The organism is Nocardioides marmoriginsengisoli (assembly GCF_003725695.1).
GTDB classification, from domain to species: domain Bacteria; phylum Actinomycetota; class Actinomycetes; order Propionibacteriales; family Nocardioidaceae; genus Marmoricola; species Marmoricola marmoriginsengisoli.
Genome location: NZ_RJSE01000008.1, coordinates 225,630 through 328,980, shown reverse-complemented (window position 1 = coordinate 328,980; position 103,351 = coordinate 225,630). Strand labels below are relative to the sequence as shown.

Annotated in this window: 113 protein-coding genes, 1 tRNA gene and 1 riboswitch (1 of these 115 running past the window's edge); of the genes, 38 read left to right on the top strand and 76 right to left on the bottom strand. The window is 70.3% G+C overall.

Annotated features, from left to right (window positions below; all coding sequences use genetic code 11):
- The 9 genes from EFK50_RS18295 to EFK50_RS18255 form a co-directional block, all read right to left on the bottom strand.
- Nucleotides 1-446 (bottom strand): beta/alpha barrel domain-containing protein (locus EFK50_RS18295; RefSeq protein WP_484213817.1); only part of this gene is annotated, 446 nt, incomplete at its 3' end.
- 59 nt (nt 447-505) lie between these two features.
- A complete protein-coding gene (locus EFK50_RS18290; protein ID WP_221177465.1) occupies nt 506-937 on the bottom strand; it encodes a RidA family protein in 432 nt (143 codons plus the stop codon).
- Nucleotides 934-1,770 carry a mycofactocin-coupled SDR family oxidoreductase gene (locus tag EFK50_RS18285; RefSeq protein ID WP_123229018.1) on the bottom strand — a complete coding sequence of 279 codons (837 nt, stop codon included), beginning with the start codon at nt 1,768-1,770 and terminating at the stop codon, nt 934-936. Before EFK50_RS18285 ends, EFK50_RS18290 begins: the two co-directional genes overlap by 4 nt.
- 36 nt (nt 1,771-1,806) lie before the next feature.
- A complete protein-coding gene (locus EFK50_RS18280; protein WP_183407906.1) occupies nt 1,807-2,823 on the bottom strand; it encodes an ABC transporter permease in 1,017 nt (338 codons plus the stop codon).
- The gene (locus tag EFK50_RS18275) at nt 2,816-4,324 is read right to left on the bottom strand and encodes a sugar ABC transporter ATP-binding protein (protein ID WP_123229016.1); all 1,509 of its coding nucleotides are present in this window, start codon (nt 4,322-4,324) and stop codon (nt 2,816-2,818) included. The genes EFK50_RS18280 and EFK50_RS18275 overlap by 8 nt, the downstream gene beginning before the upstream one ends.
- A gap of 44 nt (nt 4,325-4,368) precedes the next feature.
- Nucleotides 4,369-5,511 (bottom strand): sugar ABC transporter substrate-binding protein, encoded by a 1,143-nt coding sequence (locus EFK50_RS18270; RefSeq protein WP_123229015.1) that lies wholly within the window; start codon nt 5,509-5,511, stop codon nt 4,369-4,371.
- 39 nt (nt 5,512-5,550) lie between these two features.
- On the bottom strand, nt 5,551-6,804 hold the full coding sequence (locus EFK50_RS18265) for an aminotransferase-like domain-containing protein (RefSeq protein WP_123229014.1): 1,254 nt from the start codon (nt 6,802-6,804) through the stop codon (nt 5,551-5,553).
- Nucleotides 6,805-6,866: 62 nt separating this feature from the next.
- A complete protein-coding gene (locus EFK50_RS18260) occupies nt 6,867-7,700 on the bottom strand; it encodes a mycofactocin-coupled SDR family oxidoreductase (protein WP_123229013.1) in 834 nt (277 codons plus the stop codon).
- Between the two features lie 9 nt (nt 7,701-7,709).
- Nucleotides 7,710-8,573: an SDR family NAD(P)-dependent oxidoreductase gene (locus tag EFK50_RS18255; RefSeq protein ID WP_123229012.1), complete on the bottom strand. Its 864-nt coding sequence runs from the start codon at nt 8,571-8,573 to the stop codon at nt 7,710-7,712.
- A gap of 279 nt (nt 8,574-8,852) precedes the next feature.
- Here EFK50_RS18255 and EFK50_RS18250 point away from each other — a divergent pair, with 279 nt between their 5' ends.
- From EFK50_RS18250 to EFK50_RS18235, 4 genes are read left to right on the top strand one after another with little or no spacing between them, the layout of a single operon-like run.
- Nucleotides 8,853-9,476: a TetR/AcrR family transcriptional regulator gene (locus EFK50_RS18250; protein WP_123229115.1), complete on the top strand. Its 624-nt coding sequence runs from the start codon at nt 8,853-8,855 to the stop codon at nt 9,474-9,476.
- Nucleotides 9,469-10,077 (top strand): TetR/AcrR family transcriptional regulator, encoded by a 609-nt coding sequence (locus EFK50_RS18245; RefSeq protein ID WP_183407905.1) that lies wholly within the window; start codon nt 9,469-9,471, stop codon nt 10,075-10,077. Before EFK50_RS18250 ends, EFK50_RS18245 begins: the two co-directional genes overlap by 8 nt.
- Nucleotides 10,078-10,103: 26 nt before the next feature.
- Nucleotides 10,104-10,607, top strand: a complete 504-nt coding sequence (locus EFK50_RS18240; protein WP_123229010.1) for a nuclear transport factor 2 family protein — start codon at nt 10,104-10,106, stop codon at nt 10,605-10,607.
- A gap of 5 nt (nt 10,608-10,612) precedes the next feature.
- Nucleotides 10,613-11,371, top strand: coding sequence for an SDR family NAD(P)-dependent oxidoreductase (locus tag EFK50_RS18235; protein ID WP_123229009.1), 759 nt, complete (start codon nt 10,613-10,615; stop codon nt 11,369-11,371).
- Nucleotides 11,372-11,381: 10 nt separating this feature from the next.
- On the opposite strand, the gene EFK50_RS18230 is transcribed toward EFK50_RS18235, so the two are convergent.
- Both EFK50_RS18230 and mca read right to left on the bottom strand, forming a co-directional pair.
- Nucleotides 11,382-11,600, bottom strand: a complete 219-nt coding sequence (locus tag EFK50_RS18230; RefSeq protein WP_123229008.1) for a hypothetical protein — start codon at nt 11,598-11,600, stop codon at nt 11,382-11,384.
- A gap of 43 nt (nt 11,601-11,643) precedes the next feature.
- The gene (gene mca / locus EFK50_RS18225) at nt 11,644-12,513 is read right to left on the bottom strand and encodes a mycothiol conjugate amidase Mca (RefSeq protein ID WP_246004228.1); all 870 of its coding nucleotides are present in this window, start codon (nt 12,511-12,513) and stop codon (nt 11,644-11,646) included.
- 23 nt (nt 12,514-12,536) lie between these two features.
- Here mca and EFK50_RS18220 point away from each other — a divergent pair, with 23 nt between their 5' ends.
- Both EFK50_RS18220 and greA read left to right on the top strand, forming a co-directional pair.
- A complete protein-coding gene (locus tag EFK50_RS18220) occupies nt 12,537-12,923 on the top strand; it encodes a DUF4307 domain-containing protein (protein ID WP_123229007.1) in 387 nt (128 codons plus the stop codon).
- 61 nt (nt 12,924-12,984) lie between these two features.
- Nucleotides 12,985-13,485 (top strand): transcription elongation factor GreA, encoded by a 501-nt coding sequence (gene greA, locus EFK50_RS18215; RefSeq protein ID WP_123229006.1) that lies wholly within the window; start codon nt 12,985-12,987, stop codon nt 13,483-13,485.
- Here the strand turns inward: greA and ilvA are convergent.
- Genes ilvA through EFK50_RS18180 form a run of 7 tightly spaced genes read right to left on the bottom strand, consistent with a single transcriptional unit; the run spans nt 13,482 to nt 19,417 of the window.
- A complete protein-coding gene (gene ilvA, locus EFK50_RS18210; RefSeq protein ID WP_123229005.1) occupies nt 13,482-14,711 on the bottom strand; it encodes a threonine ammonia-lyase in 1,230 nt (409 codons plus the stop codon). The genes greA and ilvA overlap by 4 nt on opposite strands.
- Nucleotides 14,708-15,928, bottom strand: coding sequence for an AI-2E family transporter (locus EFK50_RS18205; protein WP_123229004.1), 1,221 nt, complete (start codon nt 15,926-15,928; stop codon nt 14,708-14,710). Before EFK50_RS18205 ends, ilvA begins: the two co-directional genes overlap by 4 nt.
- The gene (locus EFK50_RS18200) at nt 15,925-17,340 is read right to left on the bottom strand and encodes a glutamate mutase L (RefSeq protein WP_123229003.1); all 1,416 of its coding nucleotides are present in this window, start codon (nt 17,338-17,340) and stop codon (nt 15,925-15,927) included. Before EFK50_RS18200 ends, EFK50_RS18205 begins: the two co-directional genes overlap by 4 nt.
- Nucleotides 17,340-17,675, bottom strand: a complete 336-nt coding sequence (locus EFK50_RS18195; RefSeq protein ID WP_123229002.1) for a YidH family protein — start codon at nt 17,673-17,675, stop codon at nt 17,340-17,342. The genes EFK50_RS18200 and EFK50_RS18195 overlap by 1 nt, the downstream gene beginning before the upstream one ends.
- The gene (locus tag EFK50_RS18190) at nt 17,672-18,841 is read right to left on the bottom strand and encodes a cystathionine gamma-synthase (RefSeq protein ID WP_123229001.1); all 1,170 of its coding nucleotides are present in this window, start codon (nt 18,839-18,841) and stop codon (nt 17,672-17,674) included. The genes EFK50_RS18195 and EFK50_RS18190 overlap by 4 nt, the downstream gene beginning before the upstream one ends.
- Before the next feature lie 10 nt (nt 18,842-18,851).
- Complete coding sequence (locus tag EFK50_RS18185) at nt 18,852-19,214, bottom strand: type II toxin-antitoxin system death-on-curing family toxin (RefSeq protein WP_246004227.1); 363 nt, start codon at nt 19,212-19,214, stop codon at nt 18,852-18,854.
- Nucleotides 19,211-19,417, bottom strand: coding sequence for a ribbon-helix-helix protein, CopG family (locus EFK50_RS18180; RefSeq protein WP_123229000.1), 207 nt, complete (start codon nt 19,415-19,417; stop codon nt 19,211-19,213). The genes EFK50_RS18185 and EFK50_RS18180 overlap by 4 nt, the downstream gene beginning before the upstream one ends.
- Before the next feature lie 62 nt (nt 19,418-19,479).
- On the opposite strand from EFK50_RS18180, the gene EFK50_RS18175 reads away from it, so the two are divergent.
- Together EFK50_RS18175 and msrA are read left to right on the top strand one after the other, a co-directional pair.
- Nucleotides 19,480-20,403: a DUF5995 family protein gene (locus tag EFK50_RS18175; protein ID WP_123228999.1), complete on the top strand. Its 924-nt coding sequence runs from the start codon at nt 19,480-19,482 to the stop codon at nt 20,401-20,403.
- A 61-nt stretch (nt 20,404-20,464) separates the two neighbouring features.
- Nucleotides 20,465-21,109, top strand: coding sequence for a peptide-methionine (S)-S-oxide reductase MsrA (gene msrA / locus EFK50_RS18170; RefSeq protein WP_123228998.1), 645 nt, complete (start codon nt 20,465-20,467; stop codon nt 21,107-21,109).
- Between the two features lie 84 nt (nt 21,110-21,193).
- Here the strand turns inward: msrA and EFK50_RS18165 are convergent, their stop codons facing one another.
- Nucleotides 21,194-22,039, bottom strand: a complete 846-nt coding sequence (locus EFK50_RS18165) for an oxygenase MpaB family protein (RefSeq protein WP_123228997.1) — start codon at nt 22,037-22,039, stop codon at nt 21,194-21,196.
- A gap of 214 nt (nt 22,040-22,253) precedes the next feature.
- On the opposite strand from EFK50_RS18165, the gene EFK50_RS18160 reads away from it, so the two are divergent.
- Nucleotides 22,254-22,715 (top strand): helix-turn-helix domain-containing protein, encoded by a 462-nt coding sequence (locus EFK50_RS18160; RefSeq protein ID WP_123229112.1) that lies wholly within the window; start codon nt 22,254-22,256, stop codon nt 22,713-22,715.
- Between the two features lie 19 nt (nt 22,716-22,734).
- On the top strand, nt 22,735-23,445 hold the full coding sequence (locus EFK50_RS18155; protein ID WP_221177463.1) for a nucleotidyl transferase AbiEii/AbiGii toxin family protein: 711 nt from the start codon (nt 22,735-22,737) through the stop codon (nt 23,443-23,445).
- A 64-nt stretch (nt 23,446-23,509) separates the two neighbouring features.
- Here the strand turns inward: EFK50_RS18155 and EFK50_RS18150 are convergent, their stop codons facing one another.
- Complete coding sequence (locus EFK50_RS18150; protein WP_221177462.1) at nt 23,510-24,151, bottom strand: TetR/AcrR family transcriptional regulator; 642 nt, start codon at nt 24,149-24,151, stop codon at nt 23,510-23,512.
- Nucleotides 24,152-24,281: 130 nt separating this feature from the next.
- Here EFK50_RS18150 and EFK50_RS18145 point away from each other — a divergent pair, with 130 nt between their 5' ends.
- The 3 genes from EFK50_RS18145 (at nt 24,282) to EFK50_RS18135 (ending at nt 25,894) form a co-directional block, all read left to right on the top strand.
- On the top strand, nt 24,282-25,034 hold the full coding sequence (locus EFK50_RS18145) for a hypothetical protein (RefSeq protein WP_123228995.1): 753 nt from the start codon (nt 24,282-24,284) through the stop codon (nt 25,032-25,034).
- Between the two features lie 115 nt (nt 25,035-25,149).
- A complete protein-coding gene (locus EFK50_RS18140) occupies nt 25,150-25,524 on the top strand; it encodes a YciI family protein (RefSeq protein ID WP_123228994.1) in 375 nt (124 codons plus the stop codon).
- Between the two features lie 34 nt (nt 25,525-25,558).
- Nucleotides 25,559-25,894, top strand: a complete 336-nt coding sequence (locus EFK50_RS18135) for a YnfA family protein (RefSeq protein WP_123228993.1) — start codon at nt 25,559-25,561, stop codon at nt 25,892-25,894.
- A gap of 48 nt (nt 25,895-25,942) precedes the next feature.
- On the opposite strand, the gene EFK50_RS18130 is transcribed toward EFK50_RS18135, so the two are convergent.
- Entirely contained in the window at nt 25,943-26,338 is a 396-nt protein-coding gene (locus tag EFK50_RS18130; RefSeq protein ID WP_123228992.1) for a tautomerase family protein, read from the bottom strand.
- Nucleotides 26,339-26,466: 128 nt separating this feature from the next.
- A riboswitch (guanidine-III (ykkC-III) riboswitch) is annotated at nt 26,467-26,531 on the top strand.
- A 10-nt stretch (nt 26,532-26,541) separates the two neighbouring features.
- Here EFK50_RS18130 and EFK50_RS18125 point away from each other — a divergent pair.
- Both EFK50_RS18125 and EFK50_RS18120 read left to right on the top strand, forming a co-directional pair.
- Nucleotides 26,542-26,856, top strand: coding sequence for a DMT family transporter (locus EFK50_RS18125; RefSeq protein WP_123228991.1), 315 nt, complete (start codon nt 26,542-26,544; stop codon nt 26,854-26,856).
- A gap of 43 nt (nt 26,857-26,899) precedes the next feature.
- Nucleotides 26,900-27,751, top strand: coding sequence for a hypothetical protein (locus EFK50_RS18120; RefSeq protein ID WP_123228990.1), 852 nt, complete (start codon nt 26,900-26,902; stop codon nt 27,749-27,751).
- Here the strand turns inward: EFK50_RS18120 and EFK50_RS18115 are convergent.
- The 4 genes from EFK50_RS18115 to EFK50_RS18100 form a co-directional block, all read right to left on the bottom strand.
- Entirely contained in the window at nt 27,723-29,408 is a 1,686-nt protein-coding gene (locus EFK50_RS18115) for a copper resistance CopC/CopD family protein (protein ID WP_123228989.1), read from the bottom strand. The two genes, EFK50_RS18120 and EFK50_RS18115, sit on opposite strands and share 29 nt — an antisense overlap.
- 4 nt (nt 29,409-29,412) lie before the next feature.
- Nucleotides 29,413-30,108 carry a YcnI family copper-binding membrane protein gene (locus tag EFK50_RS18110; RefSeq protein ID WP_123228988.1) on the bottom strand — a complete coding sequence of 232 codons (696 nt, stop codon included), beginning with the start codon at nt 30,106-30,108 and terminating at the stop codon, nt 29,413-29,415.
- A 61-nt stretch (nt 30,109-30,169) separates the two neighbouring features.
- Complete coding sequence (locus tag EFK50_RS18105; RefSeq protein WP_123228987.1) at nt 30,170-30,721, bottom strand: hypothetical protein; 552 nt, start codon at nt 30,719-30,721, stop codon at nt 30,170-30,172.
- Between the two features lie 44 nt (nt 30,722-30,765).
- Nucleotides 30,766-31,377, bottom strand: a complete 612-nt coding sequence (locus tag EFK50_RS18100) for a LysE family translocator (protein WP_123228986.1) — start codon at nt 31,375-31,377, stop codon at nt 30,766-30,768.
- A 51-nt stretch (nt 31,378-31,428) separates the two neighbouring features.
- Here EFK50_RS18100 and EFK50_RS18095 point away from each other — a divergent pair, with 51 nt between their 5' ends.
- Nucleotides 31,429-33,204, top strand: a complete 1,776-nt coding sequence (locus EFK50_RS18095) for a glycoside hydrolase family 2 protein (RefSeq protein ID WP_123228985.1) — start codon at nt 31,429-31,431, stop codon at nt 33,202-33,204.
- Here EFK50_RS18095 and EFK50_RS18090 read toward each other — a convergent pair.
- Both EFK50_RS18090 and EFK50_RS18085 read right to left on the bottom strand, forming a co-directional pair.
- Nucleotides 33,201-33,851 carry an IMPACT family protein gene (locus EFK50_RS18090; protein ID WP_123228984.1) on the bottom strand — a complete coding sequence of 217 codons (651 nt, stop codon included), beginning with the start codon at nt 33,849-33,851 and terminating at the stop codon, nt 33,201-33,203. The two genes, EFK50_RS18095 and EFK50_RS18090, sit on opposite strands and share 4 nt — an antisense overlap.
- Before the next feature lie 195 nt (nt 33,852-34,046).
- Nucleotides 34,047-35,450, bottom strand: coding sequence for a cystathionine beta-synthase (locus tag EFK50_RS18085; protein WP_123228983.1), 1,404 nt, complete (start codon nt 35,448-35,450; stop codon nt 34,047-34,049).
- Between the two features lie 198 nt (nt 35,451-35,648).
- Between EFK50_RS18085 and EFK50_RS18080 the strand changes: the two genes are divergently transcribed.
- Both EFK50_RS18080 and EFK50_RS18075 read left to right on the top strand, forming a co-directional pair.
- Nucleotides 35,649-36,938 (top strand): peptidoglycan DD-metalloendopeptidase family protein, encoded by a 1,290-nt coding sequence (locus EFK50_RS18080; RefSeq protein ID WP_123228982.1) that lies wholly within the window; start codon nt 35,649-35,651, stop codon nt 36,936-36,938.
- A 78-nt stretch (nt 36,939-37,016) separates the two neighbouring features.
- Nucleotides 37,017-38,060: an SGNH/GDSL hydrolase family protein gene (locus tag EFK50_RS18075; RefSeq protein WP_123229110.1), complete on the top strand. Its 1,044-nt coding sequence runs from the start codon at nt 37,017-37,019 to the stop codon at nt 38,058-38,060.
- Here EFK50_RS18075 and EFK50_RS18070 read toward each other — a convergent pair.
- Together EFK50_RS18070 and EFK50_RS18065 are read right to left on the bottom strand one after the other, a co-directional pair.
- Nucleotides 38,057-38,887, bottom strand: a complete 831-nt coding sequence (locus tag EFK50_RS18070) for a Bax inhibitor-1/YccA family protein (RefSeq protein ID WP_123228981.1) — start codon at nt 38,885-38,887, stop codon at nt 38,057-38,059. The genes EFK50_RS18075 and EFK50_RS18070 overlap by 4 nt on opposite strands.
- Nucleotides 38,888-39,005: 118 nt before the next feature.
- Nucleotides 39,006-40,502 (bottom strand): cellulase family glycosylhydrolase, encoded by a 1,497-nt coding sequence (locus EFK50_RS18065; RefSeq protein ID WP_123228980.1) that lies wholly within the window; start codon nt 40,500-40,502, stop codon nt 39,006-39,008.
- A 76-nt stretch (nt 40,503-40,578) separates the two neighbouring features.
- Between EFK50_RS18065 and EFK50_RS18060 the strand changes: the two genes are divergently transcribed.
- Nucleotides 40,579-41,229 carry a hypothetical protein gene (locus tag EFK50_RS18060; RefSeq protein ID WP_123228979.1) on the top strand — a complete coding sequence of 217 codons (651 nt, stop codon included), beginning with the start codon at nt 40,579-40,581 and terminating at the stop codon, nt 41,227-41,229.
- Nucleotides 41,230-41,233: 4 nt separating this feature from the next.
- Here the strand turns inward: EFK50_RS18060 and EFK50_RS18055 are convergent, their stop codons facing one another.
- A complete protein-coding gene (locus tag EFK50_RS18055; protein WP_123228978.1) occupies nt 41,234-41,500 on the bottom strand; it encodes a hypothetical protein in 267 nt (88 codons plus the stop codon).
- A 23-nt stretch (nt 41,501-41,523) separates the two neighbouring features.
- Nucleotides 41,524-42,318: an FAS1-like dehydratase domain-containing protein gene (locus EFK50_RS18050; RefSeq protein ID WP_183407904.1), complete on the bottom strand. Its 795-nt coding sequence runs from the start codon at nt 42,316-42,318 to the stop codon at nt 41,524-41,526.
- A 121-nt stretch (nt 42,319-42,439) separates the two neighbouring features.
- Here EFK50_RS18050 and EFK50_RS18045 point away from each other — a divergent pair, with 121 nt between their 5' ends.
- From EFK50_RS18045 to EFK50_RS18035, 3 genes are all read left to right on the top strand, one after another.
- Entirely contained in the window at nt 42,440-43,441 is a 1,002-nt protein-coding gene (locus EFK50_RS18045; protein WP_123228976.1) for an AraC family transcriptional regulator, read from the top strand.
- Nucleotides 43,442-43,450: 9 nt separating this feature from the next.
- Nucleotides 43,451-44,533 carry a DNA adenine methylase gene (locus EFK50_RS18040; RefSeq protein WP_123228975.1) on the top strand — a complete coding sequence of 361 codons (1,083 nt, stop codon included), beginning with the start codon at nt 43,451-43,453 and terminating at the stop codon, nt 44,531-44,533.
- 120 nt (nt 44,534-44,653) lie between these two features.
- Nucleotides 44,654-45,916 carry a glycoside hydrolase family 16 protein gene (locus EFK50_RS18035; RefSeq protein ID WP_123228974.1) on the top strand — a complete coding sequence of 421 codons (1,263 nt, stop codon included), beginning with the start codon at nt 44,654-44,656 and terminating at the stop codon, nt 45,914-45,916.
- A 57-nt stretch (nt 45,917-45,973) separates the two neighbouring features.
- Here EFK50_RS18035 and EFK50_RS18030 read toward each other — a convergent pair whose 3' ends face one another.
- The 3 genes from EFK50_RS18030 to EFK50_RS18020 all read right to left on the bottom strand — a co-directional run bounded on the left by EFK50_RS18030 (nt 45,974) and on the right by EFK50_RS18020 (nt 47,625).
- Nucleotides 45,974-46,579: a DUF305 domain-containing protein gene (locus EFK50_RS18030; protein WP_123228973.1), complete on the bottom strand. Its 606-nt coding sequence runs from the start codon at nt 46,577-46,579 to the stop codon at nt 45,974-45,976.
- A 64-nt stretch (nt 46,580-46,643) separates the two neighbouring features.
- Complete coding sequence (locus EFK50_RS21940; RefSeq protein ID WP_148046225.1) at nt 46,644-47,036, bottom strand: DUF6153 family protein; 393 nt, start codon at nt 47,034-47,036, stop codon at nt 46,644-46,646.
- 37 nt (nt 47,037-47,073) lie between these two features.
- Entirely contained in the window at nt 47,074-47,625 is a 552-nt protein-coding gene (locus tag EFK50_RS18020; RefSeq protein ID WP_123228971.1) for a C40 family peptidase, read from the bottom strand.
- Nucleotides 47,626-47,996: 371 nt separating this feature from the next.
- Between EFK50_RS18020 and EFK50_RS18015 the strand changes: the two genes are divergently transcribed.
- Complete coding sequence (locus tag EFK50_RS18015; RefSeq protein ID WP_123228970.1) at nt 47,997-48,359, top strand: ArsR/SmtB family transcription factor; 363 nt, start codon at nt 47,997-47,999, stop codon at nt 48,357-48,359.
- Nucleotides 48,356-48,871, top strand: a complete 516-nt coding sequence (locus tag EFK50_RS18010; protein ID WP_123228969.1) for an SRPBCC family protein — start codon at nt 48,356-48,358, stop codon at nt 48,869-48,871. The genes EFK50_RS18015 and EFK50_RS18010 overlap by 4 nt, the downstream gene beginning before the upstream one ends.
- A 16-nt stretch (nt 48,872-48,887) precedes the next feature.
- On the opposite strand, the gene EFK50_RS18005 is transcribed toward EFK50_RS18010, so the two are convergent.
- The 3 genes from EFK50_RS18005 to EFK50_RS17995 form a co-directional block, all read right to left on the bottom strand.
- A tRNA-Leu gene (locus tag EFK50_RS18005) sits at nt 48,888-48,964 on the bottom strand.
- 37 nt (nt 48,965-49,001) lie between these two features.
- Nucleotides 49,002-49,511, bottom strand: a complete 510-nt coding sequence (gene def, locus EFK50_RS18000; protein ID WP_281274057.1) for a peptide deformylase — start codon at nt 49,509-49,511, stop codon at nt 49,002-49,004.
- Between the two features lie 17 nt (nt 49,512-49,528).
- Nucleotides 49,529-50,044 carry a glycine cleavage system transcriptional repressor gene (locus EFK50_RS17995; RefSeq protein ID WP_123228967.1) on the bottom strand — a complete coding sequence of 172 codons (516 nt, stop codon included), beginning with the start codon at nt 50,042-50,044 and terminating at the stop codon, nt 49,529-49,531.
- Between the two features lie 61 nt (nt 50,045-50,105).
- Between EFK50_RS17995 and EFK50_RS17990 the strand changes: the two genes are divergently transcribed.
- Nucleotides 50,106-50,837 carry a hypothetical protein gene (locus tag EFK50_RS17990; RefSeq protein WP_123228966.1) on the top strand — a complete coding sequence of 244 codons (732 nt, stop codon included), beginning with the start codon at nt 50,106-50,108 and terminating at the stop codon, nt 50,835-50,837.
- Nucleotides 50,838-50,844: 7 nt separating this feature from the next.
- Here EFK50_RS17990 and EFK50_RS17985 read toward each other — a convergent pair whose 3' ends face one another.
- The 14 genes from EFK50_RS17985 to EFK50_RS17920 all read right to left on the bottom strand — a co-directional run bounded on the left by EFK50_RS17985 (nt 50,845) and on the right by EFK50_RS17920 (nt 65,192).
- On the bottom strand, nt 50,845-51,672 hold the full coding sequence (locus tag EFK50_RS17985; protein ID WP_123228965.1) for a uracil-DNA glycosylase: 828 nt from the start codon (nt 51,670-51,672) through the stop codon (nt 50,845-50,847).
- A 1-nt stretch (nt 51,673) separates the two neighbouring features.
- Nucleotides 51,674-52,618: a YihY/virulence factor BrkB family protein gene (locus tag EFK50_RS17980; RefSeq protein WP_123228964.1), complete on the bottom strand. Its 945-nt coding sequence runs from the start codon at nt 52,616-52,618 to the stop codon at nt 51,674-51,676.
- On the bottom strand, nt 52,615-53,538 hold the full coding sequence (locus EFK50_RS17975; RefSeq protein ID WP_123229109.1) for a Ppx/GppA phosphatase family protein: 924 nt from the start codon (nt 53,536-53,538) through the stop codon (nt 52,615-52,617). The genes EFK50_RS17980 and EFK50_RS17975 overlap by 4 nt, the downstream gene beginning before the upstream one ends.
- Nucleotides 53,535-54,035, bottom strand: a complete 501-nt coding sequence (locus EFK50_RS17970) for a DUF501 domain-containing protein (protein WP_123228963.1) — start codon at nt 54,033-54,035, stop codon at nt 53,535-53,537. Before EFK50_RS17970 ends, EFK50_RS17975 begins: the two co-directional genes overlap by 4 nt.
- Before the next feature lie 10 nt (nt 54,036-54,045).
- Entirely contained in the window at nt 54,046-54,606 is a 561-nt protein-coding gene (locus tag EFK50_RS17965; protein WP_123228962.1) for an FtsB family cell division protein, read from the bottom strand.
- A 21-nt stretch (nt 54,607-54,627) separates the two neighbouring features.
- Entirely contained in the window at nt 54,628-55,905 is a 1,278-nt protein-coding gene (gene eno / locus EFK50_RS17960; protein WP_123228961.1) for a phosphopyruvate hydratase, read from the bottom strand.
- A 91-nt stretch (nt 55,906-55,996) separates the two neighbouring features.
- Nucleotides 55,997-56,587, bottom strand: coding sequence for a nucleoside triphosphate pyrophosphohydrolase (locus tag EFK50_RS17955; protein ID WP_246004225.1), 591 nt, complete (start codon nt 56,585-56,587; stop codon nt 55,997-55,999).
- A 2-nt stretch (nt 56,588-56,589) separates the two neighbouring features.
- Nucleotides 56,590-57,279, bottom strand: coding sequence for a hypothetical protein (locus EFK50_RS17950; protein WP_123228960.1), 690 nt, complete (start codon nt 57,277-57,279; stop codon nt 56,590-56,592).
- Between the two features lie 27 nt (nt 57,280-57,306).
- Nucleotides 57,307-60,819, bottom strand: coding sequence for a transcription-repair coupling factor (gene mfd, locus EFK50_RS17945; protein WP_123228959.1), 3,513 nt, complete (start codon nt 60,817-60,819; stop codon nt 57,307-57,309).
- Nucleotides 60,820-60,915: 96 nt separating this feature from the next.
- Nucleotides 60,916-61,671, bottom strand: coding sequence for a lytic transglycosylase domain-containing protein (locus tag EFK50_RS17940; protein ID WP_246004224.1), 756 nt, complete (start codon nt 61,669-61,671; stop codon nt 60,916-60,918).
- Nucleotides 61,668-62,531 carry a phosphate ABC transporter ATP-binding protein gene (locus EFK50_RS17935; RefSeq protein ID WP_123228958.1) on the bottom strand — a complete coding sequence of 288 codons (864 nt, stop codon included), beginning with the start codon at nt 62,529-62,531 and terminating at the stop codon, nt 61,668-61,670. Before EFK50_RS17935 ends, EFK50_RS17940 begins: the two co-directional genes overlap by 4 nt.
- A gap of 79 nt (nt 62,532-62,610) precedes the next feature.
- Nucleotides 62,611-63,003 carry a VOC family protein gene (locus tag EFK50_RS17930; RefSeq protein WP_123228957.1) on the bottom strand — a complete coding sequence of 131 codons (393 nt, stop codon included), beginning with the start codon at nt 63,001-63,003 and terminating at the stop codon, nt 62,611-62,613.
- Nucleotides 63,004-63,009: 6 nt separating this feature from the next.
- The gene (locus tag EFK50_RS17925; RefSeq protein WP_123228956.1) at nt 63,010-64,719 is read right to left on the bottom strand and encodes a glycerol-3-phosphate dehydrogenase/oxidase; all 1,710 of its coding nucleotides are present in this window, start codon (nt 64,717-64,719) and stop codon (nt 63,010-63,012) included.
- A 62-nt stretch (nt 64,720-64,781) separates the two neighbouring features.
- Entirely contained in the window at nt 64,782-65,192 is a 411-nt protein-coding gene (locus EFK50_RS17920) for an ArsI/CadI family heavy metal resistance metalloenzyme (protein WP_123228955.1), read from the bottom strand.
- 78 nt (nt 65,193-65,270) lie between these two features.
- Here EFK50_RS17920 and EFK50_RS17915 point away from each other — a divergent pair, with 78 nt between their 5' ends.
- The 3 genes from EFK50_RS17915 to EFK50_RS17905 are packed head-to-tail and all read left to right on the top strand — an operon-like array spanning nt 65,271 to nt 66,684.
- Nucleotides 65,271-65,627: an ArsR/SmtB family transcription factor gene (locus EFK50_RS17915; protein ID WP_123228954.1), complete on the top strand. Its 357-nt coding sequence runs from the start codon at nt 65,271-65,273 to the stop codon at nt 65,625-65,627.
- Nucleotides 65,624-66,295: an aquaporin gene (locus EFK50_RS17910; RefSeq protein WP_123228953.1), complete on the top strand. Its 672-nt coding sequence runs from the start codon at nt 65,624-65,626 to the stop codon at nt 66,293-66,295. Before EFK50_RS17915 ends, EFK50_RS17910 begins: the two co-directional genes overlap by 4 nt.
- On the top strand, nt 66,292-66,684 hold the full coding sequence (locus EFK50_RS17905; protein ID WP_123228952.1) for an arsenate reductase ArsC: 393 nt from the start codon (nt 66,292-66,294) through the stop codon (nt 66,682-66,684). The genes EFK50_RS17910 and EFK50_RS17905 overlap by 4 nt, the downstream gene beginning before the upstream one ends.
- 4 nt (nt 66,685-66,688) lie before the next feature.
- On the opposite strand, the gene EFK50_RS17900 is transcribed toward EFK50_RS17905, so the two are convergent.
- From EFK50_RS17900 to EFK50_RS17890, 3 genes are read right to left on the bottom strand one after another with little or no spacing between them, the layout of a single operon-like run.
- Nucleotides 66,689-67,795: a GuaB3 family IMP dehydrogenase-related protein gene (locus EFK50_RS17900; RefSeq protein WP_123228951.1), complete on the bottom strand. Its 1,107-nt coding sequence runs from the start codon at nt 67,793-67,795 to the stop codon at nt 66,689-66,691.
- A 9-nt stretch (nt 67,796-67,804) separates the two neighbouring features.
- Nucleotides 67,805-69,325, bottom strand: a complete 1,521-nt coding sequence (gene guaB, locus EFK50_RS17895) for an IMP dehydrogenase (RefSeq protein WP_123228950.1) — start codon at nt 69,323-69,325, stop codon at nt 67,805-67,807.
- Nucleotides 69,326-69,333: 8 nt separating this feature from the next.
- Entirely contained in the window at nt 69,334-70,134 is an 801-nt protein-coding gene (locus tag EFK50_RS17890; RefSeq protein ID WP_123228949.1) for a GNAT family N-acetyltransferase, read from the bottom strand.
- A 104-nt stretch (nt 70,135-70,238) separates the two neighbouring features.
- Here EFK50_RS17890 and EFK50_RS17885 point away from each other — a divergent pair, with 104 nt between their 5' ends.
- On the top strand, nt 70,239-72,806 hold the full coding sequence (locus EFK50_RS17885) for a DEAD/DEAH box helicase (protein ID WP_123228948.1): 2,568 nt from the start codon (nt 70,239-70,241) through the stop codon (nt 72,804-72,806).
- Between the two features lie 4 nt (nt 72,807-72,810).
- Here the strand turns inward: EFK50_RS17885 and EFK50_RS17880 are convergent, their stop codons facing one another.
- The 3 genes from EFK50_RS17880 to EFK50_RS17870 all read right to left on the bottom strand — a co-directional run bounded on the left by EFK50_RS17880 (nt 72,811) and on the right by EFK50_RS17870 (nt 75,253).
- The gene (locus EFK50_RS17880) at nt 72,811-73,434 is read right to left on the bottom strand and encodes a putative Ig domain-containing protein (RefSeq protein ID WP_123228947.1); all 624 of its coding nucleotides are present in this window, start codon (nt 73,432-73,434) and stop codon (nt 72,811-72,813) included.
- 91 nt (nt 73,435-73,525) lie between these two features.
- On the bottom strand, nt 73,526-74,365 hold the full coding sequence (locus EFK50_RS17875) for an LpxL/LpxP family acyltransferase (RefSeq protein WP_123228946.1): 840 nt from the start codon (nt 74,363-74,365) through the stop codon (nt 73,526-73,528).
- A gap of 9 nt (nt 74,366-74,374) precedes the next feature.
- Entirely contained in the window at nt 74,375-75,253 is an 879-nt protein-coding gene (locus EFK50_RS17870) for a sterol desaturase family protein (RefSeq protein WP_123228945.1), read from the bottom strand.
- Between the two features lie 70 nt (nt 75,254-75,323).
- Here EFK50_RS17870 and EFK50_RS22890 point away from each other — a divergent pair, with 70 nt between their 5' ends.
- Entirely contained in the window at nt 75,324-75,959 is a 636-nt protein-coding gene (locus EFK50_RS22890; protein ID WP_123228944.1) for a TetR/AcrR family transcriptional regulator, read from the top strand.
- Here EFK50_RS22890 and EFK50_RS17860 read toward each other — a convergent pair.
- The 4 genes from EFK50_RS17860 to groES all read right to left on the bottom strand — a co-directional run bounded on the left by EFK50_RS17860 (nt 75,956) and on the right by groES (nt 79,794).
- Nucleotides 75,956-76,807, bottom strand: coding sequence for an LpxL/LpxP family acyltransferase (locus EFK50_RS17860; RefSeq protein ID WP_123228943.1), 852 nt, complete (start codon nt 76,805-76,807; stop codon nt 75,956-75,958). The two genes, EFK50_RS22890 and EFK50_RS17860, sit on opposite strands and share 4 nt — an antisense overlap.
- A gap of 42 nt (nt 76,808-76,849) precedes the next feature.
- On the bottom strand, nt 76,850-77,680 hold the full coding sequence (locus EFK50_RS17855; protein ID WP_148046224.1) for a lysophospholipid acyltransferase family protein: 831 nt from the start codon (nt 77,678-77,680) through the stop codon (nt 76,850-76,852).
- A 114-nt stretch (nt 77,681-77,794) separates the two neighbouring features.
- A complete protein-coding gene (groL, locus tag EFK50_RS17850) occupies nt 77,795-79,414 on the bottom strand; it encodes a chaperonin GroEL (RefSeq protein ID WP_123228941.1) in 1,620 nt (539 codons plus the stop codon).
- An 83-nt stretch (nt 79,415-79,497) separates the two neighbouring features.
- Entirely contained in the window at nt 79,498-79,794 is a 297-nt protein-coding gene (groES, locus tag EFK50_RS17845) for a co-chaperone GroES (RefSeq protein WP_221177477.1), read from the bottom strand.
- A gap of 188 nt (nt 79,795-79,982) precedes the next feature.
- On the opposite strand from groES, the gene EFK50_RS17840 reads away from it, so the two are divergent.
- Nucleotides 79,983-81,140 carry a class I SAM-dependent methyltransferase gene (locus tag EFK50_RS17840; protein ID WP_123228940.1) on the top strand — a complete coding sequence of 386 codons (1,158 nt, stop codon included), beginning with the start codon at nt 79,983-79,985 and terminating at the stop codon, nt 81,138-81,140.
- Between the two features lies 1 nt (nt 81,141).
- Here the strand turns inward: EFK50_RS17840 and EFK50_RS17835 are convergent, their stop codons facing one another.
- The 5 genes from EFK50_RS17835 to EFK50_RS17815 form a co-directional block, all read right to left on the bottom strand.
- A complete protein-coding gene (locus EFK50_RS17835) occupies nt 81,142-82,260 on the bottom strand; it encodes a glycoside hydrolase family 16 protein (protein WP_123228939.1) in 1,119 nt (372 codons plus the stop codon).
- A gap of 96 nt (nt 82,261-82,356) precedes the next feature.
- Nucleotides 82,357-82,842 (bottom strand): SRPBCC family protein, encoded by a 486-nt coding sequence (locus EFK50_RS17830; RefSeq protein WP_123228938.1) that lies wholly within the window; start codon nt 82,840-82,842, stop codon nt 82,357-82,359.
- A complete protein-coding gene (locus EFK50_RS17825; RefSeq protein WP_123228937.1) occupies nt 82,839-83,189 on the bottom strand; it encodes an ArsR/SmtB family transcription factor in 351 nt (116 codons plus the stop codon). The genes EFK50_RS17830 and EFK50_RS17825 overlap by 4 nt, the downstream gene beginning before the upstream one ends.
- 72 nt (nt 83,190-83,261) lie before the next feature.
- Nucleotides 83,262-83,873, bottom strand: a complete 612-nt coding sequence (locus EFK50_RS17820) for an MBL fold metallo-hydrolase (protein WP_123228936.1) — start codon at nt 83,871-83,873, stop codon at nt 83,262-83,264.
- Complete coding sequence (locus EFK50_RS17815; protein WP_123228935.1) at nt 83,870-84,955, bottom strand: S-(hydroxymethyl)mycothiol dehydrogenase; 1,086 nt, start codon at nt 84,953-84,955, stop codon at nt 83,870-83,872. Before EFK50_RS17815 ends, EFK50_RS17820 begins: the two co-directional genes overlap by 4 nt.
- Before the next feature lie 123 nt (nt 84,956-85,078).
- Here EFK50_RS17815 and EFK50_RS17810 point away from each other — a divergent pair, with 123 nt between their 5' ends.
- The 3 genes from EFK50_RS17810 to EFK50_RS17800 all read left to right on the top strand — a co-directional run bounded on the left by EFK50_RS17810 (nt 85,079) and on the right by EFK50_RS17800 (nt 88,083).
- The gene (locus tag EFK50_RS17810; protein ID WP_123229105.1) at nt 85,079-85,648 is read left to right on the top strand and encodes a SigE family RNA polymerase sigma factor; all 570 of its coding nucleotides are present in this window, start codon (nt 85,079-85,081) and stop codon (nt 85,646-85,648) included.
- Nucleotides 85,645-86,862 (top strand): hypothetical protein, encoded by a 1,218-nt coding sequence (locus EFK50_RS17805; protein WP_123228934.1) that lies wholly within the window; start codon nt 85,645-85,647, stop codon nt 86,860-86,862. The genes EFK50_RS17810 and EFK50_RS17805 overlap by 4 nt, the downstream gene beginning before the upstream one ends.
- A gap of 69 nt (nt 86,863-86,931) precedes the next feature.
- Complete coding sequence (locus tag EFK50_RS17800; protein WP_123228933.1) at nt 86,932-88,083, top strand: glycoside hydrolase family 183 protein; 1,152 nt, start codon at nt 86,932-86,934, stop codon at nt 88,081-88,083.
- A 54-nt stretch (nt 88,084-88,137) separates the two neighbouring features.
- On the opposite strand, the gene tsaD is transcribed toward EFK50_RS17800, so the two are convergent.
- Genes tsaD through glmS form a run of 8 tightly spaced genes read right to left on the bottom strand, consistent with a single transcriptional unit; the run spans nt 88,138 to nt 95,983 of the window.
- Nucleotides 88,138-89,181, bottom strand: coding sequence for a tRNA (adenosine(37)-N6)-threonylcarbamoyltransferase complex transferase subunit TsaD (tsaD, locus tag EFK50_RS17795; protein ID WP_123228932.1), 1,044 nt, complete (start codon nt 89,179-89,181; stop codon nt 88,138-88,140).
- Complete coding sequence (locus EFK50_RS17790; protein WP_123228931.1) at nt 89,178-89,639, bottom strand: GNAT family N-acetyltransferase; 462 nt, start codon at nt 89,637-89,639, stop codon at nt 89,178-89,180. The genes tsaD and EFK50_RS17790 overlap by 4 nt, the downstream gene beginning before the upstream one ends.
- Nucleotides 89,636-90,265: a tRNA (adenosine(37)-N6)-threonylcarbamoyltransferase complex dimerization subunit type 1 TsaB gene (gene tsaB / locus EFK50_RS17785; protein ID WP_123228930.1), complete on the bottom strand. Its 630-nt coding sequence runs from the start codon at nt 90,263-90,265 to the stop codon at nt 89,636-89,638. Before tsaB ends, EFK50_RS17790 begins: the two co-directional genes overlap by 4 nt.
- A gap of 9 nt (nt 90,266-90,274) precedes the next feature.
- Entirely contained in the window at nt 90,275-91,174 is a 900-nt protein-coding gene (tsaE, locus tag EFK50_RS17780; protein ID WP_123228929.1) for a tRNA (adenosine(37)-N6)-threonylcarbamoyltransferase complex ATPase subunit type 1 TsaE, read from the bottom strand.
- Entirely contained in the window at nt 91,171-92,334 is a 1,164-nt protein-coding gene (alr, locus tag EFK50_RS17775; protein WP_123228928.1) for an alanine racemase, read from the bottom strand. Before alr ends, tsaE begins: the two co-directional genes overlap by 4 nt.
- Nucleotides 92,335-92,357: 23 nt before the next feature.
- Entirely contained in the window at nt 92,358-93,743 is a 1,386-nt protein-coding gene (locus EFK50_RS17770; RefSeq protein WP_123228927.1) for an NAD(P)H-hydrate dehydratase, read from the bottom strand.
- Between the two features lie 40 nt (nt 93,744-93,783).
- Entirely contained in the window at nt 93,784-94,131 is a 348-nt protein-coding gene (locus EFK50_RS17765) for a holo-ACP synthase (protein WP_123228926.1), read from the bottom strand.
- A gap of 7 nt (nt 94,132-94,138) precedes the next feature.
- Complete coding sequence (glmS, locus tag EFK50_RS17760; RefSeq protein ID WP_123228925.1) at nt 94,139-95,983, bottom strand: glutamine--fructose-6-phosphate transaminase (isomerizing); 1,845 nt, start codon at nt 95,981-95,983, stop codon at nt 94,139-94,141.
- 70 nt (nt 95,984-96,053) lie between these two features.
- Here glmS and coaA point away from each other — a divergent pair, with 70 nt between their 5' ends.
- Both coaA and EFK50_RS17750 read left to right on the top strand, forming a co-directional pair.
- Complete coding sequence (coaA, locus tag EFK50_RS17755) at nt 96,054-97,010, top strand: type I pantothenate kinase (RefSeq protein ID WP_221177461.1); 957 nt, start codon at nt 96,054-96,056, stop codon at nt 97,008-97,010.
- Nucleotides 97,007-97,633: a class I SAM-dependent methyltransferase gene (locus tag EFK50_RS17750; protein WP_123228923.1), complete on the top strand. Its 627-nt coding sequence runs from the start codon at nt 97,007-97,009 to the stop codon at nt 97,631-97,633. The genes coaA and EFK50_RS17750 overlap by 4 nt, the downstream gene beginning before the upstream one ends.
- Here the strand turns inward: EFK50_RS17750 and EFK50_RS17745 are convergent.
- Nucleotides 97,617-98,420 carry an enoyl-CoA hydratase gene (locus EFK50_RS17745; protein ID WP_123228922.1) on the bottom strand — a complete coding sequence of 268 codons (804 nt, stop codon included), beginning with the start codon at nt 98,418-98,420 and terminating at the stop codon, nt 97,617-97,619. The two genes, EFK50_RS17750 and EFK50_RS17745, sit on opposite strands and share 17 nt — an antisense overlap.
- 50 nt (nt 98,421-98,470) lie before the next feature.
- Between EFK50_RS17745 and EFK50_RS17740 the strand changes: the two genes are divergently transcribed.
- Nucleotides 98,471-99,850: an NAD-dependent malic enzyme gene (locus EFK50_RS17740; protein WP_123228921.1), complete on the top strand. Its 1,380-nt coding sequence runs from the start codon at nt 98,471-98,473 to the stop codon at nt 99,848-99,850.
- 76 nt (nt 99,851-99,926) lie between these two features.
- A complete protein-coding gene (locus tag EFK50_RS17735; RefSeq protein ID WP_123228920.1) occupies nt 99,927-102,065 on the top strand; it encodes an MMPL family transporter in 2,139 nt (712 codons plus the stop codon).
- A 6-nt stretch (nt 102,066-102,071) separates the two neighbouring features.
- Here EFK50_RS17735 and glmM read toward each other — a convergent pair whose 3' ends face one another.
- Nucleotides 102,072-103,351 carry the 3' portion of a phosphoglucosamine mutase gene (glmM, locus tag EFK50_RS17730; protein WP_123228919.1) on the bottom strand. It continues 67 nt past the right edge of the window, so only the last 1,280 of its 1,347 coding nucleotides appear in the window; its start codon lies off the right edge, out of view; it ends in the stop codon at nt 102,072-102,074.

The following is a 103,351-nucleotide window of genomic DNA, read 5'->3' as shown; positions in this document are numbered from 1 at the left end:
ATGTGCGTCACCGCGTTCGACACATCCCCAGTCCCGGCCTCGCCCTTGGAGCGGATCATCGCCGCGCCCTCGGTGATCCGCCGCAGCGCCTCACCCAGGTTCGTCGCCCCGCACACGAACGGGACCGTGAAGGCCCACTTGTCGATGTGGTTCGCATAGTCGGCCGGGGTCAGCACCTCGGACTCATCGATGTAGTCCACACCGAGCGACTGCAGGATCTGGGCCTCGGCGAAGTGCCCGATCCGGGCCTTGGCCATCACCGGGATCGAGACCGCCTCCACGATGCCGTCGATCATGTCCGGGTCACTCATCCGCGAGACCCCGCCCTGGGCACGGATATCAGCCGGAACGCGCTCCAAGGCCATCACCGCGACCGCACCAGCATCCTCGGCGATCTTCGCCTGCTCGGCGTTGACGACATCCATGATCACCCCGCCCTTCAACATCTCCGCCATCCCACGCTTCACCCGCGAGGTACCGGTCGTCGAAGGCTGCTGGGAGGTCATCACGAGGGATCGAGCTCGGCCGGTGCCGGCTCCGCGATGTAGGCGTACGCCTCGACCTCGATCAGCATCCGCGGATCGAGCAGCGCCGCCACCACGACCGTGGTGCTCGCCGGGGCGTCGTCGCCGTTCTGCGGCCCGAAGATCTCCCGCTTCGCCGTGCTGTACGCCGGGAAGTGACCCGGATCGGTCAGGTAGCAGACCAGCTTGGTGACCTGCGACAGCGTCGCGCCGACTCCTTCGAGAGCCAGCTGGACGTTGACCAGGGACTGCTTGGCCTGCTCGTACGGGTCGTCCGAGACGAGCTTGCCGGTGGCGTCCAGGCCGACCTGTCCGGAGACGATCACGGCGGCGCCGGTGCGGACCGCCTGCGACATCCCGGGGAAGCGCAGGTGATCGGGGCTGAAGCCCTCGTGCGAGGAAGTGGTCGTCATCCGGGCAACCCCGCAGACGCAGCGGTGCTGACATCGAGGGTGGAGCCGTTCACGTAGCGCGCCTCGTCGGAGACCAGGTACAGCGCCGCCTGGGCGATGTCGTCCGGGCTCACCCAGGGGATCCCCATCGGGCTCATCGCGGCGTACGACGGCTCGACCGACTCCTTGGTCGGCGCGTCCTGATCGGGACAGAACAGCCCGTAGAAGGGAGCGTTGTGCACCATCGGGGTGTCGACCGTGGCCGGGCAGACCGCGTTGACGGTGACGCCGTGCTGCGCGAGCTCGAGGGCGAGTGTCTTGACCAGACCGATGACACCCCACTTGGCGGCCACGTAGTGAGCCAGGTTCGGCACGCCCATGTGGCCGGCCATCGAGGAGGTCGCGACGATCCGGCCGGAGCCCTGGGCGAGCATCCGCGGCACGACCGCCCGCAACGTCTTGAAGACGCCGGTCAGGTCCACCCCGATCATCTCGTCCCAGGCCTGGTCGGTGATCTCCCAGAACTGGCCGAAGCCGCAGACGCCGGCGTTCGCGACGCAGATGTCGATCGAGCCGAGCTGCGCGACGGTGTCGGCCACCAGCGCGGCCAGGGCCTCGGTGTCGCGGACGTCGACCTCGGCGGTGACGCACCGGGAGCCGGTCGCCTCCACCGCGGCCTTGGTCTCGGCCAAGTCGGCCGTCGTCCCGAGCGGGTACGGCACCGTCTCCAGGTCGCGACACAGGTCGGCAGCCACGATCGTGGCGCCCTCGCGGGCCATCGCGAGCGCGTGCGCGCGCCCCTGGCCGCGGGCCGCGCCGGTGATCAGCGCGACCTTTCCGTCTAGCTTGCCCATCGTTGTCTCCTTCGGATCAGAGGTCGGGTGCCGGCGTCAGCTGCCGGCTGCGGTCTTCTGGGTGCGCACCTTCGCGAAGACGACGGCGAGGATCAGCGCACCGCCCTGGAAGGTCGAGATCATCCAGAACGGGATGCCTTCGAGCTGGAGTCCGTTGATGCCGATCGCGAGGATCCCGAGGCCGACCAGCAGGCCGAGGACGTTGAAGCGGCCGGGCTTGATCATCGTCGAGCCGAGGAACGCGGCCGCGTAGCAGGGCAGCAGGTACTGACCGCCGACGTCGGGCTGCCCGGTGCCGATCCGCGAGGTGTACAGCAGGCCGGCCAGCGAGGCGCAGACCGCCGAGATGACGAATGCCAGGAACAGGATCCGGTCGGTCGGCACTCCGGCCAGGCGGGCCGGCTCCCGGCCGGCTCCGGTGGCGTAGACCATCCGGCCGAGCGGGGTGTACTCCAGGACGTAGAAGACGACGAGCGCCAGCACGATCACCAGCACGATCGGGTTCGGGACGCCGAGGAGCTCGCCGCGGCCGAGCTTGGTGTAGCCGTCCGGGATGTCCTTCGAGATCACCTGGCCGTTCGCGATCAGCTGCGAGATGCCGAGGAAGACCGAGCCCGATCCCAGGGTGACGATGAACGGGTCGATCTTGAGCTTGACCACCAGGAACGCGTTGATCAGGCCTGCGGTCGCGCCGACCGCCAGGGTGAGCAGGATGACCAGGGCGACCGGCATGCTGCCCTCGGTGCTCTGGAACATCCACGCCGAGACGATCACCGACAGCGTGATCACGCCGCCGATGGAGATGTCGAAGACTCCGGAGGCCAGCGGGAACAGCAGACCGAGCGCGACGACCGCCGCGATGGTCTGGTTGTTGACCACGGCCAGCAGGTTGCTGCTGGTCAGGAAGATGCCGGGCGAGGCGATGGTGAAGGTGACCATCAGCGCGACCAGGATCGCCGGTCCCGCCCAGCGCTCGACCAGGTTGCCGGCGGAGAACCGGCGCGCCCGGGCACGGGTCGGCCCGTCGGCCACCTCGGCGGCCAGGTCAGGCATAGCAGAGCTCAACGATTCGCTCACGGGTGATCTCCCTGTCGGTGAGTTGTTCGGCGACGACGCCATCGCGAAGGATCACGACGCGGTCGCACGTTGCTTCGAGGTCATCGGTGTCGGAGGAGCAGAGCAGCACGGCGACGCCGTGGTCGGCGGCGACCTCGGAGACGAAGCGCAGGATGTCGGCGGAACCGCCGACGTCGACGCCGTGCGTCGGCTCCTCGAGGATCAGTACCTGCGGGTTGGTCCGCAGCCAGCGCGCGACGTAGACCTTCTGGGCGTTGCCGCCGCTGAGCAGCTCGATGGCCTGGTCCGGGTCGCCGGGAAGGATGGAGAACCGGCGGATCGCCTCGGTCGCCTCACGGCGTTCGGCCCGGTGCCGGAAGAAGCCGCCGCGCCAGAACGGGGTCAGGTCTCCGATGGTCAGGTTCTCGGCGACGCTCATCCCGACGATGCGCTTGCGGGTCCGCTCCCCCGGGAGCACCGCCGCCCGGTGCCGTCTGAGGGCACGGGCGCCGAACTTGCGTACGGGAGTCCCGCCGAGCAGGACCTCTCCGGAGCCGAGGCCCTGGGAGCCTTCGAGGAGCCGGACGATCTCGTGCACGCCCGAGCCGCTGAGTCCGGCGACGCCGACGATCTCCCCCGGGTGCACCGCGAAGGTGGCTCCGCGGAGCTCGCTGCCCACGTGCACGTCGCGGAACTCCAGCACCGGGTCGGCGCCCGGCTCCCGCGGCGCCCGGTCGTCGTCGCGCACCGGTCCCACGTCCATGCCGGCGATCACCCGGGCGAGCGACTGCTGGGTCAGGTCCGCGACCTGGCTCCTCAGCACGACCTCGCCGTCGCGGAGCACGGTGACCCGGTCCGCGATCGCCAGCACCTCTTCGAGGCGATGGGTCACGTAGACGACCCCGACGCCGCGGGCGACCAGGCGTCGTACCAGGGCGAAGAGGTGCTCGACCTGACCGCTGGGCAGCGCGGCCGTCGCCTCGTCGAGCACGAGCACGCTGATCGCCGACTCGACGTCCAGGGCGCGCGCGATCGCGACCTCGGTCCGCTCGACCGCGCTGAGCCGGCCGACGACGGCGTCCGGATCGATGTGGTCGAGGCCGAGGTCGTTGAGACGTGCCACCGCGGCGGCACGCTCCGAGCCCCACCGGATCCTCCCGAGGAGGCCTGCGTCGTAGGTGCCCGAGCCGAGCCGCAGGTTCTCCAGGACGGTGAGGTCGTCGAGCAGACCGATGTCCTGGTGGATGAACCTGACCCCGGCACGCCCCACCCCCACCCCGTCGCCGAACTTCATGCTGTGTCCGGCGACGGAGTAGGAGGCGGGACCACCGTCGGGCAGGTAGAACCCCGACATGATCTTGATCAGAGTGGACTTGCCTGAACCGTTGTGCCCCAGAAGAGCGTGGATCTCTCCCTTGGCGACCGTGAAGTCGACGTTGTCGAGCGCTCGCTGACCGGGGAACGACTTCGTCACCGCGGCGAGTTCCAGGGTATTCATTCAGGGTCTCCTCTCCAGATCGTGTCGGGCTTCGAGCGGGTGGATCAGCTCACGCCCCAGAGCGCCTTGAACTGCTCGCGGAAGTCCTGGGCGCCTTCGTAGGTGCCCGAGGACGGAGCGCTCTCCTTGGTCATCAGGAGCTGGGTCGGGTTCTCGATGTTGTTCGGGATCGCCTGACCGGCCTTCAGCCGCAGCGCGGCGTCGAGCACCGTCCAGCCGTTCTCGTAGACACCGGACGTGACGTCGACCTTGATGATGTCGCCCTTGCGGACCAGCGCCAGGCTGGGCTCGTCGCCGTCGAAGGTGCCGACGTCGATGGCATCCGCCTTGCCGGCCTGGCGTACCGCGTCAGCGGCCAGCACACCGGAGAACCCGGGGGTGCCGATGATCCAGTTCAGGTTCGGCTTCGACTGGATCTTGGCCTGCAGCGCCGGCGGCAGGTCGGTCATCGCGGTCGCCGCGCTGAACCGGTCGACGGTCACCTCACAGGTCTCGCACTTGTCCAGGGCGGACTTGACGCCCTCGGCGCGCTGGCCGTTGCAGCCGTAGACGGTGTCGGCGAAGATCGCGACGTTGGCCTTGCCCTTCGACTCGGCGACCACGTAGCTGCCGAGCAGCTGGCCCTCGAGCTCGCAAACGTTGCCGACCTCGACGACGTTGCCCTTCTCGGCGTCCGGCTGCTCGGAGGTGAACTGGCCGATCACCGGGATGTCCTCGGAGTGCGCCTTGGCGTACGACTCGGCGGCGTCGGCGGCCGGGCGCGCGTTGTTGACGATCACGTCGGGCTTTGCGTTGACCGCCTGGCTCATGCAGTTCTGGAACGACGCGACGTCGGTCTTGGCGTCACAGATCTTGAGCTCGTAGCCCAGCGCGTCGGTCGCCTGCCGGACGCCCTCGACCTGCGCGACGCAGCCGGGGATCGACTGGTCGCAGCCGACGAAGAAGACCGTCATGTCGGCGGCCGGCTTCACGGCGCCGAGCGACTTGACCGCGATCTCGGTCGGTACGACGACAGCCTTGTCGGCGATCGCCTTGGCCTCGTCCAGCCAGGCGCCGGACGCCGCAGCGCCGGGCGAGTCGGACTTCTCGTCCGAGCTGCCACAAGCCGCGAGCGTCGAGGCCGCCAGGACGGCGACCACGACAGCAGCAGCTGCCCGCAGCGGGTGCCGCAGAGTTGGTGAAAGCATGGGTATCCCTTTCCTAGGTGGTGCAGGTCGGCCGAGAACTCAGTGGGCGTTCGCGACGATCGCTTCGCCGAGGGCCTTGATGCCGCGCGCGATCTCGTGGTCGGGAGCGTGGCTGTAGGCGAGACGCAGGTAGCCGCGACCGGCGTCCTCGCCAAGGAACTTCTCGCCGGGACGGCAGAACACGCCGGCCATCGCGGCCTCGTGCTGCGCCTTCTCCCAATCGACGTTCTCGGCGATCTGGAGCCAGAGGTAGAAGCCGCCGTCGGGCACGTCGAAGGAGACCAGGTCCCCGCAGTGCTCGCGCACCGCGGCGACCGCGATGTCGCGCTTGCGGCGGTAGACGGCGTTGGCCTTCTCGATGTGCGGGTCGAGCTTGCCCTGCTGCATGAAGTCGACCATCATCCGGCACATCCACTGGCTGACCCCGAGGTCCTGGCGGACCGAGGCGAGCGCGTTGATCAGCGGCGTCGATGCGGCGATCCAGCCGATCCGCAGCGCGGGTGCGAGCACCTTGGAGAACCCGTGGCTCTGGATCACCCGGCCGCTGGTGTCGAGGCTCAGCAGGGACGGCACCGGGTCACCGCTGTAGCGCAGGTCCGAGTAGATCGCGTCCTCGAGCACGACGATGTCGTACTCCTCGGCGATCGCGAGCACCTCGCGCCGGCGCTCCTCCGGCATCACCACGCAGGTCGGCAGCTGGAAGGTCGGGATCACGTACAGGAGCTTCGGGACGACGCCGTCACGCTTGAACTCCTCCAGCCGGGCCCGGAGCGAGGCCGGGTCGAGCCCGTGCTCGTCGATGTCGACGGTGCGGACGTCGGCGTCCCGCATGTGCATGAAGCGCATCGCGTACGGGAAGGTCGCCTTCTCGACCAGAACGCCCTCGCCCGGGTTCACCAGCGCGTTCACCGCGAGGGCGATCGCCTGGACCGAGCCCGAGCAGAGGATGAAGTTGTCGGCCGTGAGTCCGGAGACGCCCTGGCTCTCCCCGATCCAGGTTGCGACCTCCTCGCGCAGCGCGGTGTTGCCGAGCATCAGCTCGATGTACGTCGGCAGGTAGGTGATCTGGTCGGCGTCCCGGTCGTAGTCCATCGAGATGTACTCGAGGGCGAGGCCGCCGTCGCGGTCGATGACGTCACTCATCAACGTCTTGAAGTCCTCCAGCGGGAAGGTCTCCTCGGCGGCGAGGCCCTGGTCGAAATTGAAGGTGACCGGGGCCGGCGGGTCCGGGAAGAACAGGGCCGGGCCGCCTGCCGCGAGCTCGGAGACCTTGGTGGTCGGGTCGAACGTCATTGCTGCTCCTTTGTTCTGGCACCCGGTCGGTGCCCTGATGATCGGTCGGGGTTGACGAGGTCCTAGGCGGAGTGGAAGGCGTTCCAGCCGCCCGCGACGTCCAGAGCGGCACCGGTGATGTAGCGCGCCGACGAGGAGGCCAGGAAGAGCACCGCCTCGCTCGCGTCCGAGAGCTCGAGCCACGGCACCCGCATCGGGTTCAGCCCCGCGAAGGTGTCCTTGACGTCGTCCCGGGTGGGCTCGTCGAGGTCGGGGCGGAACAGCCCGTAGGTGAGCTGGTTGTGGCACATGTCGGTGGAGACCGACATCGGCGAGAACGCGTTCACGGTGATGCCGTGCGGGGCCAGCTCGATCGCGAGCGACTTCACGAAGCCGATCACGCCCCACTTGGACGCGGCGTAGTTGGCGTTGTTCGGGCCGCCCTCGCGCCCGACCGCCGACGAGGTCGCGACGATCCGGCCGGCGCCGCGCTCGATCAGGTGCGGTACGACGGCGCGGATGCTGGTGGCGACGCCGCCCAGGTTGATGTCCACGACGTCGCGCCAGACGTCGTACGGCATCTCGCTGACCGGGCCGAACGCCGCGATGCCGGCGTTGGCGACGAAGACGTCGATCTTGCCGAACCGGTCGATGGCAGTGTCGACGAGCCGCTTCATGTCCGCCGTCGACCGGGTGTCCGCCTGGATGCCGACGCACTCGGCGCCGACGGACTCGACCAGCCTGACGGTCTCCTCGAGCTGCTCCATCGTCGCCATCGCGGACGCGCACGGCAGCTGCTCGCCGATGTCGCAGACCACCACGGAGGCGCCGCGCTGGGCGAAGGCCAGCGCGTGCGAGCGGCCCTGGCCCTTGCCTGCGCCGGTGATGACGACGACCTGGTTCTCGAAATCTCGCATCGTTCCTCCTCAGGCCGTGTTCATCGAGGCTAGGCCGGCCGACACGTCGAGCACGGCGCCCGTCAGGTCGAGCCCGGGCTGGCCGGCGAGGAACAGGACCGCGTCTCGGACCGCGTCGACCGCGGCGTAGGTGGTGTTGCTGGGGTGCCGGACGCGCAGCGCGTGCTCCGCGTCGGCCTGGTTCGGGACCGTCACGGGGACGACCCCGTCACGACCGGCCTGGGCCAGTGCCCAGAACTCCTCGGTCCGTGACATCGCGGTGTCCATCGGGCCGGGGCAGACGACGCTCGCCGCGATCCCGGCCTCGGCGCTCTCGACGGCGATCGACTTGACCAGGCCGATCTGGGCCCAGGCGGCGGCCGAGTAGTGGCTCAGCGAGGCAGCGCCACGGCGGCCCTCCTCGGCGGCGACCACGACGATCCGACCGGCTCCCGAGGCGGTCAGGTGCGGCAGCGCCGACTTGATCGCGTGGTAGGTCCCGTGCAGGTTCGTCTCCACGACGCTGTTCCACTGGTCGTCGGTCATGGCGCTCGCGGGCACGCAGGAGCGGACGCCGGCGGCGCAGACCAGGATGTCGATCCGGCCGAGCTGCGCGACGGTGGCGGCGGTCGCCTGCACCACCTGGTCGAGGTCGCGGACGTCGACCGACTCACCCACCGCGCGGACGCCGAGCCCGCCCAGCTCGGCCACGGTCTCGTCGAGCTCGGCCTTCGACGCCAGCGAGTACGCGAGCGGGGCGTCGGACCAGTCCGGGCCGTCCCAGACGGCCACGTCGGCACCGGCCGCAGCGAGCGCCGTGGCGATCGACTTGCCCAGTCCGCGGGCGCCACCGGTCACGACCGCGACCCGACCAGCCACTGAATATTCATTCATATTGGGGATCCTGCATCCGCAAGGCCACCCTTGTCAAGCCCCATCCCGCATCTAGGCGGAATCCTCTAAAAGTGCAGGTCAGCGCCTGATTATCGACCCCAAGGCGGAAATCCGTGTCCGAAATGCGACGCGTGACAACCACGTCGAATAGTGATTCACTTGCCTCGCTCGCGGGGAACTGGACCGGGTTCAGAGCGGGTGGATGTGCTCGAGTACCGGGGTGCTCCGCACCGCGGGCACTACGATGCGGTCGTTCCGACAGACGAGAGGGTGGAGCTGATGGTGCCGCCTGAGGCGTCGAGCCGTGACCTGCTGCTGGCCGCAGCCCGCGACGTGTTCACCGCCAAGGGTCTGCACGCGGCTCGGATCACCGACATCACCGACGGCGCGGGCGTGGCGGCCGGCAGCTTCTACACCTACTTCTCCTCCAAGGAGGAGATCTTCGCGGCCGTGGTCCGCAGGCTCCGGACGTCGGCGCTGCGGCACGTCCCGACCGAGCCGCCGACGTCGGCCGCCGAGGTCGAGCCGTGGATCCACCAGACCGTCGAGAACTGGGTCTCGGCCCTGGTCGACAACGCCGCCCAGTGGATGGCGATCAACGTCGCGGCCCTCGGCGACGAGCAGGTCCGCGACACCCTGCGCGAGCAGGCCGACCCGTTCGCCGAAGCGTTGCGCGCGGCGTTCGGCACCTGGATCGAGAACGGCTGGATCGACCCCGGCGTCCCCTGCGACGTCGCCGTCGACGCGGTGGTCGCGATGAGCGAGCAGGCGGTCAGCCACTGGTTCTACCTCGACGAGTCGAAGCCGTCGGTCGAGTTCGCGATCGAGCAGCTCACCCATGCCTGGATCGCGATCCTCCGGGTCGACGTACCGGCTCCCGAGGGGGAGGCCGGCGATGTCTGACAAGCTGCCGCAGACCCCGCACGGGTTCCGGACCCGGGGAGCGCTGCTCCGCGCCGGACGCAAGGTCCTCGAGCAGAAGGGCCTGCACAAGACCCGGATCGCCGACGTCGCCGCCGAGGCCGGCGTGGCCGTCGGCTCCTTCTACGTGCACTTCGACAACAAGGAAGACCTCTTCCGCCAGCTGCTGATCGCCGTCGAGGACGAGGTGTACGGCGAGCTCAGCACCGTCGCACCGGGCACCGCGGACCCGGTCCAGCGGATCCTGGAGACCAACCGCCTGTACCTGACGGCGTTCAAGCGGAACTCCCGGTTCTGGCGGGTGATCGAGGAGTCCGTACTGCTGTTCCCGGACGCCCCGTCGGTGCTCAGCGAGCGACGGGTCTACTACCGCTCCCGCACCGAGCGGGCGATCCGCCGGATGCAGCAGAGCGGCCTGGTCGCGACCACGATCGAGCCGGCGGCCGCCGCCCTGATCCTCGGCGCGATGACCGAACGACTGGCCTACATGTGGTTCGTCTTCGACGACCGGTCCGACCTGGACGACCTCACCGGCTACCTGACCCGGCTCTGGCTCAACCTGCTCGGCATCGACGACCGCTAGACCAAGCAAGTGTTAGGTTGGCGAGCATGACCGAGGACGCCGACCGCCGTGCGATCCACGAGACCGTGCTGCGGTACTGCCGCGCCGTCGACCGGCTGGACCTGCCGGCGGTCCGCGCGGTCTACGCCGAGGACGGGGTCGATCACCACACCGGCTTCTCCGGTCCGGCGGACGCGTACGTCGCCTGGCTCGCCGAGCTGCTCCCCCGGCTGGACGGCACCATGCACCTCGTCGGCAACCACCTCTGCGAGCTGTACGGCGACCGCGCCCTGGCCGAGACCTACGGCACGGCAGTGCACTGGGGTACCCCCGGCGACGATCCCGCGCGCAACTTCACCTCCGGGTTCCGCTACGTCGACGAGTTCGTCCGCACGCCCGAAGGCTGGCGGATCCAGGAGCGTTTCGCCGTCCGCGAGTGGACCCGCAGCGACGCCGGCCGGTTGCGCGCACCGGAAGGCGACGGACCGCGCGGACGGCGCGGCCCGGACGATCCGCTCGCTGTCCTGCGCCGCCGAATCGAAGGGAACTGATCGCGATGTTCGAACACCTGCAGGGCGGAGCCCTGGTCACCGGAGGATCCGGCGGACTCGGCTCGGCCGTCTGCCGGCTCCTGGCCGAGCACGGCAGCCCGGTCGCCCTGACCTACCGGACCCGGCGTCCCGACGAGCTGATCGACGAGATCGCCGGCGCGGGCGGACGCGTACTCGCCGCGCAGGTGCCGCTGGACGATGTCGCCGCGCTCCAGGCGTTCGTCGCCGAGGCCGCGGCCGCGTTCGACGGGCTGCACACCGTGGTGCACGCCGCCGGTCCGCACGTGCCGATGGTGCACCTCTCCAAGGTCGACCCCGAGCAGTTTGCGACCCAGCTCGACCAGGACGTGAACGGCTTCTTCAACGTCGTGCACGCCACCCTGCCGGCGCTGCGCGCGTCGCGCGGCTCGGTGGTCGCGGTCACTACCGCGGCGACCTCCCGCTACCCGGTCCGGGACGGGCTCTCCTCCGGGCCGAAGGCCGCCGTCGAGGCGCTCGCACGCGCCTTCGCCGCCGAGGAGGGCAGGTTCGGCGTCCGGGTGAACTGCGTCGGTCCGGGCATGCTCACCGACGGGATGGCCGAACGCCTGATCGGCAACGGCGACCTCGACGACCACGCCCTGGCCGTGGCCCGCGGGAACATCCCGCTGCGGACCTTCGGGCGAGCGATCGACATCGCCGAGGCGGTCTGCTTCCTCGCCTCCGACAAGGCCCGTTTCATCACCGGCCAGAAGCTCGACGTCGACGGCGGCTACGGGGTCTGAGACCGGGAGGTCAGCCCTGCGGCGTCTCGTCGGTGCCGAAGGCGCCGGAGTCGGCGTTCAGCTTCGCCTTCTTCATGTGCCGCACCATGCTCCAGCAGAGCAGCCCGGTGGCGACGGCGAGCCCGAGGAAGATCCCGAAGGCTCCCCACCCGGCCTTGACGTCGTTGGGCGCCGGGGCCTTGTCGAGCATGCCGACCAGGCCGGAGAGGGCGATCACGAGCGTGTCCATGCCTCGATTGTCTCAGGCGACCTGCCCGGAGCGGAAGGCGGCTCTACACGATGCCGGCGAAGAGGTCGTCCTCGGGGAGCTGGCTGTCGACCAGCGACGTGACCAGCTCGAAGTCCTCGGTCGGCCAGACCCGCTGCTGGAGCTCCATCGGGATCTGGAAGAAGAAGCCGTCCGGGTCGATCTGGGTCGCGTGCGCGATCAGCGCCTGGTCTCGGACCGGGAAGTACTCCGCGCACGGGACCTGGGTGGTCACCCGGGCGTCCCAGACCGGATCCGGCTTCCAGTCCTTGAGCCGTTCGGCGAAGACCGACTCGATCCCCTGCTCCAGCGCGGCCTCGTGCAGCGCCACGGCCTTCGGGCGGTTGAAGCCGTGCTGGTAGTACAACTTGAGCGGCTGCCAGGGCTCGCCGGCGTCCGGGAACCGCTCCGGGTCGGCGGCGGCCTCGAAGGCGGCCACCGAGATCTCGTGGCACTTGATGTGGTCGGGGTGCGGGTAGCCGCCGTTCTCGTCGTACGTGGTGATCACGTGCGGGCGGAACGAGCGGATCAGCCGGACCAGCGGCTCGGTGGCCTCCTCCAGCGGGACCAGCCCGAAGCAGCCCTCCGGCAGCGGCGGCTTCGGGTCGCCCTCGGGCCACCCGGAGTCCACGAAGCCCAGCCAGTCCTGCGAGACGCCGAGGATCTGCCGGGCCGACTCCATCTCCGCGCGACGGATCTCGGTGATGTTCTCGAGCACGTCGGGACGGTCCATGTTCGGGTTCAGCACCGACCCGCGCTCGCCGCCGGTACAGGTGACGACGTGCACGTCCACGCCCTTGGCGACGTACATCGCCGTGGACGCCGCGCCCTTGCTGGACTCGTCGTCGGGATGGGCGTGCACGTGCATCAGGCGCAGGCCGGCGTAGGAAGACATGGGCTCCATCCTAGGATTGAGGGGTGAGCGACCTGATGCAGGACCGGTACGGCGCCAAGAGCCCGCGCCGTCGAGGGGTCGCGATAGCGGCAACAACCGTCCTCGCCGTCGTGTTCCTCGGCTGGCTGGGCTGGGTCGCGTGGTTCCACAGCTCCCCGGCGATCGCCGTCGAGCTGAGCTCGTACGACGTGGTCAGCGCCCACGAGGTGAAGGTCCGGCTGGAGAGCCGGTTCGGCGACGACGACGTCGAGGGGAGCTGCCTGATCCGGGCGACGGCGCGGGACCACACCATCGTCGGCGAGCTGAACCTGACGGTCGCGCAGATCCGCGAGGCGGACGGCGACTGGATCCCGATGACCACGCTGAGCCGGGCGACCACCGTCGAGAAGATCAGCTGTACCGAACGCTGAGATCGCGGACGCTTGCTAGGCTTGTCGTTTCCCCGATTCGTATTCCAGGAGTTGCTGTCCCATGACTCAGGCTGATGAGCGCGAAGGCGTCTGGCTGACCCAGTCCAAGTACGACGAGCTGCAGGCCGAGCTCGAGCACCTGCGCGGCCCGGGCCGCACCGAGGTCGTCGAGAAGGTCAGCCAGGCTCGCGACGAGGGCGACCTCAAGGAGAACGGCGGCTACCACGCCGCCCGCGAGGAGCTGGGCAAGCTCGACGGCCGGATCACCCAGCTCGTCGAGATGCTGAAGACCGCCCAGGTCGGCGAGACGCCCCCCGACGACGGCGTCGTCGAGCCCGGCATGCTCGTCACCATCCGTTTCGTCGGCGACACCGAGAACGAGGCACCGTTCCTGCTCGGCGCGCGGGAGATGGCCGACGAGGGCACCGAGGTGTTCTCGCCGCAGTCGCCCCTCGGCGAGGCGATCAACGGTCGCTCCAAGGGCGACGAGGTCAGCTACCCGGCTCCGAACGGCAGCATGATCAAGGTCGAGATCATCGACGCCGTCCCGTACGCGGGCTAGGGCGCGCCCTCACTCGTATCCACCCGGTAGCCGTGCTCGCGCAACCGCGCCAGCACGGCTTCCGCGTGCTCGGGGCCGCGGGTCTCGGCCTGGACGTGCACCTCGACCTCGTCCAGGTGCAGCGACCCCGAGGTCCGCTCGTGGACGATCTCCAGGACGTTGGCGCCGGCGTCACCGAGCTCGGTGAGCAACCGGGCCAGGCCGCCGGGACGATCCGGGATCCGGACGGCGATGTTCAGGTACCGGCCGGCGGAGACGAGGCCGTAGCGGATCAGCTTGGTCAGCAGCAGCGGGTCGACGTTGCCGCCGGAGAGGACCGCCACGGTCGGCGTTCCGAAGGCCTCCGGCCGGTCCAGGATCGCGGCCACCGCGACCGCTCCGGCCGGCTCGACGACCAGCTTGGCTCGCTCCAGGAGCAGCACCAGCGCCCGCGAGATCGACTCCTCGCTGACCGTGACCACCTCGTCGACGTACTCCTCGATCGCCGCGAACGGGACGTCTCCGGGGCAGGCCACCGCGATCCCGTCGGCCATCGTGCTCATCGAGTCCAGCGCCACCGGCGCCCCGGCGGCCAGTGACCCCGGGTACGCCGCGGCGCCCTCGGCCTGGACGCCGACGACCCGGACGTCGGGTCGCACAGACTTGATCGCCAGGGCGATGCCGGCGACCAGGCCGCCGCCGCCGGTCGGGACCAGCACGGTCGCGGCCTGCGGCGCCTGCTGCAGGATCTCCAGCCCGCAGGTGGCCTGCCCGGCAACGATGTCGCGGTGGTCGAACGGGTGGATCAGGACCGCACCGGTCTCCTCGGCGTAGGCAATCGCGCGGACCAGCGCCTCGTCCAGGATCGCGCCGTGGAAGACGACCTCGGCGCCGTACCCGCGGGTGGCGTTCACCTTCGGGATCGGGGCGCCGTGCGGCATGAACACAGTCGCCTTGATCCCGAGCAGCTGGGCGGCCAGGGCGACGCCCTGGGCGTGGTTGCCGGCGGACGCGGCGACGACTCCGCGGGCCCGTTCCTCCGCGGACAGGTGGGACATCCGGACGTAGGCGCCGCGGATCTTGAAGGACCCGGTCCGCTGCAGGTTCTCGCACTTCAGCAGCACCGGCCCGCCGACCAGCGCCGACAGCCAGCGGGAGTCCTCGATCGGCGTCGCGATCGCGACGCCCCGCAGCTGCTCGGCCGCGGCTTCGATCTCCGCCAGGGTCACCGGTGCCGGCGCGGTCACGTCGGCTCCGCGGCGATCTCGGGATCGGCGGGCTCCGGGTCCTCGCCGCCCGGGACCTCGTCGCCGGGATCGTCGACCTCGGGGTCGTCGACCTCGGGATCGGCGAAGGACGCCAGGTGCTGCACGACCGCGTTCAGGGCGGCCACCAACGGCACCGCGACCAGTGCGCCGATGACGCCGGCGACGATGACCCCGGCCGCGATCCCGAGGATCACGCCGAGCGGGTGCACCGAGACGAACCGGCCCATCAGGAAGGGCTGCAGCACGTGCGCCTCGATCTGCTGCACCAGCACCACGCCGCCGAGCATGATCGCGGCGACGATCGGCCCGTGCGCGACCAGCGCCACCAGCACCGCGACGGTGCCGGACGCGAAGGCGCCGACCAGCGGCACGAAGGCGCCGAGGAAGACCAGGACGCCGATCGCGCTGACCAGTGGCACCTTGAGGATCAGCGCGAAGATCATGATGCCGATCGCATCGGTCGCCGCGACCAGCACCGTCGCCCGGACGAACTGGGTCAGCGAGCGCCAGGCGACCTGTCCCGAGGAGTCCGCCTTCTCGCGGGCGGCCCGCGGGAAGATCCGGACGACCCAGCCCCAGATCACCCGGCCGTCGGCGAGGAAGAAGTAGGTCGCGAACAGCACGATGAAGAAGCCGGCGAAGATGTGGCCGACGGCGACACCCAGCTCGGTGGCCCGGCCGGCCAGCCCCTTGCCCTGGTCCTGCAGGTAGCTCTGGGCGTCCTCGATCCAGGTGTCGACCTGGGAGTCGCTGGCGTTCAGCGGACCGTCGCGGAGCCAGTTCCGGATCTCACCGAGGCCGCCGGCCACCTTGCCGGAGAGCTGGTCGACGCTGTCAGCTACCTGCTGGCCGACGAAGGCCAGCAGCAGGCCGACGACCGCGATCCCCCCGACCACGACGGCCAGGGCGGCCAGCTTGCGGGGCAGCCCGATCCGCTGGAGGCCGCTGACCAGCGGGGCGCAGAGGGCGGCGATGAACAGGGCGATCACGACCGGAAAGACGACCACCGAGAAGTAGCTGAGCCCGGCGAAGACCAGGCCCGCCGCCGCGGCGATCACCAGGAAGCGCCACGACCAGGCGGCGGCCAGCTCGTAGGCCCACGGGAGCTCGACCTTCCTGGCGACGCGCTCGACCCGCTGGTTCTCCAGCTCCTGGGTCCTCTCAGCCGCTCCGGCCGACTCCGTCGGATCCGTCAAGGCGCCCCCTCCTGGCTCGCTCCACCGTGCTGGTCCACTCCGGACACGTTATTGCAGATCAGCAACTGTGCCGACCGGAGAGCAGCCGCGTCGCCCCCGGCGAGCGCGATCAGGCCGGCGGCGGCGAGCACCGAGGCCTCGTCGACCACGATCCGCGGGTGCTCCGGGAGCTGCCAGCCGTCCGGATCGACACCGGTCGCGGCGCTCAGCACCGGTACCGCGTCGGCCGCGGCCCGGAAGACGCCGCCCGAGCCGACCAGCAGGTCGACGGCGCGCAGGTTCTTGCCGCTGCGCTCCACGACCCGGCCCTCCGGCGAGAGCACCACCACCGAGCGTCCGACGTGGCGGCGCATCGCGAGGACCGCGGCCGCCCCGGCCAGCCGGAGGTCGTCGGCGGCATCGGCGGGATCGGCCGGGACCAGGCCCGGGTCGTCGCCCCGTCGTACGGCGGCCGTGCGCAGGTCCTCGTCGGCCAGGCCGGCCGCGATCGCCTCCTCGGCCGTGGAGACCGCGCTCCAGCGCATCCCGAGGTCTCCCTCGACGGTCCGGGTGGTCGGGGTGACGGCGACGACCTCGCGGGCCAGCGCGGTCTCCTCGGGATCGAGCGTCACGACCGAGTGCACGTCGGTGGTCGCGCCACCGACGTCGACGACCACGACGCCGGTGCCGGGCGCGGAGCTGCCGTGCACGGCCGCGAGCAGCTCGACGCCGGTGAGGACGACGTCCGGGGTGGCGCCGAGCACCATCGCGGCGAACTCCGGGCGACTGCTCAGGTTCTTGCCGCCGATGACATGGGCGAGGAAGACCTCGCGGATCGCGGCCCGGGCGGACTCGGGCGCGAGCACCCCGATCCGCGGGACGACATTGTCGGCAAGCAGGTACGGCGTCCCGGAGCCCTCGAACGACCCGGCCACGACGTCCTGGGAGTCCACGTCTCCGGCCACCACGACCGGGCCCGCCCAGGACCGTGCGGCCAGGAAGCCGGCATCCGCGACCAGCGTCGCGGCGTTCCCGCCGTCGGTCCCGCCGACCAGCAGGAGCACGTCGGGGCGGGCCGCGACCAGCTCCGTGAACCGGGCGTCGTCGAGTCCGCCGGCGAGCACCGCGACCACCTTGCCGCCGCTGGAGAGCGCCACCCGCCGGCCGGCCTCCGCGGTGACCAGGTCCTCGTTGCCGACGACGGCGATCCGGAGGCCGCCGCCGGCCGAGGAGCAGGCCAGCGTCTCGGCGTGAGCCACCTCGGGATGCTCGGCGGCGAGCGCGGCCAGGCAGGCGTCGTACCCGTCGAGGACGTCGGTGCCCGAGGTCGTCGGGTGCTGGGTGGTCGCCAGCAACCGGCCGGCTGCGCGGTCGACCAGGGCGGCCTTGGTGAAGGTGGACCCGAAGTCGACGCAGACGACGAGGTCGGGCATCAGCCGGCCGTGGTGACGACGTACACCGCGGCCACCAGCACGCAGAGGATCAACCCGGCCGAGAGCAGCACGGGCGTCGGTCCGGACGGCAGCGGGCGCCCTTCCCGGATCGCGTGGTCCGCGGCGAGGTACCGGCGGTAGCCGCCGACGGCCGCGACCGCGCCGCTGACGATCAGCGCGCCGGCGAGGGTGAGGGCGAGGGCGCCGTCGTCGAGGAAGTGCGCCACCGCGACCGAGGCGCCGATCAGGCCGATGGCGGTGCGCTGGTAGGCCAGCAGGGTGCGCTCGTTGGCGAGGCTGAACCGGACGTCCGGCTCGTTCTCGCCGGTGCTCATCGGCGCGGCTCCAGCACGTGCCCCAGGTCGGCGATCAGGTCCTCGATCGACTCGATCCCGACGCTGAGCCGGATCAGGTCCGGCGGCACCTCGAGCTCGGTGCCGGCGACGCTGGCGTGGGTCATCCGGCCGGGGTGCTCGATCAGCGACTCCACTCCGCCGAGCGACTCTCCCAGGGTGAAGACCTCGGCGCGCTCGCAGACCGCGAGGGCGTGCTCCTCGCCGCCGGTGACCCGGAACGAGACGATCCCGCCGTACCGCTTCATCTGGCGGGCGGCGACGGCGTGGCCCGGGTGCGCGGCGAGCCCCGGGTAGATCACCTCGGCGACCTGCGGGTGGTCGACCAGGAACGCGACGACCTGCTCGGCGTTGTCGCAGTGCCGATCCATCCGAACCCCGAGGGTCTTCAGGCCGCGATGGGTCAGGAAGGAGTCGAACGGGCCGGCCACCGCACCCATCGCGTTCTGGTGGAAGCCGATCGCGTCGGCGATGGCGAGGTCTCGGACCACGACCGCGCCGCCGACCACGTCCGAGTGCCCGCCGACGTACTTGGTGGTCGAGTGCACGACGACGTCGGCGCCGAGGGTGAGCGGCTGCTGCAGGTACGGCGAGGCGAAGGTGTTGTCGACGACCAGCAGCGCGCCGGCCTCGTGCGCGACGGCGGCGAGCGCCTCGATGTCGCCGATGTTGAGGAGCGGGTTGGTCGGCGTCTCCACCCAGACCAGTTTGGTCCGCCCGGGGCGGATCGCGGCCCGCACGGCCTCGACGTCCGAGACCGCCGCCGGGCTGTGCTCGAGGCCCCAGACCTTGGCGACCTTGTCGAAGAGGCGGAAGGTGCCGCCGTACGCGTCGTCGGGGATCACGGCGTGGTCGCCGGGCTTGGTGAGCGCCCGAAGGATTGTGTCCTCGGCGGCCAGGCCGGAGGCGAACGCGAACCCGCGCTCCCCCTCCTCCAGTGCCGCGAGCGCGCCCTCAAGCGCGGTCCGGGTCGGATTCGCGGAGCGGCTGTACTCGTAGCCGCCGCGGAGGCCGCCGACACCGTCCTGCTTGTAGGTGCTGGTGGCGTAGATGGGCGGGATCACCGCGCCGGTCATCGGATCGGGTTCGTAGCCGGCGTGGATCGCACGCGTCTCGAACCCGGACTTGTCTCGGTGGGTTTGGCTCACGCCTGCGAGCCTAGTTGGTCAGGGCGGTGGCGATGTCGTCCAGATCGAGGTCACCGGCGGCGATGTCCCACACGAGTTGGAACGCCTGATCCTGGGACAGCGTGAAGGTGCGCCCGTTCGCCCGCAGGAACGTGACCGTCGCGAGCAGTGCCAGCCGTTTGTTGCCATCGACCAGGGCATGGTTTCCGCAGATCGAGTGCAGCAGTGCCGCAGCCTTCAGCTCGATGCTCGGGTAGGCGTCCTGACCGAACACGCTTGCTCGCGGACGGCTGACCGCCGCGTCGAGCAGGCCGGCGTCTCGGACCGGACCTGCGTTGAGCATCGAGGTGAACAGCAACAGGTCCTCGACGTTCAGGTACTCGACGTCGGTCACGCCTTGCCGAGCCGTTCCAGGGCGTCTGCGTACTCGACGAGGGCTTCGTTCGCGATCCGGTTGATCAGCTCACGCCGAACAGTGCGATCCCGTCGCTCGATCACGGCACGTTTGATCACCTCCTGCTTGGAGGTGCCTTCTGCGGCAGCCAGCTCGGTCAGCGCCTGATCGAGTTCGTCATCGATACGAAGTGTCATGGCCATGAGGCTATGGTACCAAGGTGATACCGCGTAGCCGGAATCCACAGGCCGTCGTTGGTCACCACATGCACCTGCGCCGCACCCTCAAGACCGCCGTCGTCGGCCTCACCGCCACCCTCACCCTCGGGTCCGTCGCGACCCCGGCGCAGGCCGCCGGCACCGTAGGACTGGACACGCTCCTCACCCCCACCCTGCTGGATCCGGTGATCAACCTGCTCGGCGCACTGCCGACGCCGTACAAGCCGTACACCGGTCCGATCTGCGTCAGCGGCGCGCCGCAGTGCATCGAGGACGTCATCACCGAGATGGAGGATCGGCTGGAACCGCTGGCCGCCTCCTGCAGCCACGACGCGATCTTCTCGCTGGCCTACCTCCGGGTGACCCAGAACGTGAAGGCGGCGGCCGACAGCGGCTACTTCCAGGACCGGAAGTGGCTGACCCAGATCGACGCGGTGTTCGCGGAGATGTACTTCGACACGATGGACACCTGGAAGTCCGGCAACAAGGCCGGCGTCCCGAAGGCGTGGCGGCTGGCGCTGCAGGCCAGCGAGGACCGGACCCTGACCGGCCTCGGCGACTTCATGATGAACATGAACGCGCACATCAACAACGACTTCCCGTACGTGCTCGCGAAGGTCGGCCTGACCGCCGCGGACGGCACCTCCCACAAGCCCGACCACAACGCCTACAACCAGCGCCTCGACTCGCTCTACCACCCGGTCTTCGACGAGGAGGCCGCTCGCTTCGACCCGATGTTCAACAAGCTCGACCTCGGCCCGGTCGACGAGGTCGTCGTCGGCGCGATCATGCGCGGCTGGCGCGAGGTCGTCTGGCGCAACGCCGAGGCCCTGGCGAACGCCCCGGCGGCGCTGCGCCCGCTCGTGGAGCGCGAGATCGCCGAGTACGCCGCGGGCCAGGCCCAGCTGATCAAGGTGATCTTCAAGGGCAACCCGACCAAGCGCGACGCCTACTGCGCGACCCACGGCTAGCGTGGGAACAGCACCGCCCGTCACCGTGTTGTGAGAGGTGCCACCGAGGTCAGGAGCACCGATGCTGTTCAACAAGTTCAAGAACGAGATCGTCGACGCCGAGCACGCCCTCCCCGGACGGACGTCGCGCACGTTCCAGCTGGCCGAGCGACACCGGGTCCTGGACGCTCCGCTGGTTACCGACGAGGTGCCTGACGGCTTCGAGGTCGCGCTGTTCGGCCTCGGCTGCTTCTGGGGCGCCGAGGAGATCCTCTGGCAGATCGACGGGGTCTGGTCGACCTCGGTCGGGTACGCCGGCGGCACCACCCCGAACCCGGACTACGAGGAGGTCTGCTCCGGCCGGACCGGCCACACCGAAGCGGTCCGCGTGGTCTTCGATCCGACCAAGGTCTCGTACGCCGACCTGGTCGTCGCGTTCTACGAGGTGCACGACCCGACCCAGGGCATGCGCCAGGGCAACGACGTCGGCACCCAGTACCGCTCGGCGATCTACACGTTCTCCGACGAGCAGGCGAAGGTCGCCGCCGAGGTCACCGCGCGCTACCAGCCCGAGCTGACCAAGCGCGGCTACGGCGCCATCACCACCGAGATCAAGCCGGCCCCGACGTACTACTACGCCGAGGACTACCACCAGCAGTACCTGATCAAGGTGCCGCACGGGTACCGGTGCCACAGCGCGACCGGGATCAAGGTGCCGCGCGGCTAGGACGCAGCCACGAGCACGCCTCCGCAAAGCCGCCGAGACCGCGACCCGCTGGGACCGGAAACTTGGATCAAAACTCGGCGAGGATCAGGATGCCGAGGCCAGCTGCGTCTTTGCCCCGAGCCGTTTCAGCATGACCCGGCTTACATCCTGACTGAGGCGGTCGGGCACGATCCGTCCGCCAGTGCGGACGGCCTGAGCCAGCAGGTTGTATGCGGCGTCATCGGCGAATGACCAGGGAATCTCGAACCGTCTGCGAACGCTGCTCGGGAGAGTGCCAAGCATCGCGAGTTTCGCAACCGGCTTGCTCGGCACACCACCGAGGCGGGCCAGCGGTGCGGGCAACATTGGCAACTCGAACCTGCCTACGCCGAGCGCGCCCACCGCAGCTTCGGTCATCTCGAGGTCTTCGGCGCAGATTCGCTCGAACTCCTGGAGGAACGCGTCCAGGGTCGGGGGAACCAACCGCATGGACATCCCGTAGCGACGCCACCATTCCACCGACTCCGCGTAGAACTGAGTGCGTTGATCCCCCACCGGTGGCCGATGGTGAAAGCGATCAGCAGCAGTGAGGAACCCCCAGACGAACGTCATGTGTGTCCACCAGAAGACCTCAGGGTCAAGGGCGTGGTACCGCTGGCCGTGCGCGTCGGTCCCCTTGATGCCACGGTGATAGTCGCGCACTCGTACGGCCCTGTCGGCGCCGTCGGTCGCGTTGATCGTCGCGACGATTCGCGGCACGGATCGGTAAACCCTCTCGAACGGGTCGGCGAAGAACATCGAATGCTGCATGACTCCCGCGCTGACCGCTGGGTGCATCAACTGCAACAAGCCGGTCGAGAACCCGGTCAGCGCGATCCGTGGATCATTCGCCAGGCGCCCCAAGATCGAATCAGGTCCGAGCGGTCGTGATGCTGGAAGCAGGTTGTCCATGCGTCATCTGACCACGATGACAGTGTTGCTGTCACGGTTTGCCAGTGTGACGGGAATCAAGGTTCATACGTACTTTCTCAAGAACCCGTTCGGATACCGCTGCCACTCGGCGACCGGGATCAAGGTGCCGCGAAGCTGACGATCTGGCCGGCCGAACCGGCCAATGGTGTTTCTCATTATTGACTTTCTGATCAGCATGACTAAAATGAGAAACATGCCAGCCACGAGCCCGTACATCGGCCCCGAGCAGCAGGCGGACCTGGAACGCCTGGGCGCACGCTTGCGCGACCGCCGCAAAGCTCTCGGCGTGACGGCAGTCGCCTGCGCCGAGGCAGCCGGGGTGTCGCGCGTGACGCTCCACAGGATCGAGGCAGGCAACCCGTCGGTCACGATCGGCGCCTACAGCAATGTGGCGACCGCTCTCGGGCTCCAACTCGTCGTGCCGGTCCTGGACGAGCCAGCAACCGAAGGAACCGCGATCACCGTGGGTGACTACCCCGGCCTGCGCGCGCTGGCGTGGCAAACCAAGGCGGGCACCACGCTCACCGAGACCGAAGCGCTCAACCTGTACGAGCGCGGCTGGCGGCACCTCGACCAGGGAGCACTGACCGACCGCGAGAAGGCCTTCATCCAGCATCTCGCCGACACCTACAGCAACGGAGCACTCCTTGTTTAGGCGACAGCACCACCAACGGGTGGCCGCGGTGCTCTCGCTGCTCGACGCTCCGCTCCTCGTCGAGCACAACTGCTGGTTCGGAGGCGGTACGGCGATCGTGCTCGCCAACGACGAGTTCCGTGAATCAGTCGACATCGACTTCCTGGTCTCCGACCAGCGGTCCTACCGCGCGTTGCGGCAGATCGTCAGAGAGCACGGGCTCGACGGACTTGCCCACCGCGAGCTGGATCTTCTCCGGCCGCCCGTGGTCGACGGGTACGGGATCCGGGCCTCTGTGCTGATGACGGGGGTCCCGATCAAGTTCGAGATCATCCACGAAGGTCGCATCAGCCTCGACGTTCCATCGCCGGAGCAGGCGATCTGCGGCGTGAGGACCCTGACGGCAACCGACCAGGTCGCGAGCAAGCTGCTAGCGAATGACGATCGTTGGGCCGATACCTCGACGTTCGGCCGCGACCTCATCGACCTAGCCATGATGAAACCCGACACCGCCGCACTTGAGGCCGGCGCGCAGAAGGCGGTCGAGGCGTACGGAAAGACTGTCGGCGAGAGCCTCGACAAAGCCGTCACGTCCCTGCGCGATCGTCCGCACCGTCTTGATGAGTACATCCGCGCGCTCAGCATCGACGTGCCCCGAGCCGTCGTTTGGCAGAGCATCCGTGACCTCGCCGCACGATGCGCGAAGGTGGAGGGTCTCGGTTCGACCACCTCCAGTGCCAGCAGTACCTGAGCAAGACCCGTTCGGATACCGCTGCCACAGCGCCACCGGGATCAAGGTTCCGCGCTAGGCGCCCTCAGGTAGCAGCAAGGCAGCTGCGCAGATGGTCCACGACCTCGTCAGCCACGACTGAGATGGGCCGGTCGCGGTCGTGGGCCACCCAGTCCGTGAGCCACACCTGCAACGCGGAGATCACCAGCGCGGCCACCACCGAGGGGCGCAGGGGTCGGATCTCGCCCGCGTCGGCTGCCGCCTGAGCACTGGCGGCGGTCAGCTCCATCCCCACCTTCCACGCGTCACGCTGCGCCCCGCGCCCCGCTCCGGGAATCACCGAGGCCGTCCCCCAGCTCAAGCCGTCGTTGAGATGGAGGCGCAGGAAGGAATCTCGCTCCGCGAAGAACTCGAGCTCTAGGCGCGCACCCACCAGGAGTCGCTCGAAGGGCGAGTCGATCAGGCGGGTCCCGGCGTGGACGACCTGCGTGAACTCCTTCATCCGCTCGGCGTTCAGTGCGTCCCACAGGTCGTCCTTGCTCCCGAACGACTTGTAGACCGTCGACAACGAGACCCCTGCGCCGGCAGCGATGTCACCGACCTTCGCAGCGGCGAACCCGACCCGTCCGAACTCGTCCTCCGCGACGCTCAGGATGTGCTCGCGGTAGACCGCACGCCGAGCATCGTCCAAACGGTTCGCCAGCGGCGCGGACTCCGTCGACTTCACCCTGGATCCCCTCCGAGAAGCACTGTCGCTCCCCTCACGAGTAGGTTACCTTTCCTCAAGAGTAATCATCATTACCCTCAAGAGATCGCCTGTTACTCCCACGTCGGGGAGCTCGACCCAAGGGAAACGCATGACCACGACACTTGACCAACCCTCTGGCTCGGTTGCGCCGACGGTGCCCCCGTCGAGAGGACTTCGCGCCTGCTGGATCGTCGGGTTCGGTTCCCTCGCCCTCGCCTTTCCCGTCTACACCTACCTAGTCTTCGGCTCGAACGCCAACCGCGAGGCCATGGCGAACACCATGGCGATCCAGGCGACGCTCGGGTACTTCCTCGGCATCTTCGCCGCCTACCTCCCCCTCCCCTCGCTGCGAACCTGGACTCGGTACGAACGGCTCCAAGCCACCGTCCTCCCGTTCGTCATCTGCTCCTACATCACGCACCTGACCTGGGAGCTCGGCTGGCTGATCCTGCACAAGCCGATCGCCGGCGCCCAGGACAGCGCCTGGGCCTACGCCTGGTGGAACTACATCGACGGCGGAGACACCCGCTACCTCAACCCCGACCCCCACTTCCTGATGATCGAGGTGCTCTCCGTCATCAACGGCTGCGTCGGGCTGACCGGGCTCGTCCTGCTCAAGCGGTCCCGGTTCACCGACGTCCGCGGAACCTTGCTCGTCATGTCCACGGCAGTCACCCACACCGTGCTGACCTGGTACTACTACGGCTCGGAGATCATCGGCGGGTTCCCCTCGGCCAACACGTCCAGCTTCATCGACTTCGGCGTGAAGTTCATCCTCCTGAACTCACCCTGGCTGATCGCTCCGTGGTTCGTGCTGACGTGGGGCTACCTCACCCTCAAGCGCCAGCTCGGGCGCCGCTGACCGGGACGGTGGCACCGAAGACCAAGATGCTGTGCCGAGAATGTCGTAACGGCCCGTCCCCGTTCGTAGCGAAGGTGGAGGATGGCCACCGGGCCGTCCCGACCTAGGAGGAGCCATGCCCCAGTACCTGATCAGCTTCAACGCCGAGTGGGTCCCGGACCTGACCGAGGCGCAGATCCTGGAGAGCGCGAGGTCCATCCGCCCGGTGATCGACGAGGCCATGGCGGCAGGCGTCTGGGTGTTCGGCGGAGGCCTTGACGACAAGTTCCCCGTGTTCAGCGTCGACCCCAACGATGGCAAGCCCCGGTTCACCGACGGCCCGTACGTCGAGACCAAGGAGCACTTCGGCGGCTTCTCCGTCGTCGACGTACCGGACGACGAGCAGGCGCGCGTCTGGGCCGCGAAGATCGCCGTCGGCTGCGGGTGGCCGATGCAGGTGCAGCAGCTCGGCACCCCGCCGGACCACGGCGACGCTCCGGCGGCCGACTGACCTTCACCCGCCGGCCCCGACTAGCCTTCCGCCCATGGACACCCTGCGCAGCATCGTGCTGTTCATCGCCGCGGCGATCGCCGAGATCGGCGGCGCCTGGCTGGTCTGGCAGGGCGTCCGCGAGCATCGCGGCTGGGCCTGGATCGGTGCCGGGGTGATCGCGCTGGGCCTCTACGGCTTCGTCGCCACCCTCCAGCCGGACGCCAACTTCGGACGCATCCTCGCGGCGTACGGCGGGGTGTTCGTCGCCGGCTCCCTCGCCTGGGGCATGGTCGCCGACGGCTTCAAACCCGACCGGTACGACGTGATCGGCGCCCTGGTCTGCCTGGTCGGCGTCTCGGTGATCATGTACGCGCCCCGGGCCGACTAGCAACGGGCTCCACGACATCGTCGCCCGCGGCCTGACCCGCTGGGACCCTCAGACGTCGACCTTGAACCCGAGGTCGACGTCCGAGGCCGCCTGGCCGCCCCGAATGCCCCAGTTCTCGGTCGGGATCTCCCGCAGTGTGATCGTCACGTGATCACGCGGGATCCCGAGGCCTTCGAGCCGGTCGACGATCTCGGCGTACAGGCGGCGCTTGGCCTCGATCGACCGGCCGGCGAAGCAGTCGATCGAGACCATCGTGGCGCGCTCGGGCTCGGTGAGGGTCGGCGGGCAGGCGAACCGGTGCGGCTCGTGCGCGACGAGACGCAGGTGCTTGTCCTTCACCGGGATCGCGAACGCAGAGACCAGGGCGGCGTGCACGGCCTCGATGATCGCGACCTCCTCGGCCTCGGAGTAGCGACGGCGTACTTCGACAAGGGCGCTGGGCATGAGGTCACGCTAGCCAGGACCGACGGCGGAGCGAACTGGTTATTCGAACCGGGCGGCGGTCCAGGCGATCAGCTCCGGCGCAGATCAGGACCAGGCCCAACCCGATCGCCCGCGAAGCAGGTAGAATCGTCGTGAGCCACCGAGGCTCGCCGGACGAGGGAGCCGTACCCGGAACGCGACAAGACGGCCTCGAGGAGCTCGTCATGGCATGGATCGTTCTCGTGGTCTCCGGGATGCTGGAAGCAGTCTGGGCCGTCGCACTCGGCAAGACCGAGGGATTCACCCGGCTGGTGCCGTCGCTGGTGTTCGCGGTGGCCATCGTGCTCAGCATGGGCGGGCTCGCCTACGCGCTGCGCACCCTGCCGATCGGGACCGCGTACGCCGTCTGGGTCGGGATCGGCGCGTCGCTGACCGTCGCCTACGGGATGGTCTCCGGGGCGGAGTCGGTCAGCGCGATCAAGATCCTGCTGCTGGTCGGCCTGATCGGCTGCGTGATCGGGCTCAAGCTGGCGCACTAACCGGGGAACCGGCCGTTCGGACCCGGCTGTCAGAATCGGCGTCGTGACCCGACGCCTCCTCCCCGCGCTGCTGGCCGCCGCGATCGCGCTCGGCGCGGCCGGCTGCGGTGGCGACCCCGCACCGGCCGCCGACGCCCCGCACACCCACACCGCTCTCGCCGCCGGGGACGGCACCCGGGCGTCGTACGTCGGCTACACCCTCGCGGACGTCCGGTTCCCGGCCAGGCCCGGGGTCCCCGGCACGCTCAGCTTCCAGATCCAGGACGACCGGAAGCAGCCGGTGACCGACTTCCTGGTCGAGCTCACCAAGGAGATGCACGTCTACGTGGTCAGCACCGACCTCTCGGTGTTCCGGCACGTGCACCCGGAGAAGGCCGCGGACGGCACCTGGACCGGGAACCTGACCGTCCCGCGACCGGGGCGCTACCGGGTGGTGGTCGAGTTCACCGCCCGCGACGAGGGCGGCAACGGCGACCAGGTCGTCCTGGGCGTCGAGAGGACCCTGGGCACTCCGGGCAAGGACGTGCCGGCCCCTCCGGCCACCACCGAGACCACCGTGGACGGCACCACCGTCACGATCACCAAGCCGCCGACCGTCGGCTACGAGCACCAGATGGAGCTCGGCATCAGCCGGGACGGCGAGCCCGCGGCCCTCGGCACGTACCTCGGCGTCTACGCGCACGTCTCCGCGTTCAACCTCGCCACCGGCGCGCTCGTGCACATGCACCCGCTCGGGTCGCCGGAGACCCGCGACGGCCGCTCCGACCTGACGTTCCACACCGGCTTCCGGGTGCCGGGTGACTACCGGATGTTCGTCCAGACCCGGCTGTCGGGCGTCGTCCGGACGATCCCGATGACGATCACCGTCACCGGGGAGCAGCCACCGGCACCTTGACGGTCACCACCGGGTTCTCGAACTCGGACATCCGGACGCTGACCTGCACGTCCCAGGTCCCGGCGCGAGGCAGGACGACGGTGGCGGCGTAGGTCCCGGAGTCGACGTTGGTGACCTCCTGCTCCCCCAGCGACAACTGACCGGAGGTCGCGTTCAGCCCCGGTACGGCGGACGGCTCCATCGGGTTGCCGGCGAGGTCCTGCACCTGGAACAGGATCGTGTTCTTGCCCACCGTGGCCGGCTTGAGGACCGCGACCACCTTGGCGTTCCCGGTCTGACCGGCGAAGGTCGAGGAGTCCAGGGCTCCCGGCAGCGCGACCGAGCCGGTGTCCTCGACCGGCGAACGGTCGACCAGGAACCCGGTCAGTCCGAGGACCCCGATCAGCAGGACGGCCTCGATCCGAACGGTGCGTTGCAACCGCCCGGTTGCCGACGCCCGGTCGGCGAACCCGCTGTCGGCGAGCACGGCCGGCATCAGCCGGTACCGGTTCCAGGCGGCGATCAGGGCCACCAGCACCACGACGGCGACCTTGACCAGCAGCAGCCTGCCGAAGTCGGTGCCGAACAGGTTCCCCCAGCTGCGCAGGATCCGCCAGCCGAGCACCGAGCCGGTGACCGCCACGGCGACCAGCAGCCAGGCCGCCAGCGCCGAGAACCGGCCGAGCGCCACAGCCGCGACCCGGGGCCGGTCGGCCAGCCGGCGCAGACTGATCACCAGCCCGATCAGGCCGCCGAACCAGATCGATCCGGCGAGCACGTGCGAGAGGTCGGCCGCGATCATCACCCAGAGCGGCGGGAACGCCCGGGTGTGCCCGACCAGGGCGAGCGCACCCAGTGCGAGGACGACGCCCGCCAGCGCGGGCACCCGGTGCACCCGCCCGCGCACGCCCTGGGCGAAGCCGACCGCGATCCAGGCACCCAGTGCGGCGAGGACCCAGCTGACCAGCTCGGTGCCGGTCGGGATCTCGTACGGGCCGTCGGTGAACAGGGCGGAGAAGCCCTCCGCGCGCTGGTACAGCGTGGTCAGCACCAGGGTCGCGAACCCGGCGACCACCACCAGCCAGGCGAACCGGCCGGCGATCCGCAGCAGCCGCTCCCGGACCTGGTCGAGACCGCCCTCCTTCGGGAGCAGCAGCAGGACGAAGGCCACCAGCCCGCAGGCGCCGAAGACGCCGAGGTAGGTGAGTGCCTGGGCGATGCCGAGCGAGGCGCGCACACTGGTCGGCGAGGACTGGGACACCCCGGTCGCGGCGGCCACGGTCGCACTCGGCGCGCCGATCGAGAAGGTCAGTGCGCCGGCGATCGGGTGGCCGTCCGAGGAGACCACCCTCCAGGCGATCACGTAGGTGCCGTCGGCCAGGCCCTCCGGCAGGTCGACGACCAGCAGGGTGTCGGTGGTACGGGTGTCCGCCTCGAGCTCGACGCCCTTCGCGTCGAAGAGGTGCACCCCGCCGCTCTGCGCCCGCACCGGCTCGTCGAAGGTGAAGGTCGCCTTCTCGGGCGCCTCGGTCAGGATCTGTCCCTCGGTCGGGTCGGTGCCGACCAGGGTGGCGTGCGCGCTGGCCGGTCCCGCGAACGCCAGCAGGCCGAGCAGCGCCAGGGCAGCCGCCAGTACGAGCCGGCGTACGGCCCGTGCCCGCGACTGCCCCGACGCCATCAGGTCAGGCCTTCCGGGTCTTCGCCAGCGCGGCCGCCGCGGTCAGCAGACCGAGCGCACCCACGCCGAGACCGGCGTACCCGAGGCCCTTGGAGGCGCCTTCGTCGTCGGAGCCGGCCTCCTTGTCCGCGGCGGGCGTCGCGGACCCACCGTGGCCGTCACCCTCGGCGGCGGGCAGCACCTTGATGATCGGGGCCGGGTGCTCGGGCTCCTCGGCACCCTCCTCAACGACCTCGACCCAGTCGGTCTGACCCTTCTCGCACTTCTGGAGGGTCGGGAACGCCAGCGTCTTGCCGACGGCGTCGGGGACCTGGAAGGACAGCTCGAAGGCGTCCCGGTACCCGTCCGGAAGCGGCGACTTGGCCGTGTACACGACCGTCCCCACCCGCTCGGTGATCTCGTTGCCGTGGGCGTCCTTGATCGGCGTCGCCAGCTTCACCAGGTTCTTCTTGACGTCCCAGAGCGCGTTGCGGGTCGGGGTGACCGCGTTGATCTCCTCCGGGATCTGGATGGTGACGCTGGTCGTCGCCGTCCCGTCGCACCCGTGCGGGACGCTCAGGGTCGCCACGGTGTAGTCGCCGGCGGCGGCCTCTCCCGGGGTGATCGAGACGTGGGCGAGCGCCGGACCGACAGCGAGGGCGCTGAAGCCGATCACGGCGGCGGGCAGGGCGAGAAGGCGTGCGGTAGTACGTGCAGTCATGCTGAATCTCCTTGGATCGATGGGGTGGCAGGGCAGGCCGCGACCCGTCCTGACCCGGAGATCAGGACGACGCGGCGAGCACCCCCGGCGGCCCTCGACGTGGAGCGACGCAGAGCAGCGGCAGCCGGGGACGCGTGGTCCGCGGCTCGTCGTGGTGACGGTCGCCGCGCAGCAGCGGCAGGGCGACGACGGCCGGGAAGACCCGGATCCAGGTGGCGACCGCGGCGACCACGTGCTCCTGGACGAGCAGCACGATCGCGGTGACCACGGTGGTGACCAGGTGGGCCCAGAACATCACCGGGGTCATCTGCCAGAGGTGCTCGCCGGTGACGGTCATCGACATTCCGGCATGGGTCGGCTGGACCGCCTCGAGGGCGGAGTGCAGCCCGAGCTGCGCCAGCAGCACGAACGGGACGACGACCCCGACCCGGAGCACCCGGCCGAAGGTCAGCGCGGCGGCGACGAACACCATCGCGGCGAAGCCCAGCAGGAAGCCCGGGGCCGGCAGGTGGCCGCCGGCGAGCACGTGCGCGGCAGCGGTCAGCGCGGTGATCTCGAGGGCGGCGACGGCGCTGCGGTGCGCCGTACGCGCCTCCCACCTCGTCCGCCTCATGCGGAGATTCTTGCAAACGGCCGTTTCCGGCCGGATCCCAGGACCTAGCGGGACTCGAACGCCAGCCGGGCACCGAGCCCGGCGAAGCAGACCGCGAACGTCTTCCGGATCCGGTCCACGATCACCGGCCGCGCCAGCACCTGGTCCCGCAGCAGCGCCGCGCAGGCGCCGTACAGGGCGAAGACGACGAAGGTCAGCGCCATGAAGATCCCGCTCAGCGCCAGCATGTGCCAGGTCGCGTGCGCGCTGCCGGCCGGGACGAACTGCGGCAGGAACGCGATGAAGAAGAGCGTCAGCTTCGGGTTCAGCAGGTTGATCGTGACCCCGGTGACGAGCACCGAGCGCCAGGACCGCGGAGCGGACTCCGCCTCGACGGTCAGCACGCCCCGGTCGCGCCAGGTGTTCCAGGCCATCCAGAGCAGGTAGCCGACGCCGAGGTACTTGATGGTCTCGAACGCGACCCCGCTCGCGTGCAGCAGCGCGGCCAGCCCGGTGATCGCGGCCACCAAGTGCGGGACGGTGCCGAGCGTGCTCGCGAACGCAGCCAGCAGCGCCGCGCGGGTGCCCCGGGTCAGCCCGGCGGCGATCGTGTACAGCGCACCGGTCCCGGGCGTCGCCACGATCACGAGCGCGGTGATCAGGAAGGTGAGGCTCATCCTGGGGATGGTAATCGGATCCCGGGCATCGTGCCGCCTATCCTCGGGTCCGTGCTGACCCGCTGGGGGCGTGACCTCGACCCGGACCGTCCGCTGCCGGAGTACCCCCGCCCGCAGCTGGTCCGGGGACCGTCGAGCTGGGTGAACCTCAACGGCCGCTGGGAGTACGCCTTCGGCGGCATCGACCGCCCCGAGCACCCGGACGGCCGGATCGTGGTGCCGTTCTCACCGGAAGCCGCACTCTCCGGGGTCGGCCGGCAGCTCCAGCCCGACGAGTGGCTCTGGTACCGGCGTACCGGCGTCGCGGCCCCGGCCGGCGATCGGGTCCTGGCGCACTTCGGCGCGGTCGACCAGACCTGCACCGTCTGGGTCAACGGCACCGAGGTCGGCAGCCACACCGGCGGCTACCTGCCCTTCACGATCGACATCACCGACGCCCTGGTCGCCGGGTCGCAGACGATCGAGGTACGCGTCCGCGACCTCTCCGAGACCGGTCCGCACGCGCGCGGCAAGCAGCGCCTCGACCGCGGCCGGATCTGGTACACCGCCCAGTCCGGGATCTGGCAGACGGTCTGGCTGGAGGCGGTGCCGAGCCGGTACGTCGAGGAGCTGCGGATCGTGCCCGACGTCGAGGGCGCGACCTTGGCGGTGACGGTTCAGGCGTCTCGACAGGCTCGACGTCCGGACATCGCGGACGAGGGCGCGGACCTCGAGCCGGTCGAGATGCCCGCACACGTCCGCGTCCTGGACCACGGCACCGTAGTCGCAGAATCCACCGGCCCCGCCGGCACTCCCCTGCGGCTCCCGATCCCGCACCCCCGCCTCTGGTCCCCCGCCGACCCGTTCCTCTACGACCTCGAGATCACCTACGGCGACGACAGCATCACCTCGTACGCCGCGATGCGCTCCTTCGGGATCGGCGAGGACGACCGGGGCCGGCGCCGGTTCCTGCTCAACGGCGAGCCGATCCAGCACGTCGGCGTCCTGGACCAGGGCTACTGGCCCGACGGGCTGCTCACCGCACCCGCCGACGAGGCGATGGTGCACGACATCAGCACGATGAAGGACCTCGGCTTCACGATGCTGCGCAAGCACGCCAAGGTCGAGCCGCTGCGCTGGTACCACCACTGCGACCGGCTGGGGATGCTGGTCTGGCAGGACGTGGTCAACGGCGGCGGCCGCTACCGGGAGCTGACCGCGAACCTCCCGGCACGCTGGCCGATCCGGCTCTCCGACCGGCGCTACCCGCTCTTCTTCCGCGACGACGCGGCCGCCCGCGAGGAGTTCCGCGACGAGGTACGCCGGACCGTCGCCCTGCTCGCGAACACCGCCTCGGTCTGCGTCTGGACCCCGTTCAACGAGGCCTGGGGGCAGTTCGACGCGAACGAGATCGCCGCCGAGGTCGCGGCGCTCGACCCGACCCGGGCGGTCAACCACGTCAGCGGCTGGATCGATCAGGGCGGCGGCGACGTGAAGAGCTACCACAGCTACCTCCGGCCGTTCCGGCTCCGGACCCGCCGCCGGGAGCGCCGGGTGCACGCCCTGACCGAGTACGGCGGCCACAGCCTCCAGGTGGCCGGCCACGACTGGAGCAGCACGGAGTTCGGCTACCGGCACTGCGAGACGCCCGCCGAGCTCGCCGCCGGTTTCGTCGCCCTGCACGTCGACGAGATCGCGCCCGCCGTGGAGCGCGGTCTGGCCGCCACCGTCTACACCCAGCTCAGCGACATCGAGGACGAGCTGAACGGACTGCTCACCTGGGACCGCGAGGTGCTGAAGATCCCGGCCGACGTCATCCGGGCGACGCTCGGAACGATCAGGGACTAGGAGCTCAGCGGGGCATCCACCCAGCGCCGGCCCCGGTGGAACAGCTCCGCGGTGCCCTCGGTGAGCTCGGCGACGATCTCGGTGGCAACTCCGACCGCCTGCATCGGGACCGCGAGCTCGAGGGTCGCCATGTCGGTGTAGTCGATCCGGAGCACCTTGGTGCCGCGCGCGCGGAGCTCGTGCTCCAGCCGGCCGGCCGCGGCCAGGTCGACGGTCACCTCGCAGAGCTCCTGCTCGACGCGCTGGATCAGGGTGGTGGCCTCGAACGCGGCACGCACTGCGTCGCCGTACGCGCGGGTCAGGCCGCCGGTGCCGAGCAGGGTGCCGCCGAACCACCGCGACACCACCGCCACCACGTCGCTGACCTCACGACCGCGGAGCACCTCCAGCATCGGGGCGCCACCCGTGCCCGGCGGCTCGCCGTCGTCGTGGGACCGCTCCACCGCGCGGGACGGCCCGAGGATGAAGGCGGAGCAGTGGTGCCGCGCTCCCCAGTTCTCCTTGCGGGCCTGCTCGATCACGCTGCGCGCCGACATCTCGTCGTCGACCCGCACCAGGGCGCAGCGGAACCGGGACCGGGAGACCTCGACCTCGGCGACTCCGTCCGCGGCGAGCGTGAGGTAGCTGGCGCCGGACCCTTGACTCATGCAGCGAACCCCTTGCTGACGAAGCAGGTATGAGGTGGTGGCGGGGTACCCCTCCCAGGATCACCCCGCCACCTGATCCGTTGTGCGCCTGGCCAGAGGCCGGCGCTGCACCCCAACGGATCCCGGCCGGCGCCCGTGTGGGGTACGGGCGCGACTGACCGATTTACCCACTTTAGAACATGACCGGTCGAACCACTAACGGAAACTCACCAGGAATGTCAGCAGATCGGCGCGGGTGAGAACCCCGATCGGCCGGCCGTCCTCCTGGACGAGCAGCGCGTCGGCGGATCCGAGGGAGGAAATCGCCTCCGCGACACCCGCCGAGGCACCGATCGTCGGCAGCGGCGAGCTCATGTGCGCCTCGACCTGGTCGGCGAGCTTGGCGTCGCCGGCGAACAGCGCATCCAGCAGCGCCCGCTCCGAGACCGAGCCGGCGACCTCGGCCGCCATCACCGGCGGCTCGGCGCGGACCACCGGCATCTGGGAGACGCCGTACTCGCGGAGGATGTGGATCGCCTCGGCGACGGTCTCGGTCGGGTGGGTGTGCACCAGGTCCGGCAATCCGCCGGACTTGCCGCGAAGCACCTCGCCGACGGTCTGGTCGTCCTTCGCGGCCAGGAATCCGTACTGCGCCAGCCAGTCGTCGTTGAAGACCTTGGTCAGGTAGCCGCGACCGGAGTCGGGCAGCAGCACCACGATCACCGCGTCGGCGCCGGTCCCGTCGGCAGCGAGCTCCGCGGCCAGCTTCGCGGCGGCGAACGCGGCCATCCCGGACGAGCCGCCGACGAGCAGGCCCTCCTCGCGCGCCAGTCGCCGGGTGAAGGAGAAGGAGTCCGCGTCGGAGACCTCGATCACCCGGTCGGCGACGGTGCGGTCGTAGGTGTCGGGCCAGAAGTCCTCGCCGACGCCCTCGACCAGGTAGGGGCGGCCGGTGCCGCCGGAGTAGACCGAGCCGGCCGGGTCGGCACCGATGACCTGGATCGCGGGGTTCTGCTCCTTGAGGTACTTGCCGACGCCGCTGATCGTGCCGCCGGTGCCCATGCCGCAGACGAAGTGGGTGATCTTCCCGTCGGTCTGTCGCCAGATCTCCGGGCCGGTGTCCTCGTAGTGCGATCGCGGGTTGTTCGGGTTGGAGTACTGGTCCGGCTTCCACGCTCCGGGCTGCGAGGCGAGCCGGTCCGAGACGTTGTAGTAGCTGTCCGGGTGCTCGGGAGCGACCGCGGTCGGGCAGACGACCACCTCCGCGCCGTACGCCTTGAGGACGTTGCGCTTGTCCTCGCTGACCTTGTCCGGGCAGACGAAGACGCACTTGTACCCGCGCTGCTGAGCAACCAGGGCGAGCCCGACGCCGGTGTTGCCCGAGGTCGGCTCGACGATGGTGCCGCCGGGCTGGAGCGCCCCGGACGCCTCTGCCGCGTCGATCATCCGGCGGGCGATCCGGTCCTTCACCGAGCCGCCCGGATTGAGGTACTCGACCTTGGCGAGCACGAGGGGGCCCTGGGAGTCGGCAGGGGTGGCGGCCGGGCGGTCCAGGGTCCTGTCGAGCTTGACCAGCGGGGTGTTGCCGATCAGGTCGAGAAGCGAGTTCGCGTAGTCCATAGGGCTCAAGATAGTCGGCCCGGCGCCGACTATCAGAACGGGCTACTTTCGCGAATCTGAGTATTACATCGTTGTAGTTTGCAAGCACCAACACGCCCCACGAGCAACTTTTTTTCACTCAGACCCCAATTTTCCCAAAATTCGGTCCATACTCGGACCGAGTCGAATTCCCCCAGCCTTTGACCAGCAGGAGATCTCATGTCCTTCCCCCGTCCTTCGCGGACCCTCAGCGCCGCCCTCGTCGGTGTCGTGGCCGCGACCGCGCTGGTCGCGATCAACCCGGGGGGTGTCGTCCTCTCCTCCGCGAAGCGCACCGTGCCCGTCGAGCAGCGGGCCTCCGAGGCCCCGAACGTGTTCTTCCCGGTGGTCAGCAAGTACGCCAGGGACCGGAAGACCTTCGGCAAGCGTCCCGGCACCGAGATCCAGGCGCCGTGCGGCGCTGCGGTCCGGGCGGCCACCGCCGGCACCGTGCTGCTCAGCTCGTCGCCGACCAGCGGACCGAACCTGGTCCGCGTCGTGACCAGCCGCGGCAAGCTCACCACCTACTACGGCTACATGCGCAGGGCCCGGGTGACCAACGGCCAGATCGTCGCTGCCGGTCAGCAGCTCGGCAACGTCGGCGACCTCGGCATCGCGAAGAAGTGCTCGCTCTACTTCGCGATCACCAACGGCTTCAGCGGCGTGATCAAGATCGACCCGTCGCGCTGGCTCAACAACTACGTCGGCAAGCCGGTGCCGCAGACCTCGCTCTTCGACAACAACGGGTTCGTGCTGGCGAGCTTCAACGCCCTCGGCGCCAGCCACACCCCGAGCGCACGCTACGCCGGCTACGCGTCCCGGACACCGAAGCAGGTCGCGATGCTCGCCGGCTACAACGTCGACGTGGTCGGGCTCCAGGAGTTCGAGCGGGTCCAGCGGACCTCGTTCCTGGCGGCGGCCAAGGGCACCTACGACATCTACCCGGCGGTGACCGACAAGAACTCGGCCAACTCGATCATCTGGCGCAAGTCCACGATGGAGTTCGTGAGCGCGGAGACGATCGGGGTCCCCTACTTCCAGGGCCGGATCTGGCAGATGCCGGTGGTGCTGCTCAAGCACAAGGCCAGCGGCCGGATGGCGTACTTCATCAACGTGCACAACCCGGCGTCGATCCGGAAGTACGGCGACCAGAGCAAGTGGCGCGCCAAGGCGATCGCGATCGAGAAGGCCAAGGTCGTCGAGCTCCGCAAGACCGGACGCGCGGTCTTCCTCACCGGTGACCTCAACGACCGGACCAAGGCGTTCTGCCCGCTCACCGAGGGCAAGCTGATGATCTCGGCGAACAGCGTTCCGTCGATGGCCTGCGCCCCGCCGAAGACCCTCTGGATCGACTGGGTGTTCGCGGCCGGTCCGGCCCGGTTCACGTCCTACGTCAAGGACATGAAGCCGAAGAACGCCAGGATCTCCGACCACCCGATCATCCTCACCAAGGCCTACCTGGCCGAGTGATCCCCGATCCTCCAAGGGTGAGTCGGCGCGCTGGGGGCGCGTCGGCTCACCCTTGGACTGCGTTCTAGGGTGGTCCGGGTGGGACGAGCCGCTGCCGCACGAAAGCTAGCCTCCGCCGCCGCATACGGCGGTGGCGGCCTCTCGGTCCTGGGGGCATCGCTGTACGGCCTGCTCCGGGCCGAGGCGAAGGTCGCCCGCAAGGCGATCGGCCGGCTCGAGGGCCGGGTGCCGGACGCCACCGGCTGGTACGGCCGCGGCCGGCCCGGGCCGGCCATCAAGGTCGCCCTGCTCGGCGACTCCAGCGCGGCCGGGTACGGCGTCACGACCGTCGAGGACACCCCCGGCGCGATGCTCGGCTCCGGGATCGCCGCCCAGGCCAATCGGCGGGTCCACCTGGGCGCGTTCTGCCTCTCCGGGGCCAAGTCCAGCGACCTGGTCGGCCAGGTCGGTGCGGCCCTGCCGACCGAGCCCGACCTCGCGGTGATCCTGATCGGCGCGAACGACGTCACCCACCGGATGCTGCCCTCGGAATCGGTCCGCTTCCTCTCCGAAGCGGTCCGCCACCTCCAGGACGCGGGGGTCGCGGTCGTCGTCGGCACCTGCCCGGATCTCGGCACCGTCCGGCCGATCCCCCAACCGCTGCGTCAGGTCGCCCGCCGTTGGTCCCGGAGGCTCGCGGCAGCCCAGACCATCGCCGTCGTCGAGGCCGGCGGGCGCACCGTCTCGCTCGGCTCGATCCTCGGCCCGGAGTTCGACGCCGCCCCGGCGGTCCTGTTCGGCCCGGACCGGTTCCACCCGTCAGCGGCGGGCTACGCCTGGATGGTCGGCGTCCTGCTCCCCTCGGCACTCGCGGCGCTCGGGCTCAGCCCCGACGACCAGGCCGACACCCGTCGCAGCGAGGGCCTGCGCTCGATCAGCAAGGCCGCCGTGCACGCCAGCAAGAACCCCGGCACCGAGGTCGACGGTACCGAGGTGGCCGGATCGGCCCGCGGCCCCGGCGGCCGCTGGGTGCTCCAGCTCCGCCGCCGCTGGCTCAAGGCCGAGAACGCCGAAGCGCCCGGCTCCGAGGAAACGGAACCGGGCGCCGAAGGCTCGGACGTCGAGCCTGCCGGGACGACTTAGTCGTTGCCCCGCAGAATCGCAAGGATCCGCAGGATTTCGATGTAGATCCAGACGATCGTCACGGTCAGGCCGAAGGCCGCACGCCAGGACTCCCGCTCCGGGAGGCCGGCCGAGATGCCGCGCTCGACGAAGTCGAAGTCGAGGATCAGCATCAGCACACCGATCGCCAGACCGACGACGCTCATCAGCAGGCCGAGCGGGCCGAAGCCGTTGAAGCCCATCTCGGCGTTGAAGAAGCCCAGCACGACGTCGAGCAGGGTGACGGCGACGAAGCCGAACATCATCCCGATGACCCACTTGCGGAACTTGCTGCCGACCTGGATGTCGAACACCTTGTACGCCGTCAGGGTGCCGGCGACCGCGGCGACCGTGCCGAGCACCGCGCCGACGACGAGGCCGTCGCCGAAGTTGGCCTCCATCACCTTGCTGAAGGCCCCCACCGCGACACCCTGGAACGCGGCGTACGCGATCACCAGGGCCGGGCTGACGACCTTCTTGAAGGAGTTGACCATCGACAGCGCGAAGCCGCCGAGGGCACCGACGATGCTCAACGCGTAGAGCCGGGAGGTGACATCGCTGTCGACCAGCCCTGTGGTCTGGTCGAAGATGTCACCGGTCAGGACCCAGGTTGCCGCAGCCGCGAGCACGACGATCCCGAGGGTGATGCCGGTCTTCTGGACGACGGAGTCGATGGTCATCCGCCCGGTCCCGGAGCCGGTGTGCGTCGACGGGGCGCCGTACGCGGGCTCGTTGAAGTCCGCGTACGTCGTGCCGCCCTTGCCGTTGAAGGCGTCGTTGCGGCTGAAGACGGGGTTGCTGCTCTGCATGGTCTCCTCCTTGGAGGCCGGACCGGCTCACCACTGTGGCGCCGGCGTGACGTACCGATCCTAGCGATGCGTCACTCCCTTCAACGAAGGGCGCCGGGGCGGTGTTCCCGGGGAGACGCTACGGGTTCGGCGTGATCGTCACCTTGACGACACCGGCAGAGCCCACCGTCAGGTCGACGTACGAGCCGTTCTTGACGACGGTGCCGGTGCTGGTGGTCACCGTGTACCCGTGCGGCGCGGTGATCGGGCTGACGAAGATCCGGGTCGGCGCGTCGATCGACGGGTCCGCCTTGTAGGACATCGTGAACTTCCCGGTCGCCGAGTCGTAGGCGTAGACCAGGTCGGTGCCGGCGGTGGCCTGCGGGTAGGTCCGGACCAGCTCCTTGAGCTTGTCGGCCTTCACGTCGGCCAGGTCGGCGTCGTTGTGGAACAGACCCTGCTTGGTGTCCGCCGTGGTCGGGTCGTTCCAGTACTTGTACGCCCAGTACAGCCAGCCCATGTTGTTGGTGTCCGCCGCCTCGGCGTCGATCTGGAGCGCCCGGATGTTGTCGCTGGCGCCCCACTCGGTCATCAACGGCACCGCGTTCATCTCGGCGGCCTGGGCCAGCGCGTGGTTGTTGCGGTTCTTGGCGAAGCCCTTGCAGGACTCGGTCAGCGGCACCGGGATGCCGGTGGACTCGGCGAAGGTCGCGAAGCAGTAGCTGTGCCAGGACAGGCCCAGGTTCTGCTCCCCCGGCACCGCCTTGAGGTGCGTGGGCAGCAGCAGGCCGGAGGAGAGCTGCTGCGGCTCGTACCAGACGATGTTGTCCGGGTCGACGCTGCGGATCCCGGCCAGCGCCTTGTTCTGCGCCGGCTGGAGCTCCTTCGCGTACGTCGACGGGCAGCCCGCGAGCAGGATGCAGCTGGTCCACTCCAGGCCGGCCCACGGCTCGTTGATCAGGTCGTAGCCCATCGAGTAGGGCTGGTCCTTGTAGTGGTCGGCGACCTGCTTCCAGTAGGTCACCCAGTGGTCGAGCAGGTTGTTCTTGTTGGCCCAGAAGTTGTCGTAGACGGTGGAGACCTCAGGGGTCCAGTAGCCGAACGGGAACGGCGCCTTGAGCACCGGGAACAGCGAGAACGGCGCCGGCCGCTTCATCGCCCAGTTCGGGACGCCCTCGCCGCCGTACGTCTCGTGCCACATGTCCTGGTGCATGTCGAACTGCATCCAGATGCCCTTGTCCGCCATCAGGTCGACGACCCGGTCCCACTTGTCGAAGTAGCTCTGGTCGACGACGCCCGGTGCGGTCGGGTTGACGCCCGGCCAGAGCACGCCGAGGCGGGCGCCGTTGAAGCCGTGCTCGTAGAGCCAGTCCGCATCGGCCTGGGTGAATCCCTCCGGCGTGTTCGGCGGGACGTACGGCGCCTTCTTCCAGACGAAGTTCAGCCCGTGCACGATCACCAGCCGACCCTTCTCGTCGACCAGGTACCGGCCGTCGCGCTGGAGCTGGGGCGTCGGCCCGGCCACCGGTTCCGGGTCGGCGGACGCGTTGCCGCTCGACCCGAGGGTCAGCGCGGTGACGACGGCGAGCAGGGCGGTGGCTGCGGCCAGGAGCCGCGCGCGGTGGGTCGACCTCATGTGAACTGAAACGAGTTCTAGCCCGTGGGGTTACCCCCGTCACACCCGGACGCCCGGTATGCCGGATGATCTACCGGTGACCGACGCCGCCGACCTGCCCGAACTGACCGACTTGGACGCCCCGATCCCGGCACCGCTGCAGATCGGGTACGACGAGTTCGGGATGCGGTTCATGAACCTGGTGCTGCACCGCGACCGGGTGATGGAGTCGATCAACCGGGTCCTCGGCGACGAGTTCCAGCTCGGCCCGATCGGTGCCGGCCCGGGGCGGAAGGTCGCCAAGGTGACTGCGAACGGCACCTTCGGCAAGGCGTACGGCGAGGCGCTGGCCGATGTCGTCGGCTACGAGGTGAACCTGCCGGTCGACGTGGCCTTCCACCTCGACCTGGGCGTGGACATGCTCCGGTTCAACGCCGAGGTGGTGCTGCCGCTGCGGCTGACGATGGAGCTGGTCGAGCCCCTGACGATCCTGTGGCACATCGCGCCGCCGGACCCGGACGACGTCGTGATGACGGTGGCCTCGGACAGCCGTCGGGCCGCGGTGCTGCAGAAGCTGACCGGGCTGGACGGCGAGCTGCGCCGGTTCATCGTCCGGTTCGTCGACCGGGAGCTGGAGAAGCCTCACGTGCGGAAGGCGATGCGGATCGACCTGGTGACCCTGATCGACAACGCCTGGGAGCACATCGCCGAGCAGTTCATGCCGAACAGCCCGGACGACCGGAGCTAGGTGCCTAGCTGGGCAGCGGGGACATCCCCGCGGCCACCAGCGCCACGCCGATGCACCCGGCAGCCATCGCGCCGAAGATGATGCCCATCCCGTAGGCACCGGTGTTCTCGCCGGCCAGGCAGATCAGGCCGAGGATCACCGAGGCCAGCGCGACCAGGATCAGTCGCTGGTCGGAGGGCGCGATGAAGATCCAGAGCATGTTCACCAGCAGCGAGACCACGGTCGCGAGGATCAGGTCGGAGCGATCGCTGGTCTGCTTGCCACTGTCCATGGCTGAAATCTACGTCGGCCGCCTCAACCGATCGGAAGCGGGCTGGCCACCTCGGCCCAGCCGTCGCGGACCAGCAGCCGACGACCGGCCGCGACCTCGAACCCGTACGTCGCCGGCCTGCCGTCGCCGGTCGACCAGATCCCGGTGGCCAGCATGTCCCCGCTGAACCCGGGATCCACGAACCGGCAGGCCAGCCGGGTCAGCCGCTCCGGGTCGTCCGGGCACATGCTGCGGACCATCGCGCGCTCGGCGATCGCCAGCGTCTGAAGCTCGGGAATCGCGGCTCCGTCCGACCCGTAGCGGGCCTCCTCGCCGACGACGGTCAGGCCGCCCGCGGATCCGGCGGCCCGGTCCTCGCGCGGCACCCGGTCCCCGCGCCACCGCGGCCAGACCACATCGTGGACAACGGCCTCCGCAAATTGCAGAACCACGAGATCACCGGACGTTTCGCGTGTCTCCACTTGCGTACTGATCGCCAGACCAGAGGAGCAGGCGTGCATGCCGATCACCCGTGCCCGAGTCCAGACCACGTCGTCAGCCGCGAGATGCCGCCGGACCCGGATGTCACTCTCGCGCACCCGCAGCCGGGGCAGTCGCTTCGCCGGGACGACCGCTGCCAACGCCTGCCGGAACGCCGAGGCCATCGCCACCGGAACGAACGCCAACGGCGCCCGATCGCCCCGGAGGTAGGTCGGCACGGTGTCGCCGATCGCCTCGGCGAAGGCGGTGAGCCGTTCACGACGTACGACGTACTTGAGAGCCGGGGTCCAGCGTCCGATGCACGAGCGACCGGCCTGGGTCCGCGTCCTGGTGTCCACCACGATTGCCATCCCTCCCGAGCAGTGCCCCCTCCTGGGCGACCTCCTGCCTCCCAAGGTAGGAACTCGGCTTCCGGGACCGCCATGACCGCGACGTCCCTGTTCGAGGACGGCAACGGACATGGCTGAGCTGACGATCCCGGTCCCGTTCCTGCGGGCGGCGCTCCGGAGCGTGGCCGCGACCGGGGTCGACGTCGAGGCGGCACTCCGGCACGCCGGTATCCCGAGCGCGCTGCTCCGCGACAACCGGGCCCGGCTCGCGCCGAAGCAGGTGGCCAAGCTGATCCGCCGGCTCTGGCGGCTCAGCGGCGACGACATGCTGGGCATGGGCAGTGCGGTCAGCCCGCGCGGGACCTTGCAGCTGCTGGCGCACGCGCTGGTCGGGCCGGGCGACGTACGGGACCTGCTCACCCGGATGATCGCGCTCCAGGGCGCGATCGCGGGGGCCCCGCAGGTGAGCCTGACGGAGGGGCCCGAGCTGGCGCGGGTCGAGGTCGACGCCAGCCGGCTCAACGACCCGGACCACCTCGCGCTCGACTTCTCGCTGGTCGTGATGCAGCGGTTCACGAGCTGGCTGATCGGCCAGCCGCTGCGGTTCCACCAGGTCGAGCTCCCCTACCCGGCTCCGGCGATCGCCCGCGAGTACGAGGTGATGTTCGGGTGCCCGGTGACCTTCGGCGGGCCGGTCGCGGCGATCACGTTCTGCTCGACGATGCTGGACGCCCCCGCGATCCGGACGATCGCCGAGCTCGAGGAGTACCTGCGCCGGTCGCCGGAGGACCTGCTCTCGCAGCGCGAGTACGGGAGCCTGCCCTCCTCGCGGGTCCGCGCGGCCCTCGAGTCCGGCCTGTACCGGAATCAGTGGCCGGACGCCGAGGAGGTGGCGGCCACGTTGTCGGTGAGCAGCGGCCACCTGCGGCGGATGCTCCGCAACGAGGGCACGTCCCTGGGACTGATCAAGGAGGAGCTGCTGCGCGACAGCGCGATCACCGCGATGGCGCGGGGGGCCAGCATCGAGGAGGTCGCGCACCAGCTCGGCTTCTCCGAGGCGAGCGCCTTCCGGCGGGCATTCAAGCGGTGGACCGGGTCCACGCCCACGGCGTACCGGATCGGTGGGCCGTAGCCTGGGCAGGTGATCAAGTACGTGGGGTCGAAGCGGACCCTCGTCCCGGTGCTCGGCGACATCGCCGAGCGGGTCGGGGCGAGGACCGCCGTCGACCTCTTCACCGGCACCACCCGGGTCGCGCAGGAGTTCAAGGCGCGCGGGCTCACGGTGACGGCCACGGACCTCGCCACCTACAGCGAGATCCTCAGCGACTGCTACATCGCCACCGACGCCGGCACGGTCGACCTCCAGGAGCTCGACAACGAGCTCAAGCGGCTGAACGCGCTGCCGGGAACGCCGGGCTACTTCACCGAGACGTTCTGCGTCCGGTCCCGGTTCTTCCAGCCGCAGAACGGTGCCCGGGTCGACGCGATCCGCGACGCCCTGGAGTCCGACTACCGCGGGACGCCGCTCTACCCGATCCTGCTGACCAGCCTGATGCTGGCCGCCGACCGGGTCGACTCCACCACCGGCATCCAGATGGCGTACCTGAAGAACTGGGCGCCGCGGGCGTTCAACGACCTCGAGCTCCGCCGGCCGGACCTGCTGCCCGGCCCGGGGCGCACCGTGCGCGGCGACGCGACGGTCACCGTCGACGAGCTCGACCGGGTCGACCTGATGTACCTGGACCCGCCGTACAACCAGCACCGGTACTTCACGAACTACCACATCTGGGAGACCCTGGTCCGCTGGGACGAGCCGGAACCGTACGGCGTCGCCTGCAAGCGGATCGACAGTCGCGACGAGGAGACCAAGAGCGTCTTCAACTCCAAGCGCCAGATGGCGCCGGCGTTCGCGGACGTGCTGCGCCGAGCCAGGGCCGAGGTCGTGGTGGTCTCCTACAACGACGAGTCCTGGATCACCGCCGAGCAGATGATGCACGCCTTGCAGGAGGCCGGCCACGAGGACGTCCGGATGGTCGCCTTCGACTCCAAGCGGTACGTCGGCGCCCAGATCGGCATCTTCAACCCCTCCGGCGAGAAGGTCGGCGAGGTCAAGCGGCTCCGCAACGTCGAGTACGTCTTCATCGCCGGCCCGACCGAGAAGGTCGAGGCGGGGATCAGCGCGGCACAGGCGAACCCGAAGAGCCTGGACGTCGCGCCGGGCTAGGCACGATCACGGCGTTTTTCAAACAACACGCGCGTTGGAAACGCATTTCGAGACTCTGTTCTGCGAGCATCGGCCCGAGCCGTCGACTTCCCCCACTCGGACGGCAAGGAGTAGCGCGCCATGTTCCGAGTCTTTTTGATCGTCGTCACGGTCTCGATCACCCTGGTGGTCACCGGCTGGGGCAGCGACCTCCTCCAGAGCACCTCACCGGGCAATCAGCTCGTGAACGGGGACAAGGCTCCCGCCAGGAAGTTCCTGGCGCGGCCCGCCGTACGGGTGCTCTCGGCGCCGGAGAAGCTGATCCTGGGTGAGACCAGTGCTGTCGACGTCCAGGCCGAGGCACCGGCCGCGCCGGGCGACCGGATCCAGCTGATGACTACCGGCGCGGCGGGCCTCGGCTACGTCCGGATCAGCCAGGGCGTCCTCGACGAGGACCTGCGGGCCACGCTCAAGGTCACCAGTCGCGACTACACCGGTTCGTTCCGGTACTGGGGGCGGATCCCCGCGACCGGCAGGTATCTCCAGGGCGAGAGCGCTACGTTCACGATCGGCTTCGAACGACTCAAGCCGCCGGTGGATCCGCCGGCCGCGACCTGCGGTGGAGCCGCTCCCCTGAAGGCCGACGGAAGCCCGTGGACGTGCACCTACGACGACGAGTTCGAGGGCACCGCGCTGGACCGGCGTTACTGGGTCCCGCACACCGGCGGCTCCACGTCCGGCACCCGGTCGATGTTCGCCTGCGCGATGGACAGCCCCGACACGATCGCCGTCGCGGACGGCAACCTGGAGCTCTCGCTCGTCGAGCTGCCGGCTCCGCGCGACTGCACCCGGACGAAGTCGTCGAAGTTCGCCTACGGGCAGGTGATGCACTACGAGACCTTCGCCCAGACCTACGGCAAGTACGAGGTGCGGGCGAAGCTGCCCGACATCCGGGTGCCGGGTGTCCAGCAGTCGTTCTGGCTGTGGCCGAAGAAGAACACCTACGGGCCGTGGCCGATGTCGGGCGAGATCGACTTCGCCGAGATCTACAGCTCGCGGCCCAACCTGGATCGCCCCTACATCCACTACCTGCCCGGCGAGAAGGCCAAGGGCTCGAACCTGAACGTGCGCACCGCCAACTGCGAGATCAACCCCGGCGAGTACAACACGTACGGCGTGGAGTGGGAGCCGCGACGGATCACCGTGCTGCTCAACGGCGAGGTCTGCTTCATCAACGACTACCGCTCCGCAGCGGCCGCCGTACACGGTCCGAACTCGCCGTTCGACAAGCCGTTCTACTTCCTGATGAACCAGGCGATGGGCACGGTCGGCAACGTCTACGACCCCGCGGTCGTCCCCGACAAGGTCACCACCAAGGTCGACTACGTCCGCATCTGGAAGTGAGTCGACCGGAGCAAGGGCAGTGGCACCATCCGCTCCGGCACCACTGCCCCCGCCCGGTCAGAGGCCGGCGATCAGCCTCTTCAGCTCCTCGACCTCGTCGCTCTGCGAGCTGACGATCGACTTCGCCAGGTCGACCGCCGGCTGGTAACGACCGTCCTCGACCTCGGTCCCGGCCATCTCGATGGCGCCGCGGTGGTGCTCGACCATCATCTCGAGCCACAGCTTCTGGAACTCCGAGTCGGGAGCCTCCTCGAGCTCCTTCATCTCCTCCGCGGACATCATTCCGGGCATCTCGTCGGTGCCCTCCGGGGTCGTTCCCATGTCGTGGTTCATGTGATCGTTGACGGTCTCCGGGACGTCCTCGTCCCATTCCTGGAGCCAGTCGACCATGGTCTCGATCTCGGGCGCCTGGGCGGCACGGATGCCTTCGGTGACGGCCTTGACCTCAGGGTCGAGCGGCCGCTCGACGGTGAGGTTCACCATCGCGAGCGCCTGGGCGTGGTGCTGGATCATGTCGGTCGCGAACGCGACGTCGGCGTCGTTGTGCCGCGTGCTGCTCAGCGGTTCGTCCTTGTCGTTGCCGCAGCCCGCGGCCACGGCGAGGATCAGGACGAGCGGGCTCAGGGCAAGCAGCAGCGACCGCTTGGTAGCGGGGTAGTTCATGAAATCTCCTGGTGATCGGTTGGCTGGTGGGTGTGCGAGTGCCTGGTGCCAGGCAGCGCACTCCTCAGCAACGGATCACGGAGAAGGCCATCAGGTAGCAGGGTCCGGCTCGGACCGTCGTACGGGATCGTCGCCAGCGCTGCGGCACCCGGAGCCTCGGCAGCGAGACCCGGGCCGGGTGCCGGCGGATCAGGGACACCAGGAGCCCGGTCGCGACCAGCAGGGCGAGGCACGTCATCAGCACGTCCATGCCCGGCGCGTGGTCGCAGCACTCGGCCGCTGTCGTAGGCACCGGACCGGCCGGCGCGGGGACGCCCGAGACGTGCGCGGACGTCTCGGCCGCAGCATGGTGGACACCGTGCAGGCCCAGCCCGTGCATCCCGAGCAGGCCGACGAGAACACCGAGCGCGGCGACCAGGGCCGCCGCGCCCCGGAGCCGGCGAGCCAGTGGGTGCACGACTGAATCCTAGGGTGCGGTCGGTAGCAACCTCAGGTCAGCGGACCCGCCCGTAGTAGACCGCGCTCGTCCACAGCCGCTCCTTGCGGACCCGGGCACCGGAGTACGGCGCGTGCCAGATCCGGTTGCGGCCGGCGTAGATCGCGACGTGGTAGATCCCGCCGCCGTCGTGGAAGAAGACCAGGTCGCCGACGCGTCGCGCGGAGGCCCGGACGTGCTTCGTGCGTCCGTACTGGGCGGAGGAGGAGTGCGGCAGCTTGCGACCGAGCTTCCGGAACGTCCACATCGTCAGACCCGAGCAGTCGAACCGGCGCGGGCCGCTGGCGCCGTACACGTACGGCGAGCCGCGCCGGGTGGAGACGACGGACAGCACGCGCTGGCCGAACGAGGGCTTCGGTCGCGGGGTGGCGGTCGGGGTGGCCGTCGGGGTGGCCGTCGGGGTGGCCGTGGGGGTCGCGGCCACCGGACCGGCCACGGCGGCGGTGGCGCGGGCCCCCGGCGTCGGAACCGCGATCAACGTCGCGGACAGGAGGAGCGCGCCGGCCAGGGCGGAGGCGCGCGCGAAGGTACGACCAGTCGTCGTAGGCATGAGGAACCTGTTGCGGTCACGCTTGCGAGGGTTGACCTGTCGGATTCGGGCTACCGTTGCCCGGCCACCAAGGTGGCTTCACCCCAAGCCCCACCGGATTCGTGGGGACGTCGTGCTGGTTCCTCCGCACCCGCCAACACCACTCGCTCTCGCGTCGTGTACATCTGGCTCATGGCGGGCCTCAGCGTGAGCGCAGATGGCGTCCCGCAGGTGGGCGGGAGCACGGACAAGTACATCGGCACCCGAGACCTGGTTCTGACCGGTCCTGCGGCGTTTGTGACTCAGCCCACGGGTTGACCTGGGTCACATAACAGCAGCTGCGGCCATCCTCAGGCGTGGACAATTGGTAACCTCTGTGCTACCAATTGCCCATGGACGTGTTCGAGGCGCTGGGCGACCCGGTGCGCCGAAGCCTGCTGCAGCGGCTCGCTGACGGGCCGGCGCGCGTGGTCGACCTCGCCGCCGAGCACCCCATCAGCAGGCCGGCGATCAGCCGGCACCTGCGCGTGCTCGTCGACACCGGACTGGTCGCCGCCGAGGAGCGCGGCCGCGAGCGCCACTACCGGTTGGTCCGGAGCGGCCTCGCTCCCGTCCAGGCCTGGGTCGAGGCACTCACCCGCATCGATCCCCCGATCCCGGAGCACGCGCTCGACGGCCTCGATCTCGAGGTGCGTCGTGCCGGACGCGAGCGCCGGCCCGCACCCCGCCAGCACACCCACGAGGAGACCGCATGACACCGACACCGACCGGCCGGCGCCTGGACCGCGACGGCCGCACGTACGTCGAGTTCACCCGCACCTTCCGCGCGCCCATCGACGACGTCTGGGCAGCCGTGACCGAACCGGACCGGCTGGCCCGCTGGATCGGCACCTGGACCGGTGATCCCGCCTCCGGCGCGGTGCAGTTCCAGATGACCTACGAGGGCGACGGAGTGCCGTCCGAAGCCTTCACGATCGACGAGTGCGAGCCACCGGTCCAGCTCAGGATCACGACGTCCTCCTCGATGGAAGACGGCACGACCGAGAGCTGGCGGCTGCGTCTCGACCTCGCCGAGACGGACGGCATCACCACGCTGATCTTCGCCCAGGATCTTCCTGATCCCGCGATCGCCGAGAACGTCGGCCCCGGCTGGGACTACTACCTCGACCGGATGCAGGTTGCGGAGAGCGGCGGCGATCCGGCGACCCTGGTGTGGGACGACTACTTCCCCGCGCTCACCGGCCACTACCGGGCCGAGTTCGGCTGATCCACGGCTGAGCGCTTGGTGCCCCGGGTGGGGGTCGAACCCACACTGTGCGGTGTTTAAGACCGCTTCCTCTGCCGATTGGGATACCGGGGCCTGAGGTCTGCTGCTGACATCCTCGCGGACGCAGCGATCATAAGTAGGTCTTGCGGGCGTGCAGCGCGTGCGCGCCGACGACCCGGTCCAGGAACAGCAGTCCGTCGCAGTGGTCGATCTCGTGCTGGAGCGCCCTGGCCTCGAACGCCTCGGCCTCGATGACGACCTCGGCGCCTGTGCCCGGCTCCTGCCCCCGTACGACGAGCCGCGACGCCCGCTTCACGTCACCGGTGAGGTCGGGGACGCTCATGCAACCCTCGCGAGCCTTCTCGTTGCGCGACGCGCTGACCACCTCGGCGTTGCAGAGCACGAAGGTGCCGTGGTGGCCGCGGGTCTTCGGGTGCTCGGAGACGTCGACGCAGAAGACCTTCGCGCTGACACCGACCTGCGGAGCGGCCAGGCCGACGCACCCCGGGGAGACGCGCATGGTGGCGACCAGGTCCGCTGCCAGCTGGACGATCTCCGGGGCGGTCGGGTCGACCGTCGCGCCGGGTCGGGACAGCACGGGATCCGGCGCGCGGACGACTGGCAGGATCCGTCCAACCACCTCCGAGGAGGGCTCGCTCACAGGTCGTCGCTCTCCAGCGCCCGCAGCGACACCTCGACGCCGAGGCCGCCGGCGACCTCCCCGAGAGCCGACTCGAGCGCGGCGGGATCCGCGGCGGGCGGCAGGTCGACCTCGGCGAGCAGCACGTACAGCTCACCCGCGAGCCGGGTGGTCAGGTCGGTGATGTTCCCGCCGACCTTCGCCACCTCGGCGATCACGGTCGAGACGATCCCGGGGCGGTCTCCCCCGTGCACGCTGAGCAGGTACGCCGTGCCGCGGGCGACGACCTGCTCGGCCGGCACCTCGCGCACCGAGACCGACAGCGATCCGTCGGCGGTGAGCGCTCCGAGGGACTCCTCCACCGTCGTCGCGTCCGCGGACCCGCCGGTGATCAGCATCATCGCGAAGTGCCCGCGCAGCAACGTCATCGTGGAGTCCTCGATGTTCAGCCCGAGCTGGGCGAGGACGCCGGTGGTCTCGGCGATGATGCCCGGGCGGTCGTGCCCGAGGACGGTGATGGCAAGGAAGGTCACCGCGCAAGTCTGGCACTGCTCGCGGCCCGAAAGCGATCGGCGTGCGTGGGAGACTCGACGGGTGACGACTCGGGCGAACCCGGCCGCGACGGCCGACAAGAGCGTGCTGCGCTACCGCATCCGGGCGTTGGGGATCTGCCTCGGCGCCGGGATCGTCACCGGGGTCGGGATCGCGTTCGTCCGGCTCGTCGGGGCCCGCGGCGAGTGGAGCTGCCCGGACGGATCCTCGTCCTGCACGACCAGCTCCGCCTGGATGGTCGCCGGCGTCCTGACCCTCATCGCCGCCTTCGGTCTGCTCGTGTGGGCGGTCTCCGCCGCGAGCGGCGCCTCGGCCCCGGACGCGGAGGACGTGCTCGACGACGCGCGCCGCGCGGGCCGGCTGCACCGGGCCACCGTGGTCGCCATCGACGACGACCGCGACGCCGAGGGCACCCTGAACCACACCTACTGGCTGCGGGTCGCTCCCCCGGACCAGACGCCCTGGGAGACGACGATCCGGAGCTCGACGTCGGAGTACGCCTCGCAACGCGTGACCGTCGGGACGGTCCTGGCCGTCCTCCGTCCGCACCCCGAGGACCCCGAGCTCGTGGTCGTCGACGGAGACGTGACGGCGTCCGCGGCGCTCGGCACCAAGCTCCGGCCGGCACGCGGATGGCCCTCCACCCTGGGCCGGCACGCCCAGCAGATCGTGTCCGCACGCCGACGGTCACGACGGGTACGCGCGCTGGGGCTGCTGCTCTACGCCACGGGAGTCGTGAACGGCAACCTGATCGTCTTCCACCAGCTCGCCTGACCCGGGCTCACGCCCCGGCCAGCTCCTGTGCCCGGCGGAACACCGCGTCCAGCATCTCCGGGGTCAGCCTCCCGGTGAAGGTGTTGTGCTGGGACGGGTGGTAGCACCCGAGCAGGGTGATCGGACCGGACGGGCCCTCGAGGACGACCTCGTGCGCGTGCCCGAACTTCGGCTGCGGCTTCGGGATCGCGAAGCCGGCGTCCCGCAACGCCTTCAGCGCGGCCGCCCACCCGAACCCGCCGAGCGTGACGACGACCCGCAACGACGTCGCGACCAGCTCCACCTCGCGGGCGATCCACGGCGCGCAGGTGTCGCGTTCCCCGGGGGTCGGCTTGTTCTCCGGCGGGGCGCACCTAACGGCCGCGGCCATCCGGGCGCCGATCAGCCCCTGGCCGTCCCCGGCGTGCACCGAGGTCGCCGTACGGGCCAGCCCCACGCGGTGCAACGAGGCGAAGAGCCAGTCCCCCGACGAGTCGCCGGTGAAGATCCGGCCGGTCCGGTTCCCGCCGTTGGCCGCCGGCGCCAGGCCGACGATCAGGATCGGCGGCTCGGCCGATCCCCAGCCGGCGATCGGCCGGCCCCAGTACGGCTGGTTCGCGAACGACGCTCGCTTGGTCGCGGCCACGTCCTCGCGCCAGGTCACCAGCCGCGGGCAGGCGGCGCAGACCGAGACCCGGGCGTCGAGCTCGGCCAGCGAGTCGACGGCCGCGAGCACTGCGACCTCCGCCGCGGTCCGGGCCACCGGGGAGGTCGGCGCCGCCGGATCCTCCGGCCACCCGCTGCCCGCAGGCACCGGGCTCGCGAAGAGCTGGCCGGTGATCGGGTGCGGCAGCACGTCAGTCCTCTTCGGGCACCGGTTGCGGTAGCGGGCCGTAGACGGGATTCCCCGGCTTGTGCGGGAACATCCCGGGCGTCGCCAGCGAACGCGCCTCGACGAGTCGCCCGGATTCCGGCTCCGGCTCCGCTGCGATCCGGGCGTCCCGGGCCGCGTCCACCTCCGCGCCGTACAGCAGCGCGAGGTTGGTCAGCCACAGCCAGAGCAGGAAGACGATCGCGCCGGCGACCGACCCGTAGGTCTTGTTGTACGACGAGAAGTTCGCGACGTAGAACGCGAAGCCGGTCGAGACCACCGCCCAGATCAGCAGCGCGACGAACGCACCCGGGGAGAGCAGCCGCAGCCGGCCGACCTTCACGTTCGGGGTGGCGTGGAACAGGATCGCCACCACCACGACCACCAGGATCGCCAGCGCCGGCCACTTGGCGATCTCCCAGACGTCGATCGCGGACTGCTCGACGCCCAGCTTGTCGCCGATCGAGGAGGTGATCGGACCCGTCACCGTGATGATCACCAGCGAGAGCACGCTGAGCACGACTGCCACCAGCGTGATCAGCAGCATCAGCGGCTTGAGCTTCCAGAACGGCCGGGTCTCCTCGACCTCGCGCACCGTGTTCATCGAGCGCGAGAAGCCGCTCACGTACGCCGACGCCGAGTACAGCGCGCCGGCAGTACCGGCGGCCAGGGTCCAGGTGGCCCCCTTCGCCTGGGTGAGCTTGTCCAGCACCGGCTCGATGTCGTTGAGCCGGTCGGTCGACATCAGCGGCGCCAGGATGTCCAGCACCGTCTGCCGGGTCTCGTGGGCGTCGCCGACGACCGCGAGCAGCGACAGCAGCGCCAGCGCGGCCGGGAAGACCGCGAGCACGGCGTAGTAGGTCAGGCCGGCCGCGAGGTCGGAGTCCCGGTGGCGGACGAAGTTCTTGGCCGCGGTCACGAAGAGCTTCATGCCACACAACTCCAGGCGATGCCGTCGAGGATGTCGGACTCGGACACCGTCACCGTACCGACTGCTGTGCGCAGCAGGACCCGTTCGAGGATCAGCGCGCCGGCCCCGATCACGTCCGCGCGGCCCGGGTGCAGGTAGCCGAGGGCGCGCCGCTCCGCGACGGTCATCGCGACCAGGGCGTCGATGGTGCCGCGGACGCCATCGACGTCGAGGACGGCGCCGTGCACCCGGCTGCGGTCGTACGCCGGCAGGTCGAGCACCCCGGCCGCCACCGTGGTGACCGTCCCGGCCACGCCGACCACCGTGCCGGCCAGCATCGGGTCGACACGGCAGCCGTCCAGGGCGGCATCGATGTCGGCCCGCACCGCGGCGATCTCGTCGGCGGTCGGCGGATCCGAGCGCAGGTGCCGCTCGGTGAGCCGGACCGAGCCGATGTCCAGGGACTGCGCCGCGGTGACGACACCGTCCGCGGTGCCGAGGACCAGCTCGGTCGAGCCGCCGCCGATGTCGAGGACCAGGTACGGCGGCTGGCCGCCCAGGAGCGCGCGGGTGGCGCCGTCGTACGACGCCCGGGCCTCGGCGTCACCGTCGATGACCTCGGGGAGCACCCCGATCCGGTCCAGCACGGCCGCGGTGAAGTCGGCGGCGTTCTCGGCGTCGCGGGCCGCCGAGGTGGCACAGAACCGGGTCACGTCGGGCTGGTACTCGGCGATCAGCATCGCGTACTCGTCGAGCGCGCCGTACGCGCGCTGCATCGACTCCTCGGCGATCCGGCCGGTCCGGTCGACGTCCTGGCCCAGCCGGACGATCCGCATCTCCCGGACGTGCTCGACCACGGCACCGGTCGCGGCGTCTAGGTCCGCGATCAGCAGGCGGAGCGAGTTGGTGCCGCAGTCGAAGGCGGCGACGCGGGTGCTCACGGCTGCACGCACGGGCCGGAGGCCCACCACTCCCCGAGCAGGTCCAGCACCTCGTCACCGAGCGGGTTCACGCCGCGGCCCTGGGCCAGCGACTGGCCGGCGAGGACGTGCAGGCACTTGACCCGGTCCGGCAGCCCGCCTGCCGAGATCCCGGCGATCTCCGGGACGTCGTGCCCGGTCTCCGCCTCGATCGCGTTGCGAGCGGCCAGGTAGGCCTCGTGCGCGGCCCGGTACCGGTCGGCGAGCTCCTCGTCCTCCTGCAGCCGGGCCGACATCTCCTTCATCAGCCCCGAGGCTTCCAGGGTGCCGATCCGGGAGGCCGCCCGCGGGCAGGTCAGGTAGAAGGTCGTCGGGAACGGGGTACCGTTGTCGAGCCGCGGCTCGGTGGTCACGACGTCCGGGTTGCCGCACGGGCACCGGTGTCCGACCTCGTGGATGGATCGCGGCGTCCGGCCCAGCTGCGCCTCGACGGCGGCGGTGTCCTCCGGGGAGATCACAGGAGCGTCCTCACGGTGTCGTGTTCGGTCCGAGCCGGGTCGCCGGCGTCGGCTTGACCAGCTTCTTCGGGTGGTCGGCCGCGTCCACGGTCTCGCCGACCGCCACCCACCACGCGTCCGGCTTCGGCTGCGCGATCGTGTCCGGGTCGGTCAGCCGGTCCTCGCCGGTCAGCGGGTTCCCGTTGGCGTCGGTGACCTGGTAGCCGGTCTCGCCCGGGAGCACCCAGCCGAACCGGGCCCGCGCCTGCTGCTCGATGAACGACGGGTCGTCCCAGCGGCTCTTCTCGGTGGTCAGCGCCTTGATCTTGGCCTTCTCCTCGACGATCCGCTCCCGGGACTCCTGGATCTGCGAGCGCTGGTGCAGGTAGGCCCGCATCGAGGACGCGTACGAGATGACCAGGATCGCGAACACCACCAGCAGGATCGTCGCCCGGTTGGTGAACCGGGGACGAGGCGCCTGCTGCTGCGCCGGCCGCGACCGGGCCGCCCCGGCGCGCTGGCCGGGGCGGACGTTCCTGGGCGTGCCGGCGCGGGGGCCTCCCCGCTCCGGTCTACGCGCCTTCGGCGGCATCTACGGCCTGCTCACCCTCGGTCAGCCCTGGTAGCGCGGGAACGCGCCGCGGCCGGCGTACCGGGCCGCGTCGGCGAGGTCCTGCTCGATCCGGAGCAGCTGGTTGTACTTCGCCACCCGCTCGGACCGGGCCGGAGCGCCGGTCTTGATCTGGCCGCAGTTCGTCGCGACCGCGAGGTCGGCGATGGTGGTGTCCTCGGTCTCGCCGGAGCGGTGGCTCATCATGGAGCGGTAGCCGCTGCGGGTGGCGAGCGCCACCGAGTCCAGGGTCTCGGTCAGCGAGCCGATCTGGTTGACCTTGACCAGCAGCGCGTTCGCCTGGCCGCCGTCGATGCCGCGCTGCAGCCGCTCGACGTTGGTGACGAACAGGTCGTCGCCGACGAGCTGGGTCTTCGAGCCGAGCTGGTCGGTGATCGTCTTCCAGCCGTCCCAGTCGTCCTCGTCCAGCGGGTCCTCGATCGAGACGATCGGGTACGCCGCGACCAGCTCGGCGTAGTACGCGGTCATCTCGGCGGCGCTCTTGGAGGCGCCCTCGAAGGTGTAGACGCCGTCGGTGCAGAACTCCGACGCGGCGACGTCGAGGGCGAGCACGACGTCCTTGCCGAGGGTCAGACCGGTGGTGCCGATCGCCTCGGCGATCAGGTCGAGCGCGGCCCGGTTGCTGCTCAGGTCGGGCGCGAAGCCGCCCTCGTCACCGACGCCGGTGGCCAGGCCCTGCTTCTTCAGCACGGACTTGAGCGCGTGGTAGACCTCGGCGCCCTGCTGGAGCGCCTCGCGGAAGGTCGCGGCGCCGACGGGAGCGATCATGAACTCCTGGATGTCCACGTTGGTGTCGGCGTGCGCGCCACCGTTGAGGATGTTCATCATCGGCACCGGCAGCAGGTGCGCGTTCGGGCCGCCGACGTAGCGGTAGAGCGGCAGGTCCGCGCTCGCGGCGGCCGCGTTGGCCACGGCGAGCGAGACGCCGAGGATCGCGTTCGCGCCCAGGACCGACTTGTTCGGGGTGCCGTCCAGGTCGAGCATCTCCTGGTCGACCAGGCGCTGGTCGCTGGCGTCCAGGCCGATGATCCGCTGGGCGATCTGGGACTCGACGGCGCTGACCGCCTGGAGCGTGCCCTTGCCGCCGTACCGGTCGCCGCCGTCGCGGAGCTCCATCGCCTCGAACGCGCCGGTCGAGGCGCCCGAGGGCACCGCGGCCCGGCCGAAGCTGTCGTCCTCGAGGATCACCTCCACCTCGACGGTGGGGTTGCCGCGGGAGTCGAGAATCTCGCGGGCGATGACGTCTTCGATGGCTGCCAATGGGGGCTCCTGGATTGGTCTGAACGGCGTCGCCCAGCCTAACGGGCGCCGGGAGCGATCCGGGGCAGCACCCGGCCGCGCGGACACCGGACTAGTCGGAGGTGAGGCGGCGTACGGCCGCCCGGAGCTCCTGCTCGGGGTCCAGGCCGTCGCGATGGGCCTCGATCGCCAGCGCGAGCAGGCGGTCGCCGACCGACGAACCCGACGCGTCCTCGACCGGCCGCCCGGTCCGTTCCAGCCGCTCCAGCGCCTTCACCGCGCGCACCAGCGCCGGCAGCTCCTCGGGCACGCCCGCCATCACCCCGGTACGCCGCTTCTCGGTGGCCTTGATCCGCTCCCACTGCTCGTTGATCCCGACCGCGTCCAGCCCTGCCGCCACCGTCTCCGGGGCGAAGACGTGCGGATTGCGGCGGCGGAGCTTGGCGATCAGGTCGGCGGCGACGTCCTCGATGTCGTACTCGCCGTCCTCGGCCGCGATCGCGGCGTGGAAGTAGACCTGCAGCAGCAGGTCGCCCAGCTCCTCGCGGAGGTGGTCGGGCGACCCGCTCTCGATCGCCTCGACGACCTCGTAGGTCTCCTCCAGCAGGTAGCGCGCCAGCGAGAGGTGGGTCTGGTCGGCCTTCCAGGCGCAGTCCCGTCGCAGCAGGGCCATCACCTCGGCCAGCTCGACGAGCGCGGACACGGTCAGCTGCAGCGCTGGTTCGCGGGGAGCTTCTCGAGCCAGGCCTGGTCGACCGGGGCCTTCATCGACTCCTTCGCGAAGTCCGAGAGCGCCCGGGACAGGGACGGGTCCGTCTTCGCCGGCTCGAGCCCGTCGGCGCTGAGGCCGTAGACCGGGTCGACCTCGATGTCGGCCGACTTCGCCGCGTCCAGGCGGAGCTTGGTGATGCCCTCCTGGATCGCCTGCTGGGCCTGCTCCTGCGACATCTGCTGGAGGCTCTGGCCGATGGCCTGCTGGACGACGGTGCTGACCGCGACCTGGCCGATGATCGAGTCCTCGACGATGGTGCGCAGCCGCTTGCGGTCGTCACCGGTGGCGGCCTTGTCGATGAACGAGTTCAGCTGCTCCATCGAGCTCGCCGCGTCCGCCGGACCGGCCTTGACCTTGTACTTCTCACCGATCTGGCCGTCCAGCGCGCTCGCGACCAGGATGCTCGCCATGAAAGCGCGCGCCGACTGCCGCGACAGCGCGCCGGCGCCGGCGTTCGGGTCGCTCGCGATCTCGCACTGGAACGTCGTGAGCAGGTCGACGTCCGAGGTGGAGTACTTGACCTTGCCGACCTCGACGGCCACGTCGCCCGCGGGGGTGCAGCCGGTCAGGGCGATCGCGGACGCGGTCGCGGCGGCGAGGAGAACCAGACGGTTGGCCTTCACGGAAATTCTTCTCCTGATCTGCGCGGATCAATCCTGCGTCGGCGGGTCGACGATCGCTTCGATGACTCGACCGGCCCACGCTAGCAATTCCTCGTCCCGGACGCCGTGCGGACGGGGCACCAGCATCGTACGCATCGCCCCCTTGACCAGGCTGCCCGGGTAGATCCGGTTGAGCCGGACCACCTTGGAGTCGGGGAGCTCGACCGGGGCGAAGCGCAGGAACTTGCCCTGCGAGGTGACCTCGCCGATCTTCGCCCGCCGGCAGCGCGCCCGGAACCGGGCCACCTCCAGCAGCCGGTCGACCGGGGCCGGCGGCGCGCCGTACCGGTCCACCATCTCGTCGCGGAGCACCGTGATGTCCTCGTCGGCGCGCACCTCGGAGAGCCGCTTGTACATCTCCAGGCGCAGCCGCTCGCTGGGCACGTAGTCGTGCGGGAGGTGGGCGTCGATCGGCAGCTCGATCCGGACCTCGGCGAGCTCCTCGACCCCGCCGCCGTCCTGGCGGAACTCGCTGACCGCCTCGCCGACCAGCCGGACGTACAGGTCGAAGCCGACGTCGGCGATGTGTCCGGACTGCTCGCCGCCGAGCAGGTTGCCGGCGCCGCGGATCTCCAGGTCCTTCATCGCGATCGCCATCCCGCCGCCGAGGTCGGAGTGCTGGGCCAGCGTCGCCAGCCGTTCGTGCGCGGTCTCGGTCAGCGGCTTGTCGCCCGGGTAGAGGAAGTAGGCGTAGGCGCGCTCGCGGCTCCGGCCGACCCGGCCGCGGAGCTGGTGCAGCTGGGAGAGGCCGAGGGTGTCGGAGCGCTCGATGATCATCGTGTTGGCGTTCGAGACGTCTAGGCCGGACTCCACGATCGTGGTGCAGACCAGGACGTCGAAGCGGCGCTCCCAGAAGTCCAGCATCACCTGCTCGAGCTGGTGCTCCCCCACCTGGCCGTGCGCGGTCGCGACCCGGGCCTCCGGCACCAGCTCCTTGATCTTCGCGGCGGCCTTCTCGATCGAGCCGACCCGGTTGTGGATGAAGAAGACCTGTCCCTCGCGGAGCAGCTCGCGGCGGATCGCGGCGATCACCTGGCGATCCTCGTAGGCGCCGACGTAGGTCAGCACCGGGTGCCGCTCCTCCGGCGGCGTGGTGATCGTGGACATCTCCCGGATGCCGGTGATCGCCATCTCCAGAGTGCGCGGGATCGGCGTCGCGGACATCGCCAGCACGTCGACGCTGGTCCGCATCCGCTTCATCAGCTCCTTGTGCTCGACACCGAAGCGCTGCTCCTCGTCGACGATGATCAGGCCCAGGTCCTTGATCCTGATGTCCGGGTTGAGCAGCCGGTGGGTGCCGATCACGATGTCGACCGAGCCCTCGGCGAGACCGTCGATGACCTCCTTGGCCTCCTTGTCGGTCTGGAACCGGCTGAGCTGCTTGAGCACCACCGGGAAACCGCTCATCCGCTCGGCGAAGGTCGAGAAGTGCTGGGTGACCAGCAGCGTAGTCGGCACCAGCACGGCCACCTGCTTGCCGTCCTGGACCGCCTTGAACGCGGCCCGGACGGCGATCTCGGTCTTCCCGTAGCCGACGTCGCCGCAGACCAGCCGGTCCATCGGCACGGTACGGCGCATGTCCGCCTTGACCTCGTCGACGGTGGTCAGCTGGTCGGGCGTCTCGTGGAACGGGAAGGCGTCCTCGAGCTCGCGCTGCCACGGGGTGTCCTCGCCGAAGGCGTGCCCCTTCGTGGCCTGGCGGGCGGCGTACAGCTTGATCAGCTCGGCGGCGATCTGCCGGACCGCCTTGCGCGCGCGTCCCTTCCGCTTGGCCCAGTCGGCACCGCCCAGCCGGTCCAGCGACGGCTGCTCGCCGCCGACGTACCGGGTGACCTGGTCGAGGGCGTCCGCGGGGACGTAGAGCTTGTCGGGCGGGTGGCCCTTCTTGCTGGCGCCGTACTCGAGGACCAGGTACTCGCGCATCGCACCCTGGACCTCGCGCTGCTTCATCTCCAGGAAGCGCCCGACGCCGTGCTGCTCGTGGACCACGAAGTCACCCGGCTTGAGCTCGAGCGGGTCGATCTGCTTCTTGCGGCGGGTCGGCATCGCCCGCATGTCCCGGGTCGAGCCCTTCTGCCCGGACAGGTCCTCGCCGGTGATCACCACGAGACCGGGGTCGGTGATCACCAGTCCGTGGGCCAGCGAGCCCCGGACCACCTGGACGACGCTGGCGTCGCCGGCATCGACCTCCTCGACCAGGCGCGCCGGTACGTCGTGCTCCCCGAGCACCTCGACGATCCGCTCCGCCAGGCCCTTGCCCTGCTGGACGACCACGACCCGGCGACCGTGCCGGAGGTGCTCGGCGACGTCCTTGACCGCGGTCTCGATGTCGCCGCGGTAGGGCTCGACCGGCGTCGCCGACACGGTCCGGGTCTCGTCGTCGCCGTCGATTCCGAACGGGCTGAGTCCCCACCAGGCCTTGCCGCTGCTCAGCACCTCCGCGCGCACGTCGGCCAGGGTCCGCAGCGACGCCGCGCCCAGGTCGATCGGGGCGGTCCCGCCGGAGGCCGCCGCCGCCCAGCTGGCGCCGAGGAACTCCTCGCTGGTGGCCACCAGGTCGTGGGCCCGGGTACGGATCCGCTCCGGATCCAGGAGCAGCACGTGCGTCTGCTCGGGCAGCAGGTCGATCAGCAGCTCCATCTCGTCGACCAGGGCCGGGGTCAGCGACTCCATCCCCTCGACGGCGATCCCCTCGGCGAGCTTGTCGGTGAGCTCGCGCAGCTCGGGGTGCTTCTCGCCGAGCTCGGCGGCCCGGGCCCGGACCTCCGGGGTGAGCAGCAGCTCGCGGCACGGCGGCGCCCAGAGCCGGTCCAGCTTGGTGATCGTGCGCTGGTCGGCGACCGCGAAGGTGCGGATCTCGTCGACCTCGTCGCCGAAGAACTCGACCCGGACCGGGTGCTCCTCGGTCGGCGGGAAGACGTCGACGATGCCGCCGCGGACCGCGAACTCGCCGCGCTTCTCGACCAGGTCGACCCGGGTGTACGCGGCCCCGACGAGGTCGGCGACCAAGGCGTCGAGGTCGACCTCCTGCCCAGGAACCAGCTCGACCGGGACCAGGTCGGCCAGGCCCTTGACCTGGGGCTGGAGCACCGAGCGGATCGGGGCCACGATCACCTGGACCGGGCCGTTAGCCGCACCGGCGTCCGCGGTCGCGGAGCCGGGGTGCACCAGCCGGCGCAGGATCGCCAGCCGTCGTCCGACGGTGTCGCTGCGCGGGCTGAGCCGCTCGTGCGGGAGCGTCTCCCACGCCGGGAAGTGCACCAGGGTCTCGGCCGGGACGACGTCGACGAGCTCGGCCACCAGGTCCTCGGCCTCACGGACGGTGGCGGTGACCACGAGGACGGTCCGCCCGGTGCGGGCCAGGCCGGCGACCGCGAACGGCCGCAGCGCCGGCGGACCGGTCAGGTCGAGGGTGGCGGCCGCGGCCGAGGACGCCTCCCCGAGGGCGGCGGCCAGGACTGGCTCGGTCAGAACGGCATCGGCGAGGCCGGCGAGGCGCAACGGGACTCCTGGAGGACGGGACGGGCAACGCAGGCAGCCCCCGATCCGGAAGGAGAGGGGGTGCCGGTTCTCAGTCTACGGAGGCGGACCGACAGGTCAGCGACTGCGCTCCGCGTAGGTGTTCGCCGCGCTCAGCACGTCGAGCACGTACTCGTTGCTGTGGTTGTACGAGTGGATCGCGGCGCTCCACCCGGGCCCGGTGGACAGGTCGTGGGCGTCGGCGCAGAGGTAGCGACCGGCCGCGACCGCGGCGTCGTCCAGGTCGAGCGGATCGGCCACGCCGTCGCCGTCGCCGTCCGCGGCCCACCTGCCCCAGGTCGAGGAGATGAACTGCAACGGCCCGACCGCGTGCTCCCAGGTGTCGTCGCCGTGCCACTCCGCCGACGCGGGCGTCGACCGGATGGCGGCGAACTTCCCGCCGTCCAGGGCGGGCCCGATGATCGGCGTCGACGAGCGTCCGTCCGGGCCGATCGTCCGGTCGCCGAGGGTGCCGTGCTGGGACTCGATCCAGCCGATCCCGGCCAAGGTGTTCCAGGACAGGTGGCACCCGGGCTGCTCGCGCTTGAGGATCAGCTCGGCGCCGGCGTACGCACGCATCGCGGGGGCCGGGATGCCGGCCGCCGTACCGAGTCGCGCGGCCCACGCCGGATCGACGGACGGAGCAGCCCTCGAGGAGACCCGGGTGTCGGTGGCGGCGACCGGGGCCGGCGCACCGGCGGAGGACGGCACGACCTCGATCGGGATCTCGCCGCCGCGGCTGCCGGTGAGCACGATCAGCACGACCAGGGTGACGAGCGCGGCGAGCACGCCGCCGAGGACTGCGAAGCCGAGCTTGGGATGGCCCTCGATCACCCGAAGCGGCCGTTGACGTAGTTGCTGGTGCGTTCGTCCTGCGGGCTCTCGAACATCGCCCGGGTGTCCCCGTGCTCGATGATCACGCCCGGGGTCCCGTGCGAGGCGAGGAAGAACGCGCACTGGTCGGAGACCCGCGCGGCCTGCTGCATGTTGTGCGTCACGATGACGATTGTGACCTCTCGGGCCAGCTCGATCATGGTTTCTTCGATAACTCGCGTCGAGGTGGGATCCAGCGCCGAGCACGGCTCGTCCATCAGCAGCACCTTCGGCTTGATCGCCAGCGAGCGCGCGATGCAGAGCCGCTGCTGCTGTCCGCCGGAGAGCCCGCCGCCGGGGGCGTCGAGCCGGTCGCGGACCTCGTTCCAGAGGCCGGCCCGGGTCAGGCAGGACTCGACCAGGTGTTCGCGCTGCTCCCGGTCGGCACGGGTGCCGGTCAGCCGGAGGCCGGCCAGGACGTTGTCGGCGATCGACATCGCCGGGAACGGGTTCGGCTTCTGGAACACCATCCCGATGTTGCGACGGGCGTCGGTGAGCTTGCGGTCGACCGCGTAGACGTCCTCCCCGTCGAGGAGCACCTCGCCGGCGAGCTTGGCCGACGGGATCATCTCGTGCATCCGGTTGAGGATCCGCAGGAAGGTGGACTTGCCGCAGCCGGACGGGCCGATCAGCGCGGTGATCCTGCCCGCGGGCATCTCCAGGGAGACCCGGTCGAGCACCAGCCGGTCACCGAACCACGCCGAGATCTCCCGGGCCTCCAGCGCCGCCAGGGTCGGCGCCGGTCCCGGCGGGACGAACGGGTCGCGTACGTCGGGCAGGGCCGGCAGCAGCGTGGTCGCACGGTCATCGAGCGTCGTCATGGGGTCCAATCTCACGAACCCGGGCGTCCAATCAGGGGTCAGCAGGTGAACGAATGGCGAACAAGCCCGGTTTCGGTGCTCAGGACTCGATCTGGGCGAGGCTGCGCAGGATGCAGAACTCGTTGCCCTCCGGGTCCGCCAGCACGATCCAGCCGATGCCCGGGGCGTGGTGGTCGCCCTGGTCGTCGACGATCCGGGCTCCCAGCGAGATCGCCCAGGCGACCTCCTCGTCCCGGTCGCGCTCGGTGGGCCGGAGGTCGAAGTGCAGCCGGTTCTTCACCGAACGCTCGTCGGGGGTCTCGATGAAGAGGATCCGGTGGCCGCCGTCCGGGCGCTGGATCATGCACTCCTCGTGGCCGGGCAGGTTCGGGTCGCCGTCGAGGTCGACGTACCCGAGCAGTAGCTTCCACCACTCGGAGAGCTCGTAGGCGTTGGTGCAGTCGACGGTGGTGTGCGAGACGAAACAGGTCATATCCCTTTATACGGCCCAGGGACCTTCCGGCGCCTTGACCCGGGCCTCGTCGGCCTCCTGGTCGGTCAGCTTCTGCTGCGACTGGCGCTCGGCCTCCACGCGACGGAGGTAGTGGTCGACCTCCTCGTCGATCCGGTCCTGGTCCCAGCCCAGCACGCCCGCCATCAGCTCGGCGACCTGCGGAGCGGCCAGGGCGCCGCGGTCGAACGCCTCGATCGAGATCCGGGTACGACGGGTGAGCACGTCGTCGAGGTGCCGGGCGCCCTCGTGGGTGACGGCGTAGACGACCTCGCCGGCGAGGTAGTCCTCGGCATGGATCAACGGCTCGGCAAGCTCGGGCCGCTCCGCCATCAGGACCAGGATCTCGTCGATCATGCCGCCGTACCGGCCGAGGAGGTGGTCGATCCGGGCGAGGTGCAGGCCGGAGGTCCGGGCCAGGGTGGTGCGCTGGTTGGTCCGGGTCTCGAACCCGTGCGCGCCGAGCAGCGGCACCCGATCGGTGATCGACTCCCGGGCACCGCTCTCCAGCGACCGTGCGGCGACGTCGACGGCGTCCTTCGCCATCACCCGGTACGTCGTCAGCTTGCCCCCGGCGATCAGCACCAGTCCGGGCACCGGGGCGACCACGGTGTGCTCGCGGGAGATCTTCGAGGTCGCGTCGCTCTCGCCCTTGAGCAGCGGCCGCAGCCCGGCGTACACGCCCTCGACGTCCTCGTGGTCCAGGGGGTCCTTCAGCAGGGTGTTGACGTGGCCGAGGATGTAGTCGATGTCCGCCCGGGACGCGGCCGGGTGCGCGAGGTCCAGGCTCCACGGGGTGTCGGTGGTGCCGATGATCCAGTGCCGGCCCCACGGGATCACGAACAGCACCGACTTCTCGGTCTTGGTGATGAAGCCGGCCTCGGAACGGATCCGGTCCTTCGGGACGACGATGTGCACGCCCTTGCTCGCCTCGACGTGCAGCGCTCCCCGGCCGCCGACCAGCTCCTGGATGCCGTCGGTCCAGACTCCCGCGCAGTTGACGACGACCTTGGCGCGGACCTCGTGGTCGACGTCGTTCTCGAGGTCGCGGATCGTCGCGCCGACGACGCGCTCGCCCTCCCGCAGGAACCCGGTGACCTTGGTCCGCGACGCCACGTGCGCCCCGTAGGCCGCCGCGGTGCGGGCGATGTTCATCACCAGCCGGGCGTCGTCGACCTGGCAGTCGTAGTAGCGGATCGCGCCGGTGAGCTGGTCGGTGCGCAGGTCGGGCGCCATCCGGGCGACCTGGCGGCGGAACAGGTGCTTGTGCTTGGGGACGCCCATGTCGTACTTGCCGGCCATCGCCATGCCGTCGTAGAGCGCGAGCCCGGCGCCGACGTACGGGCGCTCCCAGGTCTTGTGCAGCGGGTAGAGGAACGGCACCGGCCGGACCAGGTGCGGGGCGAGCCGGGTGAGGAGCAGTCCGCGCTCCTCCAGCGCTTCGCGGACCAGGCCGAAGTCGAACATCTCCAGGTACCGCAGGCCGCCGTGCACCAGCTTGGAGCTGCGCGAGCTGGTGCCGCTGGCGAAGTCCCGCTGCTCGACGATCGCGGTGGAGAGGCCGCGGGAGACCGCGTCCAGCGCCACGCCCGCGCCGACGATCCCGCCGCCGACGACCAGGACGTCCAGCTCCTGGGTGGACATCCCGGTCAGCGCGGCAGCCCGCGAGCCAGGACCGAGGTCTGCTGTCAGCGCCATGCGGCAAGTCTCCCCCACCCCGCCGAACGGGCCCAATCCTTCCGCCGAGTGGGCCCGATCTTCTAGCAGCAGCCCTTCACGTCGGACTCCGCCTCTGCGAAGGTCTCGCTGTCGGCAAGGACGGTGTAGACCTCCCAACGCTCGCCGTTCGGGGCGTTCTCGACCCAGAACTTGTTCTGCTTGGCGTAGCAGCAGGTGGTGTCGCGCTCCTCGGTCGAGGCGAAACCGGCGGCACCGAGGCGGGCGAGCTCGCCGTCGACCGCGTCGGTGTCGGCGACCTCGACGCCGAGGTGGTTGATCGAACCGCCCGCACCCGGGTTCTCGATCAGCACGAGCTTGAGCGGCGGCTCGACGATCGCGAAGTTGGCGTACCCGGGCTTGGTCTTGGACGGCTCGGCGCCGAACAGGGTCGAGTAGAAGGCGATCGACTCCTCGAGGTTCTCGACGTTGAGGGCGAGCTGGACGCGGGACATGGTGTCTCCATTCCTAGATATTGATGGTTGTCGATATCTAGGTTGCTCCATGACATCGACTTCTGTCAATATTGATATATGTCGAAGTCCCATCTGACGCTCACCCCCGTCGAGACGGTCGCGTGCTGCTCGCCCCTGGTCGCCGCTCCGCTCTCCGAGGAGACTGCCGAGCGGATCGCACCCTTGCTCAAGGCGATCGCCGACCCGGTGCGGCTGCGGCTGCTCTCCCTGGTCGCCGCCCACGACGGCGGCGAGGCCTGCGTCTGCGACCTGAACGACGCCTTCGACCTCTCCCAGCCGACGATCAGCCACCACCTCAAGGTGCTGCACGAGTCCGGCCTGCTGGACCGCTCCAAGCGCGGCGTCTGGGTCTACTACCGAGTGCGCCGCGAAGCCCTCAGCGACCTGGGTGCGTTGATCGGCGGGGGGCTGTGACGCTTCGGCGCAAGGTCGTCGCCGAGCTGACCGGTACGGCGTTCCTGGTGATGGCCGTGGTCGGCTCCGGGATCGCGGCCGCGCGGCTCTCCCCCGACGACGTCGGCCTCCAGCTGCTGGAGAACAGCCTGATCACCGGAGCTGCGCTGATCGCCCTGATCCTCACCTTCCAACCCGTCTCGGCTGCCTTCAACCCGGTGGTCAGCGCGGTCGAGGCGGCGCTCGGACTGATCCGCTGGTCGGAGGCGGCCGTGCTCGCCGCAGCTCAGGTCGCCGGCGGCATTGCTGGCGCCGTGGTCGCGAACCTGATGTTCGACCTCGACGCCGTGAGCTGGTCCGGTCACGAGCGCACCGGCAGCAACCTCTGGCTCGGCGAGGTCGTGGCGACCTTCGGCCTGGTCGTGGTGATCTTCGGCGCCGTACGGTCCGGTCGGACCGCGACGATCGCGTACGCCGTCGGGGGCTACATCACCGCGGCGTACTGGTTCACGTCCTCGACCAGCTTCGCCAACCCGGCCGTCACGATCGCCCGGATGTTCAGCGACACCTTCGCCGGGATCGCGCCGTCCTCGGTGGCGATGTTCGTGCTGATGCAGCTCGTCGGCGGGGCGCTCGCGCTCGGCCTGGTCCGCTACCTGTTCCCCCTCACCGCCCAGGAGTCCCGATGACCCGCCCCACCGTTCTCTTCGTCTGCGTCCACAACGCCGGCCGCTCCCAGATGGCGGCGGGCTTCCTGCAGCACCTGGCCGGAGACCGGATCGAGGTGCTCTCGGCCGGATCCGCACCGGCCGACGCGATCAACCCGATGGCGGTCGCGGCGATGGCCGAGGTCGGCATCGACCTCGCCGGCGCGCAGCCGAAGGTGCTGACCACCGAGTCCGTGCAGGACTCCGACGTGGTGATCACGATGGGCTGCGGCGACGCCTGCCCGTTCTTCCCGGGCAAGCGCTACGAGGACTGGAAGCTGGACGACCCAGCCGGACAGGACCTGGACGCCGTACGGGCGATCCGGGACGAGATCCGCGGTCGGGTCGAGGCACTGATCGCGAGTCTCTGACGCCCTACTGGACGACGACCTCGATCCGCTGGAACTCCTTGAGCTCGGTGTAGCCGGTGGTGGCCATCGAGCGGCGGAGGGCCCCGATCAGGTTCATCGTGCCGTCGGCGACGCGGGAAGGGCCGAACAGGATCTCCTGGAGCGTGCCGACAGTGCCGATCTCGACGCGCTCGCCGCGCGGGAGCTCGCCGTGGTGGGCCTCCGCTCCCCAGTGGAAGCCCTTGCCGGGCGCGTCGGTGGCACGGGCCAGCGGGGAGCCGATCATCACCGCGTCGGCACCGCAGGCGATCGCCTTGGCGATGTCGCCGCTGCGACCGATCGACCCGTCCGCGATGACGTGCACGTACCGTCCACCGGACTCGTCCATGTAGTCGCGACGGGCAGCGGCGACGTCGGCGACGGCACTGGCCATCGGCACCGAGACGCCCAGCACGGCGCGGGTAGTGTGCGCCGCTCCCCCGCCGAAGCCGACGAGGACGCCGGCGGCACCGGTACGCATCAGGTGCACGGCCGCCTGGTACGTCGCGCAGCCGCCGACGATCACCGGGACGTCGAGCTCGTAGATGAACTCCTTGAGGTTCAGCGGCTCGGCCTGACCGGAGACGTGCTCGGCGCTGACCGTCGTCCCGCGGATCACGAACATGTCGACGCCGGCGTCGACGACCGCCTTGGCGAACTCCTTGGTCCGCTGCGGCGACAGCGCGCCCGCGACGGTGACTCCGGCCTCGCGGACCTCGCGGAGCCGCTCGGTGATCAGCTCGGCCTTGATCGGCTCGGCGTACACCTCCTGCATCCGCACGACCGCGGCAGCCGGGTCCAGTGCGGCGATCTCGTCGAGCAGCGAGGCCGGGTCCTCGTACCGGGTCCAGAGGCCCTCGAGGTTGAGCACACCGAGGCCCCCGTGCTGGCCGAAGGCGATCGCGGTCGCCGGCGACATCACCGAGTCCATCGGCGCCGCCAGGATCGGCAGGTCGAAGCGGTAGGCGTCGATCTGCCAGGCCGTCGAGACCTCCTCGGGGTCGCGGGTACGACGGCTCGGGACGATCGCGATGTCGTCGAAGGAATAGGCGCGTCGGCCGCGCTTGGCGCGGCCGATCTCGATCTCAGTCACCGCAGGAGTCTAGTGGCCCGAGTAGTTCGGCGCCTCTACGGTCATCTGGACGTCGTGCGGGTGGCTCTCCTTGAGCGATGCCGCGGTGATCCGGATGAACTGCCCCTTCTCCTGGAGCTCGGGGATGGTGCGGGCGCCGACGTAGAACATCGACTGGTTCAGGCCGCCGATCAGCTGGTGCGCGACCGCGGAGAGCGGACCGCGGTAGGCGACCTGTCCCTCGATCCCTTCGGGGACGATCTTGTCGTCGCTGGTCACCTCGGCCTGGAAGTAGCGGTCCTTGGAGTAGGACTTCTTGCCCCGGCTCGACATCGCGCCGAGCGACCCCATCCCGCGGTACGCCTTGAACTGCTTGCCGTTGACGAAGACCAGGTCCCCGGGGCTCTCCTCGCAGCCGGCGAGCAGGCCGCCGAGCATCACCGCGTCGGCACCGGCGACGATCGCCTTGGCGATCTCGCCGGAGTACTTGAGTCCCCCGTCGGCGATCACCGGGACGCCGGCTGCCTTGGCCGCGAGCGATGCCTCGTAGACCGCGGTGACCTGCGGGGCGCCGACGCCGGTGACGACCCGCGTCGTGCAGATGGATCCCGGGCCGACGCCGACCTTGATCGCGTCGGCGCCGACGTCCACGAACGCCTGGGCTCCGGCCCGGGTGGCGACGTTGCCGCCGATCACCTGGACGTGCTTGGTGGCGGGGTCGGACTTGAGCCGGGCGACCATGTCGAGCAGCAGCTTCACGTGGCCGTGCGCGGTGTCGGCGACGAGCACGTCGACGCCCGCCTCGATCAGCGTGGTGGCCCGCTCCCAGGCGTCCCCGAAGTACCCGATCGCGGCACCGACCATCAGTCGCCCGTCGGCGTCCTGGGAGGCGTTCGGGAACTGCTCGGACTTCACGAAGTCCTTGACGGTGATCAGGCCGGCGAGACGACCGGACTCGTCGACGATCGGCAGCCGCTCGCGCTTGTGCTGGCGCAGGATCGCGGTGGCGTCCTCGCGGGAGATGCCGACCGGCGCGGTGATCAGCGGCATCGGCGTCATCACCTCGTCGACCTTGGTGCTGGCCCACTCGGCGACCGGGGTGAAGCGCAGGTCGCGGTTGGTGATGATGCCGAGGAGCCGGTTGTCGATGTCGACGACCGGGAGGCCGGAGACCCGGTACTCGCCGCAGGTCTGGTCGAGCTCCTCGAGCGTCGCGTCCGGGCCGATGGTGATCGGGTTGGAGATCATCCCGGTCTGGGTCCGCTTCACGAGGTCGACCTGGTAGGCCTGGTCCTCGATGGAGAGGTTGCGGTGCAGGACGCCGATGCCGCCCTCGCGGGCCATCGCGATCGCCATCCGGGACTCGGTGACCGTGTCCATGGCGGCGCTGATCAGCGGGATCCGCAGCGAGATCTCCCGCGTCAGCCGGGAGGTCGTGTCGATCTCGCTCGGGTTCAGGTCCGAGGATCCCGGGAGCAGGAGCACGTCGTCGTACGTCAGGCCCAAGGAGGCGAACTTGGCGGGGACTTCTTCTGGCACTCCGGAGGTCATGCTCCAGTCTAGCGGGCGGCCAGGTGGCCGATCGGCCGCACCCCGGCAAGGCTGACGTGAACAGTCAGGCCCATTTCGGTGAGCCGGATCCGGCCGCGCATCCCCGCCGCCGCGAGGACCGGTACCACGCCCTCCTCGGTCGGCGGCGCCAGCATCGTCAGCTCGCTCGCACCCCGCGCCGCCGCCAGGCCGCTGACCTGGCGCAGCAGCTGACGACCGATCCCGAGCCGGCGCCAGGCCGGGGCGACCTCCAGACTCGCCTCGACCCCGTCGTCCACGAACGCGTGCAAGCGGGCCGCCCCGACAACGTGCGGCCCGATCTTCGCGAGCACGGACTCCTCGGTCAGCTCGTACTCGACCACGGCGCTGCCGGCTGCAGACGCGGGGGGAGAGCCTGCAGCCGACCGCGCACGATCAGCGAACTCGGCCAGCGCGGCGGCGCGGACCTGTTCGGTGGCCGACCAGCTCACCCGGGCGCCGAGGAGCCCGGTCAGCTCGGCCGGCAGCGAGTCCGGGTCCTCCAGCACCGCCTGGGCGGCCTTGAGCCAGGCGGTCGGCTGGTCGACGAGGTCGTGAGTGGCACAGGGGACGACGCTCACCTCGTCTCCTCCCGCGCCACTCACGAGTTCCACGACCGCCGCGGCGGTCCAACTGTCCGGTGTCTCGACGACGAGGTCGTCGGTCACCGCGCCCAACTCCGGGTAGATCTGCAGCGCGAGGATGTTCACTCCGGCGTTCCCGCAGTGCTGCGCAAGCATCGCGAGGGCGCCCGGGGTGTCGGTGAGCCTGGTGCGTACCCGGTAGAACATGACCCCAGCGTGCCGTCGCGTTGTTGCGCGTCGGCTGCGCCTTGGTTACGGGGGCGTCAACAAGCGCTCACAGGACGCCCCCGGCGGACCGGTACTGTCGCACCGTGCAGGCAGACGGAGCGGACTGGGTTCCCCGGACCGACGACCCGGATGCCGTCTACGAGGCGCTGGCGACCTGGACCGGCACGCAGGGGCTGAGCCTCTACCCGCACCAGGACGAGGCGATCATCGAGCTGCTCGGCGGCAGCAACGTCGTCCTGGCCACCCCGACCGGTTCCGGGAAGTCGCTGGTGGCGGTGGCGGCGCACGCGGCTGCCCTCGCCGGCGACCGGGTCAGCTTCTACACGGCGCCGATCAAGGCGCTGGTGAGCGAGAAGTTCTTCGCCCTCTGCGAGGTCTTCGGCGCGACCAACGTCGGGATGCTGACCGGCGATGCGTCGGTGAACCCGGACGCCCCGATCATCTGCTGCACGGCCGAGGTGCTGGCGAACATCGCGCTGCGCGAGGGACCGGGCGCCGATGTCGGCCTGGTGGTGATGGACGAGTTCCACTTCTACGCCGAGCCCGACCGCGGCTGGGCCTGGCAGGTCCCGCTGCTCGAGCTGACCCGGACCCAGTTCGTGCTGATGTCGGCGACGCTCGGCGACGTCAGCGAGCTGGCCGCCGACCTGACCCGCCGCAACGGCCGGGAGACGGCGATCGTGGACGACGCCGAACGACCGGTGCCGCTGTCGTTCTCCTGGGCGATGACGCACCTCGCCGACACCCTCACCGAGCTCGTCGAGACCCACCAGGCACCGGTGTACGTCGTGCACTTCACCCAGGCGGCGGCCGTCGAGCACGCCACCGGGTTGCTGGCGTCGAAGAGCATCGCGCCGACCCGGGAGGCGCGCGACGCGATCGCCGAGCGCCTGGTCGGGTTCCGCTTCGGCGCCGGCTTCGGGAAGACCCTGCAGAAGCTGGTACGCCGCGGCATCGGCGTCCACCACGCCGGGATGCTGCCGCGCTACCGCCGCCTCGTCGAGCAGCTCGCCCAGTCCGGGCTGCTGGTCGTGATCTGCGGGACCGACACCCTCGGCGTCGGCATCAACGTGCCGATCCGGACGGTGCTCTTCACCGGCCTGGCCAAGTTCGACGGGACCCGGCAGCGGATCCTGCGCTCGCGGGAGTTCCTGCAGATCGCCGGACGCGCGGGCCGGGCCGGGTTCGACACGGCCGGGTTCGTCGTCGTCCAGGCTCCCGAGCACGTGATCGACAACGCCAAGGCGCTGGCCAAGTTCGCCGACGACCCGAAGAAGCAGAAGAGCGTCCGGCGCAAGAAGCCGCCCGACGGCGAGGTGGTCTGGTCGGAGGAGACCTTCGAGAAGCTGGTCGCGCGCCCGCCCGAGCAGCTGACCTCGCGGATGAAGGTCGACAACGCGATGCTGATCAACGTCGTCTCCCGCGAGGAGGACGCGTTCCCGGTGCTGCGCCGCCTGCTGACCGACAACCACGAGCCGGTCGGCAACCAGCGACGGCTGGCCCGGCGCGCGCTCCGGCTGGCCCGCAGCCTGGTGCACTCGGGCGTGCTCACCCGGCTCGACGACCTCGACGAGTTCGGCCGGCGGTACGTGCTGACGGTCGACCTCCCGGCCGACTTCGCGCTGAACCAGCCGCTGGCGCACTTCGCGCTCGCCGCGTTCGACGTCCTCGACCCGGAGTCCGAGGACCACACCCTGGACCTGCTCTCGGTGGTGGAGTCGGTGCTCGAGGGGCCGCGGCAGATCCTGGCCCAGCAGCAGTACGTCGCCCGCGGCATCGCGGTGAACGAGATGAAGGCCGACGGGATCGAGTACGACGAGCGGATGGCGCTGCTCGACGAGATCACCTGGCCGATGCCGCTGCGCGAGCTGCTGGAGGTGACCTACGCGATCTACCGGGAGCGGCACCCGTGGCTGCCCGAGGACGCACTGGAACCGAAGTCGATCGTCCGGGAGATGTACGAGCAGGGCATGAGCTTCACCGACTTCGTCTCCCGCTACCAGCTGGCCCGCTCCGAGGGCCTGGTGCTGCGCTACCTCACCGACGCCTACCGCACCCTGCGGCAGACGGTCCCGGACCAGCACCGCACCCCCGAGCTCGACGAGCTCGCCGAGTGGCTGGGCGAGACCGTCCGGCAGACCGACTCGTCACTGCTCGACGAGTGGGAGTCGCTGACCGATCCCGATGCCGTGCACCAGCACGCCCTGGAGCTGGCCGAGCACCGTACGCCGGTCAACCCGCGGCCGATCTCGAAGCAGGAGCGGCCGTTCACGGTGATGGTCCGCAACGCGATGTTCCGCCGGGTGCAGCTGGTCGCCCGCGACGACCTCGACGGGCTGATGGCCCTCGAACGCGCGGCGGCGGACCGGACCGACCCACCCGGTGAGGTGGTGATGACCCGGTCCGCCTGGGACGCAGCGATCGAGGACTACTTCGCCGAGCACGACGACGTGCTGCTGGACGGTGACGCGCGCGGCCCCGACCTGCTGCGGATCTCCCGCGAAGGCCGGTTCTGGCCGGTCACCCAGACCCTCGCCGACCCCGACGGTCACCACGACTGGATCATCGAGGCTCTCGTCGACGTCGACGTCACCGACGAGCTCGGTGAGCTGGTCCTGGTGACACAGGCGTTCCGTCGGCTCGACGGCTGAGACCTCAGTTCACCGTCAGGGTGAACGTCTTGCCGGCAGCACCGTTGTTGAAGACCGGGCACTCGGCGTACGCCACGAACGTCGAGGCACCGGCGGCCTTCGGGATGCCGGAGATGACGCCGTTCGTGGACATCTTCAGGCCGGCGGGGAGGGTGCCGTTGTAGACCCCCCACTGCAGCCGCTTGCCGTTGATGCAGCCGCCGTTGGTCTTCACGGTCGCGGAGTAGAACGCGCCCTTCCTCGCGTTCTTCAGCGACGGGGTGATGACCGTGAACGGCGTCACCACGAGCTGGTAGTCGCGGACCGCGGTGACGCCCTTGGCGTCCTTGACCTGGACGGTGATCGGGATCGGGGTGCCGTACGGGTAGCCGGTGGCGCCGCTGAGCTGGCCGCCGGCGCTGAGCTTCAGGCCGTAGGGCAGGGCGCCGGCCACAACCGACCACCGGTACGGCCAGGTGCCACCGGTGACCTTGAGCGTGGTCGTCGGGTACTTGGTGCCCTGGATGACCGAGGGCAGCGAGGCTGTCGTGATCTGCGGCGGCGCGGGTGCCGCGACCGCGATGGCGGGTACGACGAATCCGACGGCGGCGACCAGGCCGATCACGAGCAGGCGAACGAGACGGGACATTGAGAACTACCTTTCCCCACGAAAGAGTCCCCCGAACGGCCAGAACGTACTGCAAGACTGAGGAGTCTCGCTAGTAAACGGCTGACCGGCGTCACTCCCCGGCCGGAACGCCCAACCGGGTGTAGGGACTGTCGAACGCCTCCGGCCAGGCCAGCACCGCGGGCTCGTGGCGACGCATGATCTCGGCCAGCAACGCGCCGGGGTCCGCGAAGTCGCCGGGCTCCAGCGGCTCGTGCACCTGGAGCGAAGGGTTGCCGTCGGCGCCCTGGTGCGAGGTGACCAGCACCACCGGCGAGTTCGTCTGGGTCGCCATCCGGGCGGCACCGAAGGCACCGCGGAGCTCGCGGCCCAGGAACTGCACCGGGGTCCGGCCGGCCACGTCCGAGGCGATGCCCAGGATCGCGCCGCCCTCCAGCAGCTCGACCATCCCGGCGGTACCGATCGTCGCCGGCACCAGGGTGGTGTTCGGCATCATCCCGGCCACCTTGAAGTGCTGGCGGAGCTGGACCGGCGAGGCCGGGTCGAAGGCTTCCGGCGCGACGACCGCGTGCACGGCCGCGCCCTGCCGGGCGAGCGAGGGGAACAGGCCCTCGTACTGGGCATGGTGGACGAAGCTGAGCAGCACGCCGCGCTCGGGGTCGCGCTTCGTGGTCAGCCACTCGATGCCGGTGACCGGCTGGCGGGACAGCTTGCCCGGGTGCCACCGCCGGTAGCCGCGCAGCAGCGCGAACTCGGTGTACCCGCGGGCGATCTCCGGGATCTCGGCGGCGCGCTCGGTGTGCTCGAGCAGGTAGCGCATCTCGGCCTCCTGCGCGGACCGGTACTCCTCGATCTGCCAGAGGCCGTCGACCCGGCGACGCGCTAGTGCGGGGAGGGCGCCGTACGGAATGAGGCTCCGGACGCGCTGGACCTGGTCACCGATGAATCCCATGCCCGAAGGCTAGCGAGACTTCGCGGACGGCTCCCAGCCCGGCGGCCCGAAGAGGTAGCCGAGCCGGTCCCGGAACGACCGCGAGGCGCGCACGTTGCGGACGATCTGGGCGTAGTCGCCGTACTGGAGCTTGATCATGTTGTGGGTGTTCACCGGCTTCGTGAGCCCGTACGTCGGCCGCTGCTTCTCGGCGACGAAGGTGCCGAACATCCGGTCCCAGATGATCAGGATGCCGGCGTAGTTCTTGTCCAGGTACTCCGGGTCCGAGCCGTGGTGCACCCGGTGGTGGGACGGCGTGTTCATCACGAACTCGATCGGCCGCCAGAGCTTGCCGATCAGCTCGGTGTGGGTGAAGAACTGGTAGATCAGGTTGAAGCCGAACGCGACGTAGATCGTCCACGGCGCGAACCCGAGGAACGGCAGCGGCAGCCAGAAGACGAACTCGAACCACGGGTTCCACTTCTGCCGCAGCGCGGTCGCGAAGTTCATGTACTCGCTGGAGTGGTGCGCCTGGTGGGCGGCCCAGCCGATGTTGACCCGGTGCACGAACCGGTGCGAGGCGTAGAACGCCAGGTCGACCCCGGCGATGAGCAGCACCCAGTACCACCAGGTATCGGTGGGCAGCGTCCACGGCGCCAGCTGCTCGAAGACCACGATGTAGACCAGGAACGAGCCCACCTTGAGGGCGAGCGAGAAGACCAGCGAGATCGCGCCCATCCCCATGCTGGTGCGGGCGTCCTTGCCGTTGTAGCCGGTCACCGTCGCCGCGTCGTCGTGGTCGAGCCACTTGAGCGCGGCGAGCTCGATGAGGATCGTGAGCAGGAAGAACGGGACCGCGTAGGTCACCGGGTTCTTCATCGGGTCGAGAAGCTCGTGCAGGTCGTTCATCAGACATCCTCCAGGGATATGACTCGCGAGTAAGTTACCACAGGTTCATATTCTCGGCTAGGCTTTCGCCATGACTTCCAACGCCGGCACCAAGGGCGTCGCCCGGGCCGACCGCGAGGCGCAGATCCTCGACGTCGCCTGCCGCGCGTTCGGCGAGGCCGGGTACGCCGCCACCTCCGTCGCCGACATCGCCGAGGCCGCCGGCATCTCCAAGCCGCTGATCTACAACTACTTCGGCTCCAAGGAGGGCCTGCACGCGGTCTGCGTGCAGCACGCCGCGGAGACCCTCTGGGCCGAGTTCGAGCGTTCGTCGCGGACCGACACCGTCGGGCTGGCGCGGGCCGTGGTCACCCTCGACGGGATGTTCCAGGCGCTGGCACCGCAACCGTGGATGTGGAGGCTGGTCTTCGACCCGACCGCCCCGAGCGACGGCGCCAGCCACGAGGCGCTGCTCGACTACGAGCGCCGGCTCTTCACCCTCGGCGCCGACGGCGTCGGCGAGCTGATGCGGCTGGCCGGCAACACCGACGCCGGCGACACCTCGGCGACGCATGCCGTCTGGGAGAGCGTCTTCCGCTCCCTGGTGACCTGGTGGCTGGACCACCCGGAGGTCTCCCCCGCCGCGATGACCGACCGGTGCATCCGGTTGTTCAGCACCGTCTTCGGCGACCTCGACGAGGCAGCGCGGGCAGCGGTCGGGCGCTAGGCCTGTTCCTCGATCCTGCCGAACCGCGACAACGGCATGTCGACCACCTCGGGCCAGGCCAGCACCGCCTCGCCGTGCCGGTTCAGGATCTCCGCCAGCAGCGCGTGCGCGTCGGCGAAGTCGCTCGGCTCGATCGGCGGGTGCAGCTGGAGGTACGTGCTCTCGTCGTCGTCCTTGTGCGCGGTGATCAGCACCACCTGGCTGTTGGTCTCGGTCGCGATCCGCGCCGAGCCGAACGAGCCCATCACCCGACGGCCGAGGAAGGTGACCGGCGTGTGGCCGGGGAGGTCCGAGGCGACCACCATGGTGATGCCGGGCCGGGCCATCGCGATGTAGGAGTCCATCCCGCCGCCGGCAGGAGTCATCCGGCCGCCGCTGGCCACCAGCCGCATGTGGTGCTTGAGCGGGTTCGGGGTGTCCTTCCCCATCAGCTCGGCGTGCGCGATGATGTCGAGCTCGACGCCCCGCCGCTTGAGCGCCTTGAACATGCCTTCGTAGCGGTAGTGGTGCATGAAGTTCAGGACCACCGAGCGGCTCGGGTCTCGCTGCGTGGTCAGCCACTCGATCCCGCGGACCGGCTCGCTGGTGACCAGCCGCGGGTGCCAGCGCAGGTGCGTCTTGAGCATCGTCTCGATCGCGAACTGGCGCGCCAGCACCGGGATCTCCGGCGCCCGGTCGGTGAACTCGAGGAGGTGGCGCATCTGCGCCTCCTGGAGCTCGCGGTAGGCGTCGATCTCCATCAGCTGGTCGACCCGGCGGTTCACGTAGGCCCGCGCGACGCTCGGCGGAATCAGCCGACGAAGTTCGTGCGCGGCGCTGACCAGGGATGTCTTCGCTGAGGCAGGCACTGCTGGACATTATCAAGACCGCGGGGTACCGCGAGGCCGAACTCAGAGGTCCGCGCGACCCCACCGGCTCAACGGCGCATCCAGCGCCTCCGGCCACTCCAGGATCGCCTGTCCGTGGCGGCGCAGCATCTCGCTCAGCAGGTCCGCCGGGTCGGCGAAGTCCTTCGGCTCCAGGGGCGCGTGGACCTGCAGGTAGCTGCCGCCGGCGCCGTCGCGGTGCGAGGTCACCAGCACCACCGGGCTGTCGGTGATGGTGGCGATCCGGGCCGCGCCGAACGAGCCGAGCACCCGGCGTCCCAGGAAGTCCACCGGCGTCCGGCCCGGTACGTCGGAGGCGATCGACCAGATCGAGCCCGGCAGCATCGCGTCCACGATCACGCCGGTACCGCCAGTCGTCGGCACCAGCGTCCCGCCGCGGCGTACGACGCGGATGTGCTGCTTGATCTGCACCGGCGCGTCCGGCTCCAGCGCGTCCGGCAGGGTCAGGATGTTCGACGGCGCTCCGGCGCGGGCCAGCGAGCCGAACATGCCGTCGTACCGGTGGTGGTGCATGAAGCTCATCACCACCGGGCGGCTCCGGTCACGGCGGGTGGTCAGCCACTCGACGTCGCGGACCGGCTGCCGGGTGATCCGCCGCGGGTGCCAGCGCAGGTAGCCGCGGAGCATCATCTGCTCAGCGTGCCCGCGGGCCAGCTCAGGGATCTCCTCGGCCCGGTCGGTGAACTCGACCACGTGCCGCATCTGCGCTTCCTGCAGCTCGCGGTAGGCATCGTTCGCCCAGAGCCGGTCGATCCGGCGGCGCACGATTCCGGGCAGCGCGGCCGCCGGCACCAGGCCGCGAACGCGTTGGATCACCTCAGTTTGCATCCCCACGCCGCGGACAATAGCAACGGCCCGCGCACCCGACAGGGGTTTGGCTACCCGGGCGGTCCACAATTGCGAACTGCCGCTCCCCGGTGCGGGAAGCGGCAGCTCGACGACGGAGGATCAGTGGCCGTGGCCATGACCGGCGGCAGCAGCAGCCGGCTCCTCCTCTTCGGGCTTGTCGACGATGAGCGTCTCGGTGGTGAGCAGCATGCCCGCGATCGAGACCGCGTTCGTCAGCGCCGACTTGGTCACCTTGACCGGGTCGATGACGCCCGCGGCGACCAGGTCGCCGTAGACGCCGGTGGCGGCGTTGTAGCCGACGCCCGGGCCGCCCTCGCGGACCTTGGCGACGATCACGTAGCCGTTCTCGCCACCGTTCTCGGCGATCCAGCGGAGCGGCTCGTCGATCGCCTTGCGCACGACGCGGACGCCGACGGCCTCGTCACCGCTGAGGCCCAGGTCGCCGTCCAGGACGGACGACGCGTGGATGATCGCGGAGCCGCCGCCGGGGACGATGCCCTCCTCGATGGCCGCGCGGGTCGCCGAGACGGCGTCCTCGATGCGGTGCTTCTTCTCCTTCAGCTCCACCTCGGTAGCGGCGCCGACCTTGACCACGCAGACCCCGCCGGCCAGCTTGGCCAGGCGCTCCTGGAGCTTCTCGCGGTCCCAGTCGGAGTCCGACGCCTCGACCTCGGCCTTGATCTGGTTGACCCGACCGGCGACCTCGGCAGCGTCGCCGCCGCCCTCGACGATCGTGGTGGTCTCCTTGGTGACGACGACCCGGCGCGCGGTGCCGAGGACCTCCAGGCCGACCTGGTCGAGCTTGAGGCCGACCTCGGGGGCGACGACCTGGCCGCCGGTGAGCACGGCGATGTCCTGCATCATCGCCTTGCGGCGGTCACCGAAGGCCGGGGACTTGACCGCGGTGGCGTTGAACGTGCCCCGGATCTTGTTCACGACCAGGGTGGAGAGCGCCTCGCCCTCGACGTCCTCGGCAAGGATGAAGAGCGGCTTGCCCGACTGGATGACCTTCTCCAGCAGCGGGAGCAGCTCGGCGATCGCGCCGATCTTGCCCTGGTGGAGCAGGATGTACGGGTCGTCGAGGACGGCCTCCATCGACTCCGGGTCGGTCACGAAGTACGGCGACAGGTAGCCCTTGTCGAACTGCATGCCCTCGGTGAAGTCGAGCTCGGTGCCCATGGTGTTGGACTCCTCGACGGTGATGACACCGTCCTTGCCGACCTTGTCGAAGGCCTGGGCGAGCAGCGCGCCGATCTCGGCGTCGCGGCTGGAGACGGTGGCCACCGAGGCCATGTCCTCGACCGAGCCCACCTCGACGGCGAGGTCGGCCAGCGCCGCGCTCAGCGCGTCGCCGGCAGCGTCCATGCCGCGCTTGATGCCCATCGGGTTGGTGCCGGCGGCCACCGCGCGCAGGCCCTCGTGGACCATCGCCTGGGCGAGGACCGTGGCGGTCGTCGTACCGTCGCCCGCGACGTCGTTGGTCTTGGTGGCGACTTCCTTGGTCAGCTGGGCGCCGAGGTTCTCGAACGGGTCGTCGAGCTCGATCTCGCGAGCAACGGTGACACCGTCGTTGGTGATCGTGGGGGCGCCCCACTTCTTGTCCAGGACGACGTAGCGGCCCTTGGGGCCGAGGGTCACCTTGACGGCGTTGGCGAGGGCGTCGACACCCCGCTCGAGCGCGCGGCGTGCGTGCTCGTCGAACTCAAGAATCTTGGGCACTGCTGCTCCTAAAAGTTAGAGATCCCGAGGTGCCCGGCACCCGGCTGGCAAGGCGAACGCCGCCAGCCGGGATGCCAGGTGCCTCAGGAAACGATCGCGAGGATGTCGCGGGCGGAGAGAAGCAGGTACTCCTCGCCGGCGTACTTCACCTCGGTACCGCCGTACTTGCTGTAGATGACCTTGTCGCCCACGGCGACGTCCATCGGGACCCGCTCGTCGCCGTCCTCGTTGAAGCGGCCGGGACCGGTCGCGACGACCAGACCCTCCTGCGGCTTCTCCTTGGCGGTGTCCGGGATGACCAGGCCGGAGGCGGTGGTCTGCTCGGCTTCGAGCGGCGAGACGAGGACGCGGTCCTCGAGGGGCTTGATGTTGACCGACACGATGTCGACCTCCACTTTCACGCATCGTTGGGGTGGAACACGCTTGGCATCTGTGGTTTCCGTACGCCGTCGCGGGGGTCGCACGTCGATCACAGACGCTGGCACACTCACAGGGAGAGTGCCAGTTCCGAACTTAGCACTCGACCCAAGGGAGTGCCAACGGCGGGGCGGCACGCGATGATGTCCGGATGGACCTCGACGCGTTCCGCTGGCTGCTCACCGCTCCCGGCCAGCAGCTGCTCGAGCGCGCCGCCTCCGCTCCGGCCGATCCGCTGCGGGCCAGCGCCGCCCTGCGCAAGGACGCCTCCGCCGAGCACGTCGCGGCGGCGCTCACCCAGGTCGAGCTGCGCCGGAAGGCGGTCGCCAAGTTCGGCGACGACGCCGCGGCGATGTACTTCACCACCGACGGACTGGAGCAGTCCACCCGGCGGCCGGTGGCGAACCACCGGGCTGCCCGCCTGGTGGCCGCGCAGTCGGCGACCGCGATCGACCTCGGCTGCGGCATCGGTGGCGACCTGCTCGCCCTCGCCGCCGCCGGCATCACGGTCGCCGGTATCGACCTCGACCCGGTCCGGGTCGAGGTGGCCCGGGCCAACCTCGCCGCCCTCGGGCTGCCGGGCGCGGTCACCGTCGCCGACGCGACCACGGTCGACCACACCGGGTTCGAGGTCGCCTTCGCCGACCCGGCCCGACGGGGAGCCCGCGGCCGCACCTTCGACGTCGACGACTGGACTCCCCCGTGGCCGTTCGTCCAGTCGCTGCTGACCCGGACCGCCTGCGTGAAGGTCGCACCCGGCATCCCGCACGCGCTGGTCCCCGACGACGTCGAGGCCGAGTGGGTCAGCGACCACGGCGAGGTCAAGGAGGCCGCGCTCTGGTCCGGCGCGCTGGTGTCGACCCGACGCCGGGCGACCGTGATCGGCGACGGCGGGCTGGCGACGCTGACCGACGAGGACGACAGCCCGGCCGCGGTACGGACGGTCGGCGACTACCTCTACGAGCCGGACGGCGCGGTGATCCGGGCCGGCCTGGTGACCGCAGTGGCGGCCGGGGTGGGCGGCGGCCTGGTCGACGAGCACATCGCCTACGTCACCGCGGACTCCCCCTTCAAGACCCCGTTCGCCCGGTCGTACCGGGTCGTCGAGGAGCTCCCCTACCGGGAGAAGCCGCTGCGGGCGGCACTGCGCGAGCGCGGCATCGGCCGGCTCGCGATCAAGAAGCGCGGCGTCGACGTCGTCCCGGAGGAGCTCCGGAAGCGGCTCGCCCTCGCCGGCGACGCCGAGGGCACTCTCGTGCTGACCCGGGTCGCCGGCAAGGGCGTCTGCCTGCTGGTGGAGCCGTTCTAGCTCACTTCCAGACGCGGACGTAGTCGACGTTCATCGTGCCCAGCGGCGCGCGGCCGTCGTACACGTTGCCGGCGGCGCCGAGCCCCTGGGTGAGCATCATGATGTACGGCTTCGCGAACGCCGCGTCCCCCGACGTGTTGGTCAGGCAGGACTTGCCGTTGACGAAGATCTGGACCTTCTTCGCCGTCCACTCCATCGCATAGGTGTTCCACTGACCGCGCGGGGCGTAGCAGTTCCAGGCGGTGTTGATCCCGGGCAGCGGCCCGTAGGCGTCGGCGCTGTAGTGCAGGAACGGGATCGACAGCGTCGGGTACGACGAGTAGGTCTCGCTGATGTCGATCTCTCCGGCGTACGGCCAGACCGTCTTCGACGCGACCCGGTCGTCGGGCCAGAGCCAGAAGGCCTCGTGCAGGCCCGGGTACTTGGTCGCGGTGTTCTTGATCCGGGCCTCGTAGCGCCCGTACTGCTGGCCGAAGGTGCGGTAGCTCATCACTCCGCCGCTGACGTAGCTGGTCGGCCCGCTCAGCGCGGCGAAGGTGCAGCTGACCGGCGTCCTGACCTTGCGGACGCTGAGGTTCAGGCTGCCGCCGGACACGTTCACGGTCGACGGGTCGTCGGCGTAGCAGGCGTGCGAGGCCTGGGTACCCATCGCGAAGGCGGTCTGCGGCGTCCAGACCGAGCGGTCCAGGTCCGAGCCGTTGAACTCGTCGCTGAACGTGCAGGACCAGGTGCTCCCGTCGGCCTTCCGCAGCAGTGGACCGCAGCCGTCGAAGGCGACCTTGGCGGCCGGAGCGACCTTGGCCGCGGTCGCCTTCACGACCACGGTCCTGCTGACCCGGCCGGCGGCGGCCGCGCGGAGCTGGGTCCGGGCCGGGGCGCGTAGGCTGACCCGGAAGGCGCCCTTGCGCACCGCGACCTTCCGTACGACGACCCAGCGGCCGGACTTGCGCTGCTCGATCCGGACCTTGCGGGCGTGCCCCTTGACCTTGCCGCTGACCACGACGGACTTGCCGACGTGGTGCATGGCGACGGTGAGACCACGCACCTGCTGTGCCTCAGCGGGGGCGCTCAGGACGAGCGTCCCGGCCAGACCCACCACGAGTGCGATGACGTACTTCATGCTCGACTCCTCCCGAGGGAGGCAGTCCGAGCGACGACCCTCCCCGTCGATGAGTCGAGTTTAGGTCATTATATCCGTTTTGTCTTTATTGTGGCATTACTCCTGATTCAACAGCTCATCGAGCTGCTGGTACCCCTCGATGATCCCGGACTCCATGCCGCTGGCCACCATCGAGTCGCGCTCCTCCACGCTGGAGCCGATGCTCCGGTTGACCAACCGGGTGCGACCGCCGGGGAGCGCCTCGAACCGGGCGATCTCCAGGGCGACGGCATCCGGCACGCCGGCATAGGTGAAGGTCTGCACGATCCGCTCGTTCTCGCGGATCTCGTGGAACGAGCCGTAGAAGGAGAAGACGTCCTCGCCGCGGCCGGACGAGTACGCCCAGCGCCCGCCGGTCCGGGCGTCCCACTCGCCGAGCTTGAAGCTCAGGTCCCGCGGGCCGATCCACTGCGCGAACAGCGCGGGGTCCACGTGCGCCCGGAAGACCCGGTCCGGCGTCGCGTCGAACTCACGGATGATGTCGATCCACGGAACTCCGGCCGGGGCGATGATCTCGGTCTCGTGCTTGGCGACGGTGCTCATGATGCTCCTCGTTGCTCGGTCGAACGGGTGGCGTCGGTCTCGGCAAGCAGCTGGTCGAGGCGGCGGTAGCGCTCCTCGGCCTGCTGGCGGTAACGCTCGATCCACTTGGTCATCAGGTCGAACACCTCCGCCTCCAGGTGCACCGGGCGCCGCTGGGCGTCCCGGCTCCGGCTGACCAGACCCGCGTCCTCGAGCACCTTGAGGTGCTTGGAGATCGCCTGCAGCGACACGTCGTACGACGACGCGAGCTCGCTCACGTTCGCGTCGCCGTCCGTCAGCCGGGCGACGATGTCACGCCGGGTCGGGTCGGCCAGGGCGCTGAAGACCCGGGAGAGCTGGTCAGCCATCTGCATCCTCGTTGAAGCCTTGTCGAAATCAACCTCTTGGTTGAATAAGAGTGCACCCGTCGTCCGGCTTTGTCAACCGTTCAGTTGAATACGCTCCGCACCGATCGTGGTGTCCTCCCCGTGCCCGGTGTGCACGACGGTGTCGTTGGGCAGCGCGAACAGCCGTTTCCGGATCGACTCCACGATCTCGTCGGCATCGCTGAAGGAGCGACCGGTCGCCCCCGGCCCGCCGTGGAACAGGGTGTCGCCGGTGAAGACGCAGCCGAGCTCCGCGGCGTACAGGCAGACGGCGCCGGGAGCGTGGCCGGGCGTGTGCAGCACCTTCAGGGTGGTGCCCCCGACGGCGATCTCCAGGCCGTCGGCGAGGTCGAGGTCCCAGAGCTCGTCGGTGTGGGTGAGCTCCCAGACGACCTTGTCCGCCGGGTGCAGCATGATCGGTGCGGTCGTGGCGACCCGCAACTCTGGCGCGACCCGGACGTGGTCGTCGTGCGCGTGCGTGCAGATGATCGCCTTGACCTTCCGCTCCCCCACGACCGCCAGGATCGCGTCGACGTCGTGCGGGGCGTCGATGACCACGCACTCGTGGTCGTCACCGACCACCCAGACGTTGTTGTCGACCTCGAAGGTCTCGCCGTCGAGGCTGAAGGTGCCGCTGGTGATGCCGTAGTCGACCCGAGCGCTCACAGGACCACGACGCTTCGCAGCACGTCGCCGTGGTGCATCTTCTCGAACGCCGCCTCGATGTCGCCGATGCCGATCTCCTCGGAGACGAAGGCGTCCAGGTCGAGCCGGCCCTGCCGGTAGAGGTCGACCAGCAGCGGGAAGTCGCGGCTGGGCAGGCAGTCGCCGTACCAGCTGGACTTCAGCGAGCCGCCGCGTCCGAAGACGTCGATCAGCGGGAGGTCCGGGACCTTCATGTCCGGGGTCGGGACGCCGACCAGGACGACGGTGCCTGCCAGGTCGCGGGCGTAGAACGCCTGCTTCCAGGTCTCCGGCCGGCCGACCGCGTCGATCACGACGTCCGCCCCGAAGCCGCCGGTGAGCGCTTGGATCGCCTCGACCACGTCGCCCGCGCCCGCGTTCACCGTGTGGGTGGCGCCCAGCCCCTGGGCCCACTCCAGCTTCCGGTCGTCCAGGTCGACGGCGATGATCGTGCCCGCCCCGGCCAGTGCCGAGCCGGCCACCGCTGCGGCACCGACGCCGCCGCAGCCGATCACCGCGACCGACTTGCCGCGGGTCACGCTGCCGGTGTTGATCGCCGCGCCGAGCCCGGCCATCACGCCGCAGCCGAGCAGGCCGACAGCGGCCGGACGGGCTTCCGGGTCGACCTTGGTGCACTGCCCGGCAGCCACCAGGGTCTTCTCGATGAACGCGCCGACGCCGAGCGCCGGGGACAGCTCGGTGCCGTCCTCCAGCGTCATCTTCTGGGTGGCGTTGTGGGTCGCGAAGCAGTACCAGGGCTCGCCGCGGTTGCAGGCCCGGCAGTCACCGCAGACCGCGCGCCAGTTCAGGATCACGAAGTCGCCCGGCGCCACCTCGGTCACGCCCGGGCCGACCGCCTCGACGACGCCCGCCGCCTCGTGGCCGAGCAGGAACGGGAACTCGTCGTTGATCCCGCCCTCGCGGTAGTGCAGGTCGGTGTGGCAGACCCCGCAGGCCTGGACCTGGACGACGGCCTCGCCCGGCCCGGGGCCCGGCACGTTGATGGTGACCAGCTCGACGGGGGCGCCCTTGCTCCGGGCGATCACTCCCTGGACCTGCTGCATCGATCGTCTCCTTAGCTCTTCGAGTGCTTGGGAACGACCCTCTCACTCCCGCGAAAACTTCCGACATGCCCGGTGCAACCTTTTCCTCGGAGGCCTCGTCTGGTCAGGTGAAGGAGGTGGATGATGCTCACCACGACCAAGGAGTCACTCTTGCCCGACGGCCCCGATCCGCACGGCTCCGGCCCCCGTTCCGACTTCGAGGACTGGATGGCCGCCCGGCAGCACCGGCTGCTGCGCACGGCGTACCTGCTCACCGGGGACGTGCACGCGGCCGAGGACCTGACCCAGACCGCGCTCGCCAAGGTGTACCTCGCCTGGGACCGCGTCTCGAAGGCCGAGTCCGTCGACGCCTACGCCCGCAAGATCCTCGTCAACGAGCACACCTCGATGTGGCGGCGGCTCTGGCGGCACCGCGAGGTCGTCAGCGACACCAGCACCCACGACGTACCCGTCGCGGCCCAGGAGTACGACGGCGTCGGCGCGACGCTCTGGGAGGCCGTCAAGGCGCTTCCCGAGCGGCAGCGCGAGGTGGTCGTGCTGCGCTACTACGAACAGCTCTCCGAGAAGGAGGCAGCCGAGGCCCTCGGCGTCTCCACCGGAACCATCAAGTCCCAGTCCAGCCGCGCGCTGGACACCTTGCGCAGCCGCCTCGGCGCGCAGACCGATCTCGCCGGATGGGAGGCCCACTCATGAACCCGGCAGCCAAGAACACCCCCGAGAACGAGCTCACCAAGACCCTGCGCCGTCAGGCGGACCACTTCTCCGCCAGCGGCGGCGGCAACCTCGACTACGCCCAGGTGGTCTCCCGGGCCGGCGAGATCCGCCGCGGACGCCGGATGCGGGCGTCGATGGTGATGGCGGCCGTGGTGGTCGCGGTGGCGGTCCCGATCGGGATCACCACGCTGGCAAGCGATCCTGTCAAGAAGACACCGTCGGTGGCCACCGAGCCGGACGGCTCGAAGATCGGGTTGACGGCGATGCCGACCGGCAAGGCCCCCACGAACGGGTACCTCCTCGACGGCACCTTGTACGTCGGGAAGAAGCGTCTACCGCTCGGGTCCGGCGGCGACCCGATGGAGCTGGTCCGGATCGACGGCGGCTACCTGGTCGCGCGGTCGACCGAGCAGAGCATGGCGGTCAGCTTCATCAGCGACAACGGCAAGAGTACGGGAGAGGCCTGGCCCTACGAGGGCGGTGGCATTGCCGTCTCCCCCGAGGGGAACGTCGGCGCGTTCGTCGAACCCGACGGCACCGTGATGGCGGTCGAGGGCGGCGGATCCCGCTACTTCGAGATCGGCTCGGTGCCGGCCGCCGGCCACTACTCGGCCCGCGCTGTCGTCGGCGAGAACTGCTCGGGTCGTTCCGAGGAGACCGGCTGCACCGTGTACGTGCAGAGCAACGACGAGAAGCCGAAGGTCTACACGATCTCCCCGCACCAGGAGGCGGCGGAGGTGGACACCCCGATCATCGGACTTGCGGACGTGCGCACCGACGGATCCCGGACGTTGCTGGCCGGGATGATCTCGGTCAACGACACCGAGCCCGGGTCGTGCTCGGAGGTCAGCGAGAACGGCAAGCAGCTGTGGAAGACCTGCGACTACTCGCTCGACGAGTTCTCGCCCGACGGGCGGTACGTCCTCGCCGGCCCGGCGTACCGGGACGGTCCGGGCGACGGCAAGTTCGCCGTCCTGGACGCTGCCACCGGTGACCTGGTGCTCGACCTGGGTACCACCCGCGAGGCCATCGTGGTGGCGACGCGCTGGGACGACGACAACCACGTGGTGGCGACGGTCATCGAAGGCAACCAGTCCGCGATCGTCCGGTTCGAGACCAACGGCAGCCGGGAGTACGCGTCGAAGAAGGTCACCGAGCCCGAGCCGTACCTCACCTCGTTCCTCCTCGGCTGACCCACCCGGCCCGAGCCTCCCGACACCCGTCTCCGCTTCTTGGGGGAGACTGGCGCCGGGAGGCTTGTGGTGTTGAAGCGACGGTGGCGGATCGGCTTGCTGGTGCTGGCCGTGGCTCTGGTCGCGGTGGTGGCCGCGCTCGGCGCTCGTCCCGGCACGCCTGCCGACCCTGCTCCCGAACCGGCGTTCTCGCTGGACTGCCTGCCGTTCACTCCCCCGACGGACGTCGCCGCGCTGAACCGGCTGATCGCCGGCTACCGGTCGGTGCCCGGGTTCGTCGGCGCCGACGTCGGGGCCGACGTGACGCTGAGCGACGGCCGCACCCTCTGGGTCTTCGGCGACACCCTGCGGCAGCCGAACTTCGACGGGCAGCGCTTCGTCCGGAACTCGATGCTGATGTTCTCCCCGGGGTGCGCGACGGTGGTGATGCCGAAGGACCGCGGGGCCGTCGTACCGGACCGGGGTGACGGGGTCGGCTACTGGCCGATGGACCTGGGCGTGGTGCGCAAGGACGGCTTCGACCTGGTCGGGGTCAGCCTGCAGCGGGTCCGGTCGACCGGGCCGGAGGCGTTCGACTTCGAGATCCTCGGGCCGGCGATCGCGCTCTTCAGGGTCGCCCCCGGCGCCGCCCCGGAGCTGCAGCTGGTCCGTGACCTCGGTCGGGACGACCCCGACTCCGAGCGGCCGATGTGGGGTGCGGCGGTCGAGACGGTCGGAAGCACGGCGTACATCTACGGCACCGCGCAGCCGGGCGATCGCAGTGCGTTCGGCTGGTCGCTCCAGGTCGCCCGTGCGCCGATCACCGCCGTCACCGACCCGCGCCGGTGGCGCTACTGGGACGGCCGCCGCTGGCAGCGCGACCCGTCCCGAGCCGCCGTCCTGATCCCGGCGATCAAGGGCGTCTCCGAGGTGCTCTCGGTCTTCCACCGCGGGAACGACTGGTACGCCGTCAGCAAGCGCGACGAGATGCTCGGCACCGACCTGGTGATCTGGAAGGCGCCGTCACCGACGGGACCGTTCGTCGCCGGCCCGGCGCTGGCCCAGATCCCGTCGAACGAGGGACTGCTGCGGTACATGCCGCTCGCGCACCCGGACCTGCTCCCGGACCCCGACTCCCTGGTCGTCTCCTACAGCCGCAACACCGCGGATCTCAGCCGCCTGCTGAAGGACCCGGACCTCTACCGCCCGCACTTCCTCCAGGTCCCCCTCCCCGTTGAGTAGGCCCGTCCGGCCTGTTGAGTAGGCCCGTTCGGTCTGTTGAGTAGGCCCGTCCGGTCAGCGCAGGATCAGGTCCACGGGCATCGAGGAATCGGCGGGGAGGTCGAGCGGCGAGGGGACCCGCCCGCGGGCGACCATCTCGGAGCCGAGGACGGCGACCATGGCGCCGTTGTCGGTGCAGAGCCCCGGGCGGGGCACCCGGACCCGGATGCCCTTGGCGGCGGCACGCTCCTCGGCCAGGAACCGCAGCCGCGAGTTCGCCGCGACCCCGCCGCCGATCAGGATGTCCTCGATGCCCTCGCTGGCGGCCGCGTCGATCGCCTTCCGGGTGAGTACGTCGACGACCGCCTCCTGGAACGCCGCCGCGACATCGGCGACCGGGACCGGCTCACCGCTCGCCTCCCGGGCCTCGACCCAGCGCGCGACCGCGGTCTTCAGCCCGGAGAACGAGAAGTCGAAGCGGTGCCGCTCCAGGTCCTTGCGGGAGGTGAGACCGCGCGGGAAGTCGATCGCCACCGAGTTGCCCTCGCGCGCGACCCGGTCGATGTGCGGGCCGCCGGGGAACGGCAGCCCGAGCAGCCGGGCGACCTTGTCGAACGCCTCACCGGCGGCATCGTCGATGGTGGCGCCGAGCGGGGTCACCGAGGTGGTCACGTCGTCGACGCGGAGCAGCGACGAGTGGCCGCCGGAGACGAGCATCGCCAGGCACGGGTCCGGCAACGCGCCGTGCTCGAGCTGGTCGACCGCGACGTGCGCGGCCAGGTGGTTCACGCCGTACAGCGGCTTCTCCAGCGCGATCGAGAGTGACTTCGCGGCGGCCACCCCGACCAGCAGCGCTCCGGCCAGACCCGGACCTGCCGTGACAGCGATCGCATCGACGTCGGACAGCACGATGCCGGCGTCGTCGCAGGCCCGCTGCAGCGTCGGGACCATCGCCTCCAGGTGCGCCCGCGACGCGACCTCGGGGACGACGCCCCCGAAGCGGGCGTGCTCCTCGACCGAGGACGCGACCGCGTCGGCGAGCAGGGTGTGCCCGCGGACGATGCCGATCCCGGTCTCGTCGCAGGAGGTCTCGATGCCGAGGACCAGGGGCTCGTTCACGGGCGTCCTCCGCAGCCGGCGATCAGCGGCAGCCGCATCACGACGGCGTCGGTCCCGTCGCGGTAGTAGCGGGTACGCCGGTCGATCTCGACGAAGTCCCGCGCCGCGTAGAACGCCAGCGCACCCCGGTTGTCGGCGCGGACCTCGAGCAGCATCCGGTCGGCACCGGTGCTCGGCGCGTGCGCGACGACGGCCGCGAGCAGGTCGGAGGCGATGCCGGAGCGCCGGTGCTGCTCCCGGACCCCGATGCGCTGGAGCTCGGCGATGTCCCCGGCGTACGACGCGACCGCGTAGCCGACCGCCGTACCGTCGACCTCGGCGACCAGGTAGTCGATCGTCGGTAGTCCCCCGGTGATGCCGTCGAGGACCAGTCCCTCGCTCCAGGCATCGGCGCCCTGAGTGGCCTGCTCGAGCTCGACGACCGCGGCGACGTCTGCCTCGACGGCGGCGCGGATCACGAGACCTTCTTCGCGGTCTGGGCGGCGACCGCGTCCGGGCGGCGCAGGTAGAGCGGGTCCGGGTCGAGCAGCTCGAACCGCTCCCGGACGACGACGTCGCAGAGCACGGCCGCGTCCGGGTGCTCGGGGCCGGCCGCGTTCGGGAACGCCTCCGGGTAGAGCAGCGCGCCGCGGCCGATGACCAGGCTGTCGGTGGCGGCGACCGCGGGCTTCACGACCTCCGGCCCGGAGACCCGCTGCCGACTCGCGTACGACGCCAGGTAGACCTCTTTGCGCCGGGCGTCGGTCGCGATCTGGAACTCGTCGTGGCCGGCGTCCATCGCCTCGGCCGCGAGGATGTCGAGGGTGCAGACCCCGTAGACCGGGATCTCCAGGGCCAGCGCCATCGTCCGCGCGGTCACCAAGCCGACCCGCAGCCCGGTGAACGGACCGGGGCCGACGCCGACCGCCACCGCGGTGACGTCCCGACTGGCGGCACCCACCTGCGCAAGCACGTCCGCGATCCCGGGGGCGAGCATCTCGCCGTGCTTCATCGCCTCGGTGGAGACGTACTCGGCGACGACGCGGTCGCCGTCGTGCAGGGCGACGGTGACGTGCGGGGTCGCGGTGTCGAAGGCGAGAAGCACGAGACGAGGCTAGCCGAGGGTCGCCAGCGGCGCGTCGGCCCACCTGGCGCCGATCGGGGTGATCGTCAGCGTCCGGACGTCGTCGGCGGCCCGGGTCAGCGCCAGCTCGAGCCGGTCCGCGCTGAGCGTCTCGGCGAGTCCCGCGCCCCACTCCACGACGGTGACGGCCTCGTCGAGATCGGTGTCCAGGTCCAGGTCGTCGAGCTCGGCCGCGTCACCGAGCCGGTACGCGTCGACGTGCACGAGCGCCGGACCGCCGGCCACCGAAGGATGCACCCTGGCGATCACGAAGGTCGGCGAGGTGATCGGGCCGCGCACCCCCAGCCCCTCCCCGAGTCCCTGGGTGAAGGTCGTCTTCCCGGCGCCGAGGTCCCCGGTGAGGATCAGCAGGTCGCCGGCCCGGAGCTGGGCGCCCAGCCGCCGTCCGACCGCCTGGGTGTCCTCGGGGGTCGGCAGCCTGGTCGAGATCGGCAGCAGTCGGCGCAGGTGCAGCCGGGGTCCGTCGCGGTCGACCTCGACGTACCCGTGCCCCTCCCAGAAGCCGACCGTCCGGGGCAGCTCCGCACGTGCCTCCAGGGCCAGACCGGCGAGGTCGCGCTGCCGTGCCACCGACTCGGCACGCTCGGCGAGCAGGCTGGCGATCCCGTGCCGGCGCGCCTCGACGAGGACTCCGACCCGACGCAGCCCGAGCAGCTCGCCCTGCTCGGCGAAGATCAGCGTGCCGACCGGCCGGCCGTCGTGGATCGCGAGCAGGCCGCCGTGGGCCGCCAGCGCCGCGGTGACCGATTCCAGGGTCTCGTCCAGCGCCGTGGCCGGCGGGTCCAGGACGGGTCGGCTGGCGAAGGCCTGGTGGATCACGGACAGGACGTCCTCGGCGCGCTCGGCCCCGACCTCGAGCAGTTCGGTCATCCGTTGACCCACCGGCGGTGGACGCGACCCGCCGCGCCGCCGATTCGGGTGACGATCTCGTAGGAGATGGTCCCGCACGCCTCGGCCCAGTCGTCGACCGTCGGCTCACCGGCGGTCCCCGGACCGAACAGCACCGCGTCGTCCCCGGCCTGGACCGAGTCCGGCACCGCCACCACGAACTGGTCCATGCAGACCCGGCCGAGGATCCGGCAGTGCGCGTCGCCGACCCGCACCTCGGCGCGCCCGGAGGCGTGCCGCGGGACCCCGTCGCCGTACCCGAGCGGGATCAGCGCCACGTGCTGCCGGCGGTCGCTGACGTAGGTGTGCCCGTAGGAGACCCCGTCCCCGCGACCGATCTCCTTGGTCAGCGCGACGTCCGCGCGCACGGTCATGATCGGGGTCAGCCCCAGCTCGTCGGCGTCCAGGACGTCGGGCGCCGGGTTGATGCCGTACGCCGCGATCCCGAACCGCACCAGGTCGAACCAGGCGTCCGGGCGGAGCAGGGCTCCGGCCGAGTTCGCCAGGTGCCGCACCTCCGGGTCGAGGCCGAGCTCCTCGGCCAGCGCCAAAGCCTCGTCGAACGCCGCCACCTGCTGGTCGTTGGCGTGGTGCGCGGGCTGGTCGGCGCAGGCGAAGTGGGACCAGATGCCGACGATGTCGACGCGGTCCTCCTCCTGGAGACGGACGCCGGCCTCGAACAGCTCGCGCCACTCGGAGCGCGGGGCGCCGTTGCGGGACAGACCGGTGTCCACCTTCAGGTGCACCCGCGCCACCATCCCGGAGGAATCGGTGCCGGCGGCGATCTCGTTCAGCTGCTGGACCGAGGACGCGCTCACGTCGATGTCGGCGCCCACGGCGTCGCCGTAGTCCTCGCCCGGCACCCCGAGCCAGCTGAGCAGCCGGCCCTCGTCGCCCGCGGCGCGCAGGGCGAGCGCCTCGGTCTGGGTCGCGACGCCGAGCCACGGCACTCCGGCCTCGCGGGCGGCGCGCGCGCACTCCACCAACCCGTGACCGTAGGCGTCGGCCTTGACGACGACCATCACCGCCGGCCCGTCGGTGTCAGTGGCGACGAGCTCGCCCAGGCGATCGAGGTTCTGGCGGAAGGCGGCGAGGTCGACGACGATCTCGGCGCGCGGCGTGGGGGTCGCGGACGGGCTCATAGTCCTGCCATCCTCCCATTCCCTCAGAACGGCAGGTCGCGCACGACCCCGGCAACGGCATCGGCGACGCCTTCCGGGGTCACCGGACCGCCCCCGCCGGCGACCGCGGCCGCGGCGCCGTGCACCCAGGAGCCGACGGACGCGGCGTCGAAGGTGTCGAGCCCGGCCGCGAGCAGCGAGCCGATCACCCCGGCCAGGACATCGCCGGCTCCGGCGACGGCGAGCCACGGAACTCCGCTGGTGGTGACCCGGACCCGGCCGTCCGGGTGCGCGATCAGCGTGTGCCGCCCCTTGAGCAGCACCACGGCCCCGTACGTCGTCGCCGCCAGCCGCGCGTGCTCCAGCTGCCGGGCCTCGACCTGCTCGCGCGGGACGCCGAGCAGGGCGGCGAGCTCGCCGGCGTGCGGAGTCAGCACGAGGTCGGCTCGGCCGGGAGCGACATGCCGCAGCGCATCGGCGTCCACGACCGTCGGGACCTCGTCGGCCAGCGCCGCCGCCAGCGCTGCCTCGGCCTCGGCATCGCCGCCCGGGCCGACCACCCAGGCCTGCACGCGCCCCGATGCCTCGTCCTGGGAGGCGACGATGCCGGGGTGCCGGCGGCGCACCTCGTCGGCGGCGGGGCCGACGTACCGGACCATCCCGGCGAGGCCGGCGCTGGCTCCGGAGGTGCAGAGCACCGCGGCTCCGGGATAGGCGGCCGAGCCGCCGCGGACGCCGACGACTCCCCGGGTGTACTTGTGCGCGAACCGGCCGGGGCGCGGCAGCAGGGCGGCGACGTCGTCGGACTGGAGCGCCGCCACCGGAGCCGCGGGCAGGTCGAGGTCGAGCCCGACCAGCGCGACCACGCCGCAGGCCTCGGCGGCCGGATCGACCAAGTGGCACACCTGGTGGGTCCCGAACGTCACGGTCAGGTCCGCGCGGACGTGCGCCCCGGCCAGCTCGCCGGTGTCGACGGCCACCCCCGACGGCACGTCGACGGCCACGACCAGCGCCTCCGGGAAGAGACCGACCGCCGCGGCCGCGGCCGGGGTCAGGCCCGCCCTCCCGCCGATCCCGACGATGCCGTCCACGACCAGGTCCGGGGCGCCGGCGTCCTCCGGTGCGACCACCCGTCCGCCCAGCGCCCGCAGCGCGGCCAGGCCCGAGGGGTGCACCCGGTCACCGAGCAGGATCGCCTCCACGCGGGCGCCGCGCCGCGCCAGCATCGCGCCGGCGTACAGGGCGTCGCCGCCGTTGTCCCCCGAGCCGACCAGCAGCAGCACCCGGCGTCCGTAGACCCCGCCGAGCAGCTCCGCGATCGCGACCGCGAGCCCGGCTGCCGCCCGCTGCATCAGTGCGCCCTCGGGCAGGGACGCAAGCGCCACCTCCTCGGCCGCCCGCACCTGCGCCACCGTGTGTGCTCGCCTCACCGCTCCAAGTTAGCGGGTCGGCTGCCGCCGTGCGCGGCCGTCAGACCAGGGTGACGAAGGCGATCGCGACCCCGGCATCGTGGGTCAGGGAGAGATGGGCCGTGCTGGCCCCCAGCTCCTCGGCCCGGGCCCGGACCGTCCCGCGCATCTCCAGGGTCGGCTGTCCGGACGGCAGCGAGACCACCTCGGCGTCGTGCCACTCCAGGTTCCCGGGGGCACCCAGGGCCTTGGCGATGGCCTCCTTGGCGGCGAATCGGGCAGCGAGGGATGCGATCGGCAGGACCGCCTCCGCGGGCGTGAACAGCCGGTCCCGCAGCGCCGGCGTCCGTTCCAGGGTGGCCTCGAAGCGGGCGATGTCGACGACATCCACGCCGACCGCGACCGTCATCGCGGACTCACTCGACCGTGACCGACTTGGCCAGGTTCCGCGGCTGGTCCACGTCGTGGCCCATCAGCGTCGCCAGCTCGCAGCTGAACAGCTGCAACGGGATCGTCGCCACCAGCGGCTGCAGCAGGGTCGGGACCGTCGGCAGCGGGATGAAGACGTCGGCGTACGGGACGACCTCGTCGTCGTCCTCCTCGGCGAGCACGATCGTCAGGGCCCCGCGCGCCCGGATCTCCTGGATCGCGCTGATCATCTTGTCGTGCAGCTGGTCCCGGCCGCGGGGCGGAACGATGCAGAACACCGGCAGCCCCTCCTCGATCAGCGCGATCGGGCCGTGCTTGAGCTCACCGGCGGCGAAGCCCTCGGCGTGGATGTAGGCCAGCTCCTTCAGCTTCAGCGCGCCTTCGAGCGCCACCGGGAAGCCCGCGTGCCGGCCCAGGAAGAGGACCGACCGGGCACCGAGGAAGCGCTGGGCCAGCTCGTAGACCGACGCCGAGTCGTCCAGCACCCGCTGCACGTGCGCCGGCATCTTCTCCAGCTCCCGTACGACGGCCGCGATCTCGTCGCCGAACTTGTTGCCCCGCACCTGGGCGAGGTAGAGGCCGAGCAGGTAGCAGGCGACCAGCTGGGTCGAGAAGCCCTTGGTCGAGGCGACGCCGATCTCGGGGCCGGCGTGGGTGTAGATGACCGCGTCGGACTCCCGCGGGATCGTCGAGCCGTTGGTGTTGCAGATCGCCAGCACCCGGGCCTTCTGCTTCACCGCGTGCCGGATCGCCATCAGGGTGTCGGCGGTCTCCCCGGACTGGCTGATCGCGACGACCAGGGTGTTCCGGGTCAGGATCGGGTCGCGGTAGCGGAACTCGTGGGCCAGCTCGACCTCGCACGGGATCCGGGTCCAGTGCTCGATCGCGTACTTGGCGACCATGCCGGCGTAGTTGGCGGTGCCGCAGCCGATGATGATGATCTTGTCGATCTCGCGGAGCTCGTCGTCGCTGATCCGGACCTCGTCGAGCTGCAGCTGACCGGCCTCGTCGTGGCGGCCGAGCAGTCCGTCCCCGATCGCACGCGGCTGCTCGAAGATCTCCTTGCGCATGAACCAGTCGTAGCCGTCCTTCTCCGCGGCGGCGAGGTCCCAGTCGACGTGGTAGCGACGGCCCTCGGCCGGGTTGCCGTCGAAGTCGCTGACCGCGACACCTTCGCGGGTGATCGTGACGACCTGGTCCTGGCCGAGCTCGAGCGCCTCGCGGGTGTGCTCGATGAACGCCGCGACGTCCGAGCCGATGAAGTTCTCGCCCTCGCCGATGCCGACCACCAGCGGGGAGTTGCGCCGAGCGGCGACGACGCGGGACGGGTCGTGCGCGTCGACCGCGACCAGGGTGAAGGCACCCTCGAGCCGCCGGCAGACGTTCTGCATCGCGGTCGTCAGATCGGCCCCGGCGAGCACCTCGGCCTCGAGCAGGTGCGCGGCCACCTCGGTGTCGGTCTCCGACAGCAGGTCGTGGTCGGCGCGCTCCAGCTCGTCGCGGAGCCGCGCGAAGTTCTCCAGGATGCCGTTGTGCACGACCGCCACCCGGCGCTGCGGTCCCTGGTGCGGGTGCGCGTTGACGTCGTTCGGCGCGCCGTGGGTGGCCCAGCGGGTGTGCCCGATCCCGGTCGTCGACGGCGGCAGCGGGTGCTCGGCGATCGCCTTCTCCAGGTTCGCGAGCTTCCCGGCCCGCTTGTCCGTGGACAGCGCCCCGTCCTGGACCAGCGCGATGCCCGCGGAGTCGTACCCGCGGTACTCCAGGCGCCGCAGTCCCTCGATCACGACATCGCGAGCCTGCCGCTCCCCGACGTATCCGACGATTCCACACATGGGGGCAAGTCTAGGGCGCGAACCCACCCGCCTCGGGCGGCCGAACGCTCGGACTGAAAGAATGATCACCATGGCCAACGGCACGCACCCCGGCGAGGCATCGCCGTACGTGGAGCTCGATCGCGAGGCGTGGGCCGAATTGGGTGCGCACACAGACCAGCCGCTGAGCGAGGACGAGGTCGAGCGGGTCCGCGGTCTCGGCGAGCAGCTGGACCTCGACGAGGTCCAGCAGGTCTACCTGCCGCTCTCCCGCCTGCTCAGCCTGTACGTCGAGTCGGCCGGCACCCTGCACCGCGCCCAGGAGGAGTTCCTGGACCGCCCGACTCCCCCGCGCACCCCGTTCGTGATCGGCCTGGCCGGCTCGGTGGCGGTCGGCAAGTCGACGACGGCCCGGGTGCTGCAGCAGATGCTCGCGCACTGGCCGGCGCACCCCAAGGTCGCGCTGGTGACCACCGATGGCTTCCTCCACCCCAACGCCGAGCTGGAGCGGCGCGGCATCCTGCACCGCAAGGGCTTCCCGGAGTCCTACGACCGCAAGGCGCTGCTCAAGTTCGTGATCGACATCAAGTCCGGCCGTGACGAGGTCGAGGCCCCTGTCTACTCCCACCTGGTCTACGACGTCACCGACGAGAAGGTGGTCGTCCAGCGGCCCGACGTCGTCATCGTCGAGGGGCTCAACGTGCTGCAGCCGCCGCAGACCCGACCGGACGGCCGCACCGGCCTCGCGGTCAGCGACTTCTTCGACTTCACCATCTACGTCGACGCGGCGACCACGGACATCCGCAAGTGGTACACCGAGCGCTTCCTGCGGCTGCGGGAGACCGCGTTCCGCGACCCGGCGTCGTACTTCGGGAAGTACGCCGGCCTGTCGGCCGAGGAGGCGATCGCCGAGTCCGGCCGGATCTGGGACGAGATCAACGGTCCCAACCTGGCGCAGAACGTGGCGCCGACCCGGTCGCGGGCGACACTGGTGCTGCGCAAGGACCACGACCACTCGGTCCGCTGGGTGAGGTTGCGGAAGCTGTGAGCGAGGAGCTGCCGCCGACCCGCTGGGAGCTCGGCGAGACCGCCGGGTACGGCGCCCGGTTCGCGAAGCTGATCGCCGACGGCGCTGACGTCGAGGGCGAGGCCCGGCTGGCCGACGTGCTGGTCGGCCGAGGCGCGAGGATCCTGGACGCCGGTGCCGGGATGGGCCGGATCGGGGCTGCGCTGCAGGCCCGCGGGCACCTCGTCGTCGCCGCCGAGAAGGATCCGGCCCTGGTGGCCGACGCGGCCGCCCGCTACCCGGGCCTGGCGATGGTCGAGACCGACCTGCTGGCGCTGACACCGGAGTCGATGACCGCCGCCGGGCACCCCGCGTCGTACGACCTGATCGTGCTCGTCGGCAACGTGATCGTGCTGCTCGCGCCCGAGACCGAGCGGCGGTTGCTCACCGGGCTGCGCGGCTTGCTCGCCGACGGCGGCCGGATCCTGGTCGGCTTCCACCCGGCGGGCGGCCACGGGAGCGCCCGGGACTACCCGGTCGAGGAGTTCGTCGCCGACGTCGAGGCCTCCGGCCTGGTCGTCCAGCACCGCTTCGGCACCTACGAGCTCGGGGCGCCGAGCGACGACTACTGCGTCGCCGTACTCGCCCCTAGCGGGAGTCGCTGAACTTCGCCGGACGCCCTTCCTTCCGCGCGCGGGTCGCCTCCTCGAAGTTGTCGGTGAGGATCCGCAGGTAGAGCTGGCCCAGCCCCTCGGCCTGCATGTGACCGTCCAGCGAGGAGGCGTCCAGGCCGTGGACGAGGGTCCGCTTGGTGAGCTCGATCCCGGGCTGGGAGAAGCCGGCGATCCGCTGGCCGATCTCGACAGCACGACCGACGACGTCGTCGGCGAGCTCGCTGACCAGGCCGATCCGCTCGGCCTCCTCGGCACCGACGTCGCGGCCGGTCAGCATGATCTCGGCGGCGCGCGAGGAGCCGATCGCCCGCGGCAGCAGGTAGGAGAGGCCGAGCTCGCTGGCGGTCAGGCCGTTGTTGATCCCGGCCGCCCGGAAGTACGCCGCCGGGGACGCCACCCGGATGTCGCAGGCCAGGCTCAGGCAGAGCCCGCCCCCGATCGCGGCGCCGTTGATCGCGGCGATCACCGGCTGGTGCAGGCCGCGGAGGGTCCGGGTGATGTCCTCGAGCATCTCCATCGAGCGCAGCGCGTACGTCGGCCGGGTCAGCCCCTCGACGTACGGCGGGGTCCCCGCGGACTCCTGATCGGCCCCGGAGCAGAAGCCCTTGCCGGCGCCGGTGACGACCACCGCGCGGATGCTGTTGTCGTGGCCGAGCTCCCGCAGCTGCTCGACGAACGGCACCATCACGTCGAACGCCATCGCGTTCATCCGCTCAGGACGGTTGAGGGTCACCACAGCGACCTCGGGCACGGGGCGATCCACCAGGACGAAGCTCACCCGAGGAACCGTACTTGCCCGTAACCCCGAGAGGGAGTCAATGTTGCGAGATGGCCAAGACTGCGACGACCTCCTCCTACTCGATCACCATGCGGCTGCACACCCCTCCGGACCACGGCATCGTCGGCGAGGCCGCGACCGCGATCGCCGCAGCCGGCGGGGTGGTGACCGGCATCGACGTCGTGGAGTCGAGCCCGACCCGGCTCCGGCTCGACGTCACCTGCTCGGCCGCGGACGGCGAGCACGCGCTCCAGCTCCAGGACGCGGTCGGCGCGCTGGCGGGCGTCGAGGTCCACAAGGTCAGCGACCGGACCTTCCTGCTGCACCTCGGCGGCAAGATCGAGGTCGCCTCGAAGGTGCCGCTGAAGACCCGCGACGACCTGTCGATGGCCTACACCCCGGGGGTGGGCCGGGTCTGCATGGCGATCGCGGAGAACCCGGACGACGTGTCCCGGCTGACCATCAAGGGCAACTCGGTCGCGGTGGTCACCGACGGGTCCGCGGTGCTCGGCCTGGGCAACATCGGGCCGGGGGCGGCGCTCCCGGTGATGGAGGGCAAGGCAGCGCTGTTCAAGCGGTTCGCCAACATCGACGCGTGGCCGATCTGCCTGGACACCCAGGACACCGACGAGATCGTCCGGGCCGTCGAGCTGATCGCGCCGGGCTTCGGCGGGATCAACCTGGAGGACATCGCGGCGCCGCGCTGCTTCGAGATCGAGCAGCGCCTCCGGGAGCGCCTCGACATCCCGGTCTTCCACGACGACCAGCACGGCACCGCGATCGTCGTCGTCGCCGCGCTGACCAACGCGCTCCGGGTCGTCGACAAGCAGCTCACCGAGGCGCGCGTCGTCGTCTCCGGAGCCGGCGCGGCCGGAACCGCCATCGTCACCCTGCTGCTGGCGGCCGGGGTCACCGATGTCGTCGTCTACGACCGGGTCGGCTGCCTGGTGCCCGGCCTTGAGGGGCTCGGCCCCGCGCAGCAGCAGCTCGCCGAGATCACCAACCCGCGCCGGGTGACCGGCGGCCTGCACGACGCGGTGCGCGACGCGGACGTCTTCGTCGGCGTGAGCGCTCCCGGTATCCTCGACCCCGAGTGGATCAAGGACATGGCCGCCCGCTCGATCGTGTTCGCGCTCGCCAACCCGGACCCGGAGGTCGACCCGGTCGAGGCGGCGAAGTACGCCGAGGTGGTGGCGAGCGGCCGGTCCGACTACCCCAACCAGATCAACAACGTGCTCGCATTCCCCGGCGTCTTCCGCGGGCTGCTCGACGCGCGGGCCACCGAGATCACCGTCGAGATGCTGCTCCGGGCGGCACGGGCGATCGCGGACGTGGTCCGGGACGACGAGCTCAATCCGAGCTTCATCATCCCCTCGGTCTTCCACCCCGACGTGCCCGGCGCGGTCGCGGCCGCCGTACGGGGGCACTGAGCCGGCGGCCGGCTTGTGACACACCCCATGTTTATTGATGTCGCCTGGACACCTGTCCAGGATTTAGGGTGAATCCATGTTTGCTGCCCTCGGTCGTTTCGTAACTCGTTTCCCCTGGTACGTGCTCGGCGCATGGGCCGTAGCCGCTGTGCTCATCATCGCGTTCGCTCCGGGGCTGAAGTCCACCACGGAGCAAGCCGACTTCCTGCCGAAGCACTACGAGTCGATCAAGGCGACCGACATTCTGGCGGACGCGTTCCCCCAGCAACGGGACAACGGCGCGACGATCGTCTTCGACCGAACCGATGGCAAGCCGCTGACCGCGGATGACAAGCAGGACATCGACCGGGTCAAGGCTGAGCTGAAGCTGGGTTCTGCGTTCACGGAGGCCGCCGCGCCGCAGTACCCACCCGTTGCCCAGCCGACCGTAGGTATCGTCAATATTGGCCTGGCAGACGGCGTGACTGGCCAGAACGAGTCCGACCTCGACCAGGTCGAGACCATGCGCGAAGACCTGAAGGACTTGATCCGGGGCACTGACCTGCGCGCGCAAACCACAGGCAACCTGGCCCAGGGCTACGACCAGACCCAGTCAGGCGCCAACGCCGAGGCGATCGTGATGATGGCGACGATCATCCTGATCATCGTGCTGCTCGGCTTCATCTTCAGAAGCGTCCTCGCTGCGATCACGCCGATTCTCGTGGTCGTGGTCGTGTACATCATCTCGCGCGGCCTGATTGCGATGGCGGCAGAAGCATTCGACCTCCAGGTCGACACCTCTCTGAGCATCATCCTCGGGGTGGTCCTCTTCGGCATCGGCACCGACTACTTCCTCTTCTACCTCTTCCGCTTCCGCGAGCGCCGACGTGAAGGCTCCGAGCATCGCGACTCCGCGTCCTACGCGGTCGCGCGCGCTGGCGAGGCCATCGCCTCCGCCGGCGGCGCCGTCATCGTCGCCTTCATGACGCTGACGCTCTCGTCCCTGGGCATGTTCAAGTCGATGGGCCCTGCCCTCGCCATCGCCGTCACCGTGATGCTGCTGGCAGCGCTGACCCTGGTCCCTGCAGTCGTGACCTTGCTCGGCCGAGGATTGTTCTGGCCGTCGAAGAAGTGGCATCTCCCGTCCTCGGGAACGCGGTTCGGAAGCATCGGCTCCTCGGTCGGAAGGCATCCGGTTCGCTACGTCCTCGCCTCGGGCAGCGCTCTCGTCTTCTTGACGCTCTTCATCTTCGTCGGCACCGGGTACAACCCGACCTTCGACCTGAGCGACAGCAACTCCTCGTCGAGCACGGAGTCGGCAAAGGGAACTGACACCCTGGAGAAGGGTGGCTTCTCGGCAGGCGCCACCCAGCCGACACCCGTCGTACTCAAGTCGAACCAGAAGCTCGACAGTGGCGAGCTGGACACGTTCCGCACCAGGCTCGAGTCCGTCCACGGCGTCGCCGAGGTCGCCAAGCAGGCAGTTCCCTCCGCGGACGGGAAGACCGCGCTAGTGATGGTCACCCTGAAGGACGACCCCTCCACCGATGCTGCGCTCCGAGTGATCAAGGACGACCTGCGACCCACCGTGCAGGATGCAGCACCTGACGGGGCTGACGCCTACGTCGGCGGCCTCGCCTCGGTGTTCGTCGACTTCCAGGCCGCGATGAACCGGGACTACTCCGTCGTGTTCCCGATCGCAGCCTTGATCATCATGGTGATCCTTGGCCTGGTCCTCCGATCGCTCGTCGCACCTTGGTACCTGATGCTGTCCGTGGGCCTCGGTTTCGGAGCAACCCTGGGCGCAGCGGTCATCGTGTTCCAGCACCTGAAGGGCGATGACGGGATCGTCTTCATGCTCCCGTTGCTGATCTACCTCTTCGTCGTCGCACTAGGCACCGACTACAACATCCTGATGATCAGCCGCCTGCGCGAGGAGGCCCGCTCGGGCAAGGAACCTAGGGCCGCTGCCGCGGAAGCCGTGCGCCACTCAGGTCCGACGATCGCCGTCGCCGGCGTGATCCTGGCGGGCACCTTCGCTGCGCTGATGCTCGGCGGAAATTCGTTCCTCGTGATGATGGGCTTCTCCGTCGCGTTCGGCATCATGATCTCTGCCTTCGTCATGGCGATGTTCTTCACACCTGCCCTCACCGCGCTGATCGGGCACGCCGCCTGGTGGCCCGGCCACGGCGACGAGACCGAGGAAGAGCACGAGGCTCGCGTCGGACACCACTGACCCGGACTAGAAGCTCAACCGCTCCCGTACGACGTCAGCCAGCCGCTCGGCGACCGCCTGCGCCTGCTCCGCGGTGGCGGCCTCGACCATCACCCGGACCAGGGGCTCGGTGCCGGAGGGACGCAGCAGCACCCGGCCGCTCTCCCCCAGCTCGGACTCGGCCTCACCGACCGCCGCGGCGAGCGCCTCGTCGGCGTGCGTCCGGGCCTTGTCGACCCCGGGGACGTTGACCAGGACCTGCGGCAGCCGGACCATCACTGAAGCGAGGTCGGCGATCGAGGACCCGGTCTCCACCATCCGGTCGAGGACCTGGAGCGCGGTCAGGATGCCGTCGCCCGTGGTGGCGTGCTCGCTCATGATGACGTGGCCGGACTGCTCCCCGCCGAGGGTGTGCGCCGAGGCCTTCATCGCCTCCAGCACGTAGCGGTCGCCGACGGCCGTCTGCTCGACGGTGATCCCGGCAGTCTTCATCGCCTGCACGAATCCCAGGTTCGACATCACGGTCGCGACGACGGTGTCGGCGGCGAGCCGGCCCTGCTCGCGCAGCGCGATCGCCAGGATCGCCAGGATCTGGTCGCCGTCGACGATCCGGCCGGACGCGTCCACGGCCAGGCAGCGGTCGGCGTCGCCGTCGAGAGCGAACCCGACATCGGCGCCGTGCTCGAGGACGGCTGCCTGGAGCACCTCGAGGTGGGTCGAGCCGCAGCCCTCGTTGATGTTCAGCCCGTCCGGCTCGGCGCAGATGGCGACCACCTCGGCCCCGGCCTCGCGCAGCGCGGTCGGACCGGCGACGGACGCCGCCCCGTGGGCGCAGTCCAGCACCACCTTGAGGCCCTCGAGCCGGTTCTTCAGGGTCGAGTCCAGGTGCGCGGCGTACTCCGCGATCGCCGTCGGATGGGTCCGGACCCGGCCGACGTCACCGCCGGTCGGACGCTCCCACGGCTCCTCGAGCCGCTTCTCGATGGCGTCCTCGATGGCGTCGTCGAGCTTGACGCCGCCGCGGGCGAGGAATTTGATCCCGTTGTCCGGCATCGCGTTGTGCGACGCCGAGAGCATCACGCCCAGGTCGGCGCCGAGGGCGTCGGTCAGGAACGCGACGCCCGGGGTCGGCAGCTCGCCGAGCAGGATCACGTCGACCCCGGCCGAGGCCAGCCCGGCCACCACGGCGGCCTCCAGGAACTGGCCCGAGATCCGGGTGTCGCGGCCGACGACCGCGAACGGCCGGTGGCCGGAGAAGGTACCGCGCTCGGCGAGCACGTGCGCTGCGGAAACGGAAAGGTCCAGGG

Bases quoted from the DNA above. Each gene is read 5' to 3' on its own strand.
- EFK50_RS18290 (WP_221177465.1), bottom strand. From the start codon at position 937: ATGACGACCACTTCCTCGCACGAGGGCTTCAGCCCCGATCACCTGCGC.
- EFK50_RS18285 (WP_123229018.1), bottom strand. From the start codon at position 1,770: ATGGGCAAGCTAGACGGAAAGGTCGCGCTGATCACCGGCGCGGCCCGC.
- EFK50_RS18280 (WP_183407906.1), bottom strand. From the start codon at position 2,823: ATGCCTGACCTGGCCGCCGAGGTGGCCGACGGGCCGACCCGTGCCCGG.
- EFK50_RS18275 (WP_123229016.1), bottom strand. From the start codon at position 4,324: ATGAATACCCTGGAACTCGCCGCGGTGACGAAGTCGTTCCCCGGTCAG.
- EFK50_RS18270 (WP_123229015.1), bottom strand. From the start codon at position 5,511: ATGCTTTCACCAACTCTGCGGCACCCGCTGCGGGCAGCTGCTGCTGTC.
- EFK50_RS18265 (WP_123229014.1), bottom strand. From the start codon at position 6,804: ATGACGTTCGACCCGACCACCAAGGTCTCCGAGCTCGCGGCAGGCGGC.
- EFK50_RS18260 (WP_123229013.1), bottom strand. From the start codon at position 7,700: ATGCGAGATTTCGAGAACCAGGTCGTCGTCATCACCGGCGCAGGCAAG.
- EFK50_RS18255 (WP_123229012.1), bottom strand. From the start codon at position 8,573: ATGAATGAATATTCAGTGGCTGGTCGGGTCGCGGTCGTGACCGGTGGC.
- EFK50_RS18250 (WP_123229115.1), top strand. From the start codon at position 8,853: ATGGTGCCGCCTGAGGCGTCGAGCCGTGACCTGCTGCTGGCCGCAGCC.
- EFK50_RS18245 (WP_183407905.1), top strand. From the start codon at position 9,469: ATGTCTGACAAGCTGCCGCAGACCCCGCACGGGTTCCGGACCCGGGGA.
- EFK50_RS18240 (WP_123229010.1), top strand. From the start codon at position 10,104: ATGACCGAGGACGCCGACCGCCGTGCGATCCACGAGACCGTGCTGCGG.
- EFK50_RS18235 (WP_123229009.1), top strand. From the start codon at position 10,613: ATGTTCGAACACCTGCAGGGCGGAGCCCTGGTCACCGGAGGATCCGGC.
- EFK50_RS18230 (WP_123229008.1), bottom strand. From the start codon at position 11,600: ATGGACACGCTCGTGATCGCCCTCTCCGGCCTGGTCGGCATGCTCGAC.
- mca (WP_246004228.1), bottom strand. From the start codon at position 12,513: ATGTCTTCCTACGCCGGCCTGCGCCTGATGCACGTGCACGCCCATCCC.
- greA (WP_123229006.1), top strand. From the start codon at position 12,985: ATGACTCAGGCTGATGAGCGCGAAGGCGTCTGGCTGACCCAGTCCAAG.
- EFK50_RS18200 (WP_123229003.1), bottom strand. From the start codon at position 17,340: ATGCCCGACCTCGTCGTCTGCGTCGACTTCGGGTCCACCTTCACCAAG.
- EFK50_RS18195 (WP_123229002.1), bottom strand. From the start codon at position 17,675: ATGAGCACCGGCGAGAACGAGCCGGACGTCCGGTTCAGCCTCGCCAAC.
- EFK50_RS18180 (WP_123229000.1), bottom strand. From the start codon at position 19,417: ATGGCCATGACACTTCGTATCGATGACGAACTCGATCAGGCGCTGACC.
- EFK50_RS18175 (WP_123228999.1), top strand. From the start codon at position 19,480: ATGCACCTGCGCCGCACCCTCAAGACCGCCGTCGTCGGCCTCACCGCC.
- msrA (WP_123228998.1), top strand. From the start codon at position 20,465: ATGCTGTTCAACAAGTTCAAGAACGAGATCGTCGACGCCGAGCACGCC.
- EFK50_RS18165 (WP_123228997.1), bottom strand. From the start codon at position 22,039: ATGGACAACCTGCTTCCAGCATCACGACCGCTCGGACCTGATTCGATC.
- EFK50_RS18160 (WP_123229112.1), top strand. From the start codon at position 22,254: ATGCCAGCCACGAGCCCGTACATCGGCCCCGAGCAGCAGGCGGACCTG.
- EFK50_RS18145 (WP_123228995.1), top strand. From the start codon at position 24,282: ATGACCACGACACTTGACCAACCCTCTGGCTCGGTTGCGCCGACGGTG.
- EFK50_RS18140 (WP_123228994.1), top strand. From the start codon at position 25,150: ATGCCCCAGTACCTGATCAGCTTCAACGCCGAGTGGGTCCCGGACCTG.
- EFK50_RS18135 (WP_123228993.1), top strand. From the start codon at position 25,559: ATGGACACCCTGCGCAGCATCGTGCTGTTCATCGCCGCGGCGATCGCC.
- EFK50_RS18130 (WP_123228992.1), bottom strand. From the start codon at position 26,338: ATGCCCAGCGCCCTTGTCGAAGTACGCCGTCGCTACTCCGAGGCCGAG.
- EFK50_RS18125 (WP_123228991.1), top strand. From the start codon at position 26,542: ATGGCATGGATCGTTCTCGTGGTCTCCGGGATGCTGGAAGCAGTCTGG.
- EFK50_RS18115 (WP_123228989.1), bottom strand. From the start codon at position 29,408: ATGGCGTCGGGGCAGTCGCGGGCACGGGCCGTACGCCGGCTCGTACTG.
- EFK50_RS18110 (WP_123228988.1), bottom strand. From the start codon at position 30,108: ATGACTGCACGTACTACCGCACGCCTTCTCGCCCTGCCCGCCGCCGTG.
- EFK50_RS18105 (WP_123228987.1), bottom strand. From the start codon at position 30,721: ATGAGGCGGACGAGGTGGGAGGCGCGTACGGCGCACCGCAGCGCCGTC.
- EFK50_RS18100 (WP_123228986.1), bottom strand. From the start codon at position 31,377: ATGAGCCTCACCTTCCTGATCACCGCGCTCGTGATCGTGGCGACGCCC.
- EFK50_RS18090 (WP_123228984.1), bottom strand. From the start codon at position 33,851: ATGAGTCAAGGGTCCGGCGCCAGCTACCTCACGCTCGCCGCGGACGGA.
- EFK50_RS18085 (WP_123228983.1), bottom strand. From the start codon at position 35,450: ATGGACTACGCGAACTCGCTTCTCGACCTGATCGGCAACACCCCGCTG.
- EFK50_RS18080 (WP_123228982.1), top strand. From the start codon at position 35,649: ATGTCCTTCCCCCGTCCTTCGCGGACCCTCAGCGCCGCCCTCGTCGGT.
- EFK50_RS18070 (WP_123228981.1), bottom strand. From the start codon at position 38,887: ATGCAGAGCAGCAACCCCGTCTTCAGCCGCAACGACGCCTTCAACGGC.
- EFK50_RS18065 (WP_123228980.1), bottom strand. From the start codon at position 40,502: ATGAGGTCGACCCACCGCGCGCGGCTCCTGGCCGCAGCCACCGCCCTG.
- EFK50_RS18055 (WP_123228978.1), bottom strand. From the start codon at position 41,500: ATGGACAGTGGCAAGCAGACCAGCGATCGCTCCGACCTGATCCTCGCG.
- EFK50_RS18045 (WP_123228976.1), top strand. From the start codon at position 42,440: ATGGCTGAGCTGACGATCCCGGTCCCGTTCCTGCGGGCGGCGCTCCGG.
- EFK50_RS18035 (WP_123228974.1), top strand. From the start codon at position 44,654: ATGTTCCGAGTCTTTTTGATCGTCGTCACGGTCTCGATCACCCTGGTG.
- EFK50_RS18030 (WP_123228973.1), bottom strand. From the start codon at position 46,579: ATGAACTACCCCGCTACCAAGCGGTCGCTGCTGCTTGCCCTGAGCCCG.
- EFK50_RS18020 (WP_123228971.1), bottom strand. From the start codon at position 47,625: ATGCCTACGACGACTGGTCGTACCTTCGCGCGCGCCTCCGCCCTGGCC.
- EFK50_RS18015 (WP_123228970.1), top strand. From the start codon at position 47,997: ATGGACGTGTTCGAGGCGCTGGGCGACCCGGTGCGCCGAAGCCTGCTG.
- EFK50_RS18010 (WP_123228969.1), top strand. From the start codon at position 48,356: ATGACACCGACACCGACCGGCCGGCGCCTGGACCGCGACGGCCGCACG.
- EFK50_RS17980 (WP_123228964.1), bottom strand. From the start codon at position 52,618: ATGAAGCTCTTCGTGACCGCGGCCAAGAACTTCGTCCGCCACCGGGAC.
- EFK50_RS17965 (WP_123228962.1), bottom strand. From the start codon at position 54,606: ATGCCGCCGAAGGCGCGTAGACCGGAGCGGGGAGGCCCCCGCGCCGGC.
- EFK50_RS17935 (WP_123228958.1), bottom strand. From the start codon at position 62,531: ATGACGACGCTCGATGACCGTGCGACCACGCTGCTGCCGGCCCTGCCC.
- EFK50_RS17930 (WP_123228957.1), bottom strand. From the start codon at position 63,003: ATGACCTGTTTCGTCTCGCACACCACCGTCGACTGCACCAACGCCTAC.
- EFK50_RS17925 (WP_123228956.1), bottom strand. From the start codon at position 64,719: ATGGCGCTGACAGCAGACCTCGGTCCTGGCTCGCGGGCTGCCGCGCTG.
- EFK50_RS17920 (WP_123228955.1), bottom strand. From the start codon at position 65,192: ATGTCCCGCGTCCAGCTCGCCCTCAACGTCGAGAACCTCGAGGAGTCG.
- EFK50_RS17915 (WP_123228954.1), top strand. From the start codon at position 65,271: ATGTCGAAGTCCCATCTGACGCTCACCCCCGTCGAGACGGTCGCGTGC.
- EFK50_RS17905 (WP_123228952.1), top strand. From the start codon at position 66,292: ATGACCCGCCCCACCGTTCTCTTCGTCTGCGTCCACAACGCCGGCCGC.
- guaB (WP_123228950.1), bottom strand. From the start codon at position 69,325: ATGACCTCCGGAGTGCCAGAAGAAGTCCCCGCCAAGTTCGCCTCCTTG.
- EFK50_RS17890 (WP_123228949.1), bottom strand. From the start codon at position 70,134: ATGTTCTACCGGGTACGCACCAGGCTCACCGACACCCCGGGCGCCCTC.
- EFK50_RS17880 (WP_123228947.1), bottom strand. From the start codon at position 73,434: ATGTCCCGTCTCGTTCGCCTGCTCGTGATCGGCCTGGTCGCCGCCGTC.
- EFK50_RS17875 (WP_123228946.1), bottom strand. From the start codon at position 74,365: ATGGGATTCATCGGTGACCAGGTCCAGCGCGTCCGGAGCCTCATTCCG.
- EFK50_RS17870 (WP_123228945.1), bottom strand. From the start codon at position 75,253: ATGAACGACCTGCACGAGCTTCTCGACCCGATGAAGAACCCGGTGACC.
- EFK50_RS22890 (WP_123228944.1), top strand. From the start codon at position 75,324: ATGACTTCCAACGCCGGCACCAAGGGCGTCGCCCGGGCCGACCGCGAG.
- EFK50_RS17840 (WP_123228940.1), top strand. From the start codon at position 79,983: ATGGACCTCGACGCGTTCCGCTGGCTGCTCACCGCTCCCGGCCAGCAG.
- EFK50_RS17835 (WP_123228939.1), bottom strand. From the start codon at position 82,260: ATGAAGTACGTCATCGCACTCGTGGTGGGTCTGGCCGGGACGCTCGTC.
- EFK50_RS17830 (WP_123228938.1), bottom strand. From the start codon at position 82,842: ATGAGCACCGTCGCCAAGCACGAGACCGAGATCATCGCCCCGGCCGGA.
- EFK50_RS17825 (WP_123228937.1), bottom strand. From the start codon at position 83,189: ATGGCTGACCAGCTCTCCCGGGTCTTCAGCGCCCTGGCCGACCCGACC.
- EFK50_RS17815 (WP_123228935.1), bottom strand. From the start codon at position 84,955: ATGCAGCAGGTCCAGGGAGTGATCGCCCGGAGCAAGGGCGCCCCCGTC.
- EFK50_RS17810 (WP_123229105.1), top strand. From the start codon at position 85,079: ATGCTCACCACGACCAAGGAGTCACTCTTGCCCGACGGCCCCGATCCG.
- EFK50_RS17805 (WP_123228934.1), top strand. From the start codon at position 85,645: ATGAACCCGGCAGCCAAGAACACCCCCGAGAACGAGCTCACCAAGACC.
- tsaE (WP_123228929.1), bottom strand. From the start codon at position 91,174: ATGACCGAACTGCTCGAGGTCGGGGCCGAGCGCGCCGAGGACGTCCTG.
- alr (WP_123228928.1), bottom strand. From the start codon at position 92,334: ATGAGCCCGTCCGCGACCCCCACGCCGCGCGCCGAGATCGTCGTCGAC.
- EFK50_RS17765 (WP_123228926.1), bottom strand. From the start codon at position 94,131: ATGACGGTCGCGGTCGGCGTGGATGTCGTCGACATCGCCCGCTTCGAG.
- glmS (WP_123228925.1), bottom strand. From the start codon at position 95,983: ATGTGTGGAATCGTCGGATACGTCGGGGAGCGGCAGGCTCGCGATGTC.
- coaA (WP_221177461.1), top strand. From the start codon at position 96,054: ATGGCCAACGGCACGCACCCCGGCGAGGCATCGCCGTACGTGGAGCTC.
- EFK50_RS17740 (WP_123228921.1), top strand. From the start codon at position 98,471: ATGGCCAAGACTGCGACGACCTCCTCCTACTCGATCACCATGCGGCTG.
- EFK50_RS17735 (WP_123228920.1), top strand. From the start codon at position 99,927: ATGTTTGCTGCCCTCGGTCGTTTCGTAACTCGTTTCCCCTGGTACGTG.